The following is a 114738-nucleotide window of genomic DNA, read 5'->3' on the forward strand; positions in this document are numbered from 1 at the left end:
AACAGCCAGAACATCGCGCGCCGCGACGGATCCGCGCGCCATTGTCTTTGGCGATACGATTGTCCTGCCGTTGGACGACACGGAGGGCGAAGGCGCGGATCTGTCGGTGGCGGAGCGCCGGGTGGCTCCCGAAGACCTGTACCTGGTGGTTCAAAAGGGACGGCTTTTCCAGCATTACCACCCGGACGTTCCGGTGTTGCTCGACAAGGGGCGCTTCCTGCTGGTGGAACTGCCGGCGGCGCGGGTACAGGCCATCGGCCATTCAGACAAGCCCTGCTTCACCATCGATGCCTTACAGCCAGGCCGGACTGTGTATCGGTCGCTCGGCCGTCCTCAGGCGCGGCGGGGACGCTCCGCCCACGCCAGCGCAGCGGTCGAGCGCCTGTCCGAAGAGACGTTCGGCGAAGCCATTCGCACGCTCACCGGGTTTCCGACGCGGCTTTCGACATCGGCGCACTTCCGCGCCGCCGCGGATTGGGCGGGCGAGCGCCTGCGCGGTCTGGGCTTCGATGTCAGCCAGCCGGGCATCGACGTCTCGGGCAAGACGAGCCGGAATGTTCAGGCCGACCGGGTCGGAAAAGGCACCGCGCGGCGTCTCGTGCTGGTGACGGCGCACCTCGATTCCGTCAACCACCAGGGCGGACCGGATTCCCCGGCGCCAGGCGCGGACGACAACGCCAGCGGCAGCGCCGGCGCGCTGACTCTTGCCAGCGCCCTCGCCGGGATGGGCGCCGGACACGACTTCCGCATCCTGCTGTTCGGCGGTGAGGAGCAGGGACTGCATGGCAGCACGCAGCACGTCGCCGGTTTGCCCGCGAGCGAGCGCCGCCGGATCTCCTGCGTCATCAACATGGACATGATCGCCGTCAGAAATGCCGCCGCACCGTCGGTGCTGCTTGAAGGGGCGCCGGTGTCCAGCGGCCTGATCGACGCGCTTGCGGATGCCGCGGCCCTCTACACCACGCTGCGGGTCGAGACGTCCCTCTCGCCCTTCGACAGCGACCATGTGCCCTTCATCCGGGCGGATATCCCCGCGGTGCTGACCATCGAGGGGGCGGACCGCGCGAACACCTCGGTCCACACGGCCCAAGACACGCCCGACCGACTCGATCACGGTCTGGCGATGCAGATCCTCCAGATGAACGCCGCGGTGCTCGCCGAGCAGTTGGATGCGCAAGCCGGTACCTGAGACACCACCACCACGAAAAGGGAGGACCACATGCCGCGAACCCCGCAACGCCGCAACTGCGCCACCGTCCAGACCTACTTCGCGCTGGTCGACAGCTATCCCGACTACCGAAAGAACCAGCGCGATATAGAGATGGCGACACGAAAGGCCACTCGGACGCTAGGGTTGGACAGCCTACGGACGATGACGACCGTGGTGACCCTACCCGTGGTCGTTCACATCATCCACCGAACGGAACGGGAGAATATCTCGGACGCCCAGGTGCACAGCCAGATCGACGTGCTGAACAAGGACTTCCGCGGCACGAACTCCGACTTCGGCCAAGTTCCGCAACCGTTCCAGAGCTTGGCCGGGGACGCCCGGATCCAGTTCGTGCTGGCCAGGGAAGCCCCTGACGGCTCCACCACCACCGGCATCACCCGGACGAAGACCGCAAGGGCGTCGTTCGACGCGGCCAGCCAGGCCATGAAGGCGACGGCAACCGGCGGTATCGACCCATGGGACACCACACGCTACCTGAACATCTGGGTTTGCACGCTGCAGGACTCTTTGCTCGGCTATGCCCAGTTCCCCGGCGGACCGCCGGAAACCGATGGCGTGGTCATCCTCAACACCGCGTTCGGCACGACGGGAACCGCCAAGGCGCCGTTCAACCTCGGCCGCACGGCGACGCACGAGATCGGCCACTTCCTCAACCTGTCGCACATTTGGGGCGAGGCGCGGATCTCCACTTGTGACGACGGCGACTATGTGGACGACACGCCCAACCAGCTCGGCCCGAACACCGGCAAGCCGAATTTCCCGCTGGTGTCCTGCCCGGCAAGCAAACCGAACGGCGACATGTTCATGAATTACATGGACTATGTGGACGATGCCGCCATGTTCATGTTCTCCCTCGGGCAGATCGCGCGCATGCACGCCACCCTTGAGGTCGCGCGCAAGCCCCTGGCGGACGCGGGGGCGCAACTCGCGGAAACCGTCTGACTGGCAAACGACGGAACACCGGAATGGATGACGGAATCGGGCAACAAGATCTGATCGGAAACTGGGTGCACGTGTCGGAAGAGGATACGGCCGAGGGGAAGGTCTACCGCCCCTCGACCTTTCCCCTCCCGTCCAAGGGCGGTCGCGGCGGCCCCGCGCGCGAGGAAATCCAGCTCATGCCCGACAACACCGTCGAGGTTCGCACGATCGGCCCGGCGGATCCCGAGCGGACGAGCCGTGGACGATGGCGGTTGGAAGGGGGCGACCGGCTGGCGGTTTCTTTCACCGACGATCCGCCGGAAACGGTGTCCTTTCAGATCCTGTCCGTCCAGCCCGACCGTCTGGTGTTGAAGAAATAGACGCGTGTCCCCAGCCGGCGAGGGTACCGGGTGGCGGCACGCCGTCCATAGAGTGCCATGGCAAAAGCGCTCGAGGCTCCCAATTGTGAAACAGCGTACAGATAGGGTTCATCCGCGCATTCGGTGCTGAGGTGTCGAGGGCGGAGTGATGGCGAGCGCTTCGCTCGTCAGGTGGTGCACAAGACACGTTGACGGAACAGATCGAACTTGGCGCGGCCGAACATCTGTCGCTTGATGAGCTTCAGGCGGTTGATGAGCCCCTCGACAGGGCCATTTGCTCCGAGGCTCCTGGAGAGCGGCTTGCAGCGCGTCGAGATCGGCGGCCAGACCTTGGGCGAAGCTGCGCAACGCTGTCGCGGAGGCCGCCTCCAGCCACGCGGCGAGGGACTTCGCGCTCTGCCGGCGGAGCAGTTTCCTGAAGTCGTTGATGAGGTCCGCCACCTCACGGATGGCTGGCGCGATCGCCCGCACGGTGTCGACAAATCGGCAGTCGGCACTGCTCAGCAGGCGGGCCGCGCGGCGGCTGGGTGGGACGGGTTCGCCGAGCCCAGCCAACGACAAGCCCGCCAAAAACCCGAAGACTTGATGCTCCGCTTGCAGCGACGCTTTCATACCGTCTTGCAGAATCACTGACACATGTACGGTGGGCGCGAGGCATCGATCAGATGTGCGGCCCGGAAAAGGCTATGTGTCAGCCTTTCTGCACGGCAGTATGACGCGTTTCCGCTCTTGATCCGGACCAATTCGCCAACAGTGTCCGGGTCAAGAACCGACCAGCCACAGAAAAGGCGCACGTTCCCTCTTGCCGCGTCGGGCCCGGTTCTGTTCGGCCTTACTTCCGTGGGTGTCCGAATGATGGGCGCGCACGGCCCACGCTGATGTTCGCATCCGGCTGTTGTTTCAACTCCAGACATTGGAGGCAAGCATGTGCCACAGCAGTGATCGTTGGAGCTTCTGGTCTCATCGGCAGCAGAAGACGGAGCCGGTGAACCGGAGTACGACACCGGCACCGACCGAGGAGGATGCCCGGAAGCCCACCCTGGAACCGCGTGAGGACGAGCGAACCCGGCGCGAGAAAGAGTTGGAACGCCTGCCCTAATCGGGAAGGTTCTGAATCGCACTGCTCTCCTGCTCGGCTGCGTTGGCGATCTCCCGCTTGAGTTTGGCGGTGATGGCATGAACAAAGCTTGATCGGTCAGCGACGCTGTGGACAAAGGCGCCGGAGCCGCCGATGACCCGTTGTGCGAAATACGCCCCGAGCCAGGGAACCTCGTCGAGGATGACCAAGCCGTTGATGGTGACGCCCTCAGCAACGACGCGGTCGCGCGCGACCTCTGGGAGCGTGCCGACGTTGTTATAGCCGTTGCTGACAACGTCGATGACACGGTGGGGCGCCGGCATGACGTCGGGAAAGAGCGTCGCGCAGTTCAACAGCGCCGCACCGATGCCGGTGCTGCCGGCACGGTCACGCCGCGGCACGGCGTCGATCGCCGCCGCGAACGCTTCGCCGCTGCTGGCGTCAGCGATCACCGTCCATGGGACGAGTACCTTCAGGGCCGTGGGATCCGACCATAGCACCAGGGTCACCGCAATTCGACCGCGATAGCCACCACGGATCAACTCCACCACGGTCCGATCTCGGAATGCGGCCGCATGTCCGTCGAGTTCGAACTCAAACATGGCCTGGTCGATGCTTGCTGATCCGTCAACGGCGAGCACGAGTTCCAGATCGACGGCGGGCTGGGCCGCAAGGGCGCTGCCCCAGAAGAGGATGGTCGCGGCAACTGCAGCAGCAACTCCGGTCGGCACCGACATGACTGGCCTCCACCCAGTCATGTGGAGCGGCCCGAAACGTCTGCGACTGCCTGAAGCAATGCATCGCCGTTACGCGGCCGTCCAAACGAGTATCCCCTTTCACGACACCGGCGCTGACACGCCCCCGCGTGGCGTGGGCCTTGAACCGTCCACCGATCCGGGTCAACTCCGAACGTCAACAAAGCAAAACGGGCGTCAGACTCGTTCCACTAGCGGGTCGCGGCCGCTTTCGGAAACAGTGCAAAGGCGAGCAGCGCCGCCAGCGCGGAGGCCATCCAGACGGCGCCCCAGCCGCCCCGGTCCAAAAGGAGCGGGATCGCCAACGGAGTGAGGAAATAAGTCCCGAAGGCGAAGGTGTTGCCGAGCCCGAGGGCTGCCCCGGTGTGGGTGATGCCGGCGATGGTGGCAAGTTCAGTGAAGGCGATGCCGTGCCAACTCGACGCAACGATACCACCGACCACCAGGACTCCCACACCAACCAGCATCAACGCGCCGTTGTGTCCGGCTCCAGTAGGTTCCACGGCCACCAAAAGGGCGAGTGCCCCGTAGACGGCCGCCGTCAGCAGCGCGCACGCTTTCAGGAAGGGGCGCCGGTTCCGCCGGCGGTCGGTGTAACGGCCGCTCCACACACGAGCCACGGCAGCCCCAAGCTGGACCGCCACGATGGTCGCGCTGATGGCCGTCGTGCCCAGATGGAGGGCGTCGTTCAGGAAGACCGCCGCGAAGGTCACCACCGCGATCTGGGGGATGCAGAGCGCGCCAAGCCCGAAAACCGTCCGCCAGACCGAGCCGTTGCGGAACAGTCCAGTGCCGCCCGTGCCCGGCCGCGCCGCGGGCTCGCCCCTCGGCCGGGTTACCGGCGGCTCGCGCAGCCAGAGCCACACGAAGCCCGTGGTTACCAAGCACATCGCCGCCAGCGCCCCGTAGACGCCACGGAATCCCATGCTCTCCGCCAGCGCGGGAAGCAGCAGAGCGCCGGCAGCACCGCCCGCCGGCAGGGCCATCTGCCGGATGCTCATGGCCAAGCCGCGCTCCCCCTCACCGAACCAAGCCATAACGGCACGCCCGCTCGACCCGTTCAGGCTCCCGCCGATCACGCCCACCAACAGAAGGGCGCCACCGAGCAGCCCGGCGGACGGTGTGACGGACGCAGCCGGAGAAAGGAACACCGCCATCAGCGCCAGCACGAGGCTGGTCAGGCCCAGGCCCGTCAGCAGCACCTTGCGGTCGCCCCAGCGGTCGGTCAGCATGCCCCACAGCAGTTCGCTGACGGCCACCCCCAGCCCCATGGCGCCGATCACCCATCCTAGATCGGTCAACTCCAGCCGGTAGTCCGACCGCATGAGGACCGCGGTTGCCGGAAGCCCCGTCAGCGCCGCGGCGAAGCTGCCGTTCGCGGCGACGCCCACCCCAAGCACTTTCCATCGGTGTGCATCCACACCCCCCACCGCCGGCCTTGCTGTGCCCGCATCGCGTCCCTCGCTCGTGATCGCCAGCCTCATGATCCGCCGTCTCATGGTCGCCATGGTGGAAAGCCTCGGCTTCAATTGTTCTTGCCATCAGCGTGATAGCGCGCGACGATCATCCCGATAATCAGGAAATTTTTGACGTTAGATCCCGAAAACCAGGACGATGGCTGCGTGAAGATCACCTTCGACCTCGACGTGCTGCGCAGCTTCGTGGCCGGCGTGGACCTTGGCAGCTTCGCCAAGGCCGCCGACCGACTGGGCCGTTCGACGTCCGCCATCAGCGCGCAAGTCAAGAAGCTGGAGGAGCAGGCGGGCACGCCAATCTTCCGCAAGTCCGGCCGCGGCCTTGCCCTGACGGAGGCGGGCGAGACCATGCTGGCCTACGCGCGCCGCCTGCTGGATCTGAACGACGAGGCGGTGACTGCCCTGCACGGTATGGCGACGGAGGGATGGCTGCGGATCGGCATGCAGGAGGATTTTGCAGAGGCCCTGCTGCCGATGGCGCTCGGCCGCTTCTCGCGGGTCCATCCCAAGATCCGGATCGAGGCGCGGGTGGCGCGCAATGCCGATCTTCTTGATCGGGTGGCGCGCGGTCGGCTGGATTTTGCGCTGGCCTGGGACGACAGGGCGCCGGCCCCACACAAGGTGGACGTCGCAACGGTGCCGGTCCGCTGGATCGGCGCGCGCGACGCGACGACGACCCGGCGTTTGCTGGAGGACGCCAAGGGAGAGCCATTGCCCATTGTGTCGTTCGACGACGGCTGCTGGTTCCGCAACGTAGGGACAGCCGCGCTCGACCGCGCCGGGTGGGCATGGCGCGTGGCGCTGACGAGCCCCAACCTGTCGGGGTTGTGGGCCGGCGTGGCCGCCGGCTTGGGGCTCACCATCCGCACGGCGGTGGGCCTACCTCCAGGCCTACGGGCGTTGGACGAGTGCGACGGCGGCCTGCCGCCGCTGCCCTCCATCAATCTCGCGATTTACCGGAGGGACGCAGACCTCGATCCGTGGGCGGAGAGGCTGATCGACCTCGTTCGCGACGGCGTGCACGAGCTGCTGTGACCTTTAGGTAGAGTCTGACGGACCCGCGTGTTGGAGCTGTTGGAAGCGGTCACTCCCCTTCAGCCGGAGCGACCGCGATGCGCCGCCATGAGGTCTCCGACGCCCAATAGGCGCTGGTTTCAGAACGGATGCCGCCGTCCGGGCGCCCTGGCGGGCGATGGCGCAGTCACCGTGACCTCGTCAACGGGCTGTTCTAGAAGCTGAATACCGGTGTGCCCTGGCGCGACATCCCAGCGCGCTGCGGGTCGCGGCAGAACATCTACGACCGCTTCATACGCTGGCGGCGCGATGGCTTATTCGAACGGCTACTCGAGCGTCTGCGCCTGCATCTGGATGATCAGCGCCCGATGGGAAGCCGCATCCCCTTTCACCACACCAACGCCAGCGGCTTTTGACCCGATGCGGACCGTCGCTTACGACCGCTTTGCGCCAGGAGCTGAAGTTGGTTGGCTGCTATAAAGCGGAGCGAACAGGCCCGCCGACCGCGGAAGGAATCCCGCTCCCAGCAGTACGGAACCACCACCGAGAGCTTGGCGCCTAACCCACAACACTGAACCGGGCCCGAGGGTCTAAACTTCCTTGAGTCGACAATCACGAAGGATTGCTGTCGCGGGTATTGACCTGAGCGAGAGGCGGTTTTCCGGGTACGAGGCAGTGCTGGTGGCATGGGGGGCCACCGTCCTGGAAACGGAGCGCGACAGCGGCCGGTCCATCCGCGGGCGTCTGACGGAGGTGATCAGGAGGCGACAGCGACTGCCCGCGCGCGCATGCCTCCCAGCACGACCAGGGCGGCCAGCAGCAGCACGATTCCGCTGGCGCCGAAGACCCCCCCGGCGCCGCTGACGCCGAAGATGGCGCCGCCCGCTGCCGCACCGGTGGCGATGGCGAGTTGCACCGCCGCGACGAAGAGACCGCCGGCGCTTTCCGCCTCGTCCGGCACGGTGCGGGTGATCCAGGTGGACCAGGCCACCGGCACGGCGCCGAAGGCGACGCCCCACAGCGCGATCAGCACCGAGGCCACGGTCGGCGACCCGCCCAGCGCGGCCAGCCCGAGCCCGAGCAGCCCCATGGTCAGCGGCATGACCGTCAGGGTCAGCCGCATGCTGCGTGCCAGCAGCGCGCCGCCGAGATAGGTGCCGGCGAAATTCGCCACGCCGAAGCCCAGCAGGATGCCCGACACGCCGCTGACGCCGACGCCGGTCACCGTCTCCAGGAACGGCCGGACATAGGTGAACAGCGCGAAATGCCCGGTGAAGACCAGGATGATCGACACCATGCCGATCCCGACCCCAGGCCGCGCCATCACCTCGCCCAGGGTGCGGAGGCTGGTGTGGCCGTTCGGCGCCATGCGTGGCAGCGTCAGAACCTGCGCCACCAAGGCCGCCAGCCCCAGCCCGCCGGCCATCAGGAACACTGCGCGCCAGCCGAGCAGGTCGCCCAGATAGCTTCCGATCGGGGCCGCGAAGACGGTGGCGGCGGACACGCCGCTGAAGATCATCGACAAGGCCCGCGGGATCATCGGCTCCGGCACCAGCCGCATGGCGATCGCGGCCGACATGGCCCAGAAGCCGCCGAGCGCCATCCCCAGCAGCACCCGCCCGACCAGCAGCGACAGCAGGTCGGGGGCGAAGGCGACGGCCAGGTTTGACACCAGCAGCAACGCCGAAAAGGCGAGCAGCACATGGCGCCGGTCGATCCGGCGGGTCGCGGCGGAGATCAGCAGGCTGGCGACCAGCGCCACCGCGGCAGTCGCGGTGACGGCTTGGCCGGCCATCGCCTCGGTCACATGCAGGTCGGCCGCCATCGGCGTCAGCAGGCTGGCCGGCAGAAACTCCGCCGTCACCAGTCCGAATACGCCGAGCGTCAGGGAGAAGACGGCACCCCAGGCGGGCTCCGCCGGCGCGGCGCCGGCTTGCCTCACAGGTTCCATCATGGTCTGTCCTCGCAGGAAGATTATGCTGCGACGCAGAATAGATTGGAGGTGCTGGACGATCCATGCCACAACGTCCGCATCTTTTGATCGGTAGTCCGGATATGCCCGACTCATCCCGTCTCCCTCCCGCCACCGATCTCGTCAGCGAGCTTCTGCTCGGCATGCGGCTGACCGGCGTGCAGTACCGCCGCATGCAGGTCGCCCCTCCCTTCGGCATCGGTTTCGGGACGGTGGAGGGGCGGGCGCAATTCCATTTCATCGCCCGCGGGCCGGTCGTGCTGAGGCTGCTCGCCGGCGGCACCTTCTCGCTGGACACCGGCGATGCGGTGCTGCTGCCGCGCGGCGGCGCGCACGAACTGCTGTCGGCGCCGGAACTGCCGGCCCGCGACGTCGCCAGCTTCGCGACGGCGCCGCTGTGCGGCAATGTCGGTGCGCTTGAATCCTGCCCGCCGGAAAGCTGCCGGACGAAGGATGCGGTGATCTTCAGCGGCTGCATGGAGTTCGACCTCGGCGCCATGCAGCCGCTGGTCGGCCTGATGCCCGAGGTGATGCAGGTCGGCACTCTGCTGGACCGCTACCCCGAAATCCTGCCGATGCTGGAGGCGATGGAGCGGGAGGCGCGGGCGGAGCGCGCCGGCTATGCCGGCATCCTGGCGCGGCTGGCCGACGTGGTGTCCGCCTCCATCGTGCGGGGCTGGGTCGAATGCGGTTGCGGCGATGCGCGCGGCTGGATCGACGCTTTGCGCGATCCGCGGCTCGGCCGCGTCATCACCGCGCTGCATCGCGATCCCGGCCGCAACTGGACCGTGGCGGAACTGGCCGCGGAGATGGGCGCCTCGCGTTCGGTCTTCGCGGAGCGCTTCCTGGAGGTGACCGGCGTGACCCCGGTCCGCTACGTGACGGAGCTGCGGATGCGGCTTGCCGCCCAGTGGATCGGCCGGGAGCGTCTGCCGATCGAAACCGCCGCGCATCGGCTCGGCTACGGCTCGCAGGCCGCCTTCAGCCGTGCCTTCAAGCGCATCATGGGCTATTCGCCCGGCGCCTCACGCAGTGCGGAATCATAGCACCGGCACGATTAGGACCAAGTGGGGGGCAGGTCCTTTCACAAGCCGGTCCTGCCCGTCCTCGCGGGTGACCTGACCAACTGTCAGCGCGTAAAGTTCGGCGACACCTTGCCCGACAGCGCAAGATCGGTTTGCCAGGCGCCGGACTGTCGACTCTGCGCCATGAGCAGCCAGCACCGTTCAGCGCAAGCTGCCCCGATACGCGACCTTGACGCCTTCCGCCCGTCAGGGCGCGCGGCACGATATCCGAATGCCCGGCGCCGTGCCTCACTCATACACGGCGTCGCGCGGGCCGGTATCTCCCAACGCCATTTTGACGAAGGCTTCAGCCGTCAGGTCTGCGTCGAGCAGCGCGCCATGGTGGGCGAAGCGATCACTCCGGTCGAGCCACAGCCGATCACACAGCGCATCGAGCGAGCCGGAAGCACCGGGGAAGACCGCGTGCGACATCTCCTTGGTACAGATGAACCGGTCCGCCGAGAACGTGTCGGCACCCCATGCGGCGCGTCCGCAGCGCGCGAACTCGTAGTTCAGGAAGTCCATCTCGTTCTCATAGGCATGCGCCACCAGAAGGTCCTCGCCCAGAAAGGCGAGAAGCGCGTCGGCCACCTCGGGAAAGCGGGGCGCCACCTTCAGGTCGGCGGGCTTGATGCCGTGCACCTTGATGGCGTCGGGATGGAGAGGGGCGTCGGGGTTGACCCGCGCCTCCCAGCTGCGCGCTTTCCTCCAGCCATCGCCCTCACGGATGATCTCAAGACACCCGATTTCGATGATGATGCCGGGCTGACGCAGGCCCTTGGGCGCCTTACTGATGTCCTGGAGGCTCGGCAGGCGCCGTCCGGTCGTCTCGATGTCGATCGCGACCAGCCGGTCACGTCCTTCCCACGGCTGCATGCTCATTGATATCCAATCTTTCATCGGTGGAGCCACCTGTGGCACGGATGTGAAACAAGGACAACGCTCCGTCACGCCGCCCAGAGTAGCATGGCTACAGCGCCGGCCGCCGATCAGCGACACCACGGTCACAAGCGGCCGGCCCATGCCGTCGAGGCTCTTGATCCTGATGGGTCAGGATAAAGAGTCGCTGGTATAAGGCATGACGGCCGCGCCATGACCGGCGCGACTACCGGTGAGCAAGGAGTATCGCTGTGAAAATTCCCGGCCCCGAGCATCCCATCACGATCATCCCCAACCCGAATCGGACTCGTGTCGTCTTCGCCAGCCGGGTCGTCGCCGATACGGCACGCGCCCTGACGCTGACGGAGGCGAAGTTGCCCGTGGTCCAATATATTCCCCCGGATTCGGTTGTTTTCACCGATTGACTGTCGATCGCCGCCGCCGTGGGTTGAGCTTTGCGGCCACGCCGCGTTCGATACTGCTCGCGCAGCGCCGCATTGACCTGTTCCCACTTCCCGCTTTTGCGCCAGCGGCGGAAGTGATCGTACACGTCCGTCCAAGGCGGCAGATCGTGGGGCATCATGCGCCAAGCGATGCCGCCACGCAGGACATACAAACATCCGTCTATGATGCGCCTCAGGTCGTGTTTGCGCTGCGCTCCGCGATGCTCACTCTTCGTGAAGAGCTTCGAGACGACCGCCCACTCGCCATCGGTCAAGTCTGTCGGGTAACGGTCCGGGGGCATGCGATCTCCTCCCAAGGCGCCGACTCTGCATGCTTGATCAACAGATCATTTGGGGCGCGCGTTTCGAGTCAGCATTGATGCTGTATTTTCTTATTATTCTTCTCAACAACCTCTGATACCCGACCGAACCGATGTGGACAAGCTGATCATCGGAAGCTTCTGCTCGATTGGTTCGGGTGCCTCCTTCATCATGGCGGGCAACCAGGGACATCGAAACGATTAGGTTTCGACCTTCCCCTTCTTCTACATGAAGGAAGAAGCCGCCTTTGCCGGAGCACGCGACGGATACGCACCCGCCGGAGACACGGTTATCGGAAACGATGTCTGGATCGGCTCGGAGGCCATGATCATGGCGGGCGTCAAAATCGGTCACGGCGCCATCATCGGCAGCCGGGCGCTCGTCACCAAAGACGTCGAGCCCTACACGGTCGTCGGCGGGAATCCGGCGAAGCCGATCCGCAAGCGGTTCCCTGACTCTGACATCGCCCAACTTCTGGAGATGGCTTGGTGAGATTGGCCGATCGAACAGATCGCCGAGGCCATGCCGCTGCTCTGCGCGGGCGACATTGCCGCCCTTTACACGCAGTGGTCAAGGACTGCCGACCGCGCGCCGTAAAGTAAAGCCTCACCCCCGCAGAACGTCGCGGCTGGCCAGCACGGCGCCGCCCATGATGAGCGCGCAGGCCGCCCAGACAGTCCAGCCCCCCACCGCCTGCCCGAACAGGATCAGCAGCAGCGTGGAGGTCAGCGGCGTGGCGTAGGACAGCACGCCCAGCGCCCGGATGTCGCCGCGCTTCACCCCGTGGTCCCACACGAAGAAGGCCGCGCCGACCGGCCCGATCCCCATGGCGAGCACCGCCAGCCATTCGCCGCCCGACGGCGCCACGGTGGTTTCGAACAGCAGGTGCGACACCCCGGCCAGCACCGCCGTGGCGAGGCAGAAGCCGCCGACCGCCTCAGTCGGGACGTCGCCGAAACGGCGCGACAGCACCGAATAGGACGCCCAGAGCACCGCCGCGGCCATGGCCGACAGGTAGCCCGGCGTGTCCCCGGCGTCGAGCGACAGGCCGCGCCCGCCGCCGGTCACGATCAGCACCGTCCCGGCCAGCCCGCACAGCGCGCCCAGCACATGGCCGCGCTTCAGCCGCTCCCCAGGCAGCAGCGCGGAGAACAGGACGATCAGCAGCGGCCAGAGATAATTCAGCAGATTGACCTCGACCGCCGCACCGGGAGCGAGGCGGAAGGCCAGGAAATAGCAGAAATGATAGCCGAACAGCCCGGCGACGCCGAGCAGCCAAACCCGCCAGGGCTGGCGCAGCACGCCGATCACGTCCTTGCCACGCGCGGCCCCCGCCGCCGTCCCGATGATGAAGGCGACGCCGAAGGACATCGCGACGAGTTGGAACGGCGGAATGGTTCCCGACAGCGCCGTCAGCAGCGCCAGCGTGGACCACATCAATATGGCCAGCCCGCCAATGGCGGTGGCGCGGCGGACGGCGGCCGGGGCTGACGCCGCGGCGGACGGGAGACTCTGGGGCGGGAAGCTATCGGTCGGCATGGCGAACGCTTAACGCAAAGAACGCAGCCGGGCAATCGGACTGGGCAATTGGGCCGGGACAATCAAACTGCCCGGCAGCGGACCTGTGCGTGTATCCTGCCATCCGGCGGGCCGCATGCCGTCCTTCCATCCACCTCGTTCCCTTCTCAACCACGGCCCCCACCTTGCCCACCGAAGCCCTTCTTGCCGTCCTGGCCGGCGCCCTTCTCCATGCCGGCTGGAACACCGCGCTGAAGGCCGGCGGCGGCAGCGCGTCCGACGCGGTCCTGGTGGTCGCCGGGTCCGCCTTCATCGCCCTGCTGCTGCTTCCCGTCGTCCCAGCGCCATCGCTCGCCAGCGCGCCCTACCTCGGCGTGACAGCGGTGCTGCACGTCGCCTATTTCCGTCTCCTCGCCGCCGCCTATCGCGAGGGGGCGATGAGCCACGCCTATCCCCTGATGCGCGGCACGCCGCCGCTGCTCGTGGCGCTGTGCAGCGGCGTGCTGCTGGGCGAAGGTCTGTCCGCCGGCGCCTGGGCGGGGACGGTGCTGGTCTGCGGCGGCATCCTCGGGCTGACCCTGTTGGGGCGGGGATCGGGCTCGTCGGGATCGTGGCGGGGCACCGCCTGCGCGCTAGCCAACGCCCTGGTGATCGCCGCCTACACGGTGGTGGACGGCATCGGCGTGCGGCTGTCCGGTTCGGCTGCCGGCTACACGCTGTGGTGTTTCCTGCTGTTGAGCGTGCCCATGGTCGGGGGTGCGCTGCTGCGCGACGCCAGGGGTTTTCTGAGCCACGCCCGCCGACGCTGGATGGTGGCGCTGTGCGGAGGGGCGGCCAGCATCGCCTCCTACGGGCTCGCGCTCTGGGCGATGACCCTGGCGCCGGTCGCCGTGGTGGCGGCGCTGCGTGAAACCTCGATCCTGTTCGCCATGGCGTTGGCCGCCCTGGTGCTCAAGGAGCGGGTCGGTCCGGTGCGTCTGGCCTCCGGCGTGGTCATCGTGCTCGGCGCCGCGTCGCTGCGCCTCGCGGCCTGAAGCCCGGCAGTCCGAGGCCCTACTGGCGGATGGCCAGGAAGTTCTGGTACGCAAAGATTTCGTCGAACTCGGAATAGCCGGACAGCCGGTACAGCCCGTCCTTGACGATCTTACAGACGGCGAAGCCGTCCAGCCGGCTCCAGAAATCGCGCAGGAAGGTCCGGGAATCGAGGTTGCAACCGCCGAACTCGAACTGGATGAAATCGATGGCGCGCCGGTCCAACAGACCGCGCCCCCCGTCCAGGATGGCGATCTCGTGGCCCTCCACATCGATCTTGAGGAAATGGACGCGGTCGATGCCGGCCTCCGCGCAGAACCCATCCAGAGTCGCCAGACGAACGGCCTCCCCGCTCCCGCCCTCTTGAAATTCCCGGATCACGCGATCGTGGAGGGAGGCCAGGGTCGAACCGGGCCGGTCGCTGTGCAGAGTGGCTGCGCCGGCCCGGTCGGACAGGCCGAGGTTGACGGGACGGCAACGGCCGGGATAACGCGCGGCCGTCTCCTGCAGCGCGCGGAACGCCGTCGGCGACGGTTCGAAGGACCAGACGGTTGCGGCGGGAAAGCGGTCGAGCGCCGCCGCCGTGTAGACACCGACGTTGGCACCGACGTCGAAAATCACGGCTTCGGCGTCGGCGACGCCGCGCCGCTTCAGTTCGCCCTGGATGTAGCGGAGGACTCCGGCCTCGCCCGAGGTCTGGATGTCGGCGTCGTTGACCAGACCCATCCCCTTCAGGGCCTGCCGGTGGATCGCGCGGAAGAAATCCTGCTGGCCGGCCTTTCCCTGATGCTCCGCGACGTAGTCGGCGAGGGCGCGGAACAGCTCTTCAGGGGTCATGGCGGCGTGGTCTCCGGCAGCGGCGGACCGGCAGTGTAGCCGCCGCCGCCCCGCCGCGCCTCAGAAAAGCCCGTTCAGCAGAGACCCGCGCCCGCTGTAGCCGCTGCTTCCCCCGGTGAGGATGCCCAGCGCCCCGGAACTGGTCGTCGTGCCACCGGTCAGCAGGGAGGTCAGGCGCTGAAGCTGCGGTGTCTGCTGGAGCGGGTTGTCGCCCTTGGCCGGCTGCTTGGCGATGGTGTCGTAGTCCTTGCTGTAGTCGCCCATGCGCAGCTGGAGGCCGTAGTTCTTCTCCTCCTTGGCGTCCACGCCCTTGTCGCGGGAGACACGCAGCGTGTAGTCGCCGCGGTCGAGCGACAGGGTGCCCGCCTCGAACTTCTTGTAAGTGTCGTAGGTGGCGCCGGCCTCGCTGTTGCTGTCGGCGATGATCTTGCCCTGCTTGTCCATCAGCTGGACGCGCACGCCGGTGTCGCCGACGCGGCCGAGGGCGACCTCGCCGGGCGTCGCCAAATTGAATTTGTAGAAATCCGCCGGGTCGTTGGCGGCCAGCGTGCTGAGCACGTTGAGGCGGCTGGTGTCCTTCACCAGCGTGCCAACGTTGGTGGCGAAGGGCGCGGCGTTCAGGGCAGACTTGCGGACGGTCTGCTCATACTCCTGGACGTTGCCGCTGGGCTTGGCGTCGGTCGCCTGCTTGGCCTGCTCCTGGACGCGCTTCATCGCCGCGTCGATGGACGTCTGAAGGCTCTGCGCCAAGCTGCTGATGTCGCTCATTCCAACCATGGCACGCCCCTCCGACCGGCATTCTTCGCGTTTGTCGGACAGCCCCTTGCAGGCGGCGGGCCAAAAGGCTTTCCATGATTTTCAAAGGTTTGAGCCGGGGCTCCCGCCGAAGGGGCCGGCAAGATCCGCACCCCGTCCGGCAGGAATTGCCGGGGTCACGCTTCTACCAGCGCGAATGTGTCGACATCCACCAGCCCGCGGTCGGTAATCTTCAGGTGCGGAATCACCGGCAGCGGCAGGAAGGCCAGTTGCAGGAAGGGCTCGGCCAGCGGGCAGCCCATCTCCTTCACCGACGCGCGCAGGCTGCGCAGATGGCGCTCCACCGTCTCGAAGGGCTCCAGGCTCATCAACCCGGCCAACGGCAGGGCCAGTTCACCCACCACCTTGCCATTGCGAACCGCGACGAAGCCGCCCTGCAATTCGATCAAGCGGTTGACGGCGATGGCCATGTCCTCGTCCGACGCGCCGACCACGCAGATGTTGTGGCTGTCGTGCCCGACCGAGGAAGCCAGCGCGCCCTCGCGGATGTGGAAGCCGCTGGCGAAGCCGCGCCCGACATTCTGGTTGGTGCCGTGGCGGGCGAAGACGCAGATCTTCAGGATGTCGCGGTCGGGATCCGTCACCAGCTTGCCGTCTCTGGCCGGCACCTCCAGCCGCAGATGGGCGGTGATGATCTTGCCGGGCAGGACCCCGATCACCGACTGGACGGAGCCGCGGGCAGGCACCACGAAATCCTCCGCCGTCACCGGCTGAAGCTTGACCGAGCGCAGACCCACCGGGCTGACCGCCGGGCGCCCGGCGAAGGTCTCCGGCGTCACCACCCGCCCGTTGCGGATGACCCGGTTGACCGCGCATTCCTCCAGATCGTCCAGCAGGACGAGGTCGGCGCGCTGCCCCGGCGCGATCAGGCCGCGGTCGAACAGGCCGAAGCCGCGTGCCGCCGACCATGTGGCGGCGCGGTAGACATGGGTCAGCGGGGCGCCCAGCCGGATCGCGCTGCGGATCAGATGGTCCATGTGCCCCTCCTCGGCGATGTCGAGGGGGTTGCGGTCATCGGTGCAGAATCCGAGGAAGGGCGATGTTTCCGGCTGGATCACCGGGGCCAGCGCGTGCACATCCTTCGACACCGACCCGTCGCGGATCAGCACCTGCATGCCCTTGCGCAGCTTCTCCATCGCCTCCGGCGCGCTGGTCGTCTCATGGCAGTTGCGGATGCCGCAGGACAGATACGCGTTCAGCTCCCGCCCGCTGAGCAGCGGGGCGTGGCCGTCGATGTGGAGGCCGTCGAAGGCGGCCAGCTTGTCGAGAACCCCGTCCACCTTGTGGAAGACGCCGGGGAAGTTCATGAACTCCGCCAGCCCCAGCACCTTCGGGTGGTCCTTGTGGCGCAGCAGATCCGCCGCCTCCAGCCGCGCGCCGGAGGTCTCCAGCTCCGTCGCCGGCACGCAGGAGGAGAGTTGCACCCGCAGGTCCAGCACCGTTCCCTCGGCGCAGTCCAGGAAGTAGCGAAGCCCCTTCTCGCCCAGCACGTTGCAGATTTCGTGCGGGTCGCAGATGGCCGTGGTGGTGCCGCGCGGCAGGACGCAACGGTCGAACTCCATCGGCGTGACGCAGGTGGATTCGCAATGGACGTGGGTGTCGATGAAGCCCGGAACGACGGTCAGCCCGCGCCCGTCGATCTCCTCCGCCCCGTCGTACGATTCATAGGTGCCGACGATCCGGTCGCCACAGATGGCGATGTCGCCCGCTGCGGTCTCGCCGGTGACGACATTGAGGAAACGGGTGTTCTTGATGACCAGATCGGCCTTGGTCTCGCCCAGGGCTTGGCCGATGCGCGTCTTCAATTCGTCCCGGGTGACCGCCATCGCTCCGCCTCGTCCAACCCATTCCAAGTCTTCTTTAGGTAAATGGCCGGACGGCGCCCTTCAATCGGATATTCCATAACGTCGATTGCGCGCTCAGCCCCCCGGACGACTCGCCAGTTCGATCACCGGTGCGGTGCCACGATAGTCCGGGTAGTTCCAGTAGGTGCGCGGCTCCAGCCGGTAGGCCGGGAGACCGCCACCCAGCGTGTAAACCGGCCCGCTTCCGCCATAGCCGACGCCGTAGTTGCCCGCCTCGGGCAGACCATTGTCTCCGCAAGCCGTCAGCACCAGAAGCAGAACGGCAATGAACAATTGTGTGAGCGTTCCGATGATGGCTGCGATGGGCTTCATGATCCACCCGCCCGCTCCGACGCGTTGCACCCTCATGAAAACAAACACGCCGTGACTTTGGCTATTCCTGAAAAAATCGGTTCGCTCCAAAAACAATATGCGTTTCGTCCAGTTCTGGCCAAAAGGCGGCGCGGCAACGTGTCATGGAACGATTTAACGCTTCGGAAACCAATGGGTGCCTCATTATCGTCAGACGCAGAGGCGGCACAAGACCGCCGCAATGGGGACGTCCAGCATGTTGAAAGCGCTTAAGAATTTAAAGATCGGGCCGAAGGTCTATCTTCTCGTGGGGCTGCAGGCGGCGGTGGCCGCGGTGACCGGCCTGATGGGGCTGGCCGCCATGCAGGATCTGGCCGGCAAGTCCGAGGCCATCGAACGGGCGTCGGACCGCCAAGTGCTGGGCGAGCAGCTCAACGGCCTCGTCCTGGCCGTCGTCATGGACTCGCGCGGCGTCTACATGGCCCGCGACCGGGCCGAGGTGGACAAGTTCGGCAAGCCCCTGCTGGACAATCTGAACACCCTTGGCGAGCGGCTCGGCACCCTGAAGCGCCTCACCCCGGCGGAGGGGCAAGCCGCGCTGGCCCCGGTGGCGGCGAAAGCCGAGGAGTTCATCCGCTTCCGTACGGAACTGGTGCGCCTCGCCCGCGAGAAGGGGTCCGCGGAAGCCCGCACATACGGCGACAACGACGCCAACCGCAGCAACCGCCAAGCGTTGAACGGCGCGATCCAGACGCTCAGCACCAGTCAGGACGGCGTGATCGACCGCCTGCACGACGAATTGGTGTCGGCACGCCAGCACTGGACCACCCTGATGCTCGCCATCGGTGTCGGCGGCGTGCTCTTCGGCGTCCTGCTGGCCGTCCTGGTCGCCCGCGACATGATCGCGCGCCCCATCGCCCGCATGACCGCGGCGATGAAGACCATCGCCGCCGGCAACACCACGGCCGAGGTGCCCGGCACCGGCCAGGGCGACGAGGTCGGCGACATGGCGGAGGCCGTTCTGGTCTTCCGCGACGGGCTGCGGCGCGCCAATGACTTGGCCGAGCAGGAGCGCCGCGAGATCGACGTGCGCCGCCAGCGTCAGGAACGGCTGGAGGCCCTGACCCAGGGCTTCGCCCAGAAGATCGAGGGGCTGTGCCGCACCCTGAACGGCGAGGCCGACAGCATCCGCAGCAGCGCCGAATCGCTGACCCACTCCGCCGCCGACGCCTCGCGCCGCAGCTCGACCGTCGCCGCCGCGGCGGAGCAGGCCACCGGCAACGTCCAGACCGTGGCGGCGGCGACCGAGGAGCTGTCCACCTCCATCGGCTCGATCAGCCAGCGCCTCGGCGAGGCCGCCCGCATCGCCAGCGAGGCGGAGCGGGAGGCCCAGCGCACCAACAGCACGATCCAGGGGCTCGCCCAGGCGGCGGAGAAGATCGGCGCGGTGGTCAACCTCATCACCGAGATCGCCAGCCAGACCAACCTGCTGGCGCTGAACGCGACCATCGAGGCGGCCCGCGCCGGCGAGGCTGGCAAGGGCTTCGCCGTGGTGGCGCAGGAGGTGAAGAGCCTCGCCAACCAGACCGCCCGCGCCACCGAGGAGATCTCCGCCCAGATCGTCGCCATCCAGAGCGAGACCCAGCAGGCGGTCGGCGCGATCAGCGGCATCGTCGGCACCATCGAGCGGATCAGCGACATCAGCACCAACGTCGCCGCCGCGGTGGAGCAGCAGGGCTCCGCCACCCAGGAAATCGCCCGCAACGTGCAGGAGGCCGCGATCGGCACGCAGGAGGTCTCCTCGACCATCTCCGGCGTGTCGCAGTCGGCCGACCACACCGGCGAGGCCGCCGGTGGCCTGCTGAGCGCCGCCAAGGGCCTGTCGGTCCACGCGCGCACCCTGCAGAGCGACGTGGACGACTTCACCCGCCAAATGAAGGCGGTCTGATCCTCTCCCCCTCCTCCCCGGACTTTGTGCCGGGGAGGAGGCTTTTCCCGACGCATCCTTTCCACTGATGCGCCGCGGGCGTTCGAAGCTTACCCGCCTCATACCCCATTTGATGTAGATCAATGCCGCGCCCGCATCGAAACTGGTGCAATGCCGGCGAGCGTTTCGCGCCCAAATACCCCTACAATTGATAGGGATTACGCCGCGCCGTGGGTTTCCCGCCTCGGGTTCCCCAGGACGCGCCGTGGCGTGCTGCGCATCCGGCGTCCGGCAACCGGGCGGCCAGCGGATCAATGCAAAAGGGTCTTTGGGGGAAATCATGCCCGACGGACATGTGGATCTCGACGCCGAGCACATCGGCGATCTCGACGAGTATGAGGGTGCGCTGGCCGGCCTGTCCCGCCGGGAGTTCCTGACCTACTGCACGGGCGTGGCCGCCACGCTGGGCCTGTCCCCCGCCTTCGGCGTGAAGATCGCCAACGCCGCCGTGGCCGCGCCGCGCCCGACGGTGATCTGGCTGTCGGGCCAGGCCTGCACCGGCTGCACCGAATCGCTGCTGCGCACCCATCACCCGTCGCTCGAGACGCTGATCCTCGACACCATCTCGCTCGACTACAACGAGACGCTGATGACCGGCTCCGGCCACCAAGCCGAGAACTGGAAGCAGCAGGCGATGAAGGACAATTGGGGCAAGTACCTGATGGTCACCGACGGCTCCATCCCGACGAAGGACGGGGGCGTCTATTGCAAGGTCGCCGGCAAGACCTACAAGGACGCCGTGCTGGAGTGCGCCAAGGGCGCCGCCGCGGTCATCTCCATGGGCTCCTGCTCCTCCTGGGGCGGCTGGCCGTCGACCGGCGTCAATCCCACGGGCGCCGTCGGCCTGAACGAGATCATCAAGGACAAGCCGGTCGTCTCCGTCCCCGGCTGCCCGCCGAACCCCTACAATTTCCTGTCGCTGGTCCTGCATTTCGTCGCCTTCGGCAAGCTGCCGGAGCTGGACGACAAGATGCGCCCGAAGTTCGCCTACGGCCGCCTGATCCACGAGAACTGCGAGCGCCGCCCGCATTTCGACGCCGGACGCTTCGCGATGGAGTTCGGCGACTATGGCCACCGCCAGGGCTACTGTCTCTACAAGCTCGGCTGCAAGGGGCCGGAGACCTACGCGAACTGTCCGTCCGTCGGCTTCAACGACGTCGGCCAGGGCACTTGGCCGGTCGGCACCGGCCATCCCTGCTTCGGCTGCACCGAAAAGGGCGTCGGCTTCACCAAGGGCATCCATGAACTGGCCTCGCTGAAGTCGGTCGCGCCGCCCAACACCTACCCGGCGGTCGCCGTGGACAAGGGCGAGGGCATCTCCGCCGGGGCCGCGGCGGTGGTCGCCGGCATCGCCGGCGCGGCGGTCGGCGCCGGCGCCGTCATTTCCAGCCGGCTCGGCAAGCAGGACGCGAAGACCGAATCCTCCTCCACCGCCGCCGAGTGAGGTGACGCCATGTCGAAAAACATGATGTCGAAGAACAAGACATCGGTCTCGCGGCGCGGCTTCCTGCGGAACGCGGTCAAGGGCAGCGCGGCCGCCGCCGCAGCGGCCTGCACCACCGTGGTCGCCGCCCCGCCGGAGGCCAACGCGCTGGTCCGTCCGCCCAAGCCGCTGCCGCCCGACGCCGTCGGGCTGCTCTACGACAGCACGCTGTGCATCGGCTGCAAGGCCTGCGTGACCGCCTGCAAGGAGGTCAACCACATGCCGCCCGACGTCGGCCCGGCCCAGCAGGGCTGGAACGCGGGGGGCGGTGACCAGCCGATCTACGACAGCCCGGTGGAGCTGTCGGCCAGGACGCTGAACGTCATCAAGGCCTACAGCCACGGCACCGGCGCCACCAAGGATGCGGCGGAGAACGGCTTCGCCTTCATCAAGCGGCAGTGCCTGCACTGCGCCGATCCGTCCTGCGTGTCGGTCTGCCCGGTGTCGGCGATGACCAAGGACGCGAAGACCGGCATCGTCAACCACGACCCGAGCGCCTGCATCGGCTGCCGCTACTGCGTGCTGTCCTGCCCGTTCGGCGTGCCGAAGTACGACTACAACGACGCCTTCGGCGAGATCAAAAAGTGCCAGCTGTGCAAGCAGCAGCTCGCCAAGAACGAGCTTCCGGGCTGCGCCGACGTCTGCCCCACCGGGGCGACGCTGTTCGGCCGCACGGAGGACCTCAAGGCGGAGGCCAAGCGCCGCACCGCGCTGAAGGTGGGCGAGTACGCGCACTTCCCGCGCGGCGACATCGCCGGCAAAGTCGGCGGTCCGCGCTCCGGCCATGAGAAGCTCGTGGAGGCGGCTTACCAGACGCACATCTACGGCGAAAAGGAGCTGGGCGGCACGCAGTGCCTCGCGGTGTCTGCCGTGCCGTTCGACAAGCTGAACCTGCCCACCAACGTGCCGGAGAACGGCTATCCGACCCTGTCGGAAGGCATCCAGCACACGCTCTACGCGGGCATGATCGCCCCCGCCACGGTGTTCGCCGGTCTCGCCTATCTGGCGCACCGCAACACCAAGAACCACACCGACGAGTGAGGGGGCCGCGCCATGTCTTCGCACGTTAAAGAGCATCATGGGCATGAGCATCAGCCGCTCGGCGGCCGGGTCCTCACCCTTCCCTTCCTGATCTGCGCCGCCCTGGTCGCCATCGCCGGCGTCATCCTGTTCCAGCGCTACACGCAGGGGCTGGCCGCCGCGTCGAACCTGAACGACGGCTATCCCTGGGGCATCTGGGTGGCCATCGACGTGGTGATCGGCTCGGCCTTCGGCTGCGCCGGCTACGTCATCGCGCTGCTCTGCTACATCCTGAACCGCGGCGAGTACCACCCGCTGGTCCGTCCGGCGGTGCTGGCCAGCCTGTTCGGCTACGGCCTCGCCGGTCTGGCGGTGCTGGTCGATCTGGGCCGCTACTGGAACTTCTACCACATGATGCTGCCGTGGTACGCGCAGCCGAACTCCGTGATGCTGGAGGTCGGCCTGTGCGTGGCGACCTACACGCTGGTGCTGGTGGTGGAGTTCGCCCCGGCCTTCCTGGAGCGCTTCGGGATCGAGGGGCTGCGCGCCAAGCTGAACAAGGTGCTGTGGGTCTTCATCGCGCTGGGCGTCCTGCTGCCGACGATGCACCAGTCGTCGCTCGGCACCATGATGGTCATCGTCGGGCACAAGCTGTCGCCGCTGTGGCAGTCGCAGATGCTGCCGGTCTTCTTCCTGCTGACCGCCATCCTGATGGGCTTCGCCATCGTGGTGTGGGAATCGGTCATGGCCTCGCTGAACTTCCGCCGCCCGATGGAGACGCCGGTGCTGTCGAAGCTGTCGGACCTGATGCTGGTCGTCGCCTCGCTGTTCGTCGTGCTGCGCTTCGTCGACCTGATCGTGCGCGGCCAGATCGGCCAGATCTTCGGCGGCCCGCAGTCCGGCTGGTTCATCGCGGAAATGGTGTTGATGATTTCCGGCCTTGCGCTGCTGATCCCCAAGGCCAACCGCAACCGGTCGCGGGCGCTGTTCCTGGCGGCCTCGCTCCTGCTGGCGGCGGGCATCCTCTACCGCCTGAACGTCTATCTCATCGGCTTCACGCCGTCGGTCGGCCCTTGGCACTACTTCCCCTCGGTCAAGGAAATCATGGTCACCGTCGGCGTCTTCGCGCTGGAGATCGCGCTGTATCTCCTCTTCGTGAAGAAGCTGCCCGTCATGCACGCCGTCCATCCCGAGCACGGCTGAGTTTAGGAGAGTTTCATTATGGCTCAGCGAGTTGTTGTAGATCCGGTCACCCGCATCGAGGGTCATCTGCGGGTCGATTGCGAAGTGGACGGCGGCAAGGTCACCAACGCCTGGGCGTCGGGCCAGATGTGGCGCGGCATCGAACTGATCCTCCAGGGCAAGGACCCGCGCGACGCCTGGGTCTTCGCCCAGCGCATCTGCGGCGTCTGCACCACGGTGCACGCCATCACCTCCGTCCGCGCGGTGGAGAACGCGCTGAAGCTGGAGGTGCCGCTCAACGCCCAGTACATCCGCAACATGATCCAGGGCGCCCACAACGTCCACGATCACATCGTCCATTTCTATCACCTGTCCGCGCTCGACTTCGTGGACATCGTCTCGGCTCTGAAGGCCGATCCGGCGGCGACCGCCAAGCTGGCCCAGTCGATCTCCGGCTGGCCGAAGAACAGCACGCAGGAATTCACCACCGCGCAGAAGAAGCTGCAGGCCTTCATCAATTCCGGCCAGCTCGGCATCTTCGGCTCGGGCTATTGGGGCCATCCGGCGATGAAGCTGACGCCGGAAGCCAACCTGATGGCGGCGTCCCACTACCTCCAGGCGCTCGACTACCAGCGGCGCATGAACAAGGTGGTGGCGATCCTCGGCTCCAAGACCCCGCACATCCAGAACATGGCGGTGGGCGGCGTCACCAACCCGATCAACATGGACAGCCAGTCCACCCTGACGCTCGAAAAGCTGATGTACATCAAGCAGCTGATCGACGAGGTGGGCGACTTCATCACCCAGGTCTACATCCCCGACGTGGCGGCCATCGGCGCCTTCTACGCCGACTGGACGCAGTATGGCCGCGGCGTGGTGAATTACCTGTCCATCCCGGACATGCCGCTGGACACCAAGGGCACCACCTTCGCCCTGCCCGCCGGCTACATCGACGGCGGCGACCTCGCCAAGTTCACCCCGATCAAGGACTTCCACGACCCGTACTTCGAGAAGGGCGTGAAGGAAAGCGTGAAGCATTCCTGGTACCAGGGCGGCAAGGGTCCCCTGCACCCCTATGACGGCGAGACGATCCCGAACTTCACCGACTGGCAGGACGACGGCAAGTACAGCTGGATCAAGTCGCCGACCTTCTACGACAAGCGCGCCCAGGTCGGCCCGCTGGCCAACGTTCTGGGCATGTACGCTTCGGGCCACCAGCGCACGCAGTTCTGGGTCAACGCGGTGCTCGACGCCGTGTCGGGCCATCTCGGCAGCAAGGTCGGCGTCGACGCGCTGCACTCCACCATCGGCCGCCACGCCGCCCGCGCGGTGCGCTGCGTGGTTCTGCACGAGGAGTTGCAGAACCAGTGGAAACTGCTGATGGAGAACATCGCGAAGGGCGACACCAAGACCTTCAACAAGCCGGTGTTCCCGAAGGGCGAGATCCGCGGCTTCGGGTTCCACGAGGCGCCGCGCGGCATGCTCTCGCACTGGGTCGTGATCGAGAACGGCAAGATCAAGAACTACCAGGCGGTCGTGCCGACCACCTGGAACGCCGGCCCGCGCGACGAGGACGGGAACATCTCGGCCTACGAGGCGGCCCTGATCGACAACCCGGTGGCGGTCGCCGACCAGCCGCTGGAGATCATCCGCACCCTGCACAGCTTCGACCCGTGCCTGGCCTGCGCCGTGCACCTGACCGACACGGAAACCAAGTCGCACTATCAGGTGAAGGTCGTTTGATCCAAACCTTCCGACCGGCCGAAAGCCCCTCTTCCCCAGGGAGGAGGGGCTTTTCGCGTCCCCCACGCCGGTCGATTGATCCAGTTCACGGCGCCCGGCGCCGGTCCCGTTTCATCCTGCTGTTTCAAAATCTACGAACGGAGCGCGCGTCCCATGTCCACGCCCATGTCCATCCTCGTCCTCGGCCTCGGCAACATCCTCCTGATGGACGAAGGGGTGGGCGTGCGCGCCATGGAGGCGTTCGACGCCGCCTGGAGCGTGCCCGATCACGTCAGCGTGGTGGATGGCGGCACCTGCGGCATGGACATGCTGGACCTGATCGCCAGCCACAAGCACCTGATCGCGGTGGACGCGGTGAAGACCGGCGCGCCGCCGGCCAGCCTGACCGTGCTGCGCGGCGACGAGGTTCCGGCCTATTTCAAGGGCAAGCTGTCGCCCCACCAGCTCGGCCTCAGCGACCTGTTGGCCTCGCTGCGCCTGCAGGACGAGGCGCCGGAGAGCGTGACGGTGGTCGGCTGCGTGCCGATGGCGCTCGGCACCGGCCTGATGATGTCGCCGGAGATCGAGGCGGTGATCCCGCGGATGGTGACGATGATCGTCGAAGAGTTGGCCCGCCTCGGCGTGACCGCCACGCCCCGGATCTGAGCGTGGCAATCACGATCAATCCTCAGCGGTCGGCCAATCCTCAGCGGTCGGCGCGGATCGGGCCGAACTCCACCGGGACCCAGGCGTAGCCCTTGCCTTCGGTGCGGACGTGTCCGATGCCGGGGAAGGGCAGATGGGCGCCGGCCACCCACAGCTTCTGCGCCGCGGCGTCGGCGAAGATCTTCTTGCGGGAGGCGATGGCCTGCTCCTTGTCGGCGTCGAACTCGATGACGACCTCCGGGCGGGCGAACTGCACCGAGTGGCTGTGCACGACATCACCCCACATCAGGATGCTGCGCTCCCCCGACGTGAACAGGTAACCGCTGTGCCCCGGCGTGTGGCCGTAGGCCGCCACCGACTCCACGCCCGGCACGAGGCTGTCGCCGGGCTGGTAGGGTTTCAGCTTGCCCGCCGCCGCGTAGGGCGCCACCGCCGCGCGGGCCATGGCGAAGAAGGGCTGGCTGTCCGCCGGGGCCTTGGCCGCCACCTCCTCGCTCAGCCAGAAATCGGCGTCGGCCTTGGCGACATGGACCGTTGCGTTGGGGAACAGCATGGCGCCGTCCGGACGCAGCAGGCCGTTGGCGTGGTCCGGGTGCAGGTGGGTCAGCAGAACCGTGTCAACCTGTTCCGGGTTGTAACCGGCGGCGCGGATGTTGTCGGCGATGAAGCCCAGCGCCGGGCCGAAGGCCTTGGCCGTCCCAGTGTCCACCAGGACAAGGTTCGTGCCGGTGTGCACCAGATAGGCGTTCACCGCCGTCTGGACGCTCGGCGCGTCGGCCAGGAACATCCGGGCGAGCAGGCCCTGGATGTCGTCGGCGCTGGCGCCGCTGAGGATCTTGCGGTCGAGGTCGATGAAACCGTCATACAGAGCGGTGACCTCGAAGTCGCCGATGGCCATGCGGTAGAAGCCCGGCGCCTGGGTTCGCTGCTGGCCCGGAACCTCCGCGAGGGCCGGCACGGCAGGAGCCACCACGGCACCGGCAGGAAGAGCAACGGCCAGGGCGAGCAGGGCGTTGCGCAGGGAGGCGAAGGTCGGCGGTGTCATCGGCGTGGTTCCCCTTCAGGACGGTCGGCGCCCAGCATGGCCGTCCGCGCCGCGCGGGGGAAGAGTGCTGCGCGCACGCCGCCAAACACCTGGATTCCTTACCGGAATCCGCAAAGATCTGGACAAGGAAAAGGCCCGGCGGAGCGCTCCGCCGAGCCTTCGATGCCGAATCGGGTGTCCTGGGAGGCGTCCCGGGTCAGCCCAGCGCGAGCAGCGCCACGCCGGCCAAGCCGACCACCGCACCCGTGCCGCGAAGCGCCAGGGCGCTCTTGCGGCCTTCCACCAGACGGCGCAGCGACAGGGCGGCACCGATGCCGGCACCGTGCAGCAGCGCGGTCGACAGGGCGAAGCCCAGGCCGTAGAGCAGCGGCTGCGCCGCCTCCGGCATCTCGGCGCCATGGGCATGGCCGTGGAACACGGCGAACAGGGCGACCACACCGGCGGAGGCCAGCAGCGGCAGGCGGGACTGCAGGGCGATCAGGGCGCCCAGGGCGACCACGGACAGGACGATGCCAAGCTCGACCTGCGGCAGGTCGATGCCGGCCAGACCCAGCAGGCCGCCGCCGATCATCGCGCCGACGAAGGCCACCGGCAGCGCCCACAGGGCCTTGCCGCCGCGCTGCGCGGCCCACAGGCCGACGGCGACCATGGCCAGCAGGTGATCCCAGCCACCGACCGGGTGCATGAACCCATGGACGAACCCGGCGTCGCGGGCGCCGAAGGTGTGGGCGAGCGCCGCGTTGGGCAGCGCGGCCAGGGCCGCCGCCGCGGTGACCGACGCGAGAGCGAAACGTTTCATCCGTGAAAACCCCTGCTGTATCGTTGAGCGGCGCACGACCGACCCCTACCCCATCGCGCGCGAAGCGGTCGCCACTTTAGCAGAACCGTTCCGATTGGAAATGGCGGAGCGCCATGAAATTACGTCGGACCGCATGTTTGACGCACATCAATGTGCGGATTCAACCCCCGGTCAAGATGCCGCAGTCGAACTGACATCATCCCGATGAGTTGGCTTCCCCGCGTGAGGGCGCGCGCATGTGTCTCGGCATTCCGATGCAGGTCCTGGAAACCGACGGCTTCACCGCGCGCTGCGCCGGCCGGGGCGAGGAACGGCGCGTCAACGTCATGCTGATCGACGAGGTCCCGGAAGGCGGCTGGGTCCTCGTCCATCTCGACCGCGCCGTCCGCCCGCTGGAAGTCGAGGAGGTGGAGCCGCTGAACCGCGCGCTGGACGCCATCCTGCTGGCGGCGAAGGGGGAGAATGTGGACCACCTGTTCGCCGACCTCATGGAAAAGGCCACCGCATGACTCCCGGTGGCCCCGAGGCGGGTTTCGCCGCCGACGCGCGCCCCGCCTGCGCGGCCTGCGGCACCGTCTACGACCCCACGGCGGGCGATCCGGGGCGGGAGGTGCCGCCGGGAACGCCCTTCGGCGGTCTGCCCGACTATTGGCGCTGCCCGGGTTGCGGCGGCCCGCAGCATGGCTTCACCGTTTCGGCGCCGCCCGGCGGCGATGCGATGGACGCGCGTGTCGCCGCCCTGACCGCCAGCTACCGCCTGATCGCGGAGCGCGATATGGCCGGCGTTCCCATCTGCAACGCCGCCCTGGTGGTGGAAGCGCTGGGATTCCGCCTCCACGGGCCGGGCTGGATCGGCTGCGTCATCGCCCCCTGGTTCCTCAACGCCGTGCTGATCCCGCGCGATCCGGCCCTGTGGGCGGATCGGCGCGACGGTGACAAGCTGGAGATCGAGCTGCCCTCCGGCGCCTACCGCTTCACCGCGGCGCGGGTAGGCGTCCTGGGAACGCTGGCGGTGATCCCGCTCGCCTCGGCCATGAACGTGTTCAGCGACCAGAAGGACGCCCGCGCCGCCGCTGTCCTGGCGCTCGACCATCTGATGCGGGAGCCACAACCTGCGCCGCAGCCCGATCAGCCGGAGGCAAGCAACAGAGAGGTGACCAAGCCCGCCCTGTCCCGCCGCTCCCTGTTCGGGAGAGCGCGACAATGAGCGGAACGGGCGCCGGGCTGGAGGGCGTCGTGTCGGTGTGGCTGCGGACCGCCGACGGGCGGGTGCGCGCCGTATCGGTGCAGGTCCGCCGTCCCGCCGCCGCCCGCGCCCTGTGCGGACGCACGCCCGACGAGGCGATGCGCCTCGTGCCGCTGTTGTTCAGCCTGTGCGGCACCGCCCAGTCGCTGGCCGCGCTTGAGGCTCTTGAGGGTGCGCTCGGTCTCGACGCCCACCCGCACACCACCGCCCGCGCCCTGCTGGCCGAGGCGGAAGCCGCGACGAACCACGCCTGGCAAGTTCTGATGGACTGGCCGGCGCGGCTCGGCGAAGCGCCGCAGCCCAAGGAGTTGGCGGGCCTGCGCGCCGCGGCCGCGGCGATCCATCCCGCGCTCTACCCGGCCCGCGACGGGCTGCACCTCGGCGGCGGCTCGCTGCGGCCCGACCGCGCCGCCCTGACCGCCGCCATCGCGGCTCTGCGCGAAGGGGTGGAGCGCGCTGTCTTCGCCGGCCCGGCTCCCACCGACGGGGCGGCGTTGGAGCGCTGGGCCGGTGCCGGTGCGACGCCGGCGGCCCGGCTGACGCGTCGCCTCCTGGCGCCGGGCATGGCCGGTTTCGGCGCCTGCGGCGTGGCGGCGCTGGAGCCGCATCCGGCAGGCTGGTTCGGGGAGCGGCTGTCCGCCGACGCGGCGTTCTCCGAGAACCCCCGGCAGGACAATGCCCCGGCCCACACCGGACCGCTGGCCCGCCGCACCGCGCATCCGCTGGTCGCCGCGTTGCTGGCCCGGCACGGCTCCGGTCTCGCCGCTCATGCCGCCGCCCGGCTGGTGGAGCTGGCGGAACTGGCGGAACTGGCGGAGCGTTTGGCATCGTGGGTGGAGCGCCTGAACGACGCCGAGCTGGTCCCCGATGCCGAAGCCGACGCCACGCGCCGCGGCGCGGGAAGCGGCGTTGTGGAGACAGCCCGCGGGCGGCTTGCCCACTGGCTGCGGCTTGAGGACGGTCGTATCGCCGATTATCGCATCGCAGCGCCGACCGAATGGAATTTTGCCGCGGACGGACCTCTGGCCCAGGGCTTGGCCGGCACCGCGGCCGACGCGGGTCTGGCCGAGCGTGCTGGCCTGCTGGTGGCCGCACTCGATCCCTGCGTGGCCGCCGCCATCACGATTCAGGACGAGGACTGACCCATGCACGAGTTGGCGCTCAGCCAGGGCATCATCGACGTGATCCGCGATCAGGCCGCGGCCCAGGGCTTCACGACGGTGAAGACGGTGCGGCTGGTCATCGGCACCCTGTCCCACGTCGAACCGGAGGCCATCGCCTTCGGCTTCGACGCGGTCAGCCGCGGCACCATCGCGGAGGGCGCCGTTCTGGACATTGAACGCCCGCCGGGTCAGGCCTTCTGCCTGTCCTGCGAGAAGCCGGTCCCGCTGCCCGAGCGGTCGGCCCCCTGCCCGGAATGCGGCGGCCACCAGCTGATGGTGACCGGCGGTGAGGAAATGCGCGTCAAGGAACTGGAGGTGGAGTGATGTGCACGGTCTGCGGCTGCGCCGAAGGGGAAACCAAAATAGAAGCCGGCCACGCGCACGGCCATCACCACCACCATGGTCACGACCATCATCACGATCATGATCACCATCACCATGACCACAGCCACGAGCATGTCGGCCCGGACGGCAAGATCTACCGGCACACGCACTGCGATGATCACGGCCATGACCATGGGCATGACCACGGCACCATCGACCTCGGCCGCGGTCCGGCGGGGACGGAGGTTCCGGGGATGTCGCAGACCCGGCTGGTCGCCATCGAACAGAACATCCTCGCCAAGAACGATAGCTTCGCCGCGGTGAACCGGCAGCTGTTCGCGGCGAAGGGCGTGTTCGTGCTGAACCTGATGTCCAGCCCAGGATCGGGCAAGACGACCCTGCTGACCCGCACGCTGACCGACCTGAAGGGGCGGTTCCCGATGGCGGTGATCGAGGGCGACCAGCAGACCTCCTTCGACGCCGACCGCATCCGCGCCACCGGCACGCCGGCCATCCAGGTCAACACAGGCAAGGGCTGCCATCTCGACGCCCAGATGGTCACCCAGGCGGTGGGGCGCCTGCCGGTGGAGGCGGGCAGCGTCCTGTTCATCGAGAATGTCGGCAACCTCGTCTGCCCGGCCGGTTTCGACCTCGGCGAGGCGCACAAGGTCGTCGTGCTCTCGGTGACGGAGGGGGAGGACAAGCCCTTGAAGTACCCGGCGATGTTCGCCGGCGCCGACCTGCTGCTGGTCAACAAGGTCGACCTGCTGCCGCATTTGACCTTCGACGTGGCGCGCATGATCGCCTACGCCCGCCAGTTGAAGCCCAACCTGCGCGTGATCGAGGTGTCCGCGACCGCCGGCCAGGGGCTCGATGACTGGTACGGCTGGATCGAGGAGGGGCTTGCGAGAGCGGTGGCGGGACGCGGCGCATGAGCCCCGCCGATTTCCTTCTGATGGCCGCGGCCTGCCTGTATTTCATGGCAACCCCCGGACCCGGCATTTTCGCCGTGGTCGCCCGCTCCCTCGCCCTGGGCTGGCGGCGCAATCTGGGCTTCCTCGCCGGAATGGTGGCGGGCGACCTCGTGCTGCTGGCGCTCGCCCTCGGTGGGCTGGCCGCCGTCGCCCACGCCTTCGAGGAGCTGTTCACCCTGCTGCGCTTCGCCGCCGCGGGTTACCTGATCTGGCTGGGCGTCCGCACGTGGCGCGCGCCCGTCACCCTCGGTGGAAACCCGCCGGAGGCCGAAGGCGCGCAGTTGCGGGGCTTCGCAAGCGGGTTGGCCCTGACCCTTTCCAACCCGAAGACCATCCTGTTCTACATGGCCTTTCTCCCGGCCTTCGTGGATCTGACCCGCGTCTCCGCCACCGACGCCGTGCTGATGGCCGGCATCGTGGTGGGCGTGTTGAGCGCCGTCCTGCTGGCCTACGCCATGGCGGCGTCGCGCGCCCGTCATCTGTTCCGCAGCGAGCGGGCCATGAAGGCGCTGAACCAGGGCGCCGGCACGTTGATGATCGGCGCGGGCGTGGCGGTTGCCGCGCGGTGAAACGGCTTCGCCTCCGGGTCCGCGGGCAGGTGCAGGGGGTCGGCTTCCGGCCCTTCCTGCATGGGCTGGCGCACCACCTCGCCCTGACCGGTTGGGTGCTGAACGACGGGGCCGGGGTGCTGGCGGAGGTGCAGGGCGAGACTCTGGAGCGCTTTTTGACGGCGCTCGCGAAGGACGCCCCACCGCTGGCGCGGATCGACGCGGTCGAAGCGGAAGATTGCCCCATCCGCCCCGACGAGGCGGGTTTCGCCATCCTGGCGTCGCGGCACGGAGCGGTGACCACCGGGGTCGCCCCCGACGCCACCGTCTGCCCGGCCTGTCTGGCCGAGCTGTTCGACCCGGCGGACCGGCGCCACCGCTATCCGTTCCTCAACTGCACCCATTGCGGGCCGCGCTTCACCATCACGCGCGCCCTGCCCTACGACCGGCCGCAGACCGCCATGGCGGGCTTTCCGCTCTGCCCGGCCTGCGCCGCCGAATACGCCGACCCCGCCGACCGCCGCTTCCACGCGCAGCCGACCGCTTGCCCGGCCTGCGGCCCACGCCTGTCCCACTCCATCGAGGAGGTGCTGGCCGCGCTGCGCGGCGGACGGATCGTCGCCATCAAGGGGCTGGGCGGCTTCCACCTCGCCTGCGACGCCTTCGACGCGGCGGCGGTGGAGCGGCTGCGCGCGCTTAAGCAACGCAACGGCAAGCCCTTCGCCCTGATGGTCGCCAACGTCGCGTCCGCCGAGCGGTTCGTGGAGGCGGGCACGGCGGAGCGGACGCTGCTGGAGGGGGTGGCGCGGCCGGTGGTGCTGTTGCGGCGGCGTGAGTCCCCTCCCCTGCGCAGCGGGGGAGGGTTAGGGAGGGGGCAAGCGTCACCCTCCCCGACACTTCCCGACGCCATCGCCCCCGGCCTCGCCTGGCTGGGCGTCATGCTTCCCTACACGCCGATCCATCATCTGCTGTTCCACGAGGCCGCCGGACGCCCCGACGGCACGGCGTGGCTGGAGCGGCCGCAGGACCTTGCCCTGGTCATGACCTCCGCCAACCCCGGCGGCGAACCGCTCGCCATCGGCAACGACGAAGCCCGGCAACGGCTGGGCGGCATCGCCGACCTGATCGTCGATCATGACCGCGACATCCTGATCCGCACCGACGACAGCGTGATGCGGATGGTGGCGGGCGCGCCGGCGTTCCTGCGGCGGGGGCGCGGCCATGCGCCAGCGCCCATTCGTCTGCCGCGCTCCGGACCGTCGGTGCTAGCGGTCGGCGGGCACCTGAAGGCCACCGTTTGCCTGACCCGCGGGAACGAAGCCTTCCTCAGCCAGCACATCGGCGACCTCGACAACGCGGCGACCCTGGCGTTCCTTGAGGAGAGCGTCGCCCATCTGCGCCGCATCCTGGCGGTGGAGCCGGTGGCCGTCGCCCACGACCTCCACCCCGATTTCCAGAGCACCTGCTTCGCCGAATCGCTCGGCCTGCCGACTCTGCCGGTGCAGCATCACCACGCCCACATCGCCGCGGTGCTGGCCGAACACGGTGTGGACGGCCCGGCGCTGGGGCTGGCGCTGGACGGGTTCGGGATCGGGGCAGACGGCAGGTCCTGGGGCGGGGAGATGCTGCTGGCGGAGGGCGCCGGCTTCACGCGCCTCGGCCATCTGGCGCCGCTGACCCAGCCGGGCGGCGATGTCGCGGCGCGCCAGCCCTGGCGCATGGCAGCGGCGGCGCTGGCCCGCATGGGGCGCGGCGCGGAGATCGCCGGGCGCTTCGCCGCCTGCGGGCCGGCGGACGGCGTGCGGCGGATGATCGAGGCCGGCGTCAACGCGCCGCCCACCAGCTCCTGCGGGCGCTGGTTCGACGCTGCCTGCGGCCTGCTGGGGATTCGCGCCGTCGCCGGTTTCGAGGGTGAGGCGCCGATGGCCCTGGAATCGCTGGTGCGCTGCCCCACGGTGCTGGAGGGCGGCTGGCGGATCGATGGCGGCGTGCTGGACCTCACCCCCCTCCTGGAAAGTTTGTTGCAGATCAATGCGCAGGAAGGGGCCGACCGGTTCCATGGCACCCTGGCCGCGGCGCTGGTCGCTTGGGCCATGCCGGAGCTGGCGGCGCGCGGCCTCGACCGCATCGCCCTGTCCGGCGGTTGCCTGGTGAACGCCGTGCTGGCGGAGGGGCTGATCGCCAGCTTCGCGGCGCGCGGCGTCACCGCGCTGCTGCCGCGCCAGGCACCGGCCAACGACGGCGGGCTCAGCCTGGGACAGGCCTGGGTCGCCATGCAGAGTTTGCTTGAGGAAGGACCACTCCCATGTGCCTCGCCGTTCCCGCCCGCGTGATCGAGCTTCTGGAGGACGACCGCGCCACCGTCAGCCTTGGCGGGGTGAAGGTCGCCTGCTCCCTGGCGCTGGTCGAGGGGGTGACGGTGGGCGACTACGTCATCGTGCATGTCGGCTACGCCCTGTCCAAGCTTGACCCGGAGGAGGCGGAGCGCACGCTCGCCCTGCTCGCCGAAACCGGCACTGGCACCGGTACCTTGCCGCCCGCCTCGGATGCCGCCTGACTTTGTGGACCCCGCCATGACCGACCGCCGTCTCTTCACCCGCAAGCTCGACCTCGCCCGCGGCACCGTGGACATGAGCCACGGATCCGGCGGCAAGGCCATGGCCCAGCTGGTGCGGGAACTGTTCGCCGCCGCCTTCGCCAACCCGCTGCTCGACCAGGGCAACGACCAGGCGGCCTTCGACCCGCCCGCCGGACGGATGGTGGTGACGACCGACGGCTTCGTTGTCTCGCCCCTGTTCTTTCCCGGTGGCGACATCGGCTCGCTGGCCGTGCACGGCACGGTGAACGACGTCGCCATGGCCGGGGCGGTGCCGCTCTATCTGACCGCCGGCTTCATCCTGGAGGAAGGCTTCCCGCTGGCCGACCTGAAGCGGCTGGTGGACAGCATGGCCCACGCCGCGCGTGAGGCCGGCGTGTCCATCGTGACCGGTGACACCAAGGTTGTGGAGCGCGGCAAGGGCGACGGCGTCTTCATCACCACCACCGGCATCGGCGTGGTACCGCCCGGCGTCGCCCCGTCCGGCGAGCGGGCGCGGCCCGGCGACGCGATCCTGGTCAGCGGCACCATGGGCGACCACGGCGTCGCCATCATGTCCACCCGCGAGAATCTGAGTTTCGAGACGGACATCCGGTCGGACAGCGCCGCGCTGCACGGGCTGGTCGCCGGCATGGTCGCGGCGGTGCCGGACGTGCATGTCCTGCGCGACCCGACCCGCGGCGGGTTGGCAACGACGCTGAACGAGATCGCCTACCAGTCGGGAGTCGGCATGCTGCTGCGCGAGGCCGACATCCCGCTGAAGGCGGAGGTCGCAGCCGCCTGCGAACTCCTGGGGCTCGATCCGCTCTACGTCGCCAACGAAGGCAAGCTGATCGCCATCTGCGCGGCGGAGGATGCCGCGCGCCTGCTGGCGGCCATGCGCGCCCATCCGCTGGGGGTCGATGCCGCGGTCATCGGCACGGTGGTCGAGGACTCCCACCGCTTCGTGCAGATGGAGACGCGCTTCGGCGGCAAGCGCATCGTCGATTGGCTGTCTGGCGAGCAGCTTCCCCGCATCTGCTGAGCCTCCGCTTGCGCCGAAAGAGGCACCCCGTCGGCTTCGCTCACGCCACCCGGCGTACCGCAATGGAACTGTGGCGGATCGGCCCAGCCGGGGGACCCCGGACGCGCCTCACGCGTTGCCTCCCCCGGAAGGCGGTCGTGTTTCCGCCAGCCGAATTGTGAGTACGGGGGATCGATGGGTATTCCGCAGTCCATCCAGTTGGGTGCTGCACCGCTGGAGCCGGCGACGCTCGCCGGCACGGCGTCCGCCGCGGAGCTGGTCGCGCGCTTGCCGGCCACGGCACCGCTGCACCGCAACCGGGTGAAACGGGCCTTCGACCTCGTGGGGGCGGTCGGGCTGATCCTGTTCTTCGGACCGTTGATGCTGATCGTCGGGCTCCTCATCACGCTGGACGGCGGCCCCGCGGTTTTCGGCCACCGGCGCATCGGGACGGAGGGCCGGGACTTCACCTGCTGGAAGTTCCGCTCCATGGTCGTCAACGCACCGGAGGTCTTCGAGAAGCTGATCGAATCCGATCCGGAGGCCCGCGCCGAATGGGAGGCCACGCGCAAGCTGCGCAACGATCCCCGCATCACCTGGATCGGCCGTTTCCTGCGCCGCACCAGCCTGGACGAGTTGCCGCAGCTCTTCAACGTCCTGACCGGCGATATGAGTCTGGTCGGCCCGCGCCCCATCGTGCAGGAGGAGGTGGCGCGCTATCACGTCTGCTTCCCCTTCTACACGCGCTGCCGTCCCGGCCTGACCGGGCTGTGGCAGGTCAGCGGCCGCAACGACGTGGACTATGGCCGGCGCGTCCAGCTCGACACCGCCTATCTGCTGGGCTGGAGCTTCTGGGGCGACTTCCGCATCCTGCTGCGCACGGTCGGCGTGATGCTCAGCGGAAAAGGTGCCTATTAAGGCGTAGAATCCCCGCGCCGCCGCCCTCCCTCGCCCGGAGAGTGGCGGCGCGGAGGGCAGAGACACATATCCTATCCTGGGCGAGGCAACGGGCCCCGCGGCACCAGGGGGCAGGATTTGAGATTGCCTGGTCAACGTGCTAGGTTGCGAATGGACGACCGGCGGGACCGGCCGAGAGGCCATGCTCCGCCGTACGAAAGCACAGATGCACCGGCCTTGGGCGTCCGGCAGGCGAAACCCCTGGTACAGTAAGGCTTGCAGTCGCGTTGATGGCTTTGATTCCGCCGGCCGGGCCGGTCAGTCAAGAGGGGCGCAGGATGGCGAAACTGCTGGCGGCGCTGTTGCTGCTGATGGTGGCGATGGGACCCGCCTGCGCGGTGGTGCCCGCTTCCCGCGCCGACACCAGCATCGCGCTGGAGCATTACCGGCAGGAATTCGCAAAAGCCAAGGGCACCTCCACCCTCCCCTCCCCGGCGGACCGCAACTATCTCCTCTTCTCCGATGTCCTGCGCCGCGTGTTGGCCGAACATGTGAAGCCGGGCACGCCGCAGGTTCTGGTCGAAAAGGCCGTCGCCGGCCTTCAGAAGAAGAAGAAGGAGGAACCGGGGGCAACCGACCGGACGCTCACCGAAGCGGCGCTGGACGCGATGCTGACCTCCCTCGATCCCTATTCGGCCTTTCTCGACTCGGAGCATTTCCGCTACATGCGGGAGCAGACCCAGGGCGAGTTCGGCGGGCTGGGCATCGAAGTGACGATGGACGAGGACAGCGGCCTGATCCGCGTCGTGTCGCCCATCGACGGCTCCCCCGCCGCCCGCGCCGGACTGCGCACCGGCGACCTGATCGCCCGGATCGACGAGGCGCAGGTCAAGGGCATGAACCTGCGCGACGCGGTGGCCCGCATGCGCGGCCCGGTCGGCACCTCGGTCGCCTTGACCATGCGGCGCAACGGCGGGAACAGCGGGAACAGCGGTCCCGACGCTCCCTTCCGCGTGTCGCTGACCCGCGCCATCGTGAAGATCCAGCCCGTGCGCTACCGGCTGGAGGGCGACGTCGCCTACATCCGCATCGCCGCCTTCAACCAGCAGACCTCCCACGCGCTGGATGAGGCGGTGGAGGAGATGCGCCGGCAGGCCCATGGCCGGCTGGCCGGGGCGGTGCTGGATCTGCGCAACAACCCCGGCGGCCTGCTCGACCAGGCTGTCAACGTCGCCGACCGCTTCCTGGAGGCGGTGGACATCGTGTCGGTGCGCGGCCGCGATCCGGACGAGAACCGCCGCTACACCGGCACGCCGGGCGATCTGCTGGCCGGGTTGCCCATCGTCCTGCTGGTCAACAGCGGATCGGCCTCGGCGTCGGAGATCGTGGCCGGCGCCCTTCAGGACCACAGCCGGGCGCTGCTGTTCGGCACGCGCAGCTATGGCAAGGGCTCGGTGCAGACCATCTCATCGCTGTCCGGCGACATCGGTATTCGCCTGACCACCGCACGCTATTTCCGCCCGTCCGGCGGACTGGTCGACTGCTTCGGCGTGTCGCCGAACCTGGAGATCAAGCCGGCCAACGACAACAGCGAGGAAACGCATCCCGACCCGGCGACCTGCGACCCGCACGCCACTCCGCCGCCGCCGCCGCGCGCCTGGCGGATCGAGGACCTGTGCCCGGACGTGGCCGCCGCCCCGTCGAAGCCGGACGCCGACCGCCCGCTGGACTGCGCCGTCGCCGCCATCCGCACCCGCCTGATGGGCACGCTGATCGGGCGGCCATAAGGAAAAGCCACTCTCCTCGGCGAGACCCAACAAAAAAGCCCTCCGTTCCAGTGGAACGGAGGGCTTTTTTGTTGTGCCCCACTCACCGTCTCGAACCGTGTTGGCGGATCGCGACGGCGGGGGAAATGGTGCTGCTTCCGCGACCGGACGTGAGGGGATGGGTCCGCCCCGCCCCCTCAAACCCGGCTGTTCGACGTCAGACCACTTCGACGCGCTGCGCTTCCGGACCCTTGACGCCCTGGCGGACGGTCACCCGCACCTGCTCGCCGTCGGCGAGCACGTCCAGGCCCGAGCGCTCCAGAGCGCGGATGTGGATGAAAATGTCCTTGCCGCCGGTGGACGGGGCGATGAAGCCGAAGCCCTTGGACACGTTGAACCACTTCACGGTGCCGTCGACCGTCTCCTCGGCGCCGCCGGCGCCGCCGCCGTAGCTGCTGCCGCCGTAGCTGCCGCCGCCACCGTAACCGCCGCCGTAGCTGTCGCCGCGCGGAGCGCGCGCCGCCGGGCGCGGGGACTCACTGGCGGTCGAGGTGTCGACGTCGTGGATGGTGGCGACCTGCGGGCCCTTCGGGCCGCGGGACAGGTCACAGGTGATGGTGGCACCCTCGGGCAGGCTGTCGTGTCCGCAGAACTGCAGAACCGTGGAATGCAGGAAGGCATCCGGCGAGCCGTCTTCGGGCGTGACGAAGCCGAAGCCCTTCGTCGCGTTGAACCACTTGACGGTGGCGCGGATGTTGCGCTGGGTGATCTCGGGAGCGCGGAAGCTGTTGCGCTGCGGACGGTCGAACATACGTGGTCTCATCTGTCGTGATAGGCCATGCCCCAACAGGCGGAACATGGCCCTCCGAAGATGATCCGTTCCGCCGCGCTTTTCAATTGAGATCGCGCGCGCCGGAAAGAAAGATTCGGCAAAAACCCAGCCGAAGGCCGCCCGGCGGTCACCGGGCGACCAAAAATATCGCAATTGCTGCGAGAATCGGCGGATTACCGGTCAAGTCCGGGCGCTCAAGACCGCCCTATCAGAACTGGACCGTCAGACCGACCCGCAGCACTTCTTGTGCTTCTTGCCGCTGCCGCAGGGGCAGGGATCGTTCCGGCCGACCTTGGGGCCGCTGCGCGGGCGGGCGCCCAGAGTGCCGTCCACATAGTACCAGCGGCCGTCCCGCTTGGTGAAGCGGCTGGTCTCGTGATGCTTCTGCGGCTTGCCGTTCATGGTGAAGTGGGCGACGAACTCGACCACGCCGTCCTCGTCCTGCGCCCCGCCGGCCTCGGTGCTGCGGACCTCGAGGCCGGTCCACTGGCTGTTGGCGGCCCAGGTCTCGATCTCCTTACGGTCGAAGTCCTCGCGGGTCTCCGGCAGCAGCGTCTCCTGCAGATAGTCGATCTTCCCGCAGGCGAAGGCCGAATAACGCGACCGCATCAAGGCTTCGGCGGTGGGCGCCGGCGCGCTGCCGTCCAGATAAGGGCCGCAGCAGGCATCCAGGGGCTTGCCGGAGCGGCAGGGGCATTCGGTGGTGGCGGTGGTGGTCATGACTTCCGGCCTCTCGATTTGAGGGCGCCATGCATAGCGCAGCCGGCGCCCTCCGCCAAGCGTCACCGCCACCACAATATTGGCCACGGGAAATTCGCCTGAACCGGACTGGCATTCGCGCTAACCTGTACAGAACATAAGCGCCCGGCCCGGAGCGCCGGCCCGGAGCGATGGAACCGGTGATGACCAGAAACGCCCCCGACCTTCCCACGCGGCGCATCGCCGCCGACACCGTGCTGATCCGCCAGGGCGAGGCCGGGGACAGCGCGTGGCTGATCCAGTCCGGCGAATTGGAGATTCTGCTGGACGGTCTGGACGGTCCGCGCCGCCTGGGCACCGTCGGCGCCAACGCCATCGTCGGGGAAATGGCGCTGCTGGACGACGGGCTGCGCAGCGCCACGGTGCGCGCCCTGACCGCCGTCGAGGCGGTGGAACTGTCGCGCGGCACCTTCCGTGCGCTGCGCGGCCGCTGCCCGCCGCTGGCCTCCTACCTGCTGGAAAGCCTCGTCGCCGCGATCCGCCGCAGCTACGGCCTGTCCCAGCCCGAACGGCAGGAAGGGGGCGCCGCCATCCGCTCCTCCGATTCCTTCGCCACGGTGGCGGACCGCCGCATGTTCCGCCGCGGCCACAGCTTCTTCCGCCAGGGGGACGCCGGAACGGCGGCCTACCTGATCCAGTCCGGCTCGGTCGGCGTGCAGCGCGACGGCGCCGACCTGGGCGTGCTGGGGCCGGGACGCATCTTCGGGGAATTGGCTCTCCTCGCCAACCGGCCGCGCGCCGCCACCGTCGTTGCGCTGGAGGCCACGGTCTGCGAAATCATCCGCAAGGACCAGTTCGCCAAAGCCATCGAGACGATGCCGCCCATCCTGCGCTCGCTGACGCGCATCTACATCGAACAGCTGTCCGGCGGACGGCTCCTGCCCCACCACGCCGAACCCGCAAGAACCGACTCTCCATGACGTCCAAGACCACCACCAAAGCCGTCCGCGTCAAAACCGCCCGCCCGAAAGTTCCCCGCCCGCAGCCCGACCTGTCCTTCGAAACCGCGCTGGGCCAGGGGCGGCTGGTCTGCGGAATCGACGAGGTGGGGCGCGGCCCGCTCGCCGGCCCCGTGGTCACCGCCGCCGTGGTGCTGCCGGCGGGCGGTCTGCCCGACGCGCTGGCCCGTGCCATCAACGACAGCAAGGCGCTGAGCCTGCGCGCCCGCGAGGCGCTGGAGCCGGAGATCCGCGCCCACGCCCTGGCCGTCGCGCTCGCCGAGGCGTCCGCGGCGGAGATCGACGCCCTCAACATCCACAAGGCCACGCTGCTGGCCATGAAACGCGCCTACGAGGCGCTGCCCGGCGAGCCGCCCGCCGTCGCGCTGATCGACGGCAAGTTCAAGCCCGACCTGTCCTGTCTGATGGAGGCCATCGTCAAGGGCGACGGGCGCAGCCAGTCGATCGCGGCCGCCTCCATCGTCGCCAAGGTGGCGCGCGACCGCGAGATGATGCGGCTGGCGGAGCTTCACCCGCAGTATGGCTGGGACCGCAACGCTGGCTACCCGACGCCGGAGCATCTGGAGGCGCTGCGCCGCCACGGCGTGACGCCCCACCACCGAGTCTCTTTTGCACCAGTCCGCGCCCAAATCGAGCGGGCCGGCTGACCGCCGCGATTCCGGGATAAGAAATCAGTTGACGGCGACTCGGCGGCGAATCATTGTCCCAACGACTGATTCGCTGTTTTGGTTTCGTCAATGCTCCCCCTGAACAAAATTCTCGTGGGCGATTGCATCGCCCTCATGAATGAAATGCCGGCTGAATCGGTAGACCTTGTCTTTGCCGATCCGCCTTATAACCTCCAGCTGGGGGGCGAACTCTTGCGCCCGAACCACTCCCGTGTCGAAGGAGTGGAGGAGGACTGGGACAAGTTCGAGGATTTCGAGACCTACGACCGCTTCACGCGGGACTGGCTCGCCGCGGCCCGCCGCATCCTGAAGCCCGAGGGATCGCTGTGGGTCATCGGCAGCTACCACAACATCTTCCGTGTCGGCGCCACGCTGCAGAATCTGGGCTTCTGGATTCTGAACGACATCGTGTGGCGCAAGACCAACCCGATGCCGAACTTCCGCGGCACGCGCTTCGCCAACGCGCATGAGACCATGATCTGGGCCTCGCGCGAGAAGGACGCCCGCTACCGCTTCAACTACGACGCCATGAAGGCGCTGAACGACGACCTGCAGATGCGCAGCGACTGGCTGCTGCCGATCTGCAACGGCGCGGAGCGCCTGCGCGACGAGGACGGCCGCAAGGCCCACCCGACGCAGAAGCCGGAATCGCTTCTCTACCGCGTCATCCTGTCATCCTCCCGCCCCGGTGACACGGTTCTGGATCCCTTCTTCGGCACCGGCACCACGGGTGCGGTGGCGAAGCGGCTCGGCCGCAACTGGATCGGGCTGGAGCGCGACCCGACCTACGCCAAGGCGGCCACCGCCCGCATCGAGGCGGTGGAGGAGGCGCCCGACGCCGCCGTTCTGGACACGCCGCCGAAGCGGTCGGCCCCGCGCATCCCCTTCGGTTGGGTGGTGGAGCGCGGCCTGCTGCGCCCCGGCACGTCGCTGTTCGACCTGCGCCGCCGCGTTGTCGCCCGCGTGCGCGCCGACGGCACGTTGATCGGGGCCGGCCCGCGCGGCGAGCATCGTGGCTCGATTCATCAGGTGGGGGCCGCCATGGCCGGGCTACCGGCCTGCAACGGCTGGACCTTCTGGCACTATGAGGACGGCGGCGACCTGCGTCCCATCGACGTGCTGCGCGAGCGCATCCGTTCCGAAGCCTCCGCCTGATCCCCGGCGCCGGACTGGAGGCGGAGCGGCCGTTCACGCCGCCCCGTTCCCGCAAGTTCGGCATTGGAGCCCTTCATCGAGCGCCGCCCGCATGCCTTGGCAGGACGGGGACGGCGTGATAGGCGTGTGCGCCATGAACAAGCTCTTCGCCACCGTCACCGCTCCGGCCCCCCGTTCGGCCCCGGCGGCGCTTTCCACCCGTTGCTTCGTGCGCGATCTGGTCATGGACGCGCTGATCGGCGTCTATGCCCACGAGCGGATCAAGCCGCAGCGCATCCGCCTGAGTCTCGACCTGGACGTCACCGCCTCCGGCATCACCGGCGAGGACATGGCGGCGGTGGTGAAGGGGTTGGTCAGCCAGGGCCACGTCACCCTGATCGAAACGCTGGCCGAACGGATCGCCGAGCGCTGCCTGTCCGACGAGCGGATCGCCAGCGTCAAGGTGCGGGTGGAGAAGCTGGACGTGTTCCCGGACGCCGCCAGCGTCGGCGTCGAGATCGAACGCGCCCGCGCCTGACCCGTCAGGCGGGTTCCGTCTCCTCCACCGTCACGCGGCCGGCGGTGACGGCGGGCGGCGCCATGGGTGACGCGGTCAGCGGCAAATGGATGGTGAAGCAGCAGCCGGACCCCGGTTGCGACGCCACGGCGATGCGCCCGCCGAGCGTACCCGTGACGATGTTGTAGACGATGTGCAGGCCGAGCCCGCTGCCGCCTTCGGCGCGTCGCGTGGTGAAGAAAGGCTCGAAAATACGCTCGATCTGGTCCTGCGGGATGCCGCGGCCATCGTCGGCGACGTCCAGCACGACGCTCCCCGCGCCGGCGGAGGAGGGACCGCCGGTGCCAGCGGCGATGGCAATGGTCCCCGGCACGTCGGGCCGGAAGGCGTGCAACAGCGCGTTGATGATCAGATTCGACACGACCTGCGACAGGGCGCCCGGATAGCTGTCCATGATCAACCCATCCGGACAGTCCAGCGTCACCCGATGCCCGGTGCCTTTCAGCTGCGGGGCCAGACTGCCGAGCACGCCGTCCAGATAGCCGCGCAGTTCGAACGGCCGCCGCGCCTCCGACGTCTGGTCCACGGCCACCTGCTTGAAGCTCTGCACCAGCGCGCAGGCGCGCTCCAGATTGCCCAGGACGATGGAGGCCCCCTCCTCGATCCGGTCCACGAACTCCTCCAGGTCGCGGCGGCGCAGCTGGCCATCCGCCAAGCCGGCCCTGAACTGACGCGCCTGCTCGGCAAGATGGCTGGCGGCGGTCACGCCGATTCCCACAGGCGTGTTGATCTCGTGCGCCACTCCGGCCACCAGTGCCCCCAGCGACGCCAGCTTCTCCGCCTGGACGAGGCTCCTTTGGGTCCTCCGGAGGTCGCGCAGCGCGCGCTCCGCCTCCTCCTTCGCGGCGACCAGCGCCTTTTCGGCGTATTTGCGAGCGGAGATGTCGTGAAGAGTCACGAAGAGCGATTCCACACCGTCGTGATCCATCGCCATCACCGACAACACCCCCCAGAAGGGACGCCCTTCGGCGGTTCTCAGCCGCGTCTCGACATCCGGCCGCCGTCCGCGGCGGAACACGCCATCGGTGAATCCCTGCCAATCGGCCGAAGCCTCCAGGAAATCCGGCATCGCGCGCTCCAGCAGGGCGGTGCCCGTGGTTTCCAGAAGCTCCGCGGCGGAGGCGTTCGCGAACAGGATGCGCCCATCGCTGCCCCGTGCGATAACGATGGGAAAGGGCGAAGACTGCAGAATGACGTTCAGCCGCCCTTCGCTCGCCCGCAAAGCCGCGGACTGGCGGTGCAGCGCGCCGATCGCCTCAGCAAACCGTCCCACCGCATTGCCGATGCGGTCGAATTCCTCCAGCGAGGCCGGCGGCAGGGTTACCCTCTGCGGGCTCTTCTGCAAGGCGTGCAGCGTGTCGCTGACGCGCAGCACCGGAGCCACCACATGGCGGCGCAGCAGCACCGTCACGATGCCCAACAGCAGGATGGCCGCAGCGATCCCCGCCACTCCCGTCCACAACCCGCGCCAACCGTCCGCGACGATGCGGTCCGTCATCAGCAGGGTGGTCACGGCGGCGTCGCTGGACAGGCTGTCGGCCAGCGTTCTCAGTTGACGATAGACGAGGTCACCGTCCTGCCGAACCTGCGCCAGCACGGACAGGCGCCCGCGTTGCAGGTCGATCACCGTGCGCGCCGCCGCGAACCGGTCCAGAAGGATGGCAAGCCGGTTGGGTTGGACCGCCGGCCCCGTCCTCATGCTGGAGAGGCTGTCCAGCAAGGCTTGCTGGTTGCGCAGCAGCCCCATGACCTCGCTGTCCAGCAGCGCGAGCTGCTCCGCCGTTTCGCAGGCCGCCGCCTGCCCGTAGAGCCGGCGCAGATGGTACAGGTTGCTGAGGAAGGCATAGTCCTGGACCACCTTGTCCGGCTCCGCCAGCAGCGCGGTGGCGCCGGCCAGCGCGTCGTCGACGCCGGCCAACAGCTCGCGGATGCTGGCGGACAGCGAGTCGATCAGGTCGGCGCGATGGTTGCTGCGCCGCACGGCGCTCAGCGCGCGGTCGAGCTTGTCCAAGACATCGGCATCGACCACCAGGGCGAACCGGCTGGCCAATGCCTCCGCCTCGTCCAGGGCGGCGGCGCGGCGGGCGTGGTCCCGGCTGTTGAGGATCACTTCGGCCAGCCGGCGCAGCTCGGCGGCGGTCAGGGCGTCGCGGTGCTGCGCGCCGGCGCGCGGCATAGTGACGTTGCGCGCCTCCTCCGCGATGCCGACGATGCCGAGGAAGGCCGACCCAACCACCACCGTCAGAGTCCCCAGCACCAGGACCACGGCGGCGGCCAGCATCATCGCCACAGCCTGCAGACGGGGCTTGCCCCCGGAGCGTTTGATCGCCCCAACCGTTGGAACATCGCCAGAGGGCTCGTTGGGAGGGGGAGCCGCGCCATGGGCGACGGCGCTCCCGGTGACCGCCGTGCCCGCCGCCGCCACGATGTCCGCCACTGCGATGTCGCCCAGCCCCACCGGCTTTTGATTGTCCATCCCACCGTTCCAGCGAATCGCCCAGGATGCCGCCCGCAAGAAAAGACACCTTTGGCGAAGCGCATGAATGGATTTTTGCAAGCAACGGTAAAGTAGCTCGATCCGGCCTCATTCCTCCAGACGATTTTCCAAAATTCAGCGCCGTGGAGCGGCCATGCTCAAAAATTAGCTGCGGCGATAACTGAGCGCGGTGCAGGAAGAGCGGCGATTTCCTGGATGAGTTTTTGCCGAAGCGCTTCGACGAAACTGCTGCGGTCCATCGCTGTCTTCACGAATCCATTCATGCCGCCGACGACATTCTCCTGGTAGTACTCTTCCAGCCACGGAAACTCGTCGAGAATGGCCAGGGCGTTGATGGTGATTCCCTGCCGCTCGACACGGTCGCGGACACCCGCGGGGTCCGGTCCGCTGTTGGAGAAGCCGTTCGACACGATGTCGATGACTTTGCGCGCGGCGTCGAATCCGTTGCCGACGAACAGCTTCGCCGACTCCTCAATGGCGCTGCCCAGCGCCGTGGAGTCCCCCTGGAAACCGCGTGGCGCCTTGTCCATCCGGTCCGCGAAGGCGGCCACCTCCTCCGCGCTGGTCAGCGGAGTCCAGGGCACCAGGACGCGCAGGCTGTGCGGGCCGGAGAAGACCACCAGGGTCGCCGCAACGCCACCCGCGGCCACCGCGTCGCGGACGTCCGGATCGCGGAAGGCCGCGGCGTGGCCCTGCAACTGGAACTCCAGATCCCCATCGGTGATGGAGGCCGACCCGTCCACCGCCAGAACCAGTTCCAGGGCGACGCGACGCCCGGCGGGTGCCGGAACCTTCTTCGCCTTGGGGTCCGCCCGCAGGGGCGGCTCCGCCCGCAGGGGTCCGGCAAGCCACGCGCCGGCCAGAAAGGCCGGCAGGGTCAGGATCGTCCGCCGCCTCATCTCGCTCCGTCCACCTTCCGTTTACGCGTGCGCCCCGTTTACGCGTGAGCCAGGGCGTGGCGCACCACCTTCATCATGACGGAAGGGAGGGCCTGCCCGCCCAGCCGGTCCACCGGAACCCACAGCCCCTCGGCCATCCGCCAGCCGTCGCCGGCCTTGGCCGCGACGACCTCAAGTTCAAGGTGAAAATGGCTGAAAGTATGGCGGACCACGCCCGGAAGGCGGCGCCAGGACAAATCCAGCGGCTCCGCCGCCGTAATCTCCGCATCGGTCGGCGCGTGGCCGGCCCAGGGGGTGGAGGGCACCTCGGTCATGCCGCCCAGCAGCCCCTCCTCCGCCCGGCGGCGCAGCAGCACAGCCCCCTCCGGGTTCAGCAGCCAGAAGGCGACGCCGCGCCGGGTCGGCTTGTCCGCCTTGGCGGCTTTGCGCGGAAGCTGCTCCTGGATGCCGGCGGCGCGGGCGGCGCACCAGTCCGACCAGGGACAGAGCATGCATTTCGGCTTGCGCGGCGTGCAGACCGTGGCGCCCAGATCCATCATCGCCTGGGCGTAGTCGCCGGGCCGCTCGTCCGGCGTCAGGAGAGCGGCCAACGCGCGCAGCTTGGGCTTCACGCCGGGAAGCGGTTCCTCCACCGCGAAGACGCGGGAAACCACCCGTTCCACGTTGCCGTCCACCACCGTCGCCTTGTGGCCGAAGGCGATGGCGGTGATCGCCGCCGCGGTGTAGGCGCCGATGCCCGGCAACTCCAACAGAGCCACCTCCTTGTCGGGGAAGCGCCCCGCCCGCTCCGTCGCCACCACTTGCGCGCATTTGTGCAGGTTGCGCGCCCGCGCGTAGTAGCCGAGCCCGGCCCAGGCCACCAGCACGTCGTCCAGCGGCGCCGCCGCGAGGTCGCGCACCGTCGGCCAACGCTCCGTGAAGGCGCGGAAGTAAGGCGCGGCGGCGGGCACCGTGGTCTGTTGCAGCATGATCTCCGACAGCCAGACCCGGTAGGGGTCGGCGACCTCCCCCGGCTTGGCGCGCCAGGGCAGGTCGCGGCGGTTGTGATCGTACCAGGAAAGCAGCCGTGGGGCGGCGTCCCTGGGGGCACTCTTCGGGGCGGTGTGCGGAGGCGTCGTCATGGCGGCAAGACATAGGGCGAACATGCCTGCCGATAAAGGGGCACCAGCGGGCACGCTGGCGAAGTCCCGCCCGCTTGCGCTAGGGTGCGCGGACGATCACCAGGAAGCCCCGACCAGGAAGCCTTGACATGAACGGACCGCGGCGTATCGGCCAGACCGTCCCCGAGGTGGCCGGAAAGGCGCTGGGCAAGCGCGGGCTGGCCTTCGGCTCGCTCATCAACGACTGGCCGTCCATCGTCGGCCACCAGCTGAGCCTGCGCACTGCCCCCGACAAGCTGAGCTTTCCCCGCGGCAAGCGGGAGGACGCCGTCCTGCACATCCGCGCCATGGGCGCCATCGCGCTGGAGCTCCAGCATCTGGAACCGCAGATCGTGGAGCGGATCAACAGCTTCTTCGGCTACCGCGCGGTGGCGAAGATCAAGCTGATCCACGCCGCCCCGCTGACCGTGCAGAAGCCGGCGGTGCGTCCGCGCGACCTGACCATGGACGAGGAGCTGTCGGTGATGACCACCACCGCCACGGTGGAGGACGAGGAATTGCGGGCCACGCTGGAGCGCTTCGGGCGGTCGCTGCTGGCCCGCCCGCGTCCGGCGCCACGCCGCCGCTAGCCGTCATGCGCCCCCTTGAGGCGGGAGCCGGCTCGGGCTGGGCCATACTCTTGCCGCAAAAGGGGAGTTTCGATTATACCATCAACATCTGGTAGGGATGAGGCCAAAGTGAACCGCAACCTTTTGGGCATCGTTGCTCTGATCGCGGTCGGCATGACGCTGATCGTCGGGCTCGCCGTGGTCGGCTCCCGGCCGTCGAACGGGCAGACTCTGCCGGTGCAGACGGCGCAAGCTCCCGCCGCTTCCACGGCCGACCTGCTGGCCGACCGGGTGCTCGGCAACCCCAACGCGCCGGTGACGATCCTCGACTATTCGTCGATGACCTGCCCGCACTGCGCCGCCTTCCACACCGAGACGCTGCCGAAGATCAAGGAAGCCTACATCGACACCGGCAAGGCCAAGCTGATCTTCCGCGACTTCCCCTTCGATCAGGCGGCTCTGCGCGCCTCCATGCTGGCCCGCTGCGCCCCGGCGGAGCGCTACTACCCGCTGCTCGACGTGCTGTTCAAGAGCCAGGGCCAGTGGAGCCGCGCCGCCGACCCGGTCAAGGCGCTGGCCCAGTACGGCAAGCTCGCCGGCATGAGCGAGCAGGTCATCAACGCCTGCATGGCCAACCAGGCGCTGGCCGACGGCATCCTGCAGAGCCGTCTGGTCGGCCAGGACAAGTACAAGGTGGAGGCCACCCCGACCTTCGTCCTCAACGAGGGCGCGGCCACCATCAGCGGCGCGCAGTCCTTCGAGACCTTCGCCGCCGCCATCGACAAGCTGGTGAAGTAAGGACCGGGCAGAAGGCTTCGATCCCGTGCACTTCACGCGCCTCCGCCTGTCCGGCTTCAAGTCGTTCGTCGACGCCACCGATCTGGTGATCGAGCCGGGCATGACCGGCATCGTCGGCCCCAACGGCTGCGGCAAGTCGAATCTGGTGGAGGCGCTGCGCTGGGTGATGGGGGAAACCTCCGCCAAGCGGATGCGCGGCGACGACATGGACGACGTCATCTTCGGCGGCACGGCCAATCGTCCGGCGCGCAATCTGGGCGAGGTCGCCCTCCTCATCGACAACCGCACGCGCACCGCCCCCGCCGGCTTCAACGAGCACGACGAGTTGGAGGTGACGCGGCGGATCGAGCGGGGCAACGGCTCCGACTACCGCATCAACGGCAAGCTGGTGCGCGCCCGCGACGTCCAGCTCCTCTTCGCCGACAACGCCTCGGGCGCCGGCTCCCCGGCCCTGGTCAGCCAGGGCAAGGTCGGCCAGATCATCAACGCCAAGCCGCAGGACCGCCGCATGCTGCTGGAGGAGGCGGCGGGCATCACCGGCCTGCACTCCCGCCGGCACGAGGCGGAGCTGCGGCTGAAGGCGGCCGAATCCAACCTCATGCGCCTCGACGACGTGATCGGGGCCATGGACACCCAGCTTCAGAGCTTGAAGAAGCAGGCGCGGCAGGCCGCCCGCTACCGCAACCTGTCGGAGCAGATCCGCAAGGCGGAGGCCGTGCTCTGGCATCTGCGCTGGATCGCCCACGAAGGCGAGCTGGCCCGCGCCCGCGGCGCCTTCGCCAAGGCCGAGGGCGTGGTGCGGGAGCTGATGCTGACGGTCACCCAACTCACCACCCGCCGCACCGACGACGCCGCCGGGCTGCCGGAAAAGCGCCAGGCCGAAGCGGCCGCCGCCGCCGCCCTGCAACGGCTGGTCATCGCCAAGGAGCAGCTCGACGCCGAGGAGAAGCGCGTCGCCGAGCAGCAGCGCGCCCTGCTCTCCCGCCTCCAGCAGATCGCCGGCGACCTCGGCCGCGAGGAGGCGCTCGCCGCCGACGCCGGGGACGCCCTGGCCCGGCTGGAAGCCGAGCGCGACCGGCTGCTGGAAGCCCAGGCCGACGAGGAGATGCTGGAGGAGGCCGCGCGTGAGGCGCTGGGCGATGCGCGGGAGGCGGTGGACGCGCTCGACCGCGAGTTGACCCGCCTGACCGAGCAGACCGCCGCCGACGAGGCGCGCCGCGCCGCCACCCAGCGGCAGGTCGCTGATTTTGAAACACGGGCCTCCGGGCTCGTCAGGCGCCTCGCCGAGCAGCAGGCGCAGCGCGACGCGCTGGAGCGCGAGACCGCCGCCCGCGCCGATGTGGCCGAGTCCGAGTTGGCCGTCGAGCTGGCCGAACAGCGGCTGGAGGACGCCCGCGAGGCCGCCGAACGGGCCGAGCGCACCAAGTCCGACGCCGAACCCGCCCAGTCTCGTGCCCGCGAAGCCCTGCAAACCGCCGAATCCGCCCGCGCCAAGTTGAAGGCGGAGGAAAGGGCGCTGGCCGAGCTTCTCTCCGCCGGAGCGGGCGACCTGTTCCCGCCGCTGGTTGATGCGGTGACCGTCGCCCCCGGATACGAAGGTGCCTTGGCCGCGGCGCTGGGCGATGCGCTGACCGCCCCGCTGGACGAGGCCGCCCCGGTCCACTGGCGTCCTCTGCCGCCCTATCCCACCACCGCTCCCCTGCCCGCCGGGGCCGAATCGCTGGCCACCCGCGTCCAGGGACCGGACGCCGCCGCCCGCGCCCTGTCGCACATCGGCGTGGTCGCCGACGACACGGCGGGTGCGGCTCTTGCCGCCGGCCTCGCCCCCGGCCAGACCCTGGTCAGCCGCGATGGCGGGGCATGGCGCTGGGACGGGCTGACCGTGCAGGCCGGAGCGCCGACCGCCGCCGCCGTCCGCCTGAAGCAGCGCAACCGCCTGAACGAGCTGCGCGGCGAGTTGGACCTCGCCGACGAGCGGCTGGAGGTCGCCCGCGACGCCCTGGACGAGGCCAGGCGCGCCGTCGAGGAGGCTGCGCAGGCCGACCGCCGCGCCCGCGACGCGGTGCGCGACGCCTTCGCCGGGGTGACGGCCGCCCGCGACCGCCACGCCAAGCTGGCCCGCGAGGCGGACGCCGCCGCGTCGAAGCTGGCGGCGGTGGTCGATGGCATCGCGCGGCTGGACACCGACCGGCAGGAGGCCGAGGCCGCTCTGGAGGAGGCGCGGGAGCTGCTGGACGCCCTGCCCGACCCGCGCGAGGGCCGCGACGCCGTCAACGACCGCCGCGCCACGCTCGCCGAGCACCGCGCCGTCCTCGCCGAGAAACAGAATGCGCTGGACCGCCTGACCCGCGAGGCGCAGTCCCGCCGCCAGCGTCTGGCCGCCATCCAGCAGGACGTGGCCTCCTGGGGCACCCGCTCCGCTGGGGCGGGCGGACGCGTGGCCGAGTTGAAGCAGCGCGCCGCCGCCGCCGAAACCGACCTCGCCCAGTTGCAAAGCCGCCCAGCAGCGATCGAGGCCGACCGGCAGGCCCTGCTCGGCCGGATCAGCGAGGCCGAGCGCGCCCGCAAGCGCGCCGCCGATGCCTTGGCCGAAGCCGAGAACCGGCTGGCCGAGACCGAGAAGCTGCTGAAGCAGGCCGAGTCCGGTTTGGCCGACGCCCGCGAGGCCCGCGCCCACGCCGAGGCCGCCGTCTCCGCCGCGCTGCAGAACGGCCAGACCCTGACGGAGCGCATCGCCGAGCGGCTCAACTGCCGCCCCGAGCAGACCCGCGCCGCCGCCGACCTCCCTCCCGACGAGGCGATGCCCGACGTGGCGGTGGTGGAATCGCGCCTCGACAAGCTGACCCGCGAGCGGGAGAACATGGGGCCGGTCAATCTGCGTGCCGAGATCGAGGCGGCGGAGCTGGAGACGCAGATCGGCACGCTGCAAACCGAGCGCGAGGATTTGGTCAGCGCCATCGCCCGCCTGCGCCAGGGAATTGCCAGCCTGAACCGCGAGGCGCGGGAGCGTCTGGTCGCCTCCTTCGACACGGTGAACCGCAACTTCCAGGAGCTGTTCATCCGCCTGTTCGGCGGCGGTAAGGCGCATCTGGAGCTGGTCAACGCCGAGGACCCGCTGCAGGCCGGGCTGGAGATCTACGCCAGCCCGCCGGGCAAGAAGCTGCAGGTGTTGTCGCTGCTGTCCGGAGGCGAGCAGGCCTTGACCGCGCTGTCGCTCCTGTTTGCCGTCTTCCGCTCCAACCCCGCGCCGATCTGTGTGCTGGACGAGGTGGACGCGCCGCTGGACGAGGCCAATGTCGGCCGCTTTTGCGATCTGGTCGAGGACATCGCGCGGGAGGGCAACACCCGCTTCCTCATCATCACCCACCACCGGCTGACCATGGCCCGCGTGGACCGGCTGTTCGGCGTGACCATGGTCGAGCGGGGCGTGTCGCAACTCGTCAGCGTGGACCTGCAGAAGGCCGAGGAATTGCGCGGGGCGGCGTAACCGGCTCCAATTCCCCTTCGCAGGCTTTCACGGCTTCATTCCGCTCTCCCGGACGCATAAGATAAGGCGGATGAAGGGCCGGCACGGGCGCCGGAAAGGGAGAATGGACGTGGAACGGGTGGATTTTCTGATCGTCGGCGGTGGCATGGCCGGCGCCTCGGCGGCTTATGAGCTGGCGGCGCACGGCAGCGTCGTGGTGCTGGAGCGGGAGAGCCAGCCCGGCTACCACTCCACCGGCCGTTCGGCGGCGCTCTACACCCAGACCTACGGGCATCCGGTGGTCCGTGCGCTGACGGTGGCGAGCTGGGATTTCTACACCAACCCGCCGCAGGGCTTTTCCGAGCACCCGCTTCTGACTCCCCGCGGCGTCCTGCTGATCGGGCGGGCCGACCAAAGCGCTGCGCTGGACCGCGACTTTGCCGAAGGCCGCCGGCTGACCCCGACCGTCGAGCGCCTCGACCGCGCCCAGGCGCTTGCCCGAGCGCCTTTTCTCAAAGCCGATTACGTGGATGGCGCAGTGTGGGAACCGACGGCCATGGACATGGACGTCCACGCCATCCACAGCGGCTATCTGCGCGGGCTGAAGGCGCGTGGCGGACGGCTGGTGACCGACGCCGGGGTGACGGCGCTGGAGCGGCGCGACGGGCTGTGGATCGCCACCACCCCGGCGGGCCTTTTCACCGCGCCGATTCTGGTCAACGCGGCGGGCGCCTGGGCCGACGGTCTGGCGGGGATGGCCGGGGTGCGCCCCGTCGGGCTGGTGCCGAAGCGGCGCACCGCCGTCACGTTCGATCCTGTGTTCGGCGATGCGGCGGACGCGGCGGGACTCGCTGGCTGGCCGATGACCATCGATGTGGACGAGCAGTTCTACATGAAGCCGGAATCCGGCCGGCTGCTGCTCTCCCCCGCCGACGAGACCCCCGTGGAGCCCTGCGACGTTCAACCGGAGGAGTTGGACATCGCCGTCGCCATCGACCGCATGGAACAGGCGGTACGGTTTTCCGTTCGACGTATCACGCACAAATGGGCGGGCCTGCGCAGCTTCGTCGCCGACAAGGTGATGGTGGTGGGCTACGACGAATCAGCGGCGGGCTTCTTCTGGCTGGCCGGTCAGGGCGGCTACGGCATCCAAACGGCACCGGCCATGGGTCGCACCGCAGCGGCCCTGGCCACCGGACGCGAGTTGCCGGCGGAGATCGCGGCGCTCGGCGTGCGTGTGGAGGATCTGGCGCCGGCCCGGCTGCGGCGCCCCTGACGGGAGACACGGCGATGCGCGGAACGATGACGAGAATCGGTTGCGTTGCGGTTTTTCTGGCCGCCAGCCTTCTGGGCGGCTGCGCCAACCCGGCCGCCGATCAGGCGATGGTCGCGCAGAACGCATTGGTCGGCATGCCGAAACAGACCCTGTTGTCCTGCGCCGGGGTTCCCGAACGCCAAGCCACCGCCGGAGACCTGGAATTCTTCACCTACCGCAGCAACCGTCTGATCTCCTACCCGGCCTGGGGTGGCTACGGCGGTTACTGGGGCTATCCCTACGGCGGATGGGGCGGCTACGGCTACGACGTGACCAGCGTCGACTGCGAGGCGACCTTTACCCTGCGTAACGGCGCGGTGGAGCGCATCGTCTATGGCGGATCGTCCAGCGGCGGAAGCCGACTCGGCCAATGCTACACGATCGTACAGAACTGCCTGGCGCAAGTCCCTTCCCAGTCCCCACAACCCTCCATGGCCCCAGCGCGGTAAGAGTTCCAGTCCATGCGACAACTCGTCGCTGTTGCAAAGCCGCCTCACTATGACGTTTTGGTTGAGGTGGCATAGCAACCCTAAAAAAACTCTGGTAATACATCTCCAGGCTTTAAGCCAAAAAAACGACATCAGCTAATTCTGCCCTGGAGCGAATCCCATGACTTTCCTGAAGCGCGCCGCCGCCGCCCTGCTGGCGACCACGGCTCTCGCCGCCGTTTCCTCCCCGTCGCTGGCCCAGGATTTCAAGGGCAAGTCCGCCGGTGACATCCTGGTGCGCGCGCGTGCCCTGGCCGTGATCCCGCAGGAAAATGGCGACCTGATCGGCGGCGGTCCGTTCGGCGGCAGCAACATCGGCAGCGTGGACATCGAGAACGACTACATCCCCGAACTCGATGTCTCCTACTTCATCACCGACAACATCGCTCTGGAGCTGATCGCCGGCACCACCCGTCACAAGGTTTCCGGTTCGCTGATCACCGGCCACGACATCGACGTGGGCAAGGTGTCGCTGCTGCCGCCGACCCTGACGGCCCAGTACCACTTCTTCACGAAGGAGCGTGTCAGCCCCTACGTCGGCGCCGGCATCAACTACACTTGGTTTTACGATGAGACCGCCGCGCGGAGCACCAACGCGGATGGCTTCACGACCAACACCGTCGACTACAAGAACCGCTTCGGCTGGGCGCTTCAGGCTGGTGTCGACGTTGCCCTGACCGGCAACTGGTCGCTGAACCTCGACGTCAAGAAGATCTTCCTGAAGACCGACGTTACCGCCAACGTCAGCGGCGTTCCGGTCACTTCGGACGTCAAGATCGATCCGTGGCTGATCGGCATCGGCGTCGGCTACCGCTTCTAATCGGCTTTTCCGAAGCCTCTCGCGAGAGGCTTCGCGAAACCGCTGGATTCAGGCCGGTTACCCCGAAAGGAGTAGCCGGCCTGTTCCTTTTTGCGACTTCCTTGAGCGGCGACAGTGGAGGAGCATTCCCTTTCGTGAATCCGCGCGGGAGGAAGCACAACCATGCACATTGCCGCCGTCTTGAAAAGGAAGGGCACGGAGATCATCACCGCCAGTCCGGACGACCGGATCGACGCGGTCGCCCGCAAGCTCGCCCATCACAAAATCGGCGCCGTCCTGGTGATGAAGGATGACGGCCGCCCCGCCGGAATCCTGTCGGAACGCGACATCGTCCGTGCCGTGGCCGCAGATGGGGCCGCCGCCCTGGAGCGGCCCGTCGGCGATCTGATGACCCGCGACCTTGTTACTGGAAGCCCGACCGACACGGTGTCCCAGATCATGAGCGTGATGACGCAACGGCGCATCCGCCATCTTCCGATCCTGGAGGACGGCGAACTCGTCGGGCTGGTCAGCATCGGCGACATCGTGAAGGCGCGGCTGGACGACGCTGAACTGGAGGTCGAGTCCCTGCGCGGCTACGTCGCCGGAATGGGCTGAGACTCAACCCATCATCCCATAAACGAAAACGCCCGCGGACGGTCCCGCGGGCGTTTTCAAAGGTAGGGCAGCCGAACGATCAGGCAGAGTGCGACTGCGGGAAGGCCATGGCGGCCTGGGTGCGGTTGCGCACACCCAGCGACTTGAAGATCGCCGTCATGTGGATCTTCACCGTGCCTTCCGACAGGCCCAGCTCATGGGCGATCTGCTTGTTGGACTTGCCTTCGCGCAGGCGGTCCAGAACCTCGCGCTGACGTTGGGTCAGCAGATGGTCGAGTTGCGGGTCGCTGGGCGGAATGGCGCCGACGCGCACCTCCGCCTCCCCGGATTCACGCAGCACGGTCGGCGGCACATAGACGCCACCGGAGAAGATGAGATCCAGCGCACTGAGCATGATCTTCACGCTGGAGGATTTCGGGATGTAGCCTGCGGCGCCATGCTCCAGCGCGTCGCGAACATCGTGATGCGCCTCGGACGCCGACACGACCACGACCTTGGAGTCGGGCTGCTTTTCCCGCAGGTCTTGGATGCCGGAGAAGCCGGGCCAACCGGGCATGCGCAGATCGGTCAGGACAAGATCGTAGGTCTCGCCCTTGCCAGCCTTTTCCAGAAGCTCATCAAAGTTGCTGGCTTCCTCAAAGCTGGCTCCCTCCTTCAGCTGCTCGAGCAGCCTGCGCAATCCCTCCCGGAAAAGCACATGGTCGTCTCCGATCAGGATTTTCATCTGGTGGTGCCCCCGTACTCAGTGCTTTCAATGGTCCGAACGTACAGCCCTGACACAAGGCCAGTGTTCCAACCCTCAGTTTCGGAAAAAATGCAGGTCATTTTCAAGCATCATATGACCCAATTCCAAAAGGTATAGAAAGTCCTTATGCAGGGTAATGTCACATCAGATGTACCACGTTCCGGTGGGGGTGGACAACCCGAATTTAACCTTTGTCACATGGCAGGCTCTGAGCAATGGCATTGCTGCGTGACAGCAATATCCATTTTACGCGGCGTCCGCCCATGACGAAAGTGAGCACGAATGTATCAAGCCATAGGCTTGCTCATGACAAAGAACCGTCGTTTTCGTACTTTCTATCTTTCGCATCTCTCGAAGCGAAAGGGCCGGAACGGGTGAAGCATACACCGATCCCGGCCCAAAGACATAGACCCCGTAAGGCTGATCCTCAGAAGGCGGCCTCGTCCATCTCCATCAGGGAACTGGACCCCGCCATGATGATGACGAACAGGGCGTTGGTCTGCGGCAGCAGTTTCGCGGTGTAGAATCGGGCCGTCCTGATCTTGGCCTCAAGGAAGGCCGCATTGCCATCCCCCGCCGCCAACTTCGTCTTGGCGGCCTTGACCATCCTCAGCCACATCCAGCCAAGCGCCACCAGACCGAACAGCCGCAGATAGTCGGTGGCGGCCGCGCCCGCCTCCTCCGGGTCCTTCATTCCCTTCTGCGCGATGACGGCGGTCGCCTGCTGGAGCTTGGCGAAGGCCTTGGCGAGCGGCAGGACGAATTCGGCCAGTTCCTCCGTCTCCATGTCGACCTCGATCTCGGCGCCGACGGGGTGGAAGAAGCGGCGCAGCAGCCGGCCCATGTCCTGCGGCAGCTTGCGCCCCACGAGATCCAGCGCCTGGATGCCGTTGGTACCCTCGTAGATCTGGCAGATCCGGGCGTCGCGGACATACTGCTCCACCCCGGTTTCCCAGATGAAACCGTGACCGCCATGCACCTGCACGGCGATGTTGGCCGACTCGAAGCCGATGTCGGTGAACAGAGCCTTGACGATCGGCGTCATGAGCTGGACGAATTCGTCCGCCTCCTTGCGCGTCTTTTCGTCCGCGTGCTTCTCCGCCACGTCCAGCTTGTAGCCGACCAGGGCGCCGAGCGCGCGGGCGCCCTCGGTATAGGCGCGGGCGGTCAGCAGGTTCCGCCGCACGTCGGGATGCACGATGATCGGGTCGGCGGGCTTGTCGGGGTGCGCCGTGCCCTTCAGCGAACGGCCCTGGAGCCGCTCCCTGGCGTAGGCCACCGCGTTCTGGTAGCTGACCTCGGCGACTCCCAGCCCCTGGATGCCGACGGCGAGGCGGGCCGCGTTCATCATCACGAACATCGCCCGCATGCCCTTGTGCGGCTCGCCGACCAGCCAGCCGGTGGCGTCCTCAAAGTTCATGACGCAGGTCGCCGACGCCTTGATGCCCATCTTGTGCTCGATGGAGCCGCAGGCGACGCCGTTGCGCGGACCGACGCCGCCGTCCTCGTTGGGCAGGAACTTCGGCACCAGGAACAGGCTGATGCCGCGCGTCCCGGCCGGCGCATCGGGCAGGCGAGCCAGCACCAGATGCAGGATGTTCTCGGTCAGGTCATGCTCGCCGGCGGAGATGAAGATCTTCGTACCGGTGATCCTGTGGCTACCGTCCTCCTGCGGGACGGCCCTGGTGCGGATCAGCCCCAGGTCGGTGCCGCAATGCGGCTCGGTCAGGCACATGGTGCCCGCCCAGGTGCCGTCGACCAGCCGGCCGAGGAAGCGCTGCTTCAACGCCTCCGACCCATAGGTGGAGAGCGCGTTGTAGGCGCCTAGCGACAGGCCGGGATACATGCCGAAGCTGAGGTTGGCGGAGCAGATGAACTCCTCCAGCATGGTGTTGACCAGCTTGGGCAGCCCCTGCCCGCCATAGGCCGGGTCGCAGGACAGCCCCTGCCAGCCCGCCTCGATGTAGGTGGCGTAGGCCTCCTTGAAGCCCTTGGGCGTACGCACGACGCCGTTCTCGAAGCTGCAGCCCTCGCCGTCGCCCGACTGGTTCAGCGGGAACAGAACCTCCTCGCACAGCTTGGCGCCCTCCTCCAAGACCTGGGCGATCAGGTCGGGGGTGGCGTCCTCGTAACCCGGCAGTTCGGCCAGCTTCCCCGCCCCGACGATCTCGTCGAGGACGAAGCGGACATCCTCCAGCGGAGCCTTGTAGATCGGCATTGCTCAGTCCTCCCCCATCAGTTCCGCAGCGGCTTGCCGGTGGTCAGCATGTGCTCCACCCGGTCGATGGTGCCCTCGGTCCGCACCAACTCCATGAAGGCCTTTCGCTCCAGCCCCAGCATCTGCTCCTCGGTCACCGGCTGGGTGACGTCGGCCTTCGGCCCGCCGGTCAGCACCTCGGCCAGCTTGCCGCAGACCACCATGTCGTGTGGCGTTGCCTTGCCCTGGAGCGCGAAGCCTTCGAGGAACAGCTCCAGCGCCGCCCGCCCGTTGGGGCCGGGGAGCGTGTAGGTGACCTTCTCGGGCGGGGTGTAGTGTGCGGCCAGCTCCAGCGCCTTGGCCTTGGCGTCGGCCAGCAGCCGGTCGCGGTTCATGGTGATGCCGTCGCTGGGGCGGAGGTACAGCAGATCCTTGGCCTCCGCCGCCGACTTGGCGACCTTGGCGAGGCTGATCGTCTCGAAGGCCCCGGCGATGGGCGGCATCGGCCCCTTCGGCGTGCGCGGGTTGGCGGCGTGGCGGGCCAGCATCTCCGTGCAGCCGCCCCAGCCGGGGATCAGCCCGACACCAACCTCGACCAGACCCATGTACGTCTCGGCGTGGGCCTGCACATGGTCGGAATGCAGCAGGATCTCGCAGCCGCCGCCGAGTGCCATGCCACAGGGCGCCGACACCACCGGGAAGGGGGCGTATTTCAGGGCGCGGTAGGCGCGCTGGCCGCCCTCCACCAGCTCCTCGATCTGCGGCCACAGCCCGACGTTCAGCGCGAACAGGGCGAGGCCGAGGTTGGCGCCGACCGAGAAGTTGTCGGACTCGTTGTGGATGACCAGGGCCTTCCAGTCCCCTTTTCCGTCGCCGATCAGCTTCATTGCCTTGCCGTAGGCGGCCATGATGTCGCCGTCCAGCGCGTTCATCTTGCTGGTGAACTCGACGCACAGCACGCCGTCGCCGATGTCCCACAGGCTGGCCGAGCCGTTCTTCCACACCGGCTTCGACGCCCGCTTGATGTCGGACAGCAGCAGCACGCCGTCGGGACGCACCACCGTGTCGTAGAGACCGGCGGTGGTCAGATGCTGGAGCGTGCCATCCTCAACCCGGTAGAAGGGCCGCCCGGCGGCCTGTTCGACCAGCGGCGGGACGGGGATGCCCTCGCTGCGGCAGAGGCCGGCGAACCATTCGGTGCCCAGCCGGTCGATCAGCTCGAACGGGCCCTGCTTCCAGTTGTAGCCGAGCCGCATGCCCTCATCGACCGCGACGATGCTGTCGGCGATCTCCGGCACCAGCGACGCGGCGTAGGCCAGCGTGTGGGCCAGCACCCGGCGGGCGTACTGCCCGGTCCTGTCGGGGAAATCGGCCAGCGCCCGCAAGTCGCGCCCGGCGGCGGACACGCTCTCCAGCTTCGGCTTGTCGGAACGGCGGTAGGCGCCGGTGGACAGGTCGATGGCCTCCTTGACCTTGGCGCCGCCGTCGCGGTTCAGGCGGTAGAAGCCGCCCTTGCCCTTGCGGCCGGTGTAGCCCTCCGCGATCATCTTGGTGATGACGGGGTGCTCGCGGAAGGCGGCGCGGTAGGGATCGTTCTCCGGCAGGGTCGCCAGCAGGCTCTTGGCGATGTGCGGCATCAGGTCCAGCCCGACGAGATCGACCAGACCGAACACGCCGGTCTTCGGGATGCCCATGGGGCGGCCCGCAATGGCGTCGGCCTCCTCCACCGTCAGGCCGAGATCGACGGCGGTGTTGATCGCCGTCTGGATCCAGTAGACGCCGATGCGGTTGGCGATGAAGCCCGGCGTGTCCTTGCAGCGGACCACACCCTTGCCCAGCGCGCGGTCGCAGACGTCGGCGACGGCGGCCAGCGCGTCGGGCCGGGTGGCCTCGCCGCTGACGATTTCCAGCAGCCGCATGTAGCGCGGCGGGTTGAAGAAGTGGGTGATGAGGAAGTCGCGCTTGAAGGCGTCCGACTGCCCCGCGACCAGCACGCCCAGCGGGATGGTCGAGGTGTTGGACGACACCACGGAACCGTCTTTGCGCACCGGGTCGATGCGGCGGTAGAGGTCGGCCTTGACCGCCGGATTCTCGACGATGGCCTCGACGATCCAGTCGACGTCGGCCAGCAGGGCCAAGTCGTCCTCCAGATTGCCCGGAGTCACCAGTTTGGCGTTCTTCGGGTGCATGAAGGGCGCGGGGTCGGTCTTCAGGAGCCTCTGGACGGCCCCCTTGGCGATGGCGCTGCGGTCGTCACCCTCCTTGGCGGGGATGTCGAGCAGGACGACGGGAATGCCGGCGTTCGCGAAATGGGCGGCGATGCCGCTGCCCATCACGCCGGAGCCGATCACGGCGGCGCGTTTGATCTGCATGGTTGGTGCCTCCCTGTCCCGCCGCCGTCAGACCGCTTCCAGGACCGTGGCGATGCCCTGGCCGCCGCCGATGCACTGGGTGGCGAGCGCGAACTGCTTGCCCTCGCGCTTCAGCAGGGCCGCGGCCTTGCCGGTGATGCGGGCGCCGGTGGCGCCGAGCGGGTGGCCGAGCGCGATGGCACCGCCGTCCAGGTTCACCTTGGCCGGGTCGATGTCGAGGTCGCGCATGCAGGCGATGGCCTGGGCGGCGAAGGCCTCGTTCAGCTCGATCACGTCGATGTCCCGGATGGACAGGCCGGCGCGCTTCAGCGCCTTCTGCGCCGCCGGGACCGGGCCGAGCCCCATCACCTCCGGCGCGCAGCCGGCCACCGCGACCGAGCGGATGCGGGCGAGGATCGGCAGGCCGTTGGCCTTGGCGTAGGCTTCCGTCGTGACCAGCACCGCCGAGGCGCCGTCCGTCAGGGGGGAGGAGGTGCCGGCGGTGACCGAGCCGTCGTCCAGGAAGGCGGGCTTTAGGCCGCTCAGCGTTTCGCCGCTGGTGCCGGGGCGGATGCAGCCGTCGCGCTCCACGAGGCCGGCGGCGGTCTGGATGGCGACGATCTCCTCGGCGAGGCGCCCGGCCTGCTGCGCCGCGGCGGCCTTGGCGTGGGACTCGGCGGCCATCGCCTCCTGGTCGGCGCGGGAAATCTCGTAACGGCGGGCGACATTCTCCGCCGTGACGCCCATCGAACAGTAGGCTTCCGGATACTGGTCCTTCAGGCCCGGATGCGGCAGCGGGTTGTAGCCCATCATCGGGACGCGGCTCATCGATTCGATGCCGCCGCACAGAAAGACCTCGCCCGCCCCCATCTGGATGGCGCCCGCCGCCTGATGGATCGCCTGCATGGAGGAACCGCAATAGCGGTTGATCGTGGTCGCCCCGGCGGTCAGCGGCAGCTTCGCCAGGAAGGACACGGTGCGGGCGATGTTCATGCCCTGCTCGCCCTCGGGGAAGGCGCAGCCGACGACCACATCCTCGATGTCCTGCGGGTTGACGCCCGTGCGCTCGACCAGCGCCGCGACGACATGGGCCAGCAGGTCGTCGGGGCGGACCTTCGCCAGCTCGCCCTTGTTGGCGAAGGCGAAGGGGGAGCGAGCGTAGCCGGCGATGACGACCGGATTGGCGGGCGTGGTCAAAGGCGCCGAGGTCATGGTTGCGAGTCCTCCGGGGTGTGCGTCTCCGTGATTCCGTTCTTGCGGAAATGGTCGGAGATCTGGGTGTCGATGATGCGCAGCTCGCCCAGCGTCTGCTGAACGTCCTGAAGCTGCCGTTCCAGGTCGGCGATGCGGCGGCGGGCGATGCGCTGCATGAAGCGCATCTGCTCCTTCTGGATATCGTCCGCGTCGTAGAGGGTGAGGAATTCCTTGATCTCGGCGAGGCTGAAGCCCAGCCGCTTGCCCCGGCAGATCAACGCGAGGCGCGCGCGATCGCGGTGGCCGTAGACACGGGCGGTGCCGTCGCGCTGCGGCGCCAGCAGCCCTTCGTCCTCATAATGGCGGATGGTGCGGTGGGTCAGCCCGAATTCGTCAGCCAGTTCACCGATGGCGAAGGACCGTCCGGCACCGTCCGCGCCGGGGTCCAGCCCGATGTCGGCGCGCGTGCCCAGCCCCATCAACCTTGCTGGTTGCGACATTCCCCACCCTTCCCTTGATCGTCATTGGTTGACGTTTACGTAAAGGTAAGGCGCTTGCCATGTGCTGTCAAGCGGGCAGCCCGCTCTCTTTCCGATGTCCAAGGCTGGGGTGCGGCGCGGGCGCGCTGTGACAGCATGCCACGGGCGATGAGCCCGCCCAGCTATGGCAGGCTCGGGTCATTCAACAAAAAAAAGCCGCCGGCGAACCCGGGCCAGGAATGGCCGGGCGCAACGGCCGGTTACAGGGCAGGACAAACCGGAGTCACGGCAAACAGGGTTGGGACAGCCGATGTCGTCGCGCGCCATCGTATCGCTGGGCATCTGGATACTCGCCATGGTGCTGCTCGGCACCTTGACGGTCGGAGTCGCGTTGCTGTTCTACGTGGCGCTGACCGCCTTCTTCGCGGTCGTGGTGGTCATCATGATGGTCATCACCCGCCAGCGCGACGACGAGCACAAAACGATCATCTGATACCGGCGGGGACCGGAACGGCCAGCCTCGAAAAAGTGAAAGCCCGACCGCCCGTGAACTGCGGGCGGTCGGGCTTTTGCGTTCGGTCCGCCTACTCCGGCAGGACGCGCAGGCGCGACGCGGCGGTGCGGGCCGACTGGTGCGGGCGGTAGAGATCCTCCACCACGGCGCCGGGCTGGGCGTAGTCGCCGGGCGTCACCGCGCGCACCAGATAGACCAGCCGGAAACGCGGCGCCTGCTTTGTCATGTCGAGCGCGGCGACGTAGCGGTCGTCGCGGTAATCGACGGCGCGGGGCGCGGTCAGCTCGCCCAGCCAGGACAGGTCGCCCAGCGGCGCCCCGCCCCCGGCGAAGCGGGCGGCCTCGATCTCGAAGCCGGCGGGCAGCGGATCGGACACCAGGACCTGCCGGTCGACGGGATCGGAGGCGCTGCCCTCCAGGATCACCACCAGCCGGTCGTTCGGACGGACGGCGCCCGGATCGGCGGGGCGGCCGGTCATGTCGAACAGGCTGCGGGTCACGGTCATGCCCTGCTCCTCCGCCCCCGGTGCCGCATCGGCGATGCCGGACACCGACAGGATCTGGCGCAGCGGCTCGCCCCCGGCGTTGCGGATGGCCGGCGGGGCCGCCGGGTCGATGCGCTGGAACAGCGGCTTGACGCCCTCGGCGACCTGATCGGCCCCTTGCTGGTCCTTCTGGGCGATCTTCATCGACGGCGCCCGGTCGATCAGCGCCCTGGCCGCCTGGAGAAGCCACGCCTGCTCCTGCACGCCGGTGGTGCGGACGGCGGCGTAGGTCTTTGACAGGCGCTCGGTCGCCTGGGTCAGGCGATCCCGCTCGACCACGCCGCTCTCGCCCATCAGCGCCACCACGCCGGCCTCGTCACGCAGGGACGAGCCGTAATCGCGCAGGCTGGCCGACACGACGCGGGCGCCGGACAGCCGCCCGAAGGCTTCCGCCGCGCGGTCCTTGTCGCCCAGCGCGGCGATGGCCGTGGCGACCTGGGCGCGGGCGAAGTCGGTCTGCAGCTTGTCCCAGAAGGTTTCCTGGAAGTAGCGGACCGCACCGGCGTCGATCATCTTGGCGCGGGCCAGCACATAGAGCGCGTAGGCGCGGGCCGGCTGCTCGTCGGCCTCCACCCAGGCGTTGTCGAGCGCGCCTCGCAGCCCGTCCAGCCCCTTGCGGTAGGGCCCCTCCGGCACGCGGTAGCCGGCGGCCTTGGCGCGGCCCAGGAAGTCGAGCGCGTAAGCGGTCAGCCAGGAATCGGCCTCCCCCTTCGGCGACCAGGCGGCGAAGGCGCCGTCCATCCGTTGAAAGGTCAGCACGCGGTCCACCGACCGCTGCACCCGCGCCTTCACCCGCTCATCCGAGGCGACGCCCAGCGCCACCGCCACGTCGCCCAGCGACAGAAGCGGCAGCGCGCGGCTGGCCGTCATCTCCAGCCCGCCGGGGCCGCCGCGCTCCAGCGCGGTCAGCAGGCCGGGAATGTCGAGGTCCGGCAGGTTGCCGAGCGACAGGGCCGCCGTCGCGGTCTCCGGACGCAGGCCGTTCAACAGGTCGGCGGGCAGCTCGACGCTGCGCTCCGGGGCCAGCATGGAGGCGGTGCGGCGGGTGACCAGCGGCGAGGCCGGGCGCACCGGGATTTCCCACTGGCGCGTGATGCGCAGGCCGTCCGGCCCGGTCACGTCGAGCGCGATGTGCCCCGTGCCGACGCCGTTGGCAGTCAGGACCCGCCCGGCGGTGGCCCGCTTGCCCTTGCCCAGCTCCGGCACGGCGATGTTGCCCTCGCTGAGCGACACGGCACCACTGGCGATCAGGGAGATGGTGTAGGCGCCCGCCGGGCCGGCGACGTTGTCGAGCGTCACCGGGACCACCGCCCGGTCCCCCGGCGCCAGGAAGCGCGGCAGGCCCAGGTCGGCCAGCACCGGATCGGCGACCAGCATGGAGGATTCGGAGCGGCCGAGCTTGTCCCCGCTCCACGCCACGGCCATCAGGCGCAGCCGGCCTTGGAAATCGGGGACGTCCAGCGGCACCGCCACCTTGCCCTCCGGCCCCACGGTCAGCACGCCGGAGAACAGGGAGACGACGCGCTCCGACTTCTGCGGAACGGTGACGCCGACCTGACGCAGCCGCGGAGCGGCGCCGGGGCGCGTGCGGGTGGCGTCCAGGACCGCCGGATCGATCAGCCGCCCGAAGGAATCGCGCAGCTCCACGCCCAGGCGGCGCTTGCCCAGATAATGGTCGATGGGATTCGGCGAATGCTGGTCGGTGAGCTGGAGCACGGCGTCGTCCACCGCGGCGACCGTCACATAGGCCGGCTGGCCCTCCGGCGCGCCCTCCACCACCACCTCGGCGGTGACGGAGCGGCGGGGCTCGGTCTGCGCCGGGGCGGCGACGCGCACGTCCAGCGCCCGCTCGTCCCCATCCACCGCCAGCCAGGACAGGCCGACGGCGCGGCGCGCCACGCCCTTGGACGGACCGCCCGCCGCGTCCGGCGCGCCGAAGGCGGTCGCCAGCACATAGACGCCACCGGTCCAGGTCGGATCGACGGGGATTTCCAGGAACGCCCCCTCCGGCCCGATGCGGCGGGTGGAGGCGTGGCGGATCTTGCGGTCGGCAACGGCGATCAGCACCTCGCTGTCGTAGGGCGGCTTGACGTAGACCCAGGCGGTCTCGCCGCCCTTGTAGGCGGGCAGCATGACGGTCACGTCCACCTGATCGGGACGCTCGCCGGCGGTCGGGGTCATCCACCAGCCGGCGGCGAAGCGCAGGCTGCTCGCCACGCCGGTCTTGGGGTCGAACACCTCCAGCCGGTAGCGCCCGGCGGTCACCGGGGCCTCCACGGAAGCCGGCTTGGCCGCCTGGGCGGCGAGCGTGCCGCCGGTCACCCGCTGGTCGCGCACCGTGACCTTGTAGTCCCAGCGCCCGTTCGCCTCGAACCACGCGTAGTCGTACTCCTCCTCGAACAGCTCGTAGGAGAGTTCCTCCTTGTCCATCGGCTGGCCGTCCGGTCCGACCGTCACGACGTCGAAGCCGGCGGTGGCGCCTTCCGGCACCCCATCACCCTCGAAGCGCGGGCGGATGCCGACGGCGAAGGGCTGGTGGCGCACCGGCAGGACCAGATCGCGGCTGACCGAGCGGCCCCCGATGTCCAGCAGGGTGGCGCGGACCACCGCCTCCAGCGGCTTGGTGCTCTCCGGCGCCTTGGGCAGCGCGAGATCGGCCTTGGCCTGCCCGTTGCGGTTGGTCGTGAAGCCGGGCAGGTCGCTGCGCAGCGGCTTCACCTCTTCCTGGGCGAGGCCGAAGCGGTAGCCGGGCAGGTTCGGGTAAGGATTCGCCGCGGCGCGCAGCGTCACCGCCAGCTCGCCCGGCAGGCCCGCCGCCGGTGCGCCGTAGAGGAAATGCCCGTCGATGGTCAGGGTCGTCTTGCCATCCGCCGGAAGTTCCGCCGCCTCCGCGGCCAGGGCGACATCAAGGCGCGGCGGCACGAAGTCCTCGACCAGGAATTCGGCGCGGCCCAGCACCGGACCCATCGTGTTCGGCCCCGTCGTGCTTGATTGCGCGCCAGCCTCCGGCTCGCCATGGGCGGTGACGGCCCAGGTGCCGGTCATGGCGTTGGCCGGGATCTCGACGCGGGCGGCGAAGCTGCCGCCGCCGGATTCGGCGAGCGGACGGCGGTCCACCTCGAAGCCGTCCGGGCGCTGGATCTTCAGCGTGACGGGACGGCCGGTGACCGGCTTGGCGTCGGCGTCGCGCAGCAGCATCGCCAGATGCACCGTCTCGCCGGGGCGGTAGATGCCGCGCTCGGTGTAGAGGAAGGCGTCGGGCTGGCCGGGGACCGGGCGCGCCGGGACCGCCGCCGCGACACCGCCCGGCGCCGCGTTCGGCGCCCCGCCCGCCGGAGGCGCGTTGGCCAGCGTCGGCGTGACGAGGTCGAGGAAGCCGAAATCCCCCGCCCCGCGGTAGGCGAACAGCGCCTGCACCGGCTCACGCCCGGCGGCGCGCAGGGCAGTGAGGTCGAAGCGCGCCAGCCCGTCCGCGCCGGTCAGCGCCTTGCCAAGTTCCTCGTTGTTGCGGGCGAGCAGGCGCAGCTCAACGCCGGCCTCCGGGGTCGCGCTCTTCACGGAGCGGGCGAAGACGACCAGCGCGTCCTCGCCGGTGATGGCGTTCAGGCCGAGGTCGGAGACGACGAACCACTGGGTCGCCTTGTGGTCCCAGCCGCCGGGCTTGATGTCCTCGGTGCTGGCCACGGCGATGTAGACGCCGGGCTCCAGCCGGCCCAGGACGGCGTCGATCGGAAAGGGCGTTACCACCGCCTGGTTGCGGCTGTTGCTGATCGCCATCTCCCCGCGCCACACCTCCTGGCCGGAGCGGTCGAGGATCTCGCCAACCTCGTGGTCGGACATCTGCTGGCCGATGCGGCCGAAATAGATCTTCTCGACCAGACTGCGGTCGTTGATCCGCAGCACCTGGAGCTTCGCCCGGTCGAGGTTGATGGAGCGCAGCGGCAGCCCGTCGGCGCCGATGCGCGGCAGGATGTAGCCCGCCCCGCGGAAGGCCAGCGCCGGCTTGCGGTTCGGCACCTCGATGTCGCGCGCGTCGGGGTTGGGCAGGCGCTTCCCGTCGCTGCCCGGCAAGCCGTCGCGCAGGGTGATGCGGTAGCTCTGCCCGTGCTTCAGCCCCTCGACACAGAGCGTGCGGTCGCGGGCGACGGCGGTCCCGTCGAAGACCGCCCCACCGCCGGCCACCCCATTGCCGGCGGGCGCCACCTCCACATAGTCGCGGTAGTTCACCGCGCGCGACTTCTCCAGCCGGTCGGTGAAGGTGAAGCAGGCTTGCGGCACGTCGCGCTCCGCCACCACCTCGGCGGAGGAGACGCCGAAGGGCACCGGCTCGGGCGGCGCGTCGGCGGCGATGACGGGGGTTGAGGACGCGATGAGGACGGCACAGACACGCGCCACTGCACGCAACATTCGATCTTCCCTGGACCAGCCGCCCGGCGCGGCGCGCGCGGGCCTATGCGAAAACTTGGGGTCTGCGAAAACACCGTTCTCGGCAAACCGGCGCGGAGTATGCCGAAGCGCCCATGGTTTCGCCACGGCTTTGCGGCCCCGCCCGGAAAATCCCGCAAGGTGGATTTGGTCGTGGATGGGACGGGGATCAGGCGGCGAATTCAAGCGTGAACTGGCTGCCCTCGCCGGGCCGGCTGTCGATGCGCAGGCGACCGCCATGGGCCTCCATCAGGGACTTGACGATGGGCAGCCCCAGCCCGCCGCCCTGCCCCGGCAACGCTACATGCACCGCGGGCTGCCCGAAGGGTTCCGCGGCTTGGTGGAGTTGTTCCGGGGTCATGCCGATGCCGTTGTCCGTCACCCGCACGCGGCATCCGCCGTCCGTTCCGCCGCCGACCGTCACCAGGATGCGCCCGCCCTCCGGCGTGAAGGTGACGGCGTTGGTCAGCAGGTTCAGGAGCATCTGCTTCAGGGCGCGCTCGTCCGCCGAGACGCTGTGGTGCCCCGGCTCGACATGCATGTCCACGCGGATGGACTTGGCGTCGGCCTGCGGCGCCACCATGCGGAACGCCCACTCGACAACCGGAGCGACGTCGAGATCCTCCCGATGCAGGGGCAACGTCCCCGCCTGGAGCCGCGACAGATCCATGATGTCGTTGATCAGCCCCAGCAGGTGCCGCCCCGATTCATGAATGTCGTGGGCGTAGTCGGCGTAACGCCCGCCGGCCTGCGGCCCCAGCATCTGATCGCGGATGATCTCCGAGAAGCCGAGGATGGCGTTCAGCGGCGTGCGCAGCTCATGGCTGACGCGGGCCAGGAAGTTGCGGTTCAGCGCCAGCGCGGCGCGCAACCGCTCCGCGGTGCGGTGCTGCACCAGAAGGAACAGCGTCACCAGCAGGATGGACGCGGTCAGGATCGCCGCCAGCAGGAACAGCGTGTTGCGCAGGTCGGCCACCCCCGCCTCGATGTCCACCTGCGCGACGCCGACGGTGGCGACCAGCGGATAGCTCTCAACCACGCGATAGGCGAAGGCGCGCAGGACGCCATCGGTCTGCGACTCCTGCCAGTAGACGCCGGCGAGCGACCGGCCCAGTTCCCCCCACAGGCGGGACTGGGGGATGGCGAGGCCGACCGCCTCGACACCGCGCGAGGCGCCGCGGGCGCGGATCACCTTGTCCATCCCGATCAGGGTCACCGCCCCCTGCGGCCCCAGATTGGCCTGCTGGTAGAATTCCGCCAGGATATCGGGATCGATGTTGGCGATCACGATGCCCGCAAAGCCGCCATCCCCGTCGGTCAACCGCCGGCTGAGGCGCAGCAGGGGGCCGCCGCCGGTCGTTCCGGGAAAGGGCGTTCCGATGTGCATCAGGTCGCGCCCGGTGCCCTGATGGAAGGCGAAGGCCGTCTCGTCCCGCTCGTTCGCCCGCCCGCCCGGCCCTTCGCTGCGCAACAGCACGGTTCCGTCGGCGTCCAGAACGGTGAAGTGATGGATCAGCGTCGGATCGTAAAGCGTCTGATCGAGGAAGCTGCGGATGCCGGGCAGGCCGCTCTCGCTGAACTCCAGCGACAGTGAGCGCAGCGTGATGTCCACCTCGTGCACCGCGCGGTGGGTGCTCTTGGCGAAGGCCCGGACCATGACCTCGGCCTTCGCCACCGCTTCCCGCGTCCGGCCGTCCAGCAGTTCGCGGGCCACCTGCGCGTAGGCTCCCCAGACCACCGTGATCGCAACGGCGGCGATGGCGAACACGCACCAGCGGAACGAGATCGGCAGACGCATCCCGGTCTTTCCACAGGCGGTCCACCGGGGCGGGTCCGGACGTTGATCCGTTCCGGCCCGGTATCGACCCTAGAGGACAAGGGGTATCACGCCACCGAAGTCTCCGGCAAGCCTCTCCATCCAGCGTTGACGGCGGAGGCCTTCATGTCATTTGCGCGTGAAATACGCCCTCAACCGCTCAACCGCGCCATCGAGGATCTCATCCCTCTTGGAGAAGCAGAAGCGTATGAAGCTTCGCGGCGCGTCCTGTACGAAGAAGGCTCCGACGGGGATGGCGGTCACCCCGGCCTCGGCGGTCAGACGGCGGCAGAAGGCCTCGTCGTCGCCGTCGAAACCAAAGGGCGACACGTCGGCGACCACGAAATAGGTGCCGGCGGACGGCAGCACCTCGAACCCCACGGCGCGCAGCCCGTCGGCCAGCCGGTCGCGCTTGGCCTGGAGCCCGCTGGACAACCCGGCGAAATAGGCGTCGTCCTTGCCCAGCCCATAGGCGACCGCCGTCTGAAGGTTGGGCGGGGTGGTGAAGGTGATGTACTGGTGCGCCTTGGCGACGGGCTGGAGCAGGTGCGGCGCGCCGGTGACGTAGCCGACCTTCCAGCCGGTCAGCGAGAAGGTCTTGCCCGCGGAGCCGATCTTCAGGCAGCGGTCGCGCATGCCGGGCAGCGTCATCAGCGGAATGTGCTGACGCCCATCGAAGACGATGTGCTCGTACACCTCGTCGCACACGGCGAAGGCGTCGAAACGCTGGACGAACTCCGCGAGCAGCTCCAGTTCGGCGCGGCTGAAAACCTTGGCCGCGGGATTCAGCGGGTCGTTGATGAGAACCAGCTTGGTCTTCGGCGAGAAAGCCGCTTCCAGGTCCGCCCGTGTGAAGCTCCAGTCCGGGGCCTTCAGGCTGACGAAGCGCGGCACGCCGCCGGCCAGCCGGACGATCGGCAGGTAGCTGTCGTACATGGGCTGGAACAGCACCACCTCGTCACCCGGCTCGATGAGGCCGAGCAGACTGGCGGTGAGCGCTTCGGTGGCGCCGGAGGTCACCAGCACGTCGGTCTTCCAATCGATGTCCAGCCCGTAGAACCGCCGGCCATGGGCGGCCAGGGCCTGCCGCAGGTCCGGCGTGCCCATCATCGGCGGGTACTGGTTCCACCCTTCGAGGATGGCCTTGGCCGCCACGTCCAGCACGTCGGCGGGGCCGCGCTCATCGGGAAAGCCCTGGCCAAGATTGATCGCCTTGTGCTCGTCCGACAGGCGGGACATCACCTCGAAGATCGTGACCGGGAGGTCAAGCTCCCGCCGACCAAGGAAGCCTGTCTTCGATTCTCCGGAATTTTGCATCGAACACCGTCGGTGTGGTTGGGTGAGTTCCGTGGTGGCTGATCGGTGACCGGCCAGATCGGGAGAGCGCCGCCCGTCTCGGATCGCGGATCGAACGGACGGAATTCAGCGGTCGTCGCACCAGCCTTGTTCCGGCTTGCCTTATCGACGGATTGCAGCCGTTCGTCCAGCGCCTCGGCGGGGTTTCCCGACCGAGGCGCTGTGCGCGGCCTCCTGTTTCAAGAGCATGCGGTGGCGGGGGACGTGGCGGAACCAGCCGGACACGGCGAGCGTCGACAAAATTCCTGCCCGCTCGTGTCGGGCTCCGTCATCGACGGTCGACGCGAACCCAATCGGAGCAAACGCGCGCACCCGACCGCCTCACGGGGGGGGGCCGAGGCGGCAGGGCGGCGCGAACCGACGCGGCCCAACGGAGACGCCGGGGCCGGGCCTACCCACGAAACCGGGCGGGTGAACCGCATGGGGCCGGGCCCCAACGGCAACACCGCCCGCTCCTCACGCCTGACCGACGCTGTGGCCGGCGTTGCGCCCGCGGCGTCCACGGACGGCGGTCGGGTCGATCGACTCCGCGCCCTCGTCGAGCGCCGGGCCGCCGGCACCGTCGGCCTGGTCGGCGCAGCGCTCCGCCAGTTCGCGGATCGCCCCGCGGATCTGCGGGTCGCGGATGTTCTGGAAGTAACGGGCTAGCATCAGCGCCTCGCGGGACCGCAGAGTGCCTTCCGATTCCTCCGCCTGCGGGTTGGCGACCCCCGCCTCCTGGGCGGCGTGGCGTTCCTCCAGCCCCTCGAAGAAGACGGAGACCGGCACCCGGAAGAACTGGGCCAGCTTGAACAGACGGCTGGCCGAGACCCGGTTGAAGCCGCGCTCGTACTTCTGAAGCTGCTGGAACGTCAGGCCCAGAGCCGACGCGACATCGCTCTGGCTCAGGCCGGCGAGCATGCGCAGTTCGCGCAGACGCTGCCCAACAAACACATCGACCTCGTTGAGGCCTTCCTTCTTCTCACGTCCACGTTTTTTCACAACATTCCCCCATCAAAAAAAGTGGCAAAGCCCCATGTCGCGCGAAGCAACATTCGGTTCTGCGTTGGAAAGATTCCGACGCGCTTGTGCCACGATCTTTTTGGTATCGGACAAGCGACCATTGCAACTCAGCTATGACGTCGGCGGTGCAAAGTCAACCACCGTTGCGGCATTTACTACCTACGTCCCAACAAACCACAGAAATAGAAGGGTTATGCACACGCGCATTATTCCTTCTTTCGAGGTAATTTCAAATTGCTCAAAGCAGAAACAATCTGACACATGCCCCTTTGCAGCGAATCACCCCCCTCCTCCTCGCTCGCAGGTGGGCAGAAGAGCGTTGCCGACGCGCATCGATAGGCACATTTTGCCGGGCACTGGGCAATTTCTGCCCATGAATTAACGCTCTCTTCATCAAGACAGCCCAGCATGCGCGCTTAAGGCAAGGACCGGCGCGGTTTTTGCAAATTCCTTTTTTGCGTCTGCGAAATCAAGAACTTCCCGGAGATTCACCGGGGCATCCGATCGGGGACTAGCGCGTGAACAACCTTCTGCAGACCTTGCGCAACCTGGGTCCCGCGCGCTTGGCCGCCATCGGTGGCGTCGGCCTGCTCCTGATCGGATTCTTCGTCTATCTGATGACGCGCCTCTCGACCCCGGAGATGGAGCTTCTCTACGCCGAACTCCAGCCCACCGAGGCCGCGGCCATCGCCAAGAAGCTGGAGGAGGCGAAGGTCCCCTTCACGGTCGACAAGACCGGCACGAAGATCATGGTCGCCGCCGAGCAGGTGGGGCCGACGCGCATGCGGATGGCCGCCGCCGGCCTGCCCTCGGGCGGTTCGATCGGCTACGAGCTGTTCGACAAGGGCGAAGGCTTCGGCGCCACCAGCTTCATGCAGAACATCAACCACCTGCGCGCCCTGGAAGGCGAGATGGCGCGCACGGTGCAGACGCTGAACGGCGTGCAGAGCGCCCGCGTCCATCTGGTGCTGCCCAAGCGCGAGCTGTTCGCGCGCCAGCAGAACCCGGCGACGGCCAGCATCTTCATAAAGCTGCGCCCCGGCGCCCAGCTGTCGCGCGAGAACATCCAGGCGATCCAGCACCTGATCGCCGCCTCCGTCCCGAACCTCGACCCCAGCCGCATCTCCATCGTCGACGACAAGGGCACCCTGCTCGCCCGCGGCACCGGCAACGACAGCGCGGACGCCATGCTGGCCTCGGCGGAGGAGAAGAAGGTCGCCTACGAGAGCCGCGTCGCCCGCATCATCGAGGATCTGCTGGGCCGCACCGTCGGCTACGGCAAGGTGCGGGCGGAGGTGTCGGCCGACCTCGACTTCGACCGCATCACCACGCAGTCCGAGATCTTCGATCCGGAAAGCCAGGTCGTCCGCTCCACCCAGACGGTGACGGAGGCGAACGAGAGCCACGACCGCGACCCGCTGTCGCCGGTCACCGTGGACCAGAACCTGCCGACCGCCCAGTCGGGCAACAACGCCGGGCCGATCTCGCAGAACAAGCAGAACCGCAGCGAAGAGACGATCAACTACGAGATCAGCCGGACCACCAAGAACCACGTCCGCGAATCGGGGCAGGTGCGACGCCTGTCGGTCGCGGTGCTGGTCGACGGCACCTACAGCCTGCCCAAGGACGGCAACCCGGCGGCCTACCAGCCGCGGCCGGAGCAGGAGCTGGAGAGCATCAAGGCGCTCGTCCGCTCCGCCGTCGGTCTCGATGCCGTGCGCGGCGACACGCTGGAAGTCATCAACATGCGCTTCTGGTCGCCGGAAGACGACGTCCAGAAGCCGGAGGAGCTGTTCCTCGGCATGACCAAGGACGACCTGTTCCGCATCGCGGAGATGGTCGTTCTGGGCATCGTCGCCGTTCTCATCATCCTGCTGGTCATCCGCCCGCTGATCACCCGCGCCTTCGAGAAGGCCGATCAGCAGGAGGAGGACGACATGGACCGCCTGCTGGCCGACCAGAGCGGCATGCCCGCCGCCCTGGCCGCGCCGACCGGCGCGCTGGCCCAGGATCTCGCCCTGGAGGCCGCCCAGGCCGACGAGGAGCTGGAGCAGATGATCGACATCAACCGCGTCGAAGGCCGCGTCCGCGCCTCCTCGCTGCGCAAGGTGGGCGAGATCGTGGAGAAGCATCCGGAGGAAGCGGTGTCGATCCTGCGCAACTGGCTGTATCAGGAGAGCTGACGCGATGAGTTCGGTCCGCAAATTCCTGTTCGACGAATCCTTCGACGTGGACGCGCCGCCGCGCCGCCAGCTCCAGGCCGACGACGACTATTTCGACAACATCCCCCTACCGGAACCTGAGCCCGAGCCGGAACCGGAGCTGCCGCCCGAGCCGCCGCCCCCGGTGTTCGGCGAGGCCGATCTGGCCGCCGCCCGCGCCGCCGGCTTCGCGGAGGGCGAGACCGCCGGAAAGTCGACGGGCTACGGCAAGGGCTTCGTGGACGGCAACAACGCCGGCCGCAAGGACGGCTACGAGCAGGCCCGCGTCGAGATCGAGGCGACGGTGCAGGCGCGGATCGCCAACGCGCTGGAAACCGTCGGCAACGGCGTGCAGCATCTGCTGAACGAGCATTACGCCACCAGCGCCCAGCGGGCCGACCAGCCCGTGCACATCGCCCTGGCCATCGTCCGCAAGCTGATGCCGGAGCTGGCGCGGCGCGGCGGGCTGATGGAGGTGGAAGGGCTGGTGCGCGCCTGCCTGACCGACCTGATCGACGAGCCGCGCTTGGTGGTGCGCGTCGCCGACGACATGGTGGACGCGGTGCGCGAGCATCTGGATCAGGTGATCGCGGCCCGCGGCTTCGGTGCCAAGCTGATGGTGGTGGGCGATTCCGGCCTCGCGCCGGGAAGCTGCCGGATCGAATGGGCCGAAGGCGGGGTGGAGCGGGACACCGCCGGCCTGCTCGCCCAGATCGAACGGCGGATGGCCGGCCTGCTGGAGGCGCCGCCGGGCTGACTCCCCGGCGGACCGATTGCGGCGGACAGGATTTTCAAGGTTCTAAGGGCTTCTGGAGACTTCGATGGCCAAGGACAGCTTCTCCCTCGACGAGTTGGACGGCGGCGGCCGCAGCGACATTGCGGAGTATGAGACCGGCCTGGGTCCAGCCAAGGATCTGGAAGCGGTCTACGACATCCCCGTCCAGATCTCCGCCGTGCTCGGCAAATCGACCATGCAGGTCAGCCAGCTGCTCAAGCTCGGGCGCGGCGCGGTGGTGGAGCTGGACCGCAAGGTCGGCGAGGCCATCGACATCTACGTGAACAACCGTCTGGTCGCCCGCGGCGAGGTCGTGGTCGTGGAAGACCGGCTGGGCATAACCATGACCGAAATCATCAAGTCGGACCGCGGATGAGCCTCACACGAGACAGCGCTGAAGCGTCCCGCCGGGGTGGGCGTTCCGCCCGTCCGCGCGGCGGGGTGGACGTGGCGACGCTGGTCGGTCTGGCCGCCGCCGCCGTGGTCATCTTCGTCGCCATGGCGTCGGGCGGCAGTCTGCGCGCCTTCGTCGACCCGCCGTCGCTCATCATCGTGCTGGGCGGCACACTGGCGGTCACCACCGCCTCCTTCTCGCTGCCCGACGTGGCCATCGCGTGGCGCGACGCCGGGGCGGTGCTGATCCACCGGACCAGCGACCCGCGCGGCGTGGCACGGCAGGTGCTCCTACTCGCCGAGGCGGCACGGCGCGCGCCGGAAACGCTGCGCAACGTCCTGCCGGAGCTGAAGCACGAGTCCTTCCTGCACCGGTCCGTCACTCTGGTGGCCGAGGGGCTGCCACCCGACGACATCGAGCGGATGCTGATCGGCGAGGTCGAGGCGTCGGGCGCCGGCAAGGTTAAGAGCGCCGGCGTGCTGCGCCGCGCGTCGGAGGTGGCGCCGGCCATGGGGCTGATCGGCACGCTGGTCGGTCTCGTCCAGATGCTGGGCAGCCTGAACGACCCGTCGAGCATCGGCCCGGCCATGGCCTTGGCCCTGCTGACCACCTTCTACGGGGCGGTGCTCGGCAACGTCGCGCTCGCCCCGCTGGCCGCCAAGGTGGAGCGGACGGCGGAGGAAGACGCGCTCGTCAAGACTCTCTACACCATCGGCGCGGTATCCATCGCGCGTCAGGAAAATCCGCGGCGTCTGGAAATGCTCCTGAACGCCGTTCTTCCGCCTGGAAAGCGGATTCAGTACTTCGACCGGGACTCCGACCGGGGTTCTCCGAGGGGAGCGTAAGATGCGTCTGCTGATCGTTGGAACGTTGGAAGGGTACATCACCGCCGCTGGCAAGATCGCCATGCAGCGCGGGGCGAAGGTGTCCCACACCGACAGCATCGAGGGCGCCCTGAACGCCCTGCGCGCGGCGGCGGGGGCGGACCTCGTGATGATCGACGTCAAACTCGACATCGCGACCTTCATCGAAAGCCTGAAGGCGGAACGAATCACCATTCCCGTGGTGGCCTGCGGCATCGGCACCGACGCGGCGGCGGCGGTGAAGGCGATCCGCGCCGGTGCCAAGGAATACATCCCCCTGCCCCCCGACGCGGAGCTGATCGCCGCTGTCCTGGAAGCGGTGGCGGAGGAAAGCCACGCCATCGTCTGCCAGGACCCGGCCATGCTGGCGACCCTGCGGCTGGCGGACCAGGTGGCGCCCAGCGACGCCTCCGTCCTGATCACCGGCGAGAGCGGCACCGGCAAGGAGCTGATGGCCCGCTACATCCACCGCAAGAGCCGGCGCTCCGACGCGCCCTTCGTCGCGGTGAACTGCGCGGCCATCCCGGAAAACCTATTGGAATCGGAGCTGTTCGGCCATGAGAAGGGCGCCTTCACCGGCGCCGTCGCGCGCCGGCTGGGCCGCTTCGAGGAGGCCAACGGCGGCACCCTGCTGCTCGACGAGCTGTCGGAGATGCACCCGCGGCTCCAGGCCAAGCTGTTGCGCGCCATCCAGGAAAAGGAGATCGACCGCATCGGCTCGTCCCAGCCGGTGAAGGTCAACGTCCGTCTGGTCGCCACCTCCAACCGCAACCTGGAGAACGAGGTCCGCGCCGGCAACTTCCGCGAGGACCTCTATTTCCGGCTCAACGTCTTCAGCGTCGCCATTCCGTCCCTGCGCGAACGGCCGGCCGACATTCCGATGATCGCCGACCATTTCCTGAAGAAATACGCGCAGGCCAACGGGCTGGGCGAGAAGCGGCTGTCGGACGACGCGCTGCTGATGCTGCGCGCCCACCACTGGCGCGGCAACGTGCGCGAGCTGGAAAACACCATGCACCGCGCCGTCCTCCTCTCCAAGTCGGAGACGGTCGGGCCGGACGCGATCATGCTGACCAGCCAGCTGCTCGCTCCGGAAGGGTCGGCGCAGGCGTCGATCCCGACCAACTCGCCGGTTGCCAACCCCTTCGCCGGGCCGGGCGGCACGGTGCCGCAGGCGCCGCGCGGCTATGGGCAGCCGGCTCCCGGCTACCCGACCTCCTACGCGCCACCTCCGGGCCACGCCGCGGGGGCCGCGGCCTACGGCAACGCTGGAGCGGCGTCCGGCGCCCCGGCCGTCCAGGGACTCGTCGGGCGCACGGTGGCGGAGGTCGAGCGCGACCTGATCATCGGCACGCTGTCCCACTGCCTGGGCAACCGCACCCACGCGGCGAACATTCTGGGCATCTCGATCCGCACGCTGCGCAACAAGCTGAAGCAGTACAGCGAGGAGGGCGTGCCGGTGCCGCCGCCGGGCAGCGAGGAACGAGCGGCCTATTGATCCGCTGATCGGAGGAAAGGCGGAGGAGCGGCGGCATGGCACTGACCGAACACAATCCTGGAGCGCGAACGGGCGGCGGCGGCAACATGTCCGCGCTGACCGACATGGTGGCCGTCGCCAAGGGGGCGCTGAAGCGCGGCGACCTCATCATGGCGGCCGGCATCATGCTGATCGTCGTAGGGCTGATCCTGCCACTGCCGCCGATGCTGCTCGACATGATGCTCGGGCTGAACGTCACCATCTCGATCCTGATCCTGATGGTGGTGCTGTTCATCGAGAAGCCGCTGGAGCTGTCGTCCTACCCGACCATCCTGCTCATCACGACGCTGCTGCGCCTGTCGCTGAACATGGCGTCGACCCGCCTGATCCTGACGCAGGGGCACGAGGGAACCTCCGCGGCGGGCCATGTGATCGAAGCCTTCGCCGGCTTTGTCATGGGCGGCGACTTCATCATCGGCGTGATCGTCTACGCGATCCTGACGATCGTGAACTTCAAGGTCATCACCGCCGGTTCGGGCCGCATCGCCGAAGTGGCGGCGCGCTTCACCCTGGACGCCATGCCCGGCAAGCAGATGGCCATCGACGCCGACCTGTCCGCCGGCATGATCGACGAGACCACCGCCCGCGCCAAGCGCAAGGAGCTGGAGGACGAAAGCGCCTTCTTCGGCTCCATGGACGGTGCGTCGAAGTTCGTGAAGGGCGACGCCGTCGCCGGCCTGATGATCATGTTCATCAACATCATCGGCGGCGTGTCGCTGGCGGTCCTGCGCTACGACATGCCGATCCTGCAGGCGCTGGACACCTTCACCAAGCTGACCATCGGCGACGGACTCGTCTCGCAGATCCCGGCGCTGGTCATTTCCATCTCCGCCGGCTTCCTGGTGTCGAAGGCCGGCACCGGCGGCTCCACCGACAAGGCGGTGGTCGGACAGCTCACCAATCACATCAGCGCGCTCGGCCTGTCGGCGGGCGCCATTACCCTGTTGGCGCTGATGCCGGGCATGCCGATGCTGCCCTTCCTGCCGGTGATCGCCGCCGTCGGGGCCGCCGCCTGGTATCTGCCGAAGATGCGCGCGAAGAAGGAGGCGGAGGAGGCGGAGGCCGCCGCCGCGGAGGCCGCGGGCATGGGCGGGCCGGGCGGCGGAGCTGCTCCGGTGGCCGACGAGCCGATCGCCACGGCGCTGGCCATCGACCTGATCCGGCTGGAGCTGGGCTACGGCCTGCTGTCGCTGATCAACCAGCCGCAGGCGGGCAGCCACCGGCTGACCGACCAGATTAAGGGCCTGCGCCGTCAGATCGCCGGCGAGGTCGGCTTCGTCATGCCGGCGGTGCGCATCCAGGACAACCTGCAGCTTCCGCCCAATTCCTACATCATCCGCGTCAAGGAGATCGAGGCGGGGCGCGGCGACATCCGCCCGAACATGCTGCTGGTCATGGACCCGCGCGGCGAGGCGATGAGCCTGCCCGGCGAGCAGACGGTGGAGCCGACCTTCGGCCTGCCGGCCATCTGGATCGAGCCGGGCTACCGCGAGGAGGCGCTGTTCAAGGGCTACACGGTGGTCGACCCGTCCACGGTCATCACCACGCACCTGACCGAACTCATCAAGGACAACATGCCGGAGCTGCTGTCCTTCACCGAGACGCAGAAGCTGCTGGACGAGCTGGACAAGGAACACCAGAAGCTGATCGCCGACGTGGTGCCGGCGCAGATCACTGTGGGCGGATTGCAACGGGTGTTGCAGAACCTGCTTGCAGAACGGGTTTCGGTACGCGATCTTGCCACCATTCTGGAGGGCGTGTCCGAGGCGGCAAGCCAAACCCGCAGCATCACGCAGATCACCGAACATGTGCGCACGCGCCTGGCGCGGCAGATCTGCGACGCGAACATCAACGAGATGGGAGTCATCCCGCTCGTCACCCTGTCCCCCGAGTGGGAGCAGGCGTTCGCGGAATCGCTGGTGGGCGACGGCGACGACCGGCAACTGACGATGGCGCCGAGCCGGCTTCAGCAATTCATCACTTCGGTCCGCCAAACCTTCGAGCGACACGCCATGATGGGCGAGACCCCCGTCCTGTTGACCAGCCCCCTGATCCGTCCCTTCGTCCGCTCGATCGTCGAGCGGTTCCGGCCGGCCACCGTGGTGATGTCGCAGAACGAGATCCACCCCAAGGCGCGGATCAAGACCCTGGGGCAGATCTGATGCAGGCCATGACGAACCAGTGTGACGGGCGGGGAGCGAGCCGATGCGGCTGAAGTCGTTCCACGCCAAGTCCATGTCCGAAGCCATGCGCATGGTCCGCCAGACGCTGGGCGACGATGCCATCATCGTCGCCACGCGCGAAGAGGACGGCGGCGGCGTTCGCGTGACCGCGGCGGTGGAGGACGACGATCTGCAGATGGCGCAGGTCCGCACGGCCCAGCCGACCCGGACCTCCCGCCCCGTGGTGGTGGTCGAGGAGGAGCCGGAGATCGACGTGGGCGAGGTGGTGGCCGACGTGCTGCACCGCCACGGCGTGCCCGCAGCCCTGGCCGAGCAGTTGATCGACGCCGCCGCCGGGCTGGACACCGACGACCCCGCGCTGGCGCTGGGCGCAGCACTCGACTCCATGTTCACCTTCAGCCCGCTGCAGGACCGGCGCGGCGGCAACAAGCCGCTGATCCTGGTCGGCCCGCCGGGCAGCGGCAAGACGCTGATCGTCGCCAAGCTGGCCGCCCAGGCGGTGTTCCGCAAACGCTCGGTCGGCGTGATCACCACCGACACGGTTCGCGCCGGCGGCATGGAACAGTTGGCCGCCTTCACGCGTCTGATGAAAATCAAACTGGCGACGGTGGAAGACCCCGACGCGCTCGCGGGCGCGTTCGAGGTCAGCCGCGGCGCCGACGTCGTCCTGGTGGATACCGCCGGACGCAACCCCTACAACCGGGAAGACATGGCCGACCTCAAGGCCCTGCTGTCCGCCGGGGTGGCCGAGCCGATCCTCGTGCTGCCCGCCGGGCTGGACGCCATGGAAGCCGCCGACATCGCCCAATCCTTCAAAGCGCTGGGCGTGCGGCGGATGCTGATCACCCGGCTCGACATGGCGCGTCGGCTGGGCAGTCTCCTGGGCACCGCGCACCGCGCGCGGATGGCCTTCTGCAACGCCAGCGTTTCCTCCAAGGTGGCCGAGGGACTGACACCGCTGAACCCGGTGGCCTTCGCCCGCCTGATGATGCCCGCCGAGGACAAGGCGGCGCGCAACCGGCCCAAACCGGCGGCTCCCGCCAAGACCAAAGCCGTTCGTTCTTCGTCGAGGACCATCCCATGACCGATCCGGTGTTTCCGGCCGCCCTCAAGAACGTTCACCCGCTGCGCGGTGCCAACGTCATCGCCGTGGCCAGTGGAAAGGGCGGCGTCGGCAAGACGTGGTTCTCGATCACGCTCGCCCACGCGCTGACCAAGATGGGCAAGAACTCGCTGCTGTTCGACGGCGACCTCGGGCTCGCCAACGTCGACATCCAGCTCGGCTTCCAGCCCAAGAACGATCTCGGCGCGGTGATCAACGGCGACGTGACGCTGGGCCGCGCGGCCCAGCGTTACACCGAAGGCGGCTTCGACATCATCGCCGGCCGCTCCGGCTCGGGGACGCTCGCCCAGCTGCCGAGCCAGCGCCTGTCCGGCCTGCGCAACGATCTGATGGAGCTGGCGCGGCGCTACGACTGCGTCATCATGGACATGGGCGCCGGTGTGGACCGTACGGTGCGCACCCTGTCCGGCCCGGCCGGGACGACGCTGGTGGTGACGACGGACGAGCCGACCTCGCTGACCGACGCCTACGCCTTCATCAAGCTGACCCACGCCACCAACCCCACCGCCGACCTGCGCGTCGTGGTGAACATGGCGCAGAGCGTGAAGGACGGCGAGCGCACCTACGGCACCATCCTGAAGGCCTGCCAGAACTTCCTGAAGTACAAGCCCGCGCTGGCCGGCATCATCCGCCGCGACCTGAAGGTGCGCGACGCCATCCGCAACCAGTCGCCGCTGTTGACCCGCTCGCCCAGCTCCGACGCTGCGCGGGACGTGTTGGCCATCGCCCAGCGGCTGCTCAACGGCCAGTAAGTCCGGAGATGGGGGGCGCCCTTCCACCCCCGGCCGCCGGTGCGCCCGCCGCCCCGGCGGCGGCCACCCCCACGCCCGCCCCGGTGGCGATCGCCGAGGGCACGGTCAAGGCCCTGCCGGAGCGCTTGCAGGACATCGCCCGCCCGGTGGTGCTGACCGGCACCGTCGTCGGCACCTCACCGGAGGGTCTGGCCCGCGTGCGGACACAGGCCGGCGAGGTGCTTGTGCAAACACCGACGCCGCTGCCCGCCGACAAGCCGGTGACGCTCCAGATCACCCCGGCGCAGGTGCTTCTGGAACAGGCCCAGGCCGCGTCGACCGACCCCGCCGCGCCCTCCCCCATACAGAGCCTCGCGGCGAAGGTTCTGGTGCTGACCCAGGGCACTCCCTCGACCACCACACCAAGTGTGCCGACCTCCGGCGGGCCGGCGCCGGCCGTTCCCGGCCAGACCGGAGCGACGTCCCCTCAGGGTTCGGCCCCTCAGGGTTCGGCGACACCGGTGGTGATCCTGCCCAGCCCGGCGTCCACCACGCCGATGGTGGGACCGGCGGGCCAGCCGCTCCCCCTGCTGCTGCCCGGCACCATCGTTCCGGCGCTGGTCATCGCCGCGGCGCCGAAGCCGCCGGCTCCGCCCGGTGCGGCCCCGACCCTGCCCGGCCAGCCCACCGTCACGCCAGCGCCGCCCCCCCTTCCCGTCACGGACGGCGGCAGCGGCCAAGCCCCGGCACCGACACAGGCCGGCCAGCCCAACGCGGCCCCCGCCCCTCCGCAGGCGCCGCCCACGCCTTCGGGCGCATCGCCGCTCCCCGGCAAGCCGATGCTCGACAGCGCGGTGGAACTCGGCGGCGACGCGGCGCATCCCGGCGGGGATATGCCGGAGCCCGCCTCCCCCACAAAACCGCCCCCCGCGAAGCCTGCCGGGGAACCGGTTCTGACCCAGGGCGGCACCGTCGCCCTCAAGATCCTGACCGTCACGCCCCCGCCGGACCAGCCGCAGGCCGCCCCGCCGGACGATGGGTCTTCGCCACCGGATAGCCAGAACGCCGGCAACCCGTCCCGCAGGGACGGCGCCCCGCCCCAGCCCCCGGCGGCACCGCAATCGGCCCCTGCCCCGCCCCGCGGCACTGCAACTCCGACCGCAGCGCCCACGATGCCCAGTGTGGACCCCGGCGCCTCCCCGGCAACGCCGGAGACGCCCGACGGGCCACTGCTGAAGGGCACGGTGGCCGGCAGCACGTCGCAGGGCCAGCCGATCCTCGCCACGCCGCAGGGCATGCTGGCGCTGAACGTTCAGGCGAGCCTGCCGCAGGGCAGCGCCGTCACCGCCGTCCTGACCGACCCGGCCAAGGCGCTCCAGACCGCACCGCCCCCGCTCGCCACGGAACCGGGGCCGCTGAGCGAACGGGACTGGCCCGCCATGCGCCAGCTCCTGAGCGCCCTGGCCGGGGTGGACCGCTCCGCCGCGCAGGCGTTGATCGGCACTGTGATGCCGCAGCCGAACCGCAAGCTGGGCGCGGCAATGAGCTTCTTCCTGTCGGCGATCCGCGGCGGCGACGCCCGCGGCTGGCTGGGGGAGGACGCCGCCTCGGCCCTGGAGAAATCCGGCCAGGGAAGCCTGCTGTCCCAGCTGGAGCGCGAGTTCCGCAGCCTCCAGCAGCAGGCGGGCGATCCCCTGCCCGGCGACTGGCGCCCCTACACCCTGCCGATGATGGACGCCAACGGGCTGCTGCCGATCAAGCTGCACATCCATCCCATAAATTCGGAAGAGGACGGCAAGACGGGCCGCAAGGGCGGCGACAAGGGGAGCCGCTTTCTGCTCGACCTGGATCTCAGCCGTCTCGGTCCGATGCAGCTCGACGGGCTGGTGCAGCCCAACCGGTTCGACCTGATCCTGCGCAGCCATACCCCGCTCACCCCGGAGATCCGCCTGGACCTGATCCAGATTTTCGCGGACAGCATCCGCGCCGTGGGCTACATCGGCGGCCTGTCCTTCCAGTCCGGCGCCAAATGCTGGGTCAAGCTGACCCGCGTCGGGGCCGGGGGCAGCAGCTACACCGCCTGACGAACCTGGACGCCATGCACCGTCGCGAATGTCTGACCACCGCCGCCAACCCGGACGCCCGCCACGATTATCTGGTGGAGCTGCACGGGGAACCGGCGCCCGGCACCCGCCTGACCCTGCGCTACGTCCCCGACCGCGCGGTCGTGACGCCGGACGGCGTCGCCGCCTATCTCGGCGCCCTGTCCGGCACCGCGGCGACCGCCGGACCAGAGGCGCTGGCCATCGCCGTGCTCGACGACCTGAACAACGAGCTGATCCCCCGCTGGGTGGAGGTCACGGTGGAGCGGACCCTGCCCGTCCCCCAGCGTGTGGTCATCGAGGACCGCCAGCCCGGTTGGGACAACCCGCATCTGTTCGCCCGGATGCGGCGCGTCTGATCCTCCGATCCCCGCCTCGCCCGTCGTCCAGCATGGCTGCACCGCGCCACGTCACAGCTTTCGCCGCTTGATTTCCTCAACCCGCATGAGAATAAAGCGGGTCGGCTGGTGCGTGGATGAGTCCGTTGAAACGTACAGGAATATTAAGGCGCGTCCAAACCCTCTGGGCGCGCGTTGGGCTTCGCGCACGCCTCGAGGCCTTCATCCTGCTCGCCCTTCTTCCGATGGTGGGCCTGGTCGTCGTCCTTCTGCTTCAAGAGCGCAACCAGGACATCGAACGGGCGCGCGATGCCACCCGCCTGCTGGCCGACCGTGGGGCGCAGCAGCAGGCGCAGATCGTTCAGCAGGCCCGCAGCGTTCTCCAGCTTCTCACCCTGGTTCCCGACATCCGGGAGGCGAGCCCTGGACGTTGCGCGACGATGTTGAAACAGGCGACCGACCTTTATCCTTGGAGCACCGGCTTCGGGGTGTTCAACCCCGATGGCAATCTGTTGTGCAGCAGCAACAGGAGCCGGCCCATGAACGTGGGCGACCGTGATTATTTCCGCGAGGCGCTGGCGACGCGTGGCTTCACGGTCAGCAACTTCCTGATTGGGCAGAACAGCAAGCAACCCCGCGTGGTCGCGGCCCTGCCGATTCTCGGTGACGATGGTTCGGTCATCCGCGTCCTGCTGGCCGGGGTGGACTTGAACTGGCTTGCGGAACTGTCCGTCGAAATCGCGCATGAGTCCGGTGGAACCGTATCGCTGTTCGATTCCGAAGGGACGATCCTCGCGCGCGTGCCGGACCCGCAGGGGATTGTCGGGCGATCGATGACCGATCACCCGATGGTTCGAAAAATCATGGAGGAGGATGCCGGGATCATCGAGGACGACGGTCTGGACGGCATTCCCCGGATCAGCGGTTTCTCGACCCTGGAGGAAACGGGCGCCAAAATCGTCGTCGCGGTCGCGCGCGACGACATCCTGGCCGCGGCCGACCGGAACCTGTTGCTGGGAACCGGAGTCATGGCCGGCGTGGTGCTCCTCATCGTCGTCGGGGTCTGGGTTCTGATGGAGGTGATGGTCCTGCGCCGCCTGCGGGATCTCAAGGCGTCGGCGGCGTTCCTGTCGTCGGACCTCTTCGATCCCCATGCCCCCTGCACGCCCGCGCCGGTCCACCCGTCCGAATTCAGCCAGGTCGCCCAGGCGATGCGGACGATGGGACGGACGCTGAGCGCCATCGCCTTCGAGGATCGCCTGACCGGGCTCGCCAACCGGCGCTTTTTCGAAGCCCATGTGGAGCGCCTTCGGGACCAGCCGGCGCAGGATCAGACCGCGATCGCCATCCTCTACATCGATCTCGACGGGTTCAAGCCGATCAACGACCAGCACGGCCACCACACCGGCGATCTGGTGTTGAAGGAGATCGGCGACCGGCTGGGCCGTTGCGTGCGCCAGGGGGATTTCGCCGCGCGCCTCGGCGGTGACGAATTCGCCGTGCTGCTCTCCCTGGCGGACGGCCATCAGGCGCACTACGCCATGGACGTGGCCAGACGGATCATCGGCAGCGTCTCCGCTCCGATCACAGCCGACGGGCTCGACGTCCGGATCGGGTGCAGCATCGGTGTGGCACTCTGGCCGGCGGATGCCGCGGACCTGTCCGTGGCGCTCCAGCACGCCGACCGGGCACTGTACGCCGCTAAACGCGCCGGACGCGCGCGCGTGGTGGCCTATTCGGATCTTCCCACTTCGGATCTTCCCACCGGCAACGCCATGGCGACCTGAACCGGCCGACAGCAACAGGCTGACGGGAACAGGCCGGCCCGTCAGGATTCGACGCCGCTCTCCTCCTGCTGGCGGCGGCGGAAGCCGACCAGCGCGGTCTCGTCCAGCATGTTGGCCTCCTTGCGCTTCAGCTTTTCCTTCTCGCGCTTCAGCCGCTCCTCCTCGGCCAGCTCGTAGCGCTTCAGCTCCTGGAAGGCTTCGGCCATCTCGTCGGTGGCGACGGCGATCTGTGCCTCCACCTGCCCCATCGACTGGGTCAGCCGCTTGCCGCGCTCCATCGCCGCCTGGATGTAGTTGCTGTAGGTGAAGGCGTATTCGACGTTGCCGCGGGCGGTGTCGCGCTCCGCCGCGATCTCCTCCTTCAGCCGCTCGATCTCGGCCTGGAGCCGGTCGGCGAGGTTCTGCAACTCCGCCAGCGCCCGGCGCTTCTCGTCGAGCTTCCACTTCTGGAGGCGGATGATGGTCTTGAGACTGCTCATTCTTGCGGCGGCCACTGTTCAATGCCGAAGATGGCGGCAAGCTGGGCGTAGCTGTTGTCGAGGTCGGTCGCCTCGCGCTTGCCCTGCTTGAGGAACGCCTCCAAGGCCGGCTGGAAATGGATGGCCTCGTCCACCTGCGGGTCGGTGCCCTTGCGGTAGGCGCCCAGGCGGATCATCTCCGCCATGTTGTCGTAGGACGACATCAGCCGCCGCGCGTGGTTCACCAGCTCGTTCTCCATGGGAGAGTTGCAGCCGGGCATGGTGCGCGACACGCTGCGCAGGATGTTGATGGCCGGATAGCGCCCGCGCTCGCCGATCTGGCGCTCCAGGACGATGTGGCCGTCCAGGATGCCGCGCACGGCGTCGGCGATGGGCTCGTTGTGGTCGTCGCCCTCGACCAGCACGGTGAACAGCCCGGTGATGGAGCCAGACCCGCTGAGGCCCGGCCCGGCGCGTTCCAGCAGGCGCGGCAGCTCGGCGAAGACGGTCGGGGGGTAGCCCTTGGTCGTCGGCGGCTCGCCGGCCGACAGGCCGATCTCGCGCTGGGCCATGGCGAAGCGGGTCACGCTGTCCATCATGCACAGCACATTGCAGCCGGCGTCGCGGAAGGCCTCCGCCACGGCCAGCGTCATATAGGCGGCCTGACGGCGCATCAGCGGCGCCTCGTCGGAGGTGGCGCAGACCACGACGCTGCGCGCCAAACCCTCCTCCCCCAGATCCTCGGTGATGAATTCCTGAAGCTCGCGCCCGCGTTCGCCGATCAGCCCGATCACCGCGACCTCCGCGCCGGAGAAGCGGGCGAGCATCGACATCACCGACGACTTGCCGACTCCGGAGCCGGCGAAGATGCCCATGCGCTGGCCGCGGCAGCAGGTGAGGAAGGCGTTGATGGCGCGGATGCCCAGGTCCAGCTTCTCGCCCACCCGGGCGCGGGAATGGGCGGGCGGCGGGTTGTTGCGGATGGGAACGCCGTGCGTTCCCTTGGGCAATGGCCCCTTGCCGTCCACCGGTTCGCCCAGCGCGTTGATGACGCGGCCGAGCCACGCCTCCGTCGGGAAGACCATGGGCTGGCTATCCGACACCAGCGCGCGGCAGCCCAGACCGACCCCGTCGATGGAGCCGAAGGGCATCAGCAGCGCCCGGCCTTGGCGGAAGCCCACAACCTCGCAGGGAACCTGCCGGGCATCACGGGATTCCACGATGCAGCGGCCGCCTACCGACAGCTCCTTCTCGATCCCCCCGACCTCGACCAGCAGGCCGAGCACGGCGGTGACCCGCCCGAACCGGCTGTAGCCGGAGACGGTCTCGATCTCCTGAAGGATGCGGGCGACGTCGGCGGGCACGGTCTTGCGGATCAGCGGACGGAATTGGGACGGGTGAGCCGGGTGCGGACGGCGCAATTTGCGGTGGGCTCGAAGTCCGCCACCATGCCGCCCGCGTCATGCTCGTCCAAAAACATTAACGTTAAATGAAGTGCTATGCCTCTGGCGTTAAGCTGAATCGTCTGTTAACTTGTGTAAACGGACGCACCGATCTGTTAAGGGAATTGGTTAAGGAACTGCGGGACAGCAACGCCGCATCGGAAGCCAGAAACGCGCCATCTAACATCGGGATACCGCCATGAGGGTTCTGCTGGTCGAAGACGACTCCTCCACGGCCAAGAGCATCGAACTGATGCTCCAGTCGGAAGGCTACATCGTCGACTCTACCGACCTCGGTGAGGATGGGCTCGAAATCGGCAAGCTGTACGATTACGACATCATCATCCTCGATCTGATGCTGCCGGACATCGACGGCTACGAGGTGCTGCGCCGCCTGCGCGCCGCCCGTGTGACCACGCCGATCCTCATTCTTTCCGGCCTGTCGGAACTGGACCACAAGATCAAGGGTCTGGGCTTCGGCGCCGACGACTACCTGACCAAGCCCTTCGACAAGCGCGAGCTGATCGCCCGCATCCAGGCCATCGTCCGCCGCTCCAAGGGCCATTCCGACAGCATCATCCGCACCGGCCGCCTGACCGTGAACCTGGACACCCGCACGGTGGAGGTGGACAACCAGCCGCTCCACCTGACCGGCAAGGAATACGGCATCCTGGAGCTGCTGTCCCTGCGCAAGGGCACGACCCTGACCAAGGAGATGTTCCTGAACCATCTCTATGGCGGCATGGACGAGCCCGAGTTGAAGATCATCGACGTCTTCGTCTGCAAGCTGCGCAAGAAGCTGGCCGCGGCGACCCAGGGCGACAACTACATCGAGACGGTGTGGGGCCGCGGCTATGTGCTGCGCGACCCGCACGAGGACGCATCCCCGATCCCGCGTGTCCCGCACCAACAGGCCCAGGCGGCCGGCTGACCGCCCATCACGGTTAACATTCATGCCCGCAAGCGGTGGGCTCAGGCCCGCCGCCATCCGCGATCATTCCTGCCAGAACGCCTTGTCGGCTTCACGGCGGGCGTCCGTATGGCTCAGCCCGACGTCGCGCAGCAGATGGTCGTCCAGAGCTGCCAGGGAGCGGCGCTGCCGGTGGCGCTCGATCATTCCCAGCACCTCCCCGAGTGCCCGCTTCACAACCCCCTGCGCGCCGTCAATTCCAGCCTGTCCGAGGGACACTATGCCCCGGTCCGCGGAAACGGCGCCCAGCGCTCTCCTGCTCATGATCCGACACTCCGCTTGATGAATTCCGTTCCCTAGGAATGCACCCGGAATCGGGTTGTCCGCAAAGGATGCTTTCTCTAACCTGCATGAGAGAATTTCATGCGGCCGGGCAACAATCCGGCGGATGCGGACCCATGCAGATCCCTCCCCTCAACGGCCTGCGCGCCTTCGAAGCGGCGGCCCGCCATCTCAGCTTCACCCGCGCGGCGGAGGAGCTGAACGTCACCCAGAGCGCGATCAGCCACCAGATCCGCACGCTGGAGGATCGGCTGGGCATCCGACTGTTCCGCCGGCTGAATCAGGCGCTGGTTCTGACCGACGCCGGCCAGCTCCTGCTGCCCAGCGTGCGCGACGCCTTCGCGCGGCTGGCCACCGGCCTGGAGCGGGTGATGGAGCATGAGCGCTCCGGCGTGCTGACGATGAGCGTTTCGCCCTCCTTCGCCAGCCGCTGGCTGATGAGCCGCATCGGCCGCTTCCGCGCCCGCCACCCGGAAATCCACCTGCGCATCAGCGTCAGCCAGCACGAGATCGATTTCGAGCGCGAAGCCGACATCGACATCGGGCTTCGCCACGGCCTCGGGGTGTGGGAGGGCTTGCGGGCCGACCGCTTCCTCGACGACGCGGTGTTCCCGGTGTGCAGCCCGGCTCTGCTGCAAGGACCGATGCCGTTGCGGCAGCCGGCCGACCTGCGCCATCACGTTCTGGTCGAGGAAACCGGCCACAGCTATTGGGCAACGTGGCTGGCGATGGCCGGGCTCGGCGATTTGAAGCCGAGCTCCGAAATGGTCTTCGACGAGATCGGCATCGCCATCGAAGCCGCCGAGAACGGCCAGGGCATCGCGATGGCGCGCGGCACCCTGGTGTTGGAGGAGTTGGCGAGCGGGCGGCTGACCCGGCTGTTCGACCTCGCGCTGCCGGGAGACTTCGGCTACTACCTCGTCTGCCCGGAGGTGACCGCCGACCGGCCTAAGATCGCCGCTTTCCGCTGCTGGATCATGGAGGAAGGCGCCGCCGACCGCCTCACCGTCACGCAGCCCTGATCAGACGGCCCTGATCAGACGGCCGCCTTCAGCCCGCTCGGCACCTGGAAACCACCCAGACTGTAGAGGCCGCGCTGGCCTTCCACCGGCTTGAAGCGGTCGGTGATGCCCAGCACGGTTTCCGCACCGCCCAGATAGAGCACGCCGTCCTGCGGCATCTGGCGGGCGATCGCCTCCAGCACCTTGGTCTTGGTCGGCTGGTCGAAATAGATCAGCACATTGCGGCAGAACACGATGTCGAACTGCCCCAACCCGGACAGGTCGCCCAGAAGGTTGAACTCGCGGAAGGAGGCCATCTGGCGGAGCTGCTGGCTGATCTGCCACTTGTCGCCCTGCTGCTTGAAATGCTTCACCAGCATTTGAATCGGCAGGCCGCGCTGCACCTCGAACTGGGTGTAGATGCCCGATTTGGAGCGTTCCACCATCTCCGCGGAGATGTCGGTGCCGACGATCTCGATCCGCCAGCCGGCCAGCTTCGCCGCGTCCTCGCTCAACAGCATGGCCAGCGAGTAGGCCTCCTGCCCGGACGAGCAGGCCGCCGACCAGATGCGGATCGACCGCTTCGCGGACCGCGCCGCCATCAGCTTCGGCAGGACGATCTGCTTGAACTGGTCGAAGGGCTTCTGGTCGCGGAAGAAGGACGACTCGTTGGTCGTCATCGCCTCCGTGATGTCGCGCAGCAGCGCTTCGTCCTTGCGCGTCCGCACGGTGGAGGCCAGCTCCTCCAGCCCCTTCATGTTCCACTTGCGCGCTACCGGCATCAGCCGGGATTCGAGCAGGTAGGCCTTGTCCCGGGTCAGGACCAGACCGGAACGCTGCTTGAGCAGCGTGGAGAACATGTCGAAATCTTCGACTCTCATGCTGCCCTCGATGCGAACTTGCGGATGTAGGGACCGATTTCCTTGAGCGGCAGCACCGCCGAGCAGATGCCCGCCTGGGCGACGGCGCCCGGCATGCCCCACACGACGCTGGACGCCTCGTCCTGCGCGATCAGGGTGCCGCCGGCGTTCACCACATCGGTGCAGCCCTTCAGCCCATCCTGCCCCATGCCGGTCAGGATGCAGGCGAGAACCTTGCGCCCGCCGAAGGCGCGAAGGATGGACCGCATCATCGGATCCACCGCCGGGCGGCAGAAGTTCTCGGGTGGGTCCTTGGTCAGCGAAATCACATTGGCGCCCGCACGCTGGGTGACCAGCATGTGGAAGTCGCCCGGCGCGATGTAGCAGCGCCCCGACACGACCGGCTCGCCGTCCTTCGCCTCCTGGGCGTTCAGCCCGCACTGGCGGGTGATGTGTTCGGCCAGGATTGTGGTGAAGGTCGCCGGCATGTGCTGGGTGATCAGGATCGGCTGGGTGACGCCGGTCTTCAGATGGGCCAGCACCTCGAACAGCGCCTGCGGGCCGCCCGTGGAACTTCCGATGGCGATCACGTCCGGCTTGACCTGACCGACGGAGCCGACGGCCGGAGCCGGGCGCAGCGTGACAGGCGGCGGCTCGCGCTTCAGGAAGGCGGCGGGCACCGGGGTCAGCGGGCGCAGCTCGCCGCGGGTGCGGGATCCGGCACGGCGCGCGGCGGCGCCCAGCGCCTTGACTTTCGACACCAGCTCGCGCTTGAAGGCGTCCGCGCCGCCGATCTCGCGGGTGGAGGTCGGCTTGGGGATGTAGTCGGCGGCCCCCGCGGACAGGCAGCGCATGGAGATGTCGGCCCCGCGCAGCGTCAGCGTCGAGGCCATGATGATCTTCACCTGCGGCGCCACGGCCAGCAGCTTCGGGATGGCGGTCAGCCCGTCCATCACCGGCATCTCGATGTCGAGGACGATGACGTCGAGCGAGTTGCGCTGCAGGGCATTGACCGCCATCTGACCGTCGCCGACCGACGCGACCACGCGGATTTCGGAATCGCCTTCCAGCGCGCGGGTCAGAAGGCCACGGATCACGGCGGAGTCGTCGACCACCATCACCCGGACGGGATCGCCGCCGCCCGCGCCGGTGGGATGGCCCGCCGGTGCGGGGGGAGGAGGTCTGCCGAAACGATCGGACATAACGCAATCAGCCTTTCAGGGTCGGAACGGTGCGCGGTGCGGTGGTCCCGCCCGTCACAGCAGCCCGACCTGCTCGAACTTGGTCTGGATGATGTCGCTGTCGAACGGCTTCATGATGTACTCGTTCGCCCCGGCGGACAGCGCCTCCTGGATGTGGGCGAGGTCGTTCTCCGTCGTGCAGAACACAACCTTGGGAATGTCCCCGCCGCTCATCTTGCGCAGGCGGCGCAGGAACTCGATGCCGGTCATCACCGGCATGTTCCAGTCCAGCAGGATGGCGTCCGGCATCTTCTGCGCGCAGGCTTCCATGGCCTGCCTGCCGTCCTCCGCCTCGGTGCAGGCGAAGTGCAGCTCTTCCAGGATCTTCCGCGCGACCTTGCGGACCACGCGGCTGTCGTCGACGACCAGACAAACTTTCATGGTGAACGGGCCTCAGGCTTCGCTTTGCACACCGACCGGGGTTTCGCCTCAGGCCGCTTCCATCGTGGTGAAGTTCAGCAGACGCGGCACGTCCAGGACCACCATGAGCTGACCGTTCAGGCGATAGATGCCCGTGGACACCTCGCGCCAGCGCGGGTCGAGGGTGGCCGGGTTGCGCTCGAAGTCATCGTTGGAGAGGCTCAGCACCTCCCCCACCGAATCGACCATCAGGCTGTAGAGTTCGCCGCGCAGGTCCACCACGATGGACATGCCCGGCTTGTCCTTCGGACGCGAGGTCAGGCCGAGCCGCAGGCGCACGTCGATGGCGGTGACGATGCGCCCGCGCAGGTTCAGCGAGCCGGCGACCTCCGGCGGGGCCAGCGGGATGCGGGTGATCCGCTGGTGCCCCAGCACGTCCTGGACCTGCAGGACCGGGATGCCGAACAGCTGGTCGGCGATCGTCATGGTCACATAGTCCTGGCTGCCACCGGAGGTGATCTCGTCGCCCTTGGACTTCTTGGTCGTGGCGGGCAGCTTGGCGTTGCTCATGCGGCACCTTTCTGCTCGGACAGGGTCTGCTGCAGCGCGTACAGCAGAGCGTCACGGTCGAACTTGGCGACATAATCGGTGAACCCGGCCTGACGGCCGCGGTCGAGGTCGCGCGGGGAAGCGTGGCTGGACAGGGCGACCATCGGCGTGCCGCTCCAGCGGGTGCCGCCCTGGCGGACCGCCTCGGCGAAGTCGAAGCCGCTCATCCCCGGCATCTCGATGTCGGAGACGATGACGTCGAAGTCCTCGCCCGCCTCGCAGAGCGCCAGCGCCTCGTTGGCGTTCTCCACCGCGGTGACGTCGTAGCCGGCGACCGACAGCAGCGGGGTCAGCAGGTTGCGGAAGAAGGGGCTGTCGTCGACCAGCAGCACGCGCTGGAGCGCCCTCTCCTCCTCGTACGCATCGGTCGAGGACGAGCCGAACCAATCCTTGTAGGCCTGGGTCAGGAAGAAGCCGGCGTCGAGCACGTCGGTCGCCTTGCCGGCGATGATCGCCGAACCCATCAGGCCCGGACGGTCGGCGGTGAGCTGCACCACCAGACGCTCCTCCACGATATCGACGATCTCGTCGACGATCAGGCCCATCGACCGGTCGCCGTCGGCGAAGACCAGAACCGGCTGGCGGCCTTCCTGGCCGATCATGAAGCCCGGATCGATCGGCACCAGCGGCATCAGCTTGCCGCGGTACTGGACCACCGGCATGCCGTTGGACGATTCGACGCTGGCGAGGTCGACATCCTCCAGGCGGGCGACCAGCGACAGCGGCACCGCCTTCGGCGCGCCGGCCCCGGCACGGAACAGCAGGAGGGCCATCTTGTCCTCCTGGCGGGTCGCCTGGACGGAGGTCGCCTCCTTCGACGCGGTCTCGCCCATGGCCATCTCGCCGGTGGCCGACGCGATGCCGTTGGGGTCGAGGATCATGATGACCGAGCCGTCGCCGAGGATGGTGTTGCCCGAGAACATCTCGATGTGGCGCAGGATCGGCGCCACCGGCTTCACCACGATTTCCTCGGTGTCGAACACCCGGTCGACCATGATGCCGAAGGTGTAGGTGCCGACCTGCGTGACCACGATGAAGGTCTCGTCGGTCTTCTTCTCGCCACCCTCCTGGTCGTCCAGCCGCAGCAGCTCCTGCAGCGAGACCAGCGGCAGCAGGCGGTTGCGCAGGCGCAGGACCGGCGTGCCCTTCAACCGCTCGATGGTGTGCTCGCTGTCGGCGGCGGCGCGCACCAGCTCGACCACGCTGATCTGCGGGATGGCGAAGCGCTCGCCGGCGCACTCCACGATCAGGGCGGAGACGATGGCCAGCGTCAGCGGGATCTTGATGACGAAGGTCGAGCCCTTGCCCTGCTGGGACTTGATCTCGATCGTGCCGCCGATCTTCTCGATGTTGGTCTTGACCACGTCCATGCCGACGCCGCGGCCCGACACGTTGGTGACCTTCGCCGCGGTCGAGAAGCCGGGCTTCATGATGAACTGGATGATCTGCTGGTCGGACATCGCCGCCAGCTCGCCTTCCGAGGCCATCCCGTTCTGGATCGCCTTCTGCTTGATGCGGTCGATCGCCAGGCCCTTACCGTCGTCCTGGATCTCGATGATGATGTGGCCGCCCTCGTGATAGGCGTTCAGCGTGATGCGGCCGGTCTCCGACTTGCCCGAACGCAGACGGTCGGCGGGCACCTCCAGGCCGTGGTCGGCGGAGTTGCGCACCATGTGCGTCAGCGGGTCCTTGATCAGCTCCAGCACCTGACGGTCCAGCTCGGTGTCGGCGCCGAGCATCTGGAGATCGATCTTCTTGCCCAGTTCGTGCGACAGGTCGCGCACCAGACGCGGCAGCTTGGCCCAGGCGTTGCCGATGGGCTGCATGCGCGTCTTCATGACGCCTTCCTGCAGCTCGGACGTCACATGGTTCAGGCGCTGCAGCGGGGCGGCGAACTCGCTCTCCTTCTGCGACCGCAGGATCTGGAGGAGCTGGTTGCGGGTCAGCACCAGCTCCGACACCATGGTCATCAGGTTTTCGAGCAGGTCCACGTTGACACGGATGGTCTGCGCGGCGACCGCCGATTCCTTGGTCGCGGCCTCGCCGCCCGCACCGGCGCCGGACGCGGCCTCCGCGGCGGGAGCGGGCATCTTGGCGGCGGCGGGGACCGGATCGGGGTCCGGCACCACCAGATCGTGCGAGGGGGCGGGCTCTTCCGCCGGCTCCGCGGCGACCGGGGCCAGCGCGGTGCTGGTCGGGCCGGGGGTGGCGTTCCAGATCGCCTCAAGCTCGTCCAGCGTGAGGTTGCCCGAGGAGGAGACCGGAGCCACCTCCGCCGCCGCGACCGCGGGGGCCGGCGGGAGCTCGGGGGCTGTGGCGGGCTTGGCCGGCGCAGCGCCGGCGCCGAGCTTGCCTTCGGCGCACAGGTTCAGCCGCTCGATCAGCGGCAGATCGTCGCCCGGCGGCTCGGCCTCCGTCGCCTCCAGCACCGCCAGCAGGCTCTTGATGGTGTCCAGCGCCTGGAGGATCAGCGAGACCGCTTCCGGGTTGATGGTCAGTTCACCGTCGCGGAACTTGCCCAACACGTTTTCCGAGGCGTGCGCGACCTTTTCCAGGCGCGGCAGGCCGAGGAAGCCGCAGGTGCCCTTGATGGTGTGCACCAGACGGAAGATGTTCGACAGAAGTTCCGGATTGTTGGGATTCTGCTCCAGACGGACCAGTTCCACGTCGAGAACCGACAGGTTCTCGTTGGTTTCCGTCAGGAATTCGGAGAGCAGATCATCCATGTCGCGATCCCCACGCCCGCAATTGTATCCGTTTCCGGCCGGGCCGTCCGGAGGGCGGCGTGCGCGACGCCGCCGGTACGGGCCTTTCCAGCTACGGTGGGAGCCTGTCAAACACTGATTAAGAGAACCTTACCTCCTTCGATACCACTCTCGGGCTCCGCCGTCGTGCCGAGCTCACCGGCCAAAAGTCACAGCCCGAGCGGCCGGCGCTGGCGCGGCGGCCTATGACCGCCAAGCGCGCTCCACGCAGCCATGACGAAGTGCCGCGCACCGGACCGGCGGCGGTTTGAAACACGTCGATGCGCGGGTCACGCCCCCGGTGGGGGCCGCGTCACCACTCCACGGTGAAGACCAACCGGTCCGGCCCGGCCGGGGTGGCGGCGACGCGGTAGCCGTCGTCCTCCGCGAAGCGCCCGGTCATGTAGGCGTGGATGCTGCGCGGGGTCAGGTCGGCGGCGGCCACCGTGCCGGCCAGCGCCGCCGCGGACTCGTCCTTGAGGGCGCCGGGACGCCCGGCGGCGGTGATGGTGAAGCGCCCCGCCTGCTCGTCCCCCTCCGCCGCGACGGTGATGGTGCCGCCGTGGGTCAGCGCCTCGTCGGCCAGGATGATGACGTTGAGCAGCACCTTCGACGCGCCGCGCTTGAAGGCGAGCTGGTCGTTCGGCACCCCCGCCGGCCAGTCCAGCGTGGTGCGCCCGCCTTCCAGCAACCCCTGCGCGGAGGAGCGGGTGTCGCCAAAGCCCTTCTGCTCGCGCCCGGCAAGGCCGTAGGCCAACCGGAAGACGCGCAGCCGCCGGTCGGCCTGCCCGGAGGAATGCTCGATCAGCTTCACCGCCTCGCCCATAAAGCCCCCGGCGGGCTCGTCCTCCATCTCCTCGATCAGCTCCAACCCGTTGCGGATCGCTCCCACCGGGCTCACGAGGTCGTGGCAGATGCGGGAAGCGACAAGCTCGATCACGCGGATGTCAAGCGGCACGGGTGGTCTCCAGATCGTTGACGGCCGACCTCCGGCAAACCGGGTGGCGACCATGGCCGCAGCCCTGGGAACTTCCCCTGGCCGGGCGGCATTCTGTTGCATGCCGGTGCCCCATGGGGATGGCCGGCGGCGACGTTCGTTTGTATCATTCCAGGAGCGCGGATGCCGCCGCTTTTCCACGGTCATCCCGCGAAAGCGATAACCAATTCCGGCGGATGCAGGAGGCGCGGCATGGACGATTCATTGGTTCCCGGCGCCTGGGTGCGCCACCCCGCCCGCCCCGACTGGGGTCTGGGGCAGGTGCAGTCGGCCATCGGTGACCGCGTCACCGTGAATTTCGAGAACGCCGGGAAGCTGCTCATCAACACGTCGGTGGTCGCGCTGACCGTCACCGATCCGGACGACGCGCCGTGAATGGGAGATTGCCGCTGGCCGCCCTCCTCCTGCTGGCCGCCGGCAGCCCCGCGCTGGGCGACGACGCTCCCGATCCGGAGCGCGGCAAGACGCTGTTCCGCGCCTGCGCCTTCTGCCACACGCTCACTCCGGACGGCGGCAACCGCGCCGGCCCGACGCTGTGGCGGCTGTTCGGGCGCCCCGCCGGGGCGGTCGAGGGCTATCACTATTCCCCGGCGCTGAAGGGCAGCGGCATCGTCTGGGACGAGGTGGCGGTGGCCCGGCTGTTCGAGATCGGCCCCGATGTGATGACCCCCGGCAGCAAGATGCCGATGCAGACCATCACCAGCGCGGCCGACCGCCGGGATCTGGTCGCCTATCTGAGGGAAGCCACGGCGCCATAAGTCCGGGATCGCGGGCGGAAGCGATCGAGATCGGCGAGCATAGCCCCGGGCCGCCCCCATCCCCATCTCTGTCTGTTGAGCCCCCATTCAGAGCCCTGGCCCCAAATGATTCCCCGCGCCGTCCGCAAGCCCCTGGCCATGCTGGTCGCCGTTCTCGCCTTGGTGATCGCGGTGCCGGTGCTGGGGGCGGGCGGATTCCTGCTGTGGCTTCGCCAGCAGACCCCGGCCTACGAAGGCGCGGTCACCGTCCCGGGGATCGAGGGCCCGGTGGAGATCCTGCGCGACCGCAACGCCATCCCGCACATCTTCGCCGCCACCGAGCGGGACGCCTATTTCGCGCTCGGCTACGTCCACGCGCAGGACCGGCTGTGGCAGATGGAGACGATGCGGCGCGGCGCCGCCGGGCGTCTCGCCGAGCTGGTCGGCACGCGCTTCGGCGACTGGGCGCTGCGGCTCGACCGCTCCATGCGCACGCTGGGCGTCCACCGCCGGGCCGAGGAAGCCTATGAGGAGCTGTCGCCGGAAGCCCGCCTGGCCTTCGACGCCTACGCCGCCGGGGTGAACGCCTGGATGGAGACGCGCCCCGAAGCGCTGCCCATCGAGTTTCAGCTCCTGCGCCACACGCCGGAGCCCTGGCGGCCCGCCGACAGCCTCGTCTGGGGCAAGCTGATGGCGCTCCAGCTCTCCGGCGATTCGCGGGACGAGCTGTTCCGCGCCAGCGCCCTGAAAAGCCTGACGCCGGAGCAGATGCTTGACCTGTTCCCGGACTCGGACCCCACCGCCCCGGTGACCCTGGCGGCGGCGCTCGACGGCATGGACCTGCAGGGCGCGCTGGCCGCCTTGCCCGATCTCGGCTTCGACACAGCGTCCAACGAGTGGGCGCTGACCGGGGCGCGCAGCCCGACCGGCAAGCCGATCATCGCCAACGACCCCCATCTCGGGCTGGAGGCGCCGATCCTGTGGTATCTGGCGCGCATCGTGACACCGGAACACCGCATCGCCGGAGCGACCATCCCCGGCGTGCCGCTTCACATCCTGGGGCACAACGGGCGCGTCGCCTGGGGCTTTACCACCACCCACAGCGACACCCAGGACCTGTTCATCGAGAAGCTCGACCCTCAGGCCCCCGGCCGCTACCTGACGCCGGACGGCAGCGCGGCCTTCGGGACGCGCCAGGAGACGATCCGCATCGCCGGCCAGCCGGACGAGACGCTGACGGTGCGCGAGACGCGGCACGGCCCGGTGCTGTCCACGCCGGACGCCGCCGACGCCGCGCCGGAGGGCCATGTGCTGGCGCTGGCCTTCCCCGGCCTGACCGCCGCCGACACCACGGCGGAGGCGCTGTACCGCCTCAACCACGCCGCCGACGCCGCGGCGGTGCGCGAGGCGCTGTTCCTCCACGTCGCGCCGCAGCAGAACGTCGTCTATGCCGACACGGCGGGAACGCTGGGCTTCCTGTCGCCGGCGCTGGTCCCGGTGCGGCGCGGCGGCGACGGGCGCGTTCCGGTGCCGGGCTGGACCGGCGAATACGACTGGATCGGCTACATCCCCTTCGACGCGCTGCCCCAGGCGGTCGATCCGCCGTCGGGCCAGTTCGTCAACGCAAACAACGCGGTGGTCGGCCCCGGCTATCCCTACGCCCTGGCGACCGAATGGCCGGACCCCGCCCGCGCGGAGCGGATCATGCAAATGCTCGGCGACGGCCCGCACACGGTGGAGGAGGTCGCCGCCCAGCAGATGGACGAGCTGTCCCTGCCGGCGCGCGACCTGCTGCCCCTGATGCTGGAGCCGTTGCGCACCGTGCCCGATCTCAATGGACAGGCCCGCGCCGCGCTCGACCGTCTGGCCGGCTGGGACGGGCGGATGGACCGCGACCGGGCCGAGCCGCTGATCTTCTCCTGGTGGGAGCGGGAGCTGGTGCGCAGCATCTTCGCCGACGAGCTGGGACCGCTGTTCCAGAGCTATTGGGACCTGCGCCCCCGCGCCCTGCATCGCGTGCTGACCCAGGCGCCGCAGTGGTGCGACGACCGGACGACGCCGGCCCGCGAGGACTGCACCGCCATGCTGGCCGGAGCCTTGAAGACGGCGCTGGCGGAGATCGAGCGGCGCCACGGAGCGGACATGACCAACTGGCGCTGGGGGGCGGAGCACAAGGCCGCCCTGAACCACCGGCTGCTGGGCCAAGTGCCGCTGCTCGGCCAACTGTTCGACCTGTCCATCCCGACCGGCGGCGGCGCCTTCACCGTCAACCGCGGCACCACCCGCGTGCGCGACCCACAGGCCCCCTTCTCCCACGTCCATGGTCCGGGGCTGCGCGCGGTCTATGATCTGGCGGACCTCGGCAACTCCCGCTTCTCCATCGCCACCGGCCAGTCGGGCAACCCGCTGTCGCCCCATTGGGGGGATCTGGTGCAGGGCTGGCGCGACGGGGCGGGCCTGCGGCTGGCCGGCGACCGCGGCACGCTCGCCCGCGAGGGCGCCACGCTGCTGACGCTTTCCCCCACCCGTCCAGGGAGTTCTCAATGACCGAGCCAGCACCGACTCTAACCCTGGACGATGTCCGCGCCGCCGCCGCGCGGATCGCGGGCCACCTCCCCGTCACCCCCACCGAGGCATCGCCCCGCCTGTCCGAGATCACCGGCTGCTCGGTGGTCCTGAAGCTGGAGAACCAGCACCTCACCGGCTCCTTCAAGGAACGCGGGGCGCTCAACAAGCTGCTGTCGCTGGGCGAGGCGGACCGGCGGGCGGGGGTGATCGCCATGTCGGCGGGCAACCACGCCCAGGCGGTGGCCTGTCACGCCACGCGGCTGGGCATCCGCTCGGTCATCGTGATGCCCTCCTTCACCCCCTTCACCAAGGTGGAGCGCACGGAAAGCCTCGGCGCGCGGGTCGAACTGCACGGCGAGACGCTGAGCGACGCGGCGGCCTACGCCCAGGAGCTGGCGGCGCGCGAGGGGCTGACCTTCGTGCACCCCTACGACGACCCGCTGATCGCCGCCGGCCAGGGCACCGCCGCCCTGGAGCTGCTCGACGCCGCGCCGGACCTGGAGATGCTGGTGGTGCCGGTGGGCGGCGGCGGGCTGATCGGCGGCATGGCGGTGGCGGCCAAGGCGTTGAAGCCGGACATCGCGGTGATCGGGGTGGAGTGCGCCATGTTCCCGTCCATGCGACAGGCGTTGGCGGGGCAGCCCATCACCTGCGGCGGCGCCACCATCGCCGACGGCATCGCGGTGAAGGCCCCCGGCGCCGTCACCCTGCCGCTGGTCCGCCGGCATGTGGACGCGGTGGTGGAGGTGGGCGAGCCCCGGCTGGAGGAGGCCGTCTACCGCCTCGCCACCGTGCAGAAGCTGGTCGCCGAGGGGGCCGGGGCGGCGGGTCTGGCCGCGGTGCTGGACAATTCGGAGCGGTTCCGCGGCAAGCGGGTGGGCATCGTGGTGTCCGGCGGCAACATCGACGCGCGCATCCTGGCGCAGGTGCTGACGCGCGGGCTGGTCTACGAGGGGCGCATGGTGCGGCTGCGCATCGGCATCACCGACGCCCCTGGCGCGCTCGCCCGGGTGGCCCGCCTGCTCGGCGAGGCCGGGGCCAACATCGTGGAGGTGCACCACCAGCGCCTGTTCCACGACGTGCCGGTGCGCATGGCCGAGATCGACGTGGTGCTGGAAACCCGCGGACGCAGCCACGTCCAGCGCCTCGTCGCCCACATGGAGGAGGCGGGCTTTCCGACGGAGCTGATGACGGATATTTCCTGACCCGGACCCGGCTCAGGGAAGCTGCGCATAGGCGCCGCGGAAATAGAGCAGCGGCTTCCCGTCCTCGCTGCCGGACAGGCGGCGGACGCGGCCCACGATGATCACGTGGTCGCCGCCGTCATAGACATGCTCCCGGTCGCACTCCAGGCTGGCGAGACAGCCGGTGAGGATCGGAACGCCGCTGTCCCAGCGCTCGACACCCACCCCGTCCCAGCGCTCCTGCAGGTCGCGGCGCGAGAAGCGGTTGGACAGTTCCGCCTGCCCTTCGGCCAGGATGTTCACCGCGAAGGACGGCGCGGTGGTGAAGGCCTCGAAGGACATGGCCGCGCGGCCCAGGCAGAACTGCACCAGCGGCGGGTCGAGCGACACCGACGAGAAGGAATTGACGGTCACGCCGATCGGCTCGCCGTCCGGGGCGACGGTGGTGACCACGGCGATGCCGGTGGCGAAGCATCCGAGGGCATTGCGGAAGGCCCGAGAGTCGATGGTCATGGCGGCCTGTGTGGGCTCGTCGGTTATTGGGGCGAGGGTGCGACGGCGAAACAGCGGGATTATCCCAGCCGGACCCTCGGTGCAAGCCGCATCTGCCCCGGACCGTCCGGAAGCGGCGGCCTGCCGCGTGAGCCGGAAGCCGCCATCCATCGCATTAAATGGATCTTAAGGATGATGGCCCACCCTTCGGGCGTCCGCACTGGCCGCGAATTCCCGACCTCAAGGCCCCATTCAGCCAAGGCTTCATGTCAGCGAACCCGTCCGGCGGCGAACGGCCGATCATCATCAAGAAGAAGAAGGGTGGCCACGGCGGCCATCATGGCGGCGCGTGGAAAGTCGCCTATGCCGACTTCGTGACGGCGATGATGGCCTTCTTCCTGCTGCTGTGGCTGCTCAACGTCACCACGTCGGACCAGCGCAAGGGCATCGCGGACTATTTCTCGCCGACGTCGGTCAGCCGTGAAAGCTCCGGGTCCGGCGGCATGCTGGGCGGGCGCACCATCACCGCGCCGGGCGCCCAGATCTCTCCCTCGTCCCCGATGTCCGCCGACGTTCCGGTCTCCGGCCCGCCCGGCCATTCGACCCAGGAGGACGACGAGGCGAACGACCCGACCGACGCCGCTCCGCCGCCGCCCGCATCGACCGCCGAGCAGAAATCGAACGAGTCGCGGCTCGACTACCAGAAGCGACTGGAGGAGCAGGCCAAGCAACTCGGCATTCCTGGCCAGAAGCCGGGGGAACGGCTGTCCGACTTCGCGGAACGGGTGAAGGAAGGCGGCGAGAAGCTGCAGGACGCCCAGAAGGAGGCCCGCCAGTTCCAGCAGGCCGCCACCGAGATCCGTCAGGCCATCCAATCCGTGCCGGAGTTGGAGCCGCTGGCCCAGAACCTGATGATCGACCAGACGCCCGAGGGCCTGCGAATCCAGATCGTCGACCAGGACCGCGTCTCGATGTTCCCCGGCGGGTCGGGCCAGATGTACCCGCAGACCCGCCAGCTCGTCATGCAGGTGGCCAAGGCGCTCGCCAAGCTGCCCAACAAGCTGTCGATCAGCGGCCACACCGACGGCATCCCCTTCACCTCGGGGGCCGGGCGCGACAATTGGGACCTCTCCACCGAACGCGCCAACGCCACCCGCCGCGCCCTGATCGCCGGCGGCATCCCGGAGGAGCGCGTCCAAGACGTGATCGGCCGCGCCGACCGCGATCTGCTGGTGCCCGAGCAGCCGGGCAGTCCGCGCAACCGCCGCATCAGCATGGTGTTGCTGCGCGAAAGCAAGACCGCAGCCGCACCCGCCGCCACGAATTGATACCAAAGCTGATGCGGCGCTGGTACCAAGGCGTTAGTTCCTTGCCTTTGAACGTACCTCTTCTTGTTTTGTCGATGCGCCGCACAACGCGGGGAATGTTTGCCCTGTTCAAAAGGCGAAGCGATGGTTCATACTTCGCGGCAGACACCATTGCCATACGGCATCGGTCAATCAAGGGCGTTAGCTGCGGGGGAGTCTGTGAGCGTACCCGAAGGCAAGGCGAATGACCTTTTGACGAACTATGATCCCGGTCTTTACTACGACGAATTGTTCGGAGGCCGTGATTATCCAGCCGAGCACTCGGCGCTGATCCGGCAGAGACTTGCCGGTCTGAACTTCGGGGATCTGTTGCGGCGGTCGCAGGACGCCGAACGTGAACTGTACAATCTGGGCATCACCTTCCTCGTTTATTCGAACAAGGATGCGGTGGACCGGATTCTTCCCTTCGACATCATTCCCCGGGTCATCTCGGCCAAGGAATGGGCGCATCTGGAGGCGGGAATCACCCAGCGCGTCATGGCGCTGAACCTGTTCCTCCACGACATCTACCACGACCAGAAGATCCTGAAAGACGGGGTAATCCCTGCCGACCTCGTGCTGGGCAACGGCTGCTTCCGGCCGCAGATGGTCGGGCTGGACGTGCCGTTCGACACCTACATCCACATCATGGGCACGGATCTGGTCCGCGACCGCGAGGGGACCTTCCGCGTGCTGGAGGACAACGGGCGCGTGCCGTCCGGCGTATCCTACGTGGTCGAGAACCGCCACATGATGCAGCGCGTGTTCCCCGACCTGATGCAGGACATCGGCATCCGTCCGGTGGACAATTACGGACACAAGCTGCTCGACGCGATGATGGAGATCGCGCCGCAGGACGTGGCCGACCCGCAGGTCGTGCTGCTGTCGCCCGGCTCCTACAACTCCGCCTATTTCGAGCACATCTTCCTGGCGCGCGAGATGGGCGTGCCGCTGGTCGAGGGCCGCGATCTGGTGGTGGAGAACGACCGCGTCTACATGAAGACCACCAACGGTCTGGCGCGAGTCGATTCGATCTACCGCCGCATCGACGATGCCTTCCTCGACCCCAAGGCCTTCAACCCGGACAGCATGCTGGGCGTGCCGGGCATCATGGAGGCCTACCGCAAGGGCAACGTGGCGCTGGCCAACGCCATCGGCACCGGCGTGGCGGACGACAAGGCGATCTACTGCTACGTCCCGCGGATGATCAAATACTACCTGGACCAAGAGGCGATCATCCCCAACGTGGACACGCGCATCTGCCGCGAGGCCGACGCGCTGCAGTACACGCTGGACAACCTGGACAAGCTGGTGGTGAAGCCGGTCGGCGAGGCCGGCGGCTACGGCATCACCATCGGCCCGCGCGCCAGCAAGGAGGAGTTGGCGGATTGCCGGGCCAAGCTGCTGGCCGATCCGTCCAACTACATCAGCCAGCCGGTGGTCGACCTGTCGGTCTGCCCCACCGTGACCGACGACGGCATCGATCCCCGCCACGTCGACCTGCGCCCCTTCGCCATCACGGGCAAGAACACCTGGGTCCTGCCCGGCGGTCTGACCCGCGTGGCGTTGAAGAAGGGCACGCTGATCGTCAACTCGTCGCAGGGCGGCGGGTCCAAGGACACCTGGGTACTCCAGGATGGGTCACAGGAAGGGAGCGCGTCGTGAATCTGCTGGCCCGTTACGCCGAATGCATTTTCTGGATGGCGCGCTACATGGAGCGCGCCGAGAATCTCGCCCGGATCCTGGACGTGCATGAGACCTTCGCGCGCGACACGCGGGGGATGACCAACTGGTTCTCCATCGTCCAGCTCAACGCCGACGAGAAGGACTTCTTCAGCCGCCACGACCGCCCCACGGCGGAAGCGGTGGTCCATTACTACATGTTCGACACCCAGAACACGAACTCGCTGGTGTCCATGCTGCGCATGGCGCGGGAGAACGCCCGCGTCCTGCGCCCGTGGATCTCCACCGAAATGTGGACGCAGATCAACGTGTTCCACAACAAGCTGGTTGAGATGAACGGCAAGGACGTCGCCCTGTCCAACCTGTCCAAGGTCTGTACCTGGATCAAGGAGGAGTGCCAGACCCACACCGGCATCACCGAGGGCACCTTCTACCGCGACCAGGGCTGGTACTTCTACCAGCTCGGCAAGTACATCGAGCGGGCGGACCAGACCACCCGCCTGCTTGACATCAAGTACCACACGCTGCTGCCCTCCCCCGTGGTGGTCGGCTCCACGCTGGACATGAGCCAGTGGACGACGGTGCTGCGCTCCGCCGCCGGGTACCACGCCTTCCGGCGAGTCTACCCGCGCGGCATGTCGCCCACGACGGTCGCCGGCTTCATGATGTTCAACGAGGGATTCCCGCGATCCGTTGTGATGTGTGTGCGACAGATCGACGGCCTCTTGACCCGTTTGAAGTCCCGTTACACCCTGCGCAACGGCAGTGACGCGATGGAGAAGGTGGACGAGTTGCTCGGCGCGCTTTTGGCCCGCCCTATCGAGGAGGTGATCCAGCTCGGCCTGCACGAGTATCTGGACGGCGTGCAGGCCCAGCTCTGCGGGATCACCACCGAGATCGGACGCGCCTTCTTCGGCCAGGACACCGTCGTCATGACCCAGAGCCAATCCCAGTAACCTCTGTTCAGCATCCTCTTCCAGCCGCCGAACCCCAACAGCCGGCCCCCGGGCCGGTGATTCAGAAGTCAGCCAGCCGATGTCGGTCATCCAGCCGCAACTCCGCCCGCTCCAGCAGTTCTTCCGGTCCGGGCCGATGCCCTGCCCCTATCTGCCGGGACGGGTGGAGCGCAAGCTGTTCACCCGGCTGTTGGGTCCCTATTCGGCGGAGGTCAACTCCACCCTGTCGCGCGCCGGCTTCCGGCGCAGCCACGACATCGTCTACCGGCCGGTCTGTCCGAACTGCCAGGCCTGCGTTCCGGTCCGCATCCCGGTCGGGTCCTTCGTCCCCACCCGGTCGCAGAAGCGCGTCCGCCGGGCCAACGGCGACCTGACCCTGGCGGAGGCGCCCGCCGCGGCCACGACGGAGCAGTACCGGCTGTTCTCGCTCTACCAGAACTCCCGCCACGGCGAGTCCGACATGGCGCGCATGGCGATGGCCGACTTTGCCGCCATGATCGACGAGGGGCGGGCGGACACCAGCCTGTTCGAAGCCCGCGACGCGGAGGGACGGCTGGTCGGCTGCATGCTGACCGACCGGCTGACCGACGGCTATTCCGCGGTCTACAGCTTCTACGACCCTCGCCAGGACCGCCGCAGCCTGGGCAGCTTCATGATCCTCAGCCTGCTGGAACGCGCCCAAACGGACGGGCTGCCCTACGTCTATCTCGGCTATTGGATCGCCCAGAGCCGCAAGATGGCTTACAAGGCCAAGTTCCGCCCGCTGGAGGCGCTGGGCCGTGACGGCTGGTTCCGCCTGCCGAACGATCCGGAAGACTGACCGACCGACCGCCGGATTGCCTGTGATCGGTGACTATTGGGGCAATCACGTATAAAGGCTTTCAAGCTCTTGCGCTGCCGGGGTCTCCTGCGGAATATTGCCGCACCAAACACCCCATGGTGTTACCATAAAAGATTGAACCGGCGCCCAGCGCCACCGTTCACAGGGCAACAAAAGGAACGGACGGGGATACACCCGTTCCAAACCAACAGGGAGGCTCTCCGTTGAGGTTCCTGCTCCGAATCAGCGGGCTGATCGATGCTGTCAACGACGGCATCGGCAAGCTCGTCTATTGGCTGGTGCTGGTCGCCGTGATTGTCAGCGCCGGCAACGCGATCATACGCTATAGCCTCCATTACAGCTCCAACGCTTGGCTTGAGCTGCAATGGTACTTGTTCTCCGCGATTTTCCTGTTGTGCTCGGGCTACACGTTCCTGCGCAACGAACACATCCGCATCGACATCGTGCTCGGCCGTTTCTCAAGGCGTGTCCAGTGCATGGTGGACATCTTCGGGATCCTCTTCTTCCTGTTCCCGATGGCCATCCTGATCATGTGGCTCTCCTGGCCGATGTTCTGGGACAGCTTCATCACCAAGGAAATGTCGAGCGACGCCGGCGGCTTGATCCGTTGGCCGGCCAAGATCCTGGTTCCCGCCGGTTTCTTCCTGCTGACCATGCAGGCGGTGTCCGAGCTGATCAAGCGCGTCGCCTTCCTGGCCGGTCTTATTGACCAGCCCGGCGAGAAGATGCACAGCCACTCCTAAGAGACCGGGGACCACACACGATGGCCGCCTTCCTCATTGAGAACATGGCGCCGCTGATGTTCGCGGCGCTTGTTCTTTTCCTATTGATGGGTTTCCCGGTCGCCTTCGCGCTCGCCGCGAACGGCCTTCTCTTCGGTCTGATCGGCATCGAGCTGGGTCTCCTGACCCCGGCGCTGTTCCAGGCGCTGCCGGAGCGCGTCTTCGGCATCATGCGCAACGACACGCTGCTGGCCATTCCCTTCTTCACCTTCATGGGGCTGATCCTCGAACGATCCGGCATGGCCGAGGACCTGCTCGACACGGTCGGGCAGCTGTTCGGCCCGCTGCGCGGCGGTCTGGCCTACGCTGTGATCTTCGTCGGCGCGCTGCTTGCCGCCACGACGGGCGTGGTGGCCGCGTCGGTCATCTCGATGGGCCTGATCTCGCTGCCGATCATGCTGCGCTACGGCTATGACCGGCGGGTCGCCACCGGCGTCATCGCGGCGTCGGGCACTCTGGCCCAGATCATCCCGCCGTCGCTGGTGCTGATCATCCTGGCCGATCAGCTCGGCCGCTCGGTCGGCGACATGTACGCCGGCGCTCTGGTCCCCGGCCTGGTGCTGACCGGTCTCTACGCCGGCTACATCCTGGTCACCAGCATCGTCCGCCCCGAGTTCACCCCGGCCCTGCCGCTGGAGGCCCGCTCCCTGCGCGGTTTCCAGCTGCTGTTCCGGGTGCTGACCTCGCTGGTGCCGCCGCTGGTCCTGATCTTCCTGGTGCTGGGCACCATCTTCCTCGGCATCGCGACGCCGACGGAAGGCGGCGCCATGGGTGCCGCGGGCGCCATGATCCTGGCACTCATCAAGCGGCAGCTGAGCTGGTCGCTGATGCGTCAGGCGATGGACACGACGGCCAAGCTGTCCTCCTTCGTCATCTTCATCCTGATCGGCTCGACGGTTTTCGGTCTGGTGTTCCGCGCCGTGAACGGCGACCTGTGGGTGGAGCATCTGCTGACCGGCCTGCCGGGCGGCGAACTGGGCTTCCTGATCGTCGTCAACATCATGGTCTTCCTGCTCGCCTTCTTCCTCGACTTCTTCGAGCTGGCCTTCATCATCGTGCCGCTGCTCGCCCCGGTCGCGGAGAAGCTGGGCATCGACCTGATCTGGTTCGGCGTCCTGCTGGGCGTCAACATGCAGACCTCCTTCATGCATCCGCCCTTCGGTTTCGCCCTGTTCTTCCTGCGAAGCGTCGCTCCACGCGAGGATTACAAGGACAAGATCACCGGAAAGATCATCAAGAAGATCACCACCGGCCAGATCTACTGGGGCGCCGTGCCGTTCGTCTGCATCCAGCTGATCATGGTGGCCTTGGTCATCATGTTCCCGGAAATGGTCTTCTCCGGCCTGGACCGAGGCGAGCCGATCGATCTGGACAACGTGAAGATCGAGATCCCGGCCTTCGATTCGGGCGAGCCGCCGCCGCCGTTCGGCGCGCCGGAACAGCCCGCCGAGGACCCCAACGCCGACCTCATGCGGCAGTTGCAGGGCAAGTAACCGGTCCATCCACTCCCTCCCCCCCGCTTGGTGGGGGAGGAACCGGAAAGCCTGCCCGCTTATCGGCAACAAAAAAGCCCCGCTTCCGCGGGGCTTTTTCGTGTCCGGCTTTTCTCCTCACGACTTCTTCTTCGGCGTCGGGGCGGAGTAGACGAAGTTGTCGAAGGTGTTCTCGGCGACGCGGAACCACAGGTATTCCTCGTCGCGGAACTTGCGCCACTGTTCGTAGACCTTGCGGAACTTCTCGTTCTTCGCGGCTTCCTCTTCGTAGACGTCGAAGGTCGCTTGGTAGCAAGCCTGCAGGATGTCGCGCGGGTAGGGCTTCAGCACCGTGCCGGCGCCGACCAGACGCTTCAGCGCGTGCATGTTCACCACGTCGTACTTGCCGACCATGTCAGCGGTCGCGTCGGCGCAGGCCGCTTCGAGAATCGCTTGGTAATGCTTGGGAAGCTGCTCCCACTGCGGCAGGCTGACGAGGAAGGACACCTGCGGTCCGCCCTCCCACCAGCCGGGGTAGTAGTAGTATTTGGCGACCTTGTTGAAGCCGAGCTTCTCGTCGTCGTAGGGGCCGACCCACTCCGCCGCGTCGATCGTGCCCTTCTCCAGCGCCGGGTAGATGTCGCCGCCGGCGATCTGCTGCGGCACGACGCCCAGGCGCTGCAGGATGGTGCCGGCGTAGCCGCCGATGCGGAACTTCAGGCCCTTCAGGTCCTCCACGGACTTCAACTCGTTGCGGAACCAGCCGCCCATCTGGGTGCCGGTGTTGCCCGCCGCGAACTGGACGATGTTGTAGCCCTTGAAGAACTCGCGCATCAGCTCCATGCCGCCGCCATGGGTCATCCAGGCGTTCTGCTGGCGCGCGTTCAGGCCGAAGGGCATCGCCGCGTCAAAGGCGAAGGTCGGGTCCTTGCCGACGTAATAATAGGAGACGGTGTGGCCGCACTCCACGGTGCCATCCTTCACGGCGTCCAGCACCTGCAGGCCGGGGACGATCTCGCCGCTGGCGAAGGTGCGGATCTGGAACTTGCCCTCGGTCATCTCGGCGACGCGCTTGGCCACCCGCTCGGCCCCGCCGTAGATGGTGTCCAGGCTCTTGGGAAAGCTCGACGCGCAGCGCCACTTGATCTCGGGGTTGCTCTGCGCGATGGCGGGCGCGGCCAAAGTGCTGGCGGCGACACCGACACCGGCGCTGGTGATGAAGGTACGGCGTTTCATGGCGGTCTCCTTGGGTCCTCTCGTCCCGGCGTGGGCGCACACCGCCGTTCCGGCCCCCGGAAAGGGAGCGCGGCATGCGAACCGAAAGGCTGTTGATTTTGAGGAAGTTGTCTGGCAACGCCGGATCGACGTCACCGTGCGGGTCACGGACCGGGGCTGCCGGAGTCGATGGAGCCCTGAGCCGCCGCTGTGCCTTCACACGGATCTGTGGTGACCATGCGCGTGCCTCCCTGTCGCCCGGTGTTCCTCCGGCCCATGGCGCCCCCTTCGGGGCGGGGCACTCCTTCGGTCGGCGGCACCGAGTTCCTTTTGATACGATGACTATGCCGGAATCGCGGGGCAGACTTCAAGTCCGAGCATGGCTCGACCCTACCAATTCGGGAATTTTCCGTCGGAAATTCCGCCAAAAGTGAAACGGGGGGCCGAAAGCCCCCCGTTTGCGTGCAACGTTAGGTAATAGGGGGTTCAGGTGAACCGGTTGACCTTGGGGAAGCCGTTGGGCGGCATCTTGCCCACGCCGGCGCGGTTGCCCAGCCAGCCGGTCAGGTTGGTGACGTTGAACTGCCGCTCGCCATGCTTCCAGCTCAGCCCTTCGGCGATGGTGAAGACCTTCAGGTCGGACAGGCTGCCATCCTTGTACTTCTGAAGCTGCACGCCCTTGCCGCGGGCCATCACCGGCACCTGCTCCAGGGGGAAGACCAGCAGCAGGCGGTTGTTGCCGATGACGGCCACATGGTCGCCCTCCGCCGGGATGCAGATCTTGGCGTCCTTGTTGTCGTCGGGGTTAAGGACCTGCTTGCCGGAGCGGGTGTGGGCGACGACCTCGTTCTCCTCCACTTGGAAGCCGCGCCCGTCCTCCGACGCGACCAGCAGGCGGCGGTCGGGCTGGTGCTTGAACAGGGTGATGATGTCTGCCTCGTTGCCGAGATCGATCATCAGCCGCACCGGCTCGCCGAAGCCGCGCCCGCGCGGCAGCTTGTCGGCGGACAGCGTGTAGAATTTGCCGTTGGTGCCGAAGACAAGGAGCTTGTCGGTGGTCTCGCAATGGACCCAGAAGCCTTCCTTGTCGCCTTCCTTGTATTTGACGTCGAGGCGCTCGGCGTCGGTCAGATGGCCGCGCACCGCGCGAATCCACCCCTTCTGCGAACACAGTACGGTCAGCGGCTCGCGCTCCACCATGGCGTCGACCGGGATGTCGATGACGGCCGTGGCCTCGGCGACCAGGGTCCGGCGGTCCTCGCCGAAGCGCTTGCGCGTCTCCTCCGTCTCCCTGCCGATGGTCTTCCAGCGCAGGCTCTCGTCCGCCAGCAGCTCGCTCAGGCCGGCCCTCTCCGCGGTCAGCGCGTCGTTCTCGCGCTGGATCTCCATCTCCTCAAGCTTGCGCAGGTTGCGCAGCCGCATGTTGAGGATGGCCTCGGCCTGCACCTCGGTCAGGGAGAAGGCGCGCATCAGCTCCTGCTTGGGCTCGTCCTCCTCGCGGATGATGCGGATGACCTCGTCCAGGTTCAGATAGGCGATCAGGTAGCCGCCCAGGACCTCCAGCCGATGGTCGATCTTGGCCAGCCGGTGGCGGGACCGCCGCTCCAACACCTCCATCCGGTGGTCGAGGAAGGCGTCGAGCACCTCGAACAGGTTCATGACGCGCGGGACGTTGTCCTTGTCCAGCACGTTCATGTTCATGGCGAAGCGGATTTCCAGATCGGTCGTCTGGAACAGAGAGGCCATCAGGACCTCGGGGTCGACGTTGCGGCTCTTCGGCACCAGGACGAGGCGCACATCCTCCGCCGACTCGTCGCGCACATCCTCCAGAAGCAGCAGCTTGCGGTTGGTCAGAAGCTCCGCGATCTTTTCGACCAGCCGGGCCTTCTGCACCTGATAGGGCATCTCGGTGACGACGACCTGCCACGTGCCCTGCCCCAGCTTCTCCACCTCCCACCGGGCGCGCAGGCGGAAGGAGCCGCGGCCGGTGCGGTAGGCCTCGACGACGTTGGCCCGCGGCTCGACCAGCACGCCGCCGGTCGGGAAGTCGGGGCCGGAGATCAGGGTGACAAGATCCTCGATCTTCGTCGGGGCCGGCTTTTCCTTGCCAGCCAGCGCCGCCTTGACGCAGTCCAGCTTGTGCTTCAGCACCAGCCGCAGGGCGGAGCAGAGCTGGGCGGCGTTGTGCGGCGGGATGTTGGTCGCCATGCCGACGGCGATGCCGCTGGAGCCGTTGGCCAGCAGGTTGGGGAAATTGGCCGGCAGAACCGCCGGCTCCTCCCCGTCGCCGTCGTAGGTCGGGCGGAAATCGACCGCGTCCTCGTCGATGCCTTCCAGCAGGGCCTTGGCGACGTCGGTCAGGCGCGCTTCGGTGTAACGCATGGCCGCGGCGTTGTCGCCGTCGATGTTGCCGAAGTTCCCCTGCCCGTCCACCAGCCGGTAGCGCACCGCGAAGTCCTGCGCCAGACGGACCAGCGCGTCGTAGACGGAGGTGTCGCCGTGCGGGTGGAACTTGCCGATCACGTCGCCGACCACGCGCGCCGACTTCTTCGGCGGAGTCGAGGGGTCGAGCCGCAGCTGGCTCATGGCGTAGAGCAGACGCCGGTGCACCGGCTTCAGCCCATCGCGCACGTCGGGCAGCGACCGCGCCATGATGGTGGACAGCGCGTAGCTCAGATACCGCTCGCTCAGCGCGTCGCGGAGCGGCTTCTCCTGGATGTCGAGGACGGGGTCTTGGGACGTCATGGCGTGTGGATACCAGATCTAGCGGCGGTACGCCACCGCGTTCTCGTAACGTTCTCTTAATCGCAGCCTTGCGGCCGGCAGCGGTCCGTTGAGCAGATGGCGCTCCAGGAAATGACCGGTCAGGCGCAGTCCCTCCGCCACCGCCTGCGGCCCGCCGCCGCCCAGACCGATCAGGAATCCGGGCAGCGGCAACAGCCGGTCGCGGTAGGGTTCCCCGGCCGAGGCCGACACCGCGCGCCCGGTGCGCGGGCTGACATAGGCGAGGTAATCGTTGGCTCCGGTGACCGCGCAACGGTCGAGATCCAGCCCGAATCCGAGTTCCGCCAGCAACCCGACCTCCCACCGCACGTAGGACTCGGCCCAGGCGTCGCCGCCCAGCAGGCCGAACAGGGCCAGCAGCCCGTCGAACAGCGCCGGGTGCGGCTGGTGCTCCGGCAGGGCGGCCTCGGCCAGCGCGCAGGCGGCGGTCAGGGTCGCGAGTCGCAACGGATCATCGAGAAAGGCGGCGGAATAGCCCTGCACCACCTCCAGCGTCAGGTTGCCCAGATGCTCCGGCAGGCGTCCGCGCCAGCGCGCCGACACCAGCGTGCCGGGCTGCAGTGCCGCCCGTGTGCGGCTGGACCGCCCGCCCATCACCATGCCGGCGTGCCGCCCGTGGTCACGCGTCAGCAGGGTGACGACCGCCGAGGTCTCGCCATGCGGCCGGGCCGACAGCACGACGCCCTGATCGGACCACTCCATAGGCCTGCTTCCTTACGTTGATGGGTCCTGCGAGGCTCGCCCGCGGCGCCCACGCATACCCCGGAGTGCCCGCAAGGCGGGATCGGTCACGCTTTCCGCCAGCATGGCGCAAATCCTTCGCAACAGGGCTTCATTTCTCATTCACCATTCGGGCACTATGTTGCGAGTGACGGAATGCGGGCGCGCCGCGGCGGTGAGGGGGCTTTGAGCAGCACGATCGAGCGATATCTGCTGGCCGAGAAAGCTGGCTCCGAGGGCGTGTGGGACTGGGACCTTCGCAACGATACGATGTTCCTGTCTCCCCGCTTCAAGGAGTTTCTCGGACTGCCGCCGGGCGAGATCAATCGCCCGGAAGATTGGCTCGACCACGTCCATCCCGACGACATCGACTGGCTCTACGCCTCCTTTGAAGGCCAGATGGTCGGCGTCTCGCTTCCTTTCCAGATCGAACACCGAGTCCGCCGTGCCGGAGCCGGCTTATCGCCGGACGATGGCGACTCCGGCTGGCGCTGGCTGGTCTGCCGC

The 114738-nt window shown here is 68.2% G+C and carries 100 protein-coding genes and 2 pseudogenes (2 of these 102 running past the window's edge); 63 read left to right on the plus strand and 39 right to left on the minus strand.

The window, feature by feature from the left end; translation table 11 throughout:
- The 4 genes from H1Q64_RS18980 to H1Q64_RS19000 all read left to right on the plus strand — a co-directional run.
- Window positions 1-1189, plus strand: partial view of a M28 family metallopeptidase gene (locus H1Q64_RS18980; protein ID WP_237905146.1) — the 3' portion only. It extends 41 nt beyond the left edge of the window; the window shows 1189 of its 1230 coding nt (coding positions 42-1230); the start codon falls outside the window, past its left edge; it ends in the stop codon at window positions 1187-1189.
- A 30-nt stretch (window positions 1190-1219) separates the two neighbouring features.
- Entirely contained in the window at window positions 1220-2173 is a 954-nt protein-coding gene (locus H1Q64_RS18985) for a zinc metalloprotease (protein WP_237905147.1), read from the plus strand.
- Window positions 2174-2196: 23 nt separating this feature from the next.
- Entirely contained in the window at window positions 2197-2532 is a 336-nt protein-coding gene (locus H1Q64_RS18990; protein ID WP_237905148.1) for a hypothetical protein, read from the plus strand.
- Window positions 2533-2832: 300 nt separating this feature from the next.
- Window positions 2833-3165, plus strand: a complete 333-nt coding sequence (locus tag H1Q64_RS19000) for a hypothetical protein (RefSeq protein WP_237906524.1) — start codon at window positions 2833-2835, stop codon at window positions 3163-3165.
- A gap of 462 nt (window positions 3166-3627) precedes the next feature.
- On the opposite strand, the gene H1Q64_RS19005 is transcribed toward H1Q64_RS19000, so the two are convergent.
- Both H1Q64_RS19005 and H1Q64_RS19010 read right to left on the minus strand, forming a co-directional pair.
- Window positions 3628-4347 carry a DUF1194 domain-containing protein gene (locus H1Q64_RS19005; protein ID WP_237905149.1) on the minus strand — a complete coding sequence of 240 codons (720 nt, stop codon included), beginning with the start codon at window positions 4345-4347 and terminating at the stop codon, window positions 3628-3630.
- A gap of 209 nt (window positions 4348-4556) precedes the next feature.
- Window positions 4557-5756, minus strand: coding sequence for an MFS transporter (locus H1Q64_RS19010; protein ID WP_237905150.1), 1200 nt, complete (start codon window positions 5754-5756; stop codon window positions 4557-4559).
- Between the two features lie 231 nt (window positions 5757-5987).
- Between H1Q64_RS19010 and H1Q64_RS19015 the strand changes: the two genes are divergently transcribed.
- Entirely contained in the window at window positions 5988-6875 is an 888-nt protein-coding gene (locus tag H1Q64_RS19015) for a LysR substrate-binding domain-containing protein (RefSeq protein ID WP_237905151.1), read from the plus strand.
- Window positions 6876-7087: 212 nt separating this feature from the next.
- On the plus strand, window positions 7088-7270 hold the full coding sequence (locus H1Q64_RS34135) for a transposase (protein ID WP_419468834.1): 183 nt from the start codon (window positions 7088-7090) through the stop codon (window positions 7268-7270).
- A gap of 341 nt (window positions 7271-7611) precedes the next feature.
- Here H1Q64_RS34135 and H1Q64_RS19020 read toward each other — a convergent pair whose 3' ends face one another.
- A complete protein-coding gene (locus H1Q64_RS19020; RefSeq protein ID WP_237905152.1) occupies window positions 7612-8808 on the minus strand; it encodes an MFS transporter in 1197 nt (398 codons plus the stop codon).
- Between the two features lie 101 nt (window positions 8809-8909).
- On the opposite strand from H1Q64_RS19020, the gene H1Q64_RS19025 reads away from it, so the two are divergent.
- Window positions 8910-9872 carry an AraC family transcriptional regulator gene (locus H1Q64_RS19025; RefSeq protein WP_237905153.1) on the plus strand — a complete coding sequence of 321 codons (963 nt, stop codon included), beginning with the start codon at window positions 8910-8912 and terminating at the stop codon, window positions 9870-9872.
- Between the two features lie 267 nt (window positions 9873-10139).
- Here H1Q64_RS19025 and H1Q64_RS19030 read toward each other — a convergent pair whose 3' ends face one another.
- On the minus strand, window positions 10140-10772 hold the full coding sequence (locus H1Q64_RS19030) for an exonuclease domain-containing protein (protein WP_237905154.1): 633 nt from the start codon (window positions 10770-10772) through the stop codon (window positions 10140-10142).
- Between the two features lie 248 nt (window positions 10773-11020).
- On the opposite strand from H1Q64_RS19030, the gene H1Q64_RS19035 reads away from it, so the two are divergent.
- A complete protein-coding gene (locus tag H1Q64_RS19035; RefSeq protein ID WP_419468848.1) occupies window positions 11021-11194 on the plus strand; it encodes a DUF427 domain-containing protein in 174 nt (57 codons plus the stop codon).
- On the opposite strand, the pseudogene H1Q64_RS19040 reads toward H1Q64_RS19035, so the two are convergent.
- Window positions 11164-11514 (minus strand): annotated as a pseudogene (locus H1Q64_RS19040) (transposase); the annotation flags it as partial. The gene H1Q64_RS19035 and the pseudogene H1Q64_RS19040 overlap by 31 nt on opposite strands.
- Window positions 11515-11602: 88 nt before the next feature.
- On the opposite strand from H1Q64_RS19040, the pseudogene H1Q64_RS19045 reads away from it, so the two are divergent.
- Window positions 11603-12130 (plus strand): annotated as a pseudogene (locus H1Q64_RS19045) (CatB-related O-acetyltransferase); the annotation flags it as partial.
- Window positions 12131-12139: 9 nt separating this feature from the next.
- Here H1Q64_RS19045 and H1Q64_RS19050 read toward each other — a convergent pair.
- Complete coding sequence (locus tag H1Q64_RS19050) at window positions 12140-13072, minus strand: DMT family transporter (RefSeq protein ID WP_237905155.1); 933 nt, start codon at window positions 13070-13072, stop codon at window positions 12140-12142.
- Window positions 13073-13236: 164 nt separating this feature from the next.
- On the opposite strand from H1Q64_RS19050, the gene H1Q64_RS19055 reads away from it, so the two are divergent.
- Window positions 13237-14085, plus strand: a complete 849-nt coding sequence (locus H1Q64_RS19055; RefSeq protein WP_237905156.1) for a DMT family transporter — start codon at window positions 13237-13239, stop codon at window positions 14083-14085.
- 19 nt (window positions 14086-14104) lie between these two features.
- Here H1Q64_RS19055 and H1Q64_RS19060 read toward each other — a convergent pair whose 3' ends face one another.
- The 4 genes from H1Q64_RS19060 to H1Q64_RS19075 form a co-directional block, all read right to left on the minus strand.
- The gene (locus H1Q64_RS19060) at window positions 14105-14920 is read right to left on the minus strand and encodes an FkbM family methyltransferase (RefSeq protein WP_237905157.1); all 816 of its coding nucleotides are present in this window, start codon (window positions 14918-14920) and stop codon (window positions 14105-14107) included.
- A gap of 60 nt (window positions 14921-14980) precedes the next feature.
- Complete coding sequence (locus tag H1Q64_RS19065) at window positions 14981-15688, minus strand: hypothetical protein (RefSeq protein ID WP_237905158.1); 708 nt, start codon at window positions 15686-15688, stop codon at window positions 14981-14983.
- A gap of 164 nt (window positions 15689-15852) precedes the next feature.
- Window positions 15853-17562, minus strand: coding sequence for an adenine deaminase (gene ade / locus H1Q64_RS19070; RefSeq protein WP_237905159.1), 1710 nt, complete (start codon window positions 17560-17562; stop codon window positions 15853-15855).
- Between the two features lie 93 nt (window positions 17563-17655).
- Entirely contained in the window at window positions 17656-17913 is a 258-nt protein-coding gene (locus H1Q64_RS19075) for a hypothetical protein (RefSeq protein ID WP_237905160.1), read from the minus strand.
- A 235-nt stretch (window positions 17914-18148) separates the two neighbouring features.
- Here H1Q64_RS19075 and H1Q64_RS19080 point away from each other — a divergent pair, with 235 nt between their 5' ends.
- The 6 genes from H1Q64_RS19080 to H1Q64_RS19105 all read left to right on the plus strand — a co-directional run bounded on the left by H1Q64_RS19080 (window position 18149) and on the right by H1Q64_RS19105 (window position 25952).
- Window positions 18149-19840 carry a methyl-accepting chemotaxis protein gene (locus H1Q64_RS19080; RefSeq protein WP_237905161.1) on the plus strand — a complete coding sequence of 564 codons (1692 nt, stop codon included), beginning with the start codon at window positions 18149-18151 and terminating at the stop codon, window positions 19838-19840.
- Between the two features lie 319 nt (window positions 19841-20159).
- Window positions 20160-21323 carry a hydrogenase small subunit gene (locus H1Q64_RS19085; protein ID WP_237905162.1) on the plus strand — a complete coding sequence of 388 codons (1164 nt, stop codon included), beginning with the start codon at window positions 20160-20162 and terminating at the stop codon, window positions 21321-21323.
- A 9-nt stretch (window positions 21324-21332) separates the two neighbouring features.
- The gene (gene hybA / locus H1Q64_RS19090) at window positions 21333-22403 is read left to right on the plus strand and encodes a hydrogenase 2 operon protein HybA (protein ID WP_237905163.1); all 1071 of its coding nucleotides are present in this window, start codon (window positions 21333-21335) and stop codon (window positions 22401-22403) included.
- Between the two features lie 12 nt (window positions 22404-22415).
- Window positions 22416-23585: a Ni/Fe-hydrogenase cytochrome b subunit gene (gene hybB, locus H1Q64_RS19095; RefSeq protein ID WP_237905164.1), complete on the plus strand. Its 1170-nt coding sequence runs from the start codon at window positions 22416-22418 to the stop codon at window positions 23583-23585.
- Window positions 23586-23603: 18 nt separating this feature from the next.
- Window positions 23604-25307: a nickel-dependent hydrogenase large subunit gene (locus H1Q64_RS19100; RefSeq protein WP_237905165.1), complete on the plus strand. Its 1704-nt coding sequence runs from the start codon at window positions 23604-23606 to the stop codon at window positions 25305-25307.
- Between the two features lie 153 nt (window positions 25308-25460).
- Window positions 25461-25952, plus strand: a complete 492-nt coding sequence (locus H1Q64_RS19105) for a HyaD/HybD family hydrogenase maturation endopeptidase (protein ID WP_237905166.1) — start codon at window positions 25461-25463, stop codon at window positions 25950-25952.
- A gap of 40 nt (window positions 25953-25992) precedes the next feature.
- On the opposite strand, the gene H1Q64_RS19110 is transcribed toward H1Q64_RS19105, so the two are convergent.
- Entirely contained in the window at window positions 25993-26997 is a 1005-nt protein-coding gene (locus tag H1Q64_RS19110; protein WP_237905167.1) for an MBL fold metallo-hydrolase, read from the minus strand.
- Window positions 26998-27193: 196 nt separating this feature from the next.
- Entirely contained in the window at window positions 27194-27796 is a 603-nt protein-coding gene (locus H1Q64_RS19115; protein WP_237905168.1) for a HupE/UreJ family protein, read from the minus strand.
- 236 nt (window positions 27797-28032) lie between these two features.
- Here H1Q64_RS19115 and H1Q64_RS19120 point away from each other — a divergent pair, with 236 nt between their 5' ends.
- From H1Q64_RS19120 to H1Q64_RS19170, 11 genes are all read left to right on the plus strand, one after another.
- Window positions 28033-28305 carry a HypC/HybG/HupF family hydrogenase formation chaperone gene (locus tag H1Q64_RS19120; protein ID WP_237905169.1) on the plus strand — a complete coding sequence of 91 codons (273 nt, stop codon included), beginning with the start codon at window positions 28033-28035 and terminating at the stop codon, window positions 28303-28305.
- Complete coding sequence (gene hybE / locus H1Q64_RS19125; protein ID WP_237905170.1) at window positions 28302-29003, plus strand: [NiFe]-hydrogenase assembly chaperone HybE; 702 nt, start codon at window positions 28302-28304, stop codon at window positions 29001-29003. The genes H1Q64_RS19120 and hybE overlap by 4 nt, the downstream gene beginning before the upstream one ends.
- The gene (locus tag H1Q64_RS19130) at window positions 29000-30184 is read left to right on the plus strand and encodes a nickel-dependent hydrogenase large subunit (protein WP_237905171.1); all 1185 of its coding nucleotides are present in this window, start codon (window positions 29000-29002) and stop codon (window positions 30182-30184) included. The genes hybE and H1Q64_RS19130 overlap by 4 nt, the downstream gene beginning before the upstream one ends.
- A gap of 3 nt (window positions 30185-30187) precedes the next feature.
- A complete protein-coding gene (gene hypA, locus H1Q64_RS19135; RefSeq protein WP_035678638.1) occupies window positions 30188-30529 on the plus strand; it encodes a hydrogenase maturation nickel metallochaperone HypA in 342 nt (113 codons plus the stop codon).
- The gene (hypB, locus tag H1Q64_RS19140; RefSeq protein WP_237905172.1) at window positions 30529-31464 is read left to right on the plus strand and encodes a hydrogenase nickel incorporation protein HypB; all 936 of its coding nucleotides are present in this window, start codon (window positions 30529-30531) and stop codon (window positions 31462-31464) included. The genes hypA and hypB overlap by 1 nt, the downstream gene beginning before the upstream one ends.
- Window positions 31461-32072: a LysE family translocator gene (locus H1Q64_RS19145; protein ID WP_237905173.1), complete on the plus strand. Its 612-nt coding sequence runs from the start codon at window positions 31461-31463 to the stop codon at window positions 32070-32072. The genes hypB and H1Q64_RS19145 overlap by 4 nt, the downstream gene beginning before the upstream one ends.
- Window positions 32069-34384, plus strand: a complete 2316-nt coding sequence (hypF, locus tag H1Q64_RS19150) for a carbamoyltransferase HypF (RefSeq protein WP_237905174.1) — start codon at window positions 32069-32071, stop codon at window positions 34382-34384. Before H1Q64_RS19145 ends, hypF begins: the two co-directional genes overlap by 4 nt.
- Window positions 34357-34608 carry a HypC/HybG/HupF family hydrogenase formation chaperone gene (locus H1Q64_RS19155; RefSeq protein ID WP_237905175.1) on the plus strand — a complete coding sequence of 84 codons (252 nt, stop codon included), beginning with the start codon at window positions 34357-34359 and terminating at the stop codon, window positions 34606-34608. Before hypF ends, H1Q64_RS19155 begins: the two co-directional genes overlap by 28 nt.
- A gap of 16 nt (window positions 34609-34624) precedes the next feature.
- Window positions 34625-35671 carry a hydrogenase expression/formation protein HypE gene (hypE, locus tag H1Q64_RS19160; RefSeq protein WP_237905176.1) on the plus strand — a complete coding sequence of 349 codons (1047 nt, stop codon included), beginning with the start codon at window positions 34625-34627 and terminating at the stop codon, window positions 35669-35671.
- Between the two features lie 174 nt (window positions 35672-35845).
- A complete protein-coding gene (locus H1Q64_RS19165; RefSeq protein ID WP_237905177.1) occupies window positions 35846-36568 on the plus strand; it encodes a sugar transferase in 723 nt (240 codons plus the stop codon).
- A 317-nt stretch (window positions 36569-36885) separates the two neighbouring features.
- Window positions 36886-38334 carry a S41 family peptidase gene (locus tag H1Q64_RS19170; protein WP_237905178.1) on the plus strand — a complete coding sequence of 483 codons (1449 nt, stop codon included), beginning with the start codon at window positions 36886-36888 and terminating at the stop codon, window positions 38332-38334.
- Between the two features lie 196 nt (window positions 38335-38530).
- Here the strand turns inward: H1Q64_RS19170 and H1Q64_RS19175 are convergent, their stop codons facing one another.
- Both H1Q64_RS19175 and H1Q64_RS19180 read right to left on the minus strand, forming a co-directional pair.
- On the minus strand, window positions 38531-39124 hold the full coding sequence (locus H1Q64_RS19175; RefSeq protein ID WP_237905179.1) for a cold-shock protein: 594 nt from the start codon (window positions 39122-39124) through the stop codon (window positions 38531-38533).
- Between the two features lie 243 nt (window positions 39125-39367).
- Window positions 39368-39865, minus strand: coding sequence for a YchJ family protein (locus tag H1Q64_RS19180; protein WP_237905180.1), 498 nt, complete (start codon window positions 39863-39865; stop codon window positions 39368-39370).
- 182 nt (window positions 39866-40047) lie between these two features.
- Between H1Q64_RS19180 and H1Q64_RS19185 the strand changes: the two genes are divergently transcribed.
- The 4 genes from H1Q64_RS19185 to H1Q64_RS19200 all read left to right on the plus strand — a co-directional run bounded on the left by H1Q64_RS19185 (window position 40048) and on the right by H1Q64_RS19200 (window position 43203).
- Window positions 40048-40824 carry a cyclic nucleotide-binding domain-containing protein gene (locus H1Q64_RS19185; protein WP_237905181.1) on the plus strand — a complete coding sequence of 259 codons (777 nt, stop codon included), beginning with the start codon at window positions 40048-40050 and terminating at the stop codon, window positions 40822-40824.
- The gene (locus tag H1Q64_RS19190) at window positions 40821-41510 is read left to right on the plus strand and encodes a ribonuclease HII (protein WP_237905182.1); all 690 of its coding nucleotides are present in this window, start codon (window positions 40821-40823) and stop codon (window positions 41508-41510) included. Before H1Q64_RS19185 ends, H1Q64_RS19190 begins: the two co-directional genes overlap by 4 nt.
- Window positions 41511-41600: 90 nt before the next feature.
- The gene (locus H1Q64_RS19195) at window positions 41601-42686 is read left to right on the plus strand and encodes a site-specific DNA-methyltransferase (protein WP_145627156.1); all 1086 of its coding nucleotides are present in this window, start codon (window positions 41601-41603) and stop codon (window positions 42684-42686) included.
- 133 nt (window positions 42687-42819) lie between these two features.
- Window positions 42820-43203, plus strand: a complete 384-nt coding sequence (locus tag H1Q64_RS19200) for a dihydroneopterin aldolase (protein WP_237905183.1) — start codon at window positions 42820-42822, stop codon at window positions 43201-43203.
- Between the two features lie 4 nt (window positions 43204-43207).
- Here the strand turns inward: H1Q64_RS19200 and H1Q64_RS19205 are convergent, their stop codons facing one another.
- From H1Q64_RS19205 to mutY, 3 genes are all read right to left on the minus strand, one after another.
- Window positions 43208-45718 carry a sensor histidine kinase gene (locus H1Q64_RS19205; protein ID WP_237905184.1) on the minus strand — a complete coding sequence of 837 codons (2511 nt, stop codon included), beginning with the start codon at window positions 45716-45718 and terminating at the stop codon, window positions 43208-43210.
- A gap of 158 nt (window positions 45719-45876) precedes the next feature.
- Window positions 45877-46638 (minus strand): DUF1194 domain-containing protein, encoded by a 762-nt coding sequence (locus tag H1Q64_RS19210; RefSeq protein ID WP_237905185.1) that lies wholly within the window; start codon window positions 46636-46638, stop codon window positions 45877-45879.
- A 38-nt stretch (window positions 46639-46676) separates the two neighbouring features.
- Window positions 46677-47759, minus strand: a complete 1083-nt coding sequence (gene mutY, locus H1Q64_RS19215; protein ID WP_237905186.1) for an A/G-specific adenine glycosylase — start codon at window positions 47757-47759, stop codon at window positions 46677-46679.
- Window positions 47760-47887: 128 nt separating this feature from the next.
- Between mutY and H1Q64_RS19220 the strand changes: the two genes are divergently transcribed.
- The 7 genes from H1Q64_RS19220 to H1Q64_RS19250 all read left to right on the plus strand — a co-directional run bounded on the left by H1Q64_RS19220 (window position 47888) and on the right by H1Q64_RS19250 (window position 55830).
- On the plus strand, window positions 47888-48367 hold the full coding sequence (locus H1Q64_RS19220; protein WP_145672598.1) for a DUF721 domain-containing protein: 480 nt from the start codon (window positions 47888-47890) through the stop codon (window positions 48365-48367).
- A gap of 108 nt (window positions 48368-48475) precedes the next feature.
- The gene (locus H1Q64_RS19225; RefSeq protein ID WP_237905187.1) at window positions 48476-49144 is read left to right on the plus strand and encodes a DsbA family protein; all 669 of its coding nucleotides are present in this window, start codon (window positions 48476-48478) and stop codon (window positions 49142-49144) included.
- Window positions 49145-49169: 25 nt separating this feature from the next.
- Entirely contained in the window at window positions 49170-52631 is a 3462-nt protein-coding gene (locus H1Q64_RS19230) for a chromosome segregation SMC family protein (protein ID WP_237905188.1), read from the plus strand.
- A gap of 103 nt (window positions 52632-52734) precedes the next feature.
- Entirely contained in the window at window positions 52735-53886 is a 1152-nt protein-coding gene (locus H1Q64_RS19235) for an NAD(P)/FAD-dependent oxidoreductase (protein WP_330874540.1), read from the plus strand.
- 14 nt (window positions 53887-53900) lie between these two features.
- On the plus strand, window positions 53901-54374 hold the full coding sequence (locus H1Q64_RS19240; RefSeq protein ID WP_237905189.1) for a hypothetical protein: 474 nt from the start codon (window positions 53901-53903) through the stop codon (window positions 54372-54374).
- 160 nt (window positions 54375-54534) lie between these two features.
- Window positions 54535-55233, plus strand: a complete 699-nt coding sequence (locus H1Q64_RS19245; protein ID WP_014198347.1) for an OmpW/AlkL family protein — start codon at window positions 54535-54537, stop codon at window positions 55231-55233.
- A gap of 162 nt (window positions 55234-55395) precedes the next feature.
- Window positions 55396-55830, plus strand: a complete 435-nt coding sequence (locus H1Q64_RS19250; RefSeq protein WP_237905190.1) for a CBS domain-containing protein — start codon at window positions 55396-55398, stop codon at window positions 55828-55830.
- Between the two features lie 79 nt (window positions 55831-55909).
- Here H1Q64_RS19250 and H1Q64_RS19255 read toward each other — a convergent pair whose 3' ends face one another.
- The 5 genes from H1Q64_RS19255 to H1Q64_RS19275 all read right to left on the minus strand — a co-directional run bounded on the left by H1Q64_RS19255 (window position 55910) and on the right by H1Q64_RS19275 (window position 62817).
- Window positions 55910-56554, minus strand: a complete 645-nt coding sequence (locus tag H1Q64_RS19255; RefSeq protein ID WP_237905191.1) for a response regulator — start codon at window positions 56552-56554, stop codon at window positions 55910-55912.
- Between the two features lie 448 nt (window positions 56555-57002).
- Window positions 57003-58793 carry an acyl-CoA dehydrogenase C-terminal domain-containing protein gene (locus H1Q64_RS19260; RefSeq protein ID WP_237905192.1) on the minus strand — a complete coding sequence of 597 codons (1791 nt, stop codon included), beginning with the start codon at window positions 58791-58793 and terminating at the stop codon, window positions 57003-57005.
- 17 nt (window positions 58794-58810) lie between these two features.
- Complete coding sequence (locus H1Q64_RS19265) at window positions 58811-61144, minus strand: 3-hydroxyacyl-CoA dehydrogenase/enoyl-CoA hydratase family protein (RefSeq protein WP_237905193.1); 2334 nt, start codon at window positions 61142-61144, stop codon at window positions 58811-58813.
- A gap of 27 nt (window positions 61145-61171) precedes the next feature.
- Entirely contained in the window at window positions 61172-62335 is a 1164-nt protein-coding gene (locus H1Q64_RS19270) for a thiolase family protein (RefSeq protein ID WP_237905194.1), read from the minus strand.
- Complete coding sequence (locus tag H1Q64_RS19275; RefSeq protein ID WP_237905195.1) at window positions 62332-62817, minus strand: MerR family transcriptional regulator; 486 nt, start codon at window positions 62815-62817, stop codon at window positions 62332-62334. The genes H1Q64_RS19270 and H1Q64_RS19275 overlap by 4 nt, the downstream gene beginning before the upstream one ends.
- A gap of 289 nt (window positions 62818-63106) precedes the next feature.
- Here H1Q64_RS19275 and H1Q64_RS19280 point away from each other — a divergent pair, with 289 nt between their 5' ends.
- Window positions 63107-63289, plus strand: a complete 183-nt coding sequence (locus H1Q64_RS19280; protein WP_237905196.1) for a hypothetical protein — start codon at window positions 63107-63109, stop codon at window positions 63287-63289.
- 91 nt (window positions 63290-63380) lie between these two features.
- On the opposite strand, the gene H1Q64_RS19285 is transcribed toward H1Q64_RS19280, so the two are convergent.
- The 4 genes from H1Q64_RS19285 to H1Q64_RS19300 form a co-directional block, all read right to left on the minus strand.
- Window positions 63381-68261, minus strand: a complete 4881-nt coding sequence (locus tag H1Q64_RS19285) for an alpha-2-macroglobulin family protein (protein ID WP_237905197.1) — start codon at window positions 68259-68261, stop codon at window positions 63381-63383.
- A 187-nt stretch (window positions 68262-68448) separates the two neighbouring features.
- Window positions 68449-70077, minus strand: coding sequence for a sensor histidine kinase (locus tag H1Q64_RS19290; RefSeq protein ID WP_237905198.1), 1629 nt, complete (start codon window positions 70075-70077; stop codon window positions 68449-68451).
- A 147-nt stretch (window positions 70078-70224) separates the two neighbouring features.
- Window positions 70225-71412 carry an aminotransferase gene (locus H1Q64_RS19295; protein ID WP_269145378.1) on the minus strand — a complete coding sequence of 396 codons (1188 nt, stop codon included), beginning with the start codon at window positions 71410-71412 and terminating at the stop codon, window positions 70225-70227.
- Between the two features lie 495 nt (window positions 71413-71907).
- Complete coding sequence (locus H1Q64_RS19300) at window positions 71908-72432, minus strand: helix-turn-helix domain-containing protein (RefSeq protein WP_237905200.1); 525 nt, start codon at window positions 72430-72432, stop codon at window positions 71908-71910.
- Between the two features lie 539 nt (window positions 72433-72971).
- On the opposite strand from H1Q64_RS19300, the gene fliF reads away from it, so the two are divergent.
- The 11 genes from fliF (at window position 72972) to H1Q64_RS19355 (ending at window position 86487) form a co-directional block, all read left to right on the plus strand.
- Window positions 72972-74636, plus strand: coding sequence for a flagellar basal-body MS-ring/collar protein FliF (gene fliF / locus H1Q64_RS19305; protein WP_237905201.1), 1665 nt, complete (start codon window positions 72972-72974; stop codon window positions 74634-74636).
- A 4-nt stretch (window positions 74637-74640) separates the two neighbouring features.
- Window positions 74641-75411, plus strand: a complete 771-nt coding sequence (locus tag H1Q64_RS19310) for a FliH/SctL family protein (protein WP_237905202.1) — start codon at window positions 74641-74643, stop codon at window positions 75409-75411.
- 64 nt (window positions 75412-75475) lie between these two features.
- Entirely contained in the window at window positions 75476-75805 is a 330-nt protein-coding gene (fliN, locus tag H1Q64_RS19315; RefSeq protein ID WP_014198330.1) for a flagellar motor switch protein FliN, read from the plus strand.
- Window positions 75802-76668: a motility protein A gene (locus H1Q64_RS19320; protein WP_237905203.1), complete on the plus strand. Its 867-nt coding sequence runs from the start codon at window positions 75802-75804 to the stop codon at window positions 76666-76668. Before fliN ends, H1Q64_RS19320 begins: the two co-directional genes overlap by 4 nt.
- 1 nt (window position 76669) lies before the next feature.
- Complete coding sequence (locus H1Q64_RS19325; protein ID WP_237905204.1) at window positions 76670-78184, plus strand: sigma-54-dependent transcriptional regulator; 1515 nt, start codon at window positions 76670-76672, stop codon at window positions 78182-78184.
- 35 nt (window positions 78185-78219) lie between these two features.
- Window positions 78220-80385, plus strand: coding sequence for a flagellar biosynthesis protein FlhA (gene flhA, locus H1Q64_RS19330; protein ID WP_237905205.1), 2166 nt, complete (start codon window positions 78220-78222; stop codon window positions 80383-80385).
- A gap of 43 nt (window positions 80386-80428) precedes the next feature.
- Complete coding sequence (locus tag H1Q64_RS19335) at window positions 80429-81490, plus strand: GTPase (RefSeq protein ID WP_237905206.1); 1062 nt, start codon at window positions 80429-80431, stop codon at window positions 81488-81490.
- Window positions 81487-82281, plus strand: coding sequence for a MinD/ParA family protein (locus H1Q64_RS19340; RefSeq protein WP_014198325.1), 795 nt, complete (start codon window positions 81487-81489; stop codon window positions 82279-82281). The genes H1Q64_RS19335 and H1Q64_RS19340 overlap by 4 nt, the downstream gene beginning before the upstream one ends.
- A gap of 8 nt (window positions 82282-82289) precedes the next feature.
- Window positions 82290-84344, plus strand: coding sequence for a hypothetical protein (locus H1Q64_RS19345; RefSeq protein ID WP_237905207.1), 2055 nt, complete (start codon window positions 82290-82292; stop codon window positions 84342-84344).
- A gap of 14 nt (window positions 84345-84358) precedes the next feature.
- On the plus strand, window positions 84359-84721 hold the full coding sequence (locus H1Q64_RS19350) for a hypothetical protein (RefSeq protein WP_237905208.1): 363 nt from the start codon (window positions 84359-84361) through the stop codon (window positions 84719-84721).
- 224 nt (window positions 84722-84945) lie between these two features.
- The gene (locus H1Q64_RS19355; RefSeq protein ID WP_237905209.1) at window positions 84946-86487 is read left to right on the plus strand and encodes a sensor domain-containing diguanylate cyclase; all 1542 of its coding nucleotides are present in this window, start codon (window positions 84946-84948) and stop codon (window positions 86485-86487) included.
- A gap of 41 nt (window positions 86488-86528) precedes the next feature.
- Here the strand turns inward: H1Q64_RS19355 and H1Q64_RS19360 are convergent, their stop codons facing one another.
- Window positions 86529-86966, minus strand: coding sequence for a flagellar export protein FliJ (locus H1Q64_RS19360; protein ID WP_014198320.1), 438 nt, complete (start codon window positions 86964-86966; stop codon window positions 86529-86531).
- The gene (gene fliI, locus H1Q64_RS19365; protein ID WP_237906466.1) at window positions 86963-88309 is read right to left on the minus strand and encodes a flagellar protein export ATPase FliI; all 1347 of its coding nucleotides are present in this window, start codon (window positions 88307-88309) and stop codon (window positions 86963-86965) included. Before fliI ends, H1Q64_RS19360 begins: the two co-directional genes overlap by 4 nt.
- Window positions 88310-88586: 277 nt before the next feature.
- On the opposite strand from fliI, the gene ctrA reads away from it, so the two are divergent.
- Window positions 88587-89318: a response regulator transcription factor CtrA gene (ctrA, locus tag H1Q64_RS19370; RefSeq protein ID WP_014198317.1), complete on the plus strand. Its 732-nt coding sequence runs from the start codon at window positions 88587-88589 to the stop codon at window positions 89316-89318.
- A gap of 63 nt (window positions 89319-89381) precedes the next feature.
- On the opposite strand, the gene H1Q64_RS19375 is transcribed toward ctrA, so the two are convergent.
- Window positions 89382-89621 carry a DUF1127 domain-containing protein gene (locus H1Q64_RS19375; RefSeq protein WP_237905210.1) on the minus strand — a complete coding sequence of 80 codons (240 nt, stop codon included), beginning with the start codon at window positions 89619-89621 and terminating at the stop codon, window positions 89382-89384.
- A gap of 134 nt (window positions 89622-89755) precedes the next feature.
- Here H1Q64_RS19375 and H1Q64_RS19380 point away from each other — a divergent pair, with 134 nt between their 5' ends.
- Complete coding sequence (locus H1Q64_RS19380; RefSeq protein ID WP_237905211.1) at window positions 89756-90661, plus strand: transcriptional regulator GcvA; 906 nt, start codon at window positions 89756-89758, stop codon at window positions 90659-90661.
- A 14-nt stretch (window positions 90662-90675) separates the two neighbouring features.
- Here H1Q64_RS19380 and H1Q64_RS19385 read toward each other — a convergent pair whose 3' ends face one another.
- From H1Q64_RS19385 to H1Q64_RS19410, 6 genes are all read right to left on the minus strand, one after another.
- The gene (locus H1Q64_RS19385; RefSeq protein WP_237905212.1) at window positions 90676-91521 is read right to left on the minus strand and encodes a CheR family methyltransferase; all 846 of its coding nucleotides are present in this window, start codon (window positions 91519-91521) and stop codon (window positions 90676-90678) included.
- Window positions 91518-92618: a protein-glutamate methylesterase/protein-glutamine glutaminase gene (locus tag H1Q64_RS19390; RefSeq protein ID WP_237906467.1), complete on the minus strand. Its 1101-nt coding sequence runs from the start codon at window positions 92616-92618 to the stop codon at window positions 91518-91520. Before H1Q64_RS19390 ends, H1Q64_RS19385 begins: the two co-directional genes overlap by 4 nt.
- Window positions 92619-92756: 138 nt before the next feature.
- Entirely contained in the window at window positions 92757-93122 is a 366-nt protein-coding gene (locus H1Q64_RS19395; protein ID WP_035678531.1) for a response regulator, read from the minus strand.
- Window positions 93123-93170: 48 nt separating this feature from the next.
- Window positions 93171-93671 (minus strand): chemotaxis protein CheW, encoded by a 501-nt coding sequence (locus tag H1Q64_RS19400; protein WP_014198311.1) that lies wholly within the window; start codon window positions 93669-93671, stop codon window positions 93171-93173.
- On the minus strand, window positions 93668-96436 hold the full coding sequence (locus tag H1Q64_RS19405) for a chemotaxis protein CheW (protein ID WP_237905213.1): 2769 nt from the start codon (window positions 96434-96436) through the stop codon (window positions 93668-93670). The genes H1Q64_RS19400 and H1Q64_RS19405 overlap by 4 nt, the downstream gene beginning before the upstream one ends.
- Before the next feature lie 331 nt (window positions 96437-96767).
- On the minus strand, window positions 96768-97412 hold the full coding sequence (locus tag H1Q64_RS19410) for a histidine phosphotransferase family protein (RefSeq protein ID WP_014198308.1): 645 nt from the start codon (window positions 97410-97412) through the stop codon (window positions 96768-96770).
- Window positions 97413-97643: 231 nt separating this feature from the next.
- Here H1Q64_RS19410 and H1Q64_RS19415 point away from each other — a divergent pair, with 231 nt between their 5' ends.
- The 4 genes from H1Q64_RS19415 to H1Q64_RS19430 all read left to right on the plus strand — a co-directional run bounded on the left by H1Q64_RS19415 (window position 97644) and on the right by H1Q64_RS19430 (window position 101961).
- Window positions 97644-97826, plus strand: coding sequence for a DUF3553 domain-containing protein (locus tag H1Q64_RS19415; protein ID WP_014198307.1), 183 nt, complete (start codon window positions 97644-97646; stop codon window positions 97824-97826).
- Entirely contained in the window at window positions 97823-98209 is a 387-nt protein-coding gene (locus H1Q64_RS19420) for a c-type cytochrome (protein ID WP_237905214.1), read from the plus strand. The genes H1Q64_RS19415 and H1Q64_RS19420 overlap by 4 nt, the downstream gene beginning before the upstream one ends.
- A gap of 105 nt (window positions 98210-98314) precedes the next feature.
- The gene (locus tag H1Q64_RS19425) at window positions 98315-100735 is read left to right on the plus strand and encodes a penicillin acylase family protein (RefSeq protein WP_237905215.1); all 2421 of its coding nucleotides are present in this window, start codon (window positions 98315-98317) and stop codon (window positions 100733-100735) included.
- The gene (locus H1Q64_RS19430; protein ID WP_237905216.1) at window positions 100732-101961 is read left to right on the plus strand and encodes a threonine ammonia-lyase; all 1230 of its coding nucleotides are present in this window, start codon (window positions 100732-100734) and stop codon (window positions 101959-101961) included. Before H1Q64_RS19425 ends, H1Q64_RS19430 begins: the two co-directional genes overlap by 4 nt.
- A 12-nt stretch (window positions 101962-101973) precedes the next feature.
- Here H1Q64_RS19430 and H1Q64_RS19435 read toward each other — a convergent pair whose 3' ends face one another.
- A complete protein-coding gene (locus H1Q64_RS19435; protein ID WP_149165158.1) occupies window positions 101974-102453 on the minus strand; it encodes a flavin reductase family protein in 480 nt (159 codons plus the stop codon).
- A 245-nt stretch (window positions 102454-102698) separates the two neighbouring features.
- Here H1Q64_RS19435 and H1Q64_RS19440 point away from each other — a divergent pair, with 245 nt between their 5' ends.
- The 6 genes from H1Q64_RS19440 to H1Q64_RS19465 all read left to right on the plus strand — a co-directional run bounded on the left by H1Q64_RS19440 (window position 102699) and on the right by H1Q64_RS19465 (window position 109533).
- Window positions 102699-103760, plus strand: a complete 1062-nt coding sequence (locus tag H1Q64_RS19440; RefSeq protein ID WP_237905217.1) for a flagellar motor protein MotB — start codon at window positions 102699-102701, stop codon at window positions 103758-103760.
- 231 nt (window positions 103761-103991) lie between these two features.
- Entirely contained in the window at window positions 103992-105443 is a 1452-nt protein-coding gene (locus H1Q64_RS19445) for a circularly permuted type 2 ATP-grasp protein (protein WP_237905218.1), read from the plus strand.
- Complete coding sequence (locus H1Q64_RS19450; protein WP_237905219.1) at window positions 105440-106417, plus strand: alpha-E domain-containing protein; 978 nt, start codon at window positions 105440-105442, stop codon at window positions 106415-106417. Before H1Q64_RS19445 ends, H1Q64_RS19450 begins: the two co-directional genes overlap by 4 nt.
- 79 nt (window positions 106418-106496) lie before the next feature.
- Complete coding sequence (locus H1Q64_RS19455) at window positions 106497-107237, plus strand: arginyltransferase (protein ID WP_237905220.1); 741 nt, start codon at window positions 106497-106499, stop codon at window positions 107235-107237.
- Window positions 107238-107461: 224 nt separating this feature from the next.
- On the plus strand, window positions 107462-108001 hold the full coding sequence (locus H1Q64_RS19460) for a TRAP transporter small permease subunit (RefSeq protein ID WP_237905221.1): 540 nt from the start codon (window positions 107462-107464) through the stop codon (window positions 107999-108001).
- A gap of 20 nt (window positions 108002-108021) precedes the next feature.
- Window positions 108022-109533: a TRAP transporter large permease gene (locus tag H1Q64_RS19465; RefSeq protein ID WP_237905222.1), complete on the plus strand. Its 1512-nt coding sequence runs from the start codon at window positions 108022-108024 to the stop codon at window positions 109531-109533.
- Window positions 109534-109650: 117 nt separating this feature from the next.
- Here H1Q64_RS19465 and H1Q64_RS19470 read toward each other — a convergent pair whose 3' ends face one another.
- From H1Q64_RS19470 to recO, 3 genes are all read right to left on the minus strand, one after another.
- Window positions 109651-110748 carry a TRAP transporter substrate-binding protein gene (locus H1Q64_RS19470; protein WP_237905223.1) on the minus strand — a complete coding sequence of 366 codons (1098 nt, stop codon included), beginning with the start codon at window positions 110746-110748 and terminating at the stop codon, window positions 109651-109653.
- A gap of 465 nt (window positions 110749-111213) precedes the next feature.
- Window positions 111214-113472, minus strand: a complete 2259-nt coding sequence (parC, locus tag H1Q64_RS19475; protein WP_237905224.1) for a DNA topoisomerase IV subunit A — start codon at window positions 113470-113472, stop codon at window positions 111214-111216.
- Window positions 113473-113490: 18 nt separating this feature from the next.
- Entirely contained in the window at window positions 113491-114213 is a 723-nt protein-coding gene (gene recO, locus H1Q64_RS19480; protein WP_237905225.1) for a DNA repair protein RecO, read from the minus strand.
- 204 nt (window positions 114214-114417) lie between these two features.
- On the opposite strand from recO, the gene H1Q64_RS19485 reads away from it, so the two are divergent.
- On the plus strand, window positions 114418-114738 hold the start of the coding sequence (locus H1Q64_RS19485; protein ID WP_237905226.1) for an EAL and GGDEF domain-containing protein. 2196 nt of this gene lie beyond the right edge of the window; 321 of the gene's 2517 nt are visible here — the first part of the coding sequence; it begins with the start codon at window positions 114418-114420; its stop codon lies beyond the right edge, outside the window.

Origin of the sequence: Azospirillum brasilense (genome assembly GCF_022023855.1) — a bacterium.
GTDB lineage: Bacteria > Pseudomonadota > Alphaproteobacteria > Azospirillales > Azospirillaceae > Azospirillum > Azospirillum brasilense_F.

Excerpts from the sequence above, each read along its gene's own strand:
- H1Q64_RS18985 (WP_237905147.1), top strand. The coding sequence starts at position 1,220 with ATGCCGCGAACCCCGCAACGCCGCAACTGCGCCACCGTCCAGACCTAC.
- H1Q64_RS18990 (WP_237905148.1), top strand. The coding sequence starts at position 2,197 with ATGGATGACGGAATCGGGCAACAAGATCTGATCGGAAACTGGGTGCAC.
- H1Q64_RS19005 (WP_237905149.1), bottom strand. The coding sequence starts at position 4,347 with ATGTCGGTGCCGACCGGAGTTGCTGCTGCAGTTGCCGCGACCATCCTC.
- H1Q64_RS19020 (WP_237905152.1), bottom strand. The coding sequence starts at position 8,808 with ATGATGGAACCTGTGAGGCAAGCCGGCGCCGCGCCGGCGGAGCCCGCC.
- H1Q64_RS19025 (WP_237905153.1), top strand. The coding sequence starts at position 8,910 with ATGCCCGACTCATCCCGTCTCCCTCCCGCCACCGATCTCGTCAGCGAG.
- H1Q64_RS19030 (WP_237905154.1), bottom strand. The coding sequence starts at position 10,772 with ATGAGCATGCAGCCGTGGGAAGGACGTGACCGGCTGGTCGCGATCGAC.
- H1Q64_RS19050 (WP_237905155.1), bottom strand. The coding sequence starts at position 13,072 with ATGCCGACCGATAGCTTCCCGCCCCAGAGTCTCCCGTCCGCCGCGGCG.
- H1Q64_RS19060 (WP_237905157.1), bottom strand. The coding sequence starts at position 14,920 with ATGACCCCTGAAGAGCTGTTCCGCGCCCTCGCCGACTACGTCGCGGAG.
- H1Q64_RS19065 (WP_237905158.1), bottom strand. The coding sequence starts at position 15,688 with ATGAGCGACATCAGCAGCTTGGCGCAGAGCCTTCAGACGTCCATCGAC.
- ade (WP_237905159.1), bottom strand. The coding sequence starts at position 17,562 with ATGGCGGTCACCCGGGACGAATTGAAGACGCGCATCGGCCAAGCCCTG.
- H1Q64_RS19075 (WP_237905160.1), bottom strand. The coding sequence starts at position 17,913 with ATGAAGCCCATCGCAGCCATCATCGGAACGCTCACACAATTGTTCATT.
- H1Q64_RS19080 (WP_237905161.1), top strand. The coding sequence starts at position 18,149 with ATGTTGAAAGCGCTTAAGAATTTAAAGATCGGGCCGAAGGTCTATCTT.
- H1Q64_RS19085 (WP_237905162.1), top strand. The coding sequence starts at position 20,160 with ATGCCCGACGGACATGTGGATCTCGACGCCGAGCACATCGGCGATCTC.
- hybA (WP_237905163.1), top strand. The coding sequence starts at position 21,333 with ATGTCGAAAAACATGATGTCGAAGAACAAGACATCGGTCTCGCGGCGC.
- hybB (WP_237905164.1), top strand. The coding sequence starts at position 22,416 with ATGTCTTCGCACGTTAAAGAGCATCATGGGCATGAGCATCAGCCGCTC.
- H1Q64_RS19100 (WP_237905165.1), top strand. The coding sequence starts at position 23,604 with ATGGCTCAGCGAGTTGTTGTAGATCCGGTCACCCGCATCGAGGGTCAT.
- H1Q64_RS19105 (WP_237905166.1), top strand. The coding sequence starts at position 25,461 with ATGTCCACGCCCATGTCCATCCTCGTCCTCGGCCTCGGCAACATCCTC.
- H1Q64_RS19110 (WP_237905167.1), bottom strand. The coding sequence starts at position 26,997 with ATGACACCGCCGACCTTCGCCTCCCTGCGCAACGCCCTGCTCGCCCTG.
- H1Q64_RS19115 (WP_237905168.1), bottom strand. The coding sequence starts at position 27,796 with ATGAAACGTTTCGCTCTCGCGTCGGTCACCGCGGCGGCGGCCCTGGCC.
- H1Q64_RS19120 (WP_237905169.1), top strand. The coding sequence starts at position 28,033 with ATGTGTCTCGGCATTCCGATGCAGGTCCTGGAAACCGACGGCTTCACC.
- hybE (WP_237905170.1), top strand. The coding sequence starts at position 28,302 with ATGACTCCCGGTGGCCCCGAGGCGGGTTTCGCCGCCGACGCGCGCCCC.
- H1Q64_RS19130 (WP_237905171.1), top strand. The coding sequence starts at position 29,000 with ATGAGCGGAACGGGCGCCGGGCTGGAGGGCGTCGTGTCGGTGTGGCTG.
- hypA (WP_035678638.1), top strand. The coding sequence starts at position 30,188 with ATGCACGAGTTGGCGCTCAGCCAGGGCATCATCGACGTGATCCGCGAT.
- hypB (WP_237905172.1), top strand. The coding sequence starts at position 30,529 with ATGTGCACGGTCTGCGGCTGCGCCGAAGGGGAAACCAAAATAGAAGCC.
- H1Q64_RS19145 (WP_237905173.1), top strand. The coding sequence starts at position 31,461 with ATGAGCCCCGCCGATTTCCTTCTGATGGCCGCGGCCTGCCTGTATTTC.
- H1Q64_RS19155 (WP_237905175.1), top strand. The coding sequence starts at position 34,357 with ATGTGCCTCGCCGTTCCCGCCCGCGTGATCGAGCTTCTGGAGGACGAC.
- hypE (WP_237905176.1), top strand. The coding sequence starts at position 34,625 with ATGACCGACCGCCGTCTCTTCACCCGCAAGCTCGACCTCGCCCGCGGC.
- H1Q64_RS19165 (WP_237905177.1), top strand. The coding sequence starts at position 35,846 with ATGGGTATTCCGCAGTCCATCCAGTTGGGTGCTGCACCGCTGGAGCCG.
- H1Q64_RS19170 (WP_237905178.1), top strand. The coding sequence starts at position 36,886 with ATGGCGAAACTGCTGGCGGCGCTGTTGCTGCTGATGGTGGCGATGGGA.
- H1Q64_RS19175 (WP_237905179.1), bottom strand. The coding sequence starts at position 39,124 with ATGTTCGACCGTCCGCAGCGCAACAGCTTCCGCGCTCCCGAGATCACC.
- H1Q64_RS19180 (WP_237905180.1), bottom strand. The coding sequence starts at position 39,865 with ATGACCACCACCGCCACCACCGAATGCCCCTGCCGCTCCGGCAAGCCC.
- H1Q64_RS19185 (WP_237905181.1), top strand. The coding sequence starts at position 40,048 with ATGACCAGAAACGCCCCCGACCTTCCCACGCGGCGCATCGCCGCCGAC.
- H1Q64_RS19190 (WP_237905182.1), top strand. The coding sequence starts at position 40,821 with ATGACGTCCAAGACCACCACCAAAGCCGTCCGCGTCAAAACCGCCCGC.
- H1Q64_RS19195 (WP_145627156.1), top strand. The coding sequence starts at position 41,601 with ATGCTCCCCCTGAACAAAATTCTCGTGGGCGATTGCATCGCCCTCATG.
- H1Q64_RS19200 (WP_237905183.1), top strand. The coding sequence starts at position 42,820 with ATGAACAAGCTCTTCGCCACCGTCACCGCTCCGGCCCCCCGTTCGGCC.
- H1Q64_RS19205 (WP_237905184.1), bottom strand. The coding sequence starts at position 45,718 with ATGGACAATCAAAAGCCGGTGGGGCTGGGCGACATCGCAGTGGCGGAC.
- H1Q64_RS19210 (WP_237905185.1), bottom strand. The coding sequence starts at position 46,638 with ATGAGGCGGCGGACGATCCTGACCCTGCCGGCCTTTCTGGCCGGCGCG.
- mutY (WP_237905186.1), bottom strand. The coding sequence starts at position 47,759 with ATGACGACGCCTCCGCACACCGCCCCGAAGAGTGCCCCCAGGGACGCC.
- H1Q64_RS19220 (WP_145672598.1), top strand. The coding sequence starts at position 47,888 with ATGAACGGACCGCGGCGTATCGGCCAGACCGTCCCCGAGGTGGCCGGA.
- H1Q64_RS19235 (WP_330874540.1), top strand. The coding sequence starts at position 52,735 with ATGGACGTGGAACGGGTGGATTTTCTGATCGTCGGCGGTGGCATGGCC.
- H1Q64_RS19240 (WP_237905189.1), top strand. The coding sequence starts at position 53,901 with ATGCGCGGAACGATGACGAGAATCGGTTGCGTTGCGGTTTTTCTGGCC.
- H1Q64_RS19245 (WP_014198347.1), top strand. The coding sequence starts at position 54,535 with ATGACTTTCCTGAAGCGCGCCGCCGCCGCCCTGCTGGCGACCACGGCT.
- H1Q64_RS19250 (WP_237905190.1), top strand. The coding sequence starts at position 55,396 with ATGCACATTGCCGCCGTCTTGAAAAGGAAGGGCACGGAGATCATCACC.
- H1Q64_RS19255 (WP_237905191.1), bottom strand. The coding sequence starts at position 56,554 with ATGAAAATCCTGATCGGAGACGACCATGTGCTTTTCCGGGAGGGATTG.
- H1Q64_RS19260 (WP_237905192.1), bottom strand. The coding sequence starts at position 58,793 with ATGCCGATCTACAAGGCTCCGCTGGAGGATGTCCGCTTCGTCCTCGAC.
- H1Q64_RS19265 (WP_237905193.1), bottom strand. The coding sequence starts at position 61,144 with ATGCAGATCAAACGCGCCGCCGTGATCGGCTCCGGCGTGATGGGCAGC.
- H1Q64_RS19270 (WP_237905194.1), bottom strand. The coding sequence starts at position 62,335 with ATGACCTCGGCGCCTTTGACCACGCCCGCCAATCCGGTCGTCATCGCC.
- H1Q64_RS19275 (WP_237905195.1), bottom strand. The coding sequence starts at position 62,817 with ATGTCGCAACCAGCAAGGTTGATGGGGCTGGGCACGCGCGCCGACATC.
- H1Q64_RS19280 (WP_237905196.1), top strand. The coding sequence starts at position 63,107 with ATGTCGTCGCGCGCCATCGTATCGCTGGGCATCTGGATACTCGCCATG.
- H1Q64_RS19285 (WP_237905197.1), bottom strand. The coding sequence starts at position 68,261 with ATGTTGCGTGCAGTGGCGCGTGTCTGTGCCGTCCTCATCGCGTCCTCA.
- H1Q64_RS19290 (WP_237905198.1), bottom strand. The coding sequence starts at position 70,077 with ATGCGTCTGCCGATCTCGTTCCGCTGGTGCGTGTTCGCCATCGCCGCC.
- H1Q64_RS19295 (WP_269145378.1), bottom strand. The coding sequence starts at position 71,412 with ATGCAAAATTCCGGAGAATCGAAGACAGGCTTCCTTGGTCGGCGGGAG.
- H1Q64_RS19310 (WP_237905202.1), top strand. The coding sequence starts at position 74,641 with ATGAGTTCGGTCCGCAAATTCCTGTTCGACGAATCCTTCGACGTGGAC.
- fliN (WP_014198330.1), top strand. The coding sequence starts at position 75,476 with ATGGCCAAGGACAGCTTCTCCCTCGACGAGTTGGACGGCGGCGGCCGC.
- H1Q64_RS19320 (WP_237905203.1), top strand. The coding sequence starts at position 75,802 with ATGAGCCTCACACGAGACAGCGCTGAAGCGTCCCGCCGGGGTGGGCGT.
- H1Q64_RS19325 (WP_237905204.1), top strand. The coding sequence starts at position 76,670 with ATGCGTCTGCTGATCGTTGGAACGTTGGAAGGGTACATCACCGCCGCT.
- flhA (WP_237905205.1), top strand. The coding sequence starts at position 78,220 with ATGGCACTGACCGAACACAATCCTGGAGCGCGAACGGGCGGCGGCGGC.
- H1Q64_RS19335 (WP_237905206.1), top strand. The coding sequence starts at position 80,429 with ATGCGGCTGAAGTCGTTCCACGCCAAGTCCATGTCCGAAGCCATGCGC.
- H1Q64_RS19340 (WP_014198325.1), top strand. The coding sequence starts at position 81,487 with ATGACCGATCCGGTGTTTCCGGCCGCCCTCAAGAACGTTCACCCGCTG.
- H1Q64_RS19345 (WP_237905207.1), top strand. The coding sequence starts at position 82,290 with ATGGGGGGCGCCCTTCCACCCCCGGCCGCCGGTGCGCCCGCCGCCCCG.
- H1Q64_RS19350 (WP_237905208.1), top strand. The coding sequence starts at position 84,359 with ATGCACCGTCGCGAATGTCTGACCACCGCCGCCAACCCGGACGCCCGC.
- H1Q64_RS19355 (WP_237905209.1), top strand. The coding sequence starts at position 84,946 with ATGGTGGGCCTGGTCGTCGTCCTTCTGCTTCAAGAGCGCAACCAGGAC.
- H1Q64_RS19360 (WP_014198320.1), bottom strand. The coding sequence starts at position 86,966 with ATGAGCAGTCTCAAGACCATCATCCGCCTCCAGAAGTGGAAGCTCGAC.
- ctrA (WP_014198317.1), top strand. The coding sequence starts at position 88,587 with ATGAGGGTTCTGCTGGTCGAAGACGACTCCTCCACGGCCAAGAGCATC.
- H1Q64_RS19375 (WP_237905210.1), bottom strand. The coding sequence starts at position 89,621 with ATGAGCAGGAGAGCGCTGGGCGCCGTTTCCGCGGACCGGGGCATAGTG.
- H1Q64_RS19380 (WP_237905211.1), top strand. The coding sequence starts at position 89,756 with ATGCAGATCCCTCCCCTCAACGGCCTGCGCGCCTTCGAAGCGGCGGCC.
- H1Q64_RS19385 (WP_237905212.1), bottom strand. The coding sequence starts at position 91,521 with ATGAGAGTCGAAGATTTCGACATGTTCTCCACGCTGCTCAAGCAGCGT.
- H1Q64_RS19390 (WP_237906467.1), bottom strand. The coding sequence starts at position 92,618 with ATGGTGGTCGACGACTCCGCCGTGATCCGTGGCCTTCTGACCCGCGCG.
- H1Q64_RS19395 (WP_035678531.1), bottom strand. The coding sequence starts at position 93,122 with ATGAAAGTTTGTCTGGTCGTCGACGACAGCCGCGTGGTCCGCAAGGTC.
- H1Q64_RS19400 (WP_014198311.1), bottom strand. The coding sequence starts at position 93,671 with ATGAGCAACGCCAAGCTGCCCGCCACGACCAAGAAGTCCAAGGGCGAC.
- H1Q64_RS19405 (WP_237905213.1), bottom strand. The coding sequence starts at position 96,436 with ATGGATGATCTGCTCTCCGAATTCCTGACGGAAACCAACGAGAACCTG.
- H1Q64_RS19415 (WP_014198307.1), top strand. The coding sequence starts at position 97,644 with ATGGACGATTCATTGGTTCCCGGCGCCTGGGTGCGCCACCCCGCCCGC.
- H1Q64_RS19425 (WP_237905215.1), top strand. The coding sequence starts at position 98,315 with ATGATTCCCCGCGCCGTCCGCAAGCCCCTGGCCATGCTGGTCGCCGTT.
- H1Q64_RS19430 (WP_237905216.1), top strand. The coding sequence starts at position 100,732 with ATGACCGAGCCAGCACCGACTCTAACCCTGGACGATGTCCGCGCCGCC.
- H1Q64_RS19435 (WP_149165158.1), bottom strand. The coding sequence starts at position 102,453 with ATGACCATCGACTCTCGGGCCTTCCGCAATGCCCTCGGATGCTTCGCC.
- H1Q64_RS19440 (WP_237905217.1), top strand. The coding sequence starts at position 102,699 with ATGTCAGCGAACCCGTCCGGCGGCGAACGGCCGATCATCATCAAGAAG.
- H1Q64_RS19455 (WP_237905220.1), top strand. The coding sequence starts at position 106,497 with ATGTCGGTCATCCAGCCGCAACTCCGCCCGCTCCAGCAGTTCTTCCGG.
- H1Q64_RS19465 (WP_237905222.1), top strand. The coding sequence starts at position 108,022 with ATGGCCGCCTTCCTCATTGAGAACATGGCGCCGCTGATGTTCGCGGCG.
- H1Q64_RS19470 (WP_237905223.1), bottom strand. The coding sequence starts at position 110,748 with ATGAAACGCCGTACCTTCATCACCAGCGCCGGTGTCGGTGTCGCCGCC.
- parC (WP_237905224.1), bottom strand. The coding sequence starts at position 113,472 with ATGACGTCCCAAGACCCCGTCCTCGACATCCAGGAGAAGCCGCTCCGC.
- recO (WP_237905225.1), bottom strand. The coding sequence starts at position 114,213 with ATGGAGTGGTCCGATCAGGGCGTCGTGCTGTCGGCCCGGCCGCATGGC.